Origin of the sequence: uncultured Marinococcus sp., assembly GCF_947493875.1 — a bacterium.
Taxonomy (GTDB): Bacteria; Bacillota; Bacilli; order Bacillales; family Marinococcaceae; genus Marinococcus.
This window is the reverse complement of sequence record NZ_CANLSU010000006.1, coordinates 169,107-277,533: the sequence shown is the minus strand read 5'-3', so window position 1 is coordinate 277,533 and position 108,427 is coordinate 169,107. Positions and strand designations below refer to the sequence as shown.

Annotated in this window: 112 protein-coding genes, 10 tRNA genes, 1 other RNA gene and 1 other annotated feature (1 of these 124 running past the window's edge); of the genes, 88 read left to right on the top strand and 35 right to left on the bottom strand. The window is 47.9% G+C overall.

Going from position 1 to position 108,427, the window contains the following annotated elements; all coding sequences use genetic code 11:
* Position 1: 1 nt before the first annotated feature.
* The 10 genes from Q0757_RS13465 to Q0757_RS13420 all read left to right on the top strand — a co-directional run bounded on the left by Q0757_RS13465 (position 2) and on the right by Q0757_RS13420 (position 919).
* Positions 2-77, top strand: a tRNA-Phe gene (locus Q0757_RS13465).
* Positions 78-87: 10 nt separating this feature from the next.
* Positions 88-163 (top strand) — tRNA-Thr (locus Q0757_RS13460).
* A gap of 5 nt (positions 164-168) precedes the next feature.
* Positions 169-253, top strand: a tRNA-Tyr gene (locus Q0757_RS13455).
* Between the two features lie 7 nt (positions 254-260).
* Positions 261-334: transfer RNA gene (locus Q0757_RS13450), tRNA-Trp, on the top strand.
* Positions 335-358: 24 nt separating this feature from the next.
* Positions 359-434 (top strand) — tRNA-His (locus Q0757_RS13445).
* A 10-nt stretch (positions 435-444) separates the two neighbouring features.
* Positions 445-519: transfer RNA gene (locus Q0757_RS13440), tRNA-Gln, on the top strand.
* Between the two features lie 3 nt (positions 520-522).
* Positions 523-597 (top strand) — tRNA-Gly (locus Q0757_RS13435).
* A 34-nt stretch (positions 598-631) separates the two neighbouring features.
* Positions 632-706: transfer RNA gene (locus Q0757_RS13430), tRNA-Cys, on the top strand.
* A 23-nt stretch (positions 707-729) separates the two neighbouring features.
* Positions 730-819: transfer RNA gene (locus tag Q0757_RS13425), tRNA-Leu, on the top strand.
* Positions 820-833: 14 nt separating this feature from the next.
* Positions 834-919: transfer RNA gene (locus Q0757_RS13420), tRNA-Leu, on the top strand.
* 122 nt (positions 920-1,041) lie between these two features.
* On the opposite strand, the gene Q0757_RS13415 is transcribed toward Q0757_RS13420, so the two are convergent.
* Positions 1,042-1,743 carry a hypothetical protein gene (locus tag Q0757_RS13415; RefSeq protein ID WP_298788173.1) on the bottom strand — a complete coding sequence of 234 codons (702 nt, stop codon included), beginning with the start codon at positions 1,741-1,743 and terminating at the stop codon, positions 1,042-1,044.
* Between the two features lie 85 nt (positions 1,744-1,828).
* Here Q0757_RS13415 and queG point away from each other — a divergent pair, with 85 nt between their 5' ends.
* Genes queG through Q0757_RS13390 form a run of 5 tightly spaced genes read left to right on the top strand, consistent with a single transcriptional unit; the run spans position 1,829 to position 4,920 of the window.
* Entirely contained in the window at positions 1,829-2,974 is a 1,146-nt protein-coding gene (gene queG / locus Q0757_RS13410; RefSeq protein WP_298788171.1) for a tRNA epoxyqueuosine(34) reductase QueG, read from the top strand.
* A 29-nt stretch (positions 2,975-3,003) separates the two neighbouring features.
* Positions 3,004-3,531 carry a methylated-DNA--[protein]-cysteine S-methyltransferase gene (locus tag Q0757_RS13405; protein WP_298788170.1) on the top strand — a complete coding sequence of 176 codons (528 nt, stop codon included), beginning with the start codon at positions 3,004-3,006 and terminating at the stop codon, positions 3,529-3,531.
* 20 nt (positions 3,532-3,551) lie between these two features.
* Positions 3,552-4,025, top strand: coding sequence for a tRNA (uridine(34)/cytosine(34)/5-carboxymethylaminomethyluridine(34)-2'-O)-methyltransferase TrmL (gene trmL / locus Q0757_RS13400; RefSeq protein WP_298788168.1), 474 nt, complete (start codon positions 3,552-3,554; stop codon positions 4,023-4,025).
* Between the two features lie 16 nt (positions 4,026-4,041).
* A complete protein-coding gene (locus tag Q0757_RS13395) occupies positions 4,042-4,347 on the top strand; it encodes an antibiotic biosynthesis monooxygenase (RefSeq protein WP_298788166.1) in 306 nt (101 codons plus the stop codon).
* Between the two features lie 15 nt (positions 4,348-4,362).
* Complete coding sequence (locus tag Q0757_RS13390; RefSeq protein WP_298788164.1) at positions 4,363-4,920, top strand: DUF5366 family protein; 558 nt, start codon at positions 4,363-4,365, stop codon at positions 4,918-4,920.
* Between the two features lie 13 nt (positions 4,921-4,933).
* Here the strand turns inward: Q0757_RS13390 and Q0757_RS13385 are convergent, their stop codons facing one another.
* On the bottom strand, positions 4,934-6,805 hold the full coding sequence (locus Q0757_RS13385; protein WP_298788162.1) for a transglycosylase domain-containing protein: 1,872 nt from the start codon (positions 6,803-6,805) through the stop codon (positions 4,934-4,936).
* A 179-nt stretch (positions 6,806-6,984) separates the two neighbouring features.
* Here Q0757_RS13385 and lepB point away from each other — a divergent pair, with 179 nt between their 5' ends.
* Positions 6,985-7,539, top strand: a complete 555-nt coding sequence (gene lepB, locus Q0757_RS13380; protein WP_298788160.1) for a signal peptidase I — start codon at positions 6,985-6,987, stop codon at positions 7,537-7,539.
* Between the two features lie 54 nt (positions 7,540-7,593).
* Here lepB and msrA read toward each other — a convergent pair whose 3' ends face one another.
* Positions 7,594-8,154, bottom strand: a complete 561-nt coding sequence (gene msrA, locus Q0757_RS13375; protein WP_298788158.1) for a peptide-methionine (S)-S-oxide reductase MsrA — start codon at positions 8,152-8,154, stop codon at positions 7,594-7,596.
* A gap of 118 nt (positions 8,155-8,272) precedes the next feature.
* Here msrA and Q0757_RS13370 point away from each other — a divergent pair, with 118 nt between their 5' ends.
* From Q0757_RS13370 to Q0757_RS13350, 5 genes are all read left to right on the top strand, one after another.
* Complete coding sequence (locus Q0757_RS13370) at positions 8,273-8,818, top strand: glycerol-3-phosphate responsive antiterminator (RefSeq protein ID WP_298788156.1); 546 nt, start codon at positions 8,273-8,275, stop codon at positions 8,816-8,818.
* Positions 8,819-8,844: 26 nt separating this feature from the next.
* Positions 8,845-10,341: a glycerol kinase GlpK gene (gene glpK, locus Q0757_RS13365; protein WP_298788154.1), complete on the top strand. Its 1,497-nt coding sequence runs from the start codon at positions 8,845-8,847 to the stop codon at positions 10,339-10,341.
* A 153-nt stretch (positions 10,342-10,494) separates the two neighbouring features.
* Positions 10,495-12,183, top strand: coding sequence for a glycerol-3-phosphate dehydrogenase/oxidase (locus tag Q0757_RS13360; RefSeq protein ID WP_298788152.1), 1,689 nt, complete (start codon positions 10,495-10,497; stop codon positions 12,181-12,183).
* A 164-nt stretch (positions 12,184-12,347) separates the two neighbouring features.
* Entirely contained in the window at positions 12,348-14,087 is a 1,740-nt protein-coding gene (locus Q0757_RS13355) for a phospho-sugar mutase (protein ID WP_298788149.1), read from the top strand.
* A gap of 72 nt (positions 14,088-14,159) precedes the next feature.
* Entirely contained in the window at positions 14,160-14,984 is an 825-nt protein-coding gene (locus Q0757_RS13350; protein ID WP_298788147.1) for an arylamine N-acetyltransferase, read from the top strand.
* A gap of 50 nt (positions 14,985-15,034) precedes the next feature.
* On the opposite strand, the gene Q0757_RS13345 is transcribed toward Q0757_RS13350, so the two are convergent.
* The 6 genes from Q0757_RS13345 to Q0757_RS13320 form a co-directional block, all read right to left on the bottom strand.
* Complete coding sequence (locus Q0757_RS13345) at positions 15,035-15,307, bottom strand: acylphosphatase (protein WP_298788145.1); 273 nt, start codon at positions 15,305-15,307, stop codon at positions 15,035-15,037.
* Positions 15,308-15,328: 21 nt separating this feature from the next.
* Complete coding sequence (locus Q0757_RS13340) at positions 15,329-15,556, bottom strand: hypothetical protein (protein ID WP_022793756.1); 228 nt, start codon at positions 15,554-15,556, stop codon at positions 15,329-15,331.
* A gap of 43 nt (positions 15,557-15,599) precedes the next feature.
* Positions 15,600-16,418 (bottom strand): pyridoxine/pyridoxal/pyridoxamine kinase, encoded by an 819-nt coding sequence (gene pdxK / locus Q0757_RS13335; RefSeq protein ID WP_298788143.1) that lies wholly within the window; start codon positions 16,416-16,418, stop codon positions 15,600-15,602.
* A 31-nt stretch (positions 16,419-16,449) separates the two neighbouring features.
* Positions 16,450-17,682: an aminopeptidase gene (locus tag Q0757_RS13330; protein ID WP_298788141.1), complete on the bottom strand. Its 1,233-nt coding sequence runs from the start codon at positions 17,680-17,682 to the stop codon at positions 16,450-16,452.
* A gap of 340 nt (positions 17,683-18,022) precedes the next feature.
* Complete coding sequence (locus tag Q0757_RS13325) at positions 18,023-18,592, bottom strand: LemA family protein (protein WP_298788140.1); 570 nt, start codon at positions 18,590-18,592, stop codon at positions 18,023-18,025.
* 81 nt (positions 18,593-18,673) lie between these two features.
* The gene (locus tag Q0757_RS13320; RefSeq protein ID WP_298788138.1) at positions 18,674-19,297 is read right to left on the bottom strand and encodes an NAD(P)-dependent oxidoreductase; all 624 of its coding nucleotides are present in this window, start codon (positions 19,295-19,297) and stop codon (positions 18,674-18,676) included.
* A 104-nt stretch (positions 19,298-19,401) separates the two neighbouring features.
* Here Q0757_RS13320 and Q0757_RS13315 point away from each other — a divergent pair, with 104 nt between their 5' ends.
* From Q0757_RS13315 to Q0757_RS13275, 9 genes are all read left to right on the top strand, one after another.
* The gene (locus tag Q0757_RS13315; RefSeq protein WP_298788136.1) at positions 19,402-21,201 is read left to right on the top strand and encodes an AMP-binding protein; all 1,800 of its coding nucleotides are present in this window, start codon (positions 19,402-19,404) and stop codon (positions 21,199-21,201) included.
* Between the two features lie 38 nt (positions 21,202-21,239).
* A complete protein-coding gene (locus tag Q0757_RS13310) occupies positions 21,240-22,379 on the top strand; it encodes a DUF445 domain-containing protein (protein ID WP_298788134.1) in 1,140 nt (379 codons plus the stop codon).
* Between the two features lie 93 nt (positions 22,380-22,472).
* Positions 22,473-22,838: a YlbF family regulator gene (locus Q0757_RS13305; RefSeq protein ID WP_022793764.1), complete on the top strand. Its 366-nt coding sequence runs from the start codon at positions 22,473-22,475 to the stop codon at positions 22,836-22,838.
* A 134-nt stretch (positions 22,839-22,972) separates the two neighbouring features.
* Positions 22,973-23,629, top strand: a complete 657-nt coding sequence (locus tag Q0757_RS13300; RefSeq protein ID WP_298788129.1) for a lytic transglycosylase domain-containing protein — start codon at positions 22,973-22,975, stop codon at positions 23,627-23,629.
* A 1-nt stretch (position 23,630) separates the two neighbouring features.
* Entirely contained in the window at positions 23,631-23,900 is a 270-nt protein-coding gene (locus tag Q0757_RS13295; RefSeq protein ID WP_298788127.1) for a hypothetical protein, read from the top strand.
* Positions 23,901-23,935: 35 nt separating this feature from the next.
* Positions 23,936-24,700 (top strand): membrane protein insertase YidC, encoded by a 765-nt coding sequence (gene yidC, locus Q0757_RS13290; RefSeq protein WP_298788126.1) that lies wholly within the window; start codon positions 23,936-23,938, stop codon positions 24,698-24,700.
* A 114-nt stretch (positions 24,701-24,814) separates the two neighbouring features.
* Positions 24,815-25,974, top strand: a protein-coding gene (locus tag Q0757_RS13285) for an IS3 family transposase (protein WP_298788125.1) whose coding sequence is annotated in 2 segments (ribosomal slippage) — positions 24,815-25,091 and positions 25,091-25,974 — 1,161 coding nt in all. Because the reading frame shifts where the segments join, the coding sequence is not laid out codon by codon here.
* Between the two features lie 182 nt (positions 25,975-26,156).
* Complete coding sequence (locus tag Q0757_RS13280; RefSeq protein WP_298788123.1) at positions 26,157-26,846, top strand: response regulator transcription factor; 690 nt, start codon at positions 26,157-26,159, stop codon at positions 26,844-26,846.
* On the top strand, positions 26,843-28,222 hold the full coding sequence (locus Q0757_RS13275; protein WP_298788121.1) for a cell wall metabolism sensor histidine kinase WalK: 1,380 nt from the start codon (positions 26,843-26,845) through the stop codon (positions 28,220-28,222). The genes Q0757_RS13280 and Q0757_RS13275 overlap by 4 nt, the downstream gene beginning before the upstream one ends.
* 30 nt (positions 28,223-28,252) lie before the next feature.
* Here the strand turns inward: Q0757_RS13275 and Q0757_RS13270 are convergent, their stop codons facing one another.
* Positions 28,253-29,176, bottom strand: coding sequence for a peptidylprolyl isomerase (locus tag Q0757_RS13270; RefSeq protein WP_298788119.1), 924 nt, complete (start codon positions 29,174-29,176; stop codon positions 28,253-28,255).
* Between the two features lie 121 nt (positions 29,177-29,297).
* Positions 29,298-29,483: a hypothetical protein gene (locus Q0757_RS13265; RefSeq protein ID WP_022793771.1), complete on the bottom strand. Its 186-nt coding sequence runs from the start codon at positions 29,481-29,483 to the stop codon at positions 29,298-29,300.
* A gap of 161 nt (positions 29,484-29,644) precedes the next feature.
* Here Q0757_RS13265 and Q0757_RS13260 point away from each other — a divergent pair, with 161 nt between their 5' ends.
* Complete coding sequence (locus Q0757_RS13260; protein ID WP_298788117.1) at positions 29,645-30,214, top strand: YpmS family protein; 570 nt, start codon at positions 29,645-29,647, stop codon at positions 30,212-30,214.
* A 42-nt stretch (positions 30,215-30,256) separates the two neighbouring features.
* Here Q0757_RS13260 and Q0757_RS13255 read toward each other — a convergent pair whose 3' ends face one another.
* The 3 genes from Q0757_RS13255 to Q0757_RS13245 form a co-directional block, all read right to left on the bottom strand.
* Positions 30,257-30,805, bottom strand: coding sequence for a DUF3267 domain-containing protein (locus tag Q0757_RS13255; RefSeq protein WP_298788115.1), 549 nt, complete (start codon positions 30,803-30,805; stop codon positions 30,257-30,259).
* Between the two features lie 184 nt (positions 30,806-30,989).
* Positions 30,990-31,553 (bottom strand): HTH-type transcriptional regulator Hpr, encoded by a 564-nt coding sequence (locus Q0757_RS13250; protein ID WP_298788113.1) that lies wholly within the window; start codon positions 31,551-31,553, stop codon positions 30,990-30,992.
* Between the two features lie 39 nt (positions 31,554-31,592).
* Positions 31,593-31,790, bottom strand: coding sequence for a hypothetical protein (locus tag Q0757_RS13245; RefSeq protein WP_298788111.1), 198 nt, complete (start codon positions 31,788-31,790; stop codon positions 31,593-31,595).
* On the opposite strand from Q0757_RS13245, the gene Q0757_RS13240 reads away from it, so the two are divergent.
* Complete coding sequence (locus tag Q0757_RS13240; RefSeq protein ID WP_298788109.1) at positions 31,789-32,079, top strand: hypothetical protein; 291 nt, start codon at positions 31,789-31,791, stop codon at positions 32,077-32,079. The genes Q0757_RS13245 and Q0757_RS13240 overlap by 2 nt on opposite strands.
* 49 nt (positions 32,080-32,128) lie before the next feature.
* On the opposite strand, the gene serC is transcribed toward Q0757_RS13240, so the two are convergent.
* A complete protein-coding gene (gene serC, locus Q0757_RS13235) occupies positions 32,129-33,214 on the bottom strand; it encodes a 3-phosphoserine/phosphohydroxythreonine transaminase (RefSeq protein WP_298788107.1) in 1,086 nt (361 codons plus the stop codon).
* A 35-nt stretch (positions 33,215-33,249) separates the two neighbouring features.
* Positions 33,250-33,678: an HIT family protein gene (locus Q0757_RS13230; RefSeq protein ID WP_298788105.1), complete on the bottom strand. Its 429-nt coding sequence runs from the start codon at positions 33,676-33,678 to the stop codon at positions 33,250-33,252.
* Between the two features lie 175 nt (positions 33,679-33,853).
* On the opposite strand from Q0757_RS13230, the gene Q0757_RS13225 reads away from it, so the two are divergent.
* On the top strand, positions 33,854-34,600 hold the full coding sequence (locus Q0757_RS13225) for an ABC transporter ATP-binding protein (RefSeq protein ID WP_298788103.1): 747 nt from the start codon (positions 33,854-33,856) through the stop codon (positions 34,598-34,600).
* Positions 34,597-35,808 carry an ABC transporter permease gene (locus Q0757_RS13220; protein ID WP_298788102.1) on the top strand — a complete coding sequence of 404 codons (1,212 nt, stop codon included), beginning with the start codon at positions 34,597-34,599 and terminating at the stop codon, positions 35,806-35,808. The genes Q0757_RS13225 and Q0757_RS13220 overlap by 4 nt, the downstream gene beginning before the upstream one ends.
* 46 nt (positions 35,809-35,854) lie before the next feature.
* On the opposite strand, the gene Q0757_RS13215 is transcribed toward Q0757_RS13220, so the two are convergent.
* Entirely contained in the window at positions 35,855-37,033 is a 1,179-nt protein-coding gene (locus Q0757_RS13215) for a M20 family metallopeptidase (protein WP_298788100.1), read from the bottom strand.
* A 211-nt stretch (positions 37,034-37,244) separates the two neighbouring features.
* On the opposite strand from Q0757_RS13215, the gene liaF reads away from it, so the two are divergent.
* The 4 genes from liaF to hemH all read left to right on the top strand — a co-directional run bounded on the left by liaF (position 37,245) and on the right by hemH (position 42,419).
* A complete protein-coding gene (gene liaF / locus Q0757_RS13210; RefSeq protein WP_298788098.1) occupies positions 37,245-38,036 on the top strand; it encodes a cell wall-active antibiotics response protein LiaF in 792 nt (263 codons plus the stop codon).
* A 68-nt stretch (positions 38,037-38,104) separates the two neighbouring features.
* Entirely contained in the window at positions 38,105-40,261 is a 2,157-nt protein-coding gene (locus tag Q0757_RS13205) for a transglycosylase domain-containing protein (RefSeq protein WP_298788096.1), read from the top strand.
* Between the two features lie 176 nt (positions 40,262-40,437).
* Positions 40,438-41,490 carry a uroporphyrinogen decarboxylase gene (hemE, locus tag Q0757_RS13200; RefSeq protein ID WP_298788094.1) on the top strand — a complete coding sequence of 351 codons (1,053 nt, stop codon included), beginning with the start codon at positions 40,438-40,440 and terminating at the stop codon, positions 41,488-41,490.
* On the top strand, positions 41,487-42,419 hold the full coding sequence (gene hemH / locus Q0757_RS13195; protein ID WP_298788090.1) for a ferrochelatase: 933 nt from the start codon (positions 41,487-41,489) through the stop codon (positions 42,417-42,419). The genes hemE and hemH overlap by 4 nt, the downstream gene beginning before the upstream one ends.
* 49 nt (positions 42,420-42,468) lie before the next feature.
* Here hemH and Q0757_RS13190 read toward each other — a convergent pair whose 3' ends face one another.
* Positions 42,469-43,422: an agmatinase family protein gene (locus Q0757_RS13190; RefSeq protein WP_298788088.1), complete on the bottom strand. Its 954-nt coding sequence runs from the start codon at positions 43,420-43,422 to the stop codon at positions 42,469-42,471.
* A 182-nt stretch (positions 43,423-43,604) separates the two neighbouring features.
* Between Q0757_RS13190 and Q0757_RS13185 the strand changes: the two genes are divergently transcribed.
* Genes Q0757_RS13185 through pheA form a run of 4 tightly spaced genes read left to right on the top strand, consistent with a single transcriptional unit; the run spans position 43,605 to position 46,874 of the window.
* A complete protein-coding gene (locus Q0757_RS13185) occupies positions 43,605-44,147 on the top strand; it encodes a Spo0B C-terminal domain-containing protein (RefSeq protein ID WP_298788086.1) in 543 nt (180 codons plus the stop codon).
* A gap of 22 nt (positions 44,148-44,169) precedes the next feature.
* A complete protein-coding gene (gene obgE, locus Q0757_RS13180; RefSeq protein WP_298788200.1) occupies positions 44,170-45,459 on the top strand; it encodes a GTPase ObgE in 1,290 nt (429 codons plus the stop codon).
* Between the two features lie 55 nt (positions 45,460-45,514).
* Complete coding sequence (locus Q0757_RS13175) at positions 45,515-45,955, top strand: ACT domain-containing protein (protein WP_298788198.1); 441 nt, start codon at positions 45,515-45,517, stop codon at positions 45,953-45,955.
* 28 nt (positions 45,956-45,983) lie between these two features.
* Positions 45,984-46,874, top strand: coding sequence for a prephenate dehydratase (gene pheA / locus Q0757_RS13170; protein WP_298788084.1), 891 nt, complete (start codon positions 45,984-45,986; stop codon positions 46,872-46,874).
* On the opposite strand, the gene Q0757_RS13165 is transcribed toward pheA, so the two are convergent.
* Positions 46,871-47,428 (bottom strand): transcription repressor NadR, encoded by a 558-nt coding sequence (locus Q0757_RS13165; protein WP_298788082.1) that lies wholly within the window; start codon positions 47,426-47,428, stop codon positions 46,871-46,873. The two genes, pheA and Q0757_RS13165, sit on opposite strands and share 4 nt — an antisense overlap.
* A gap of 122 nt (positions 47,429-47,550) precedes the next feature.
* Between Q0757_RS13165 and Q0757_RS13160 the strand changes: the two genes are divergently transcribed.
* The 16 genes from Q0757_RS13160 (at position 47,551) to aspS (ending at position 65,224) form a co-directional block, all read left to right on the top strand.
* Complete coding sequence (locus Q0757_RS13160) at positions 47,551-48,309, top strand: YebC/PmpR family DNA-binding transcriptional regulator (protein ID WP_298788079.1); 759 nt, start codon at positions 47,551-47,553, stop codon at positions 48,307-48,309.
* A gap of 141 nt (positions 48,310-48,450) precedes the next feature.
* Positions 48,451-49,059 carry a Holliday junction branch migration protein RuvA gene (ruvA, locus tag Q0757_RS13155; RefSeq protein WP_298788077.1) on the top strand — a complete coding sequence of 203 codons (609 nt, stop codon included), beginning with the start codon at positions 48,451-48,453 and terminating at the stop codon, positions 49,057-49,059.
* 24 nt (positions 49,060-49,083) lie between these two features.
* Positions 49,084-50,091 carry a Holliday junction branch migration DNA helicase RuvB gene (gene ruvB / locus Q0757_RS13150; protein WP_298788075.1) on the top strand — a complete coding sequence of 336 codons (1,008 nt, stop codon included), beginning with the start codon at positions 49,084-49,086 and terminating at the stop codon, positions 50,089-50,091.
* A gap of 116 nt (positions 50,092-50,207) precedes the next feature.
* Positions 50,208-51,251: a tRNA preQ1(34) S-adenosylmethionine ribosyltransferase-isomerase QueA gene (queA, locus tag Q0757_RS13145; RefSeq protein WP_298788073.1), complete on the top strand. Its 1,044-nt coding sequence runs from the start codon at positions 50,208-50,210 to the stop codon at positions 51,249-51,251.
* Entirely contained in the window at positions 51,248-52,387 is a 1,140-nt protein-coding gene (tgt, locus tag Q0757_RS13140) for a tRNA guanosine(34) transglycosylase Tgt (protein ID WP_298788071.1), read from the top strand. Before queA ends, tgt begins: the two co-directional genes overlap by 4 nt.
* Positions 52,388-52,420: 33 nt before the next feature.
* Positions 52,421-52,672 (top strand): preprotein translocase subunit YajC, encoded by a 252-nt coding sequence (yajC, locus tag Q0757_RS13135; RefSeq protein WP_298788070.1) that lies wholly within the window; start codon positions 52,421-52,423, stop codon positions 52,670-52,672.
* Positions 52,673-52,782: 110 nt separating this feature from the next.
* Complete coding sequence (locus Q0757_RS13130; protein ID WP_298788068.1) at positions 52,783-53,103, top strand: post-transcriptional regulator; 321 nt, start codon at positions 52,783-52,785, stop codon at positions 53,101-53,103.
* 155 nt (positions 53,104-53,258) lie between these two features.
* The gene (secD, locus tag Q0757_RS13125; protein ID WP_298788065.1) at positions 53,259-54,560 is read left to right on the top strand and encodes a protein translocase subunit SecD; all 1,302 of its coding nucleotides are present in this window, start codon (positions 53,259-53,261) and stop codon (positions 54,558-54,560) included.
* On the top strand, positions 54,550-55,500 hold the full coding sequence (gene secF / locus Q0757_RS13120) for a protein translocase subunit SecF (protein WP_298788063.1): 951 nt from the start codon (positions 54,550-54,552) through the stop codon (positions 55,498-55,500). Before secD ends, secF begins: the two co-directional genes overlap by 11 nt.
* A 99-nt stretch (positions 55,501-55,599) precedes the next feature.
* Entirely contained in the window at positions 55,600-55,920 is a 321-nt protein-coding gene (locus Q0757_RS13115; RefSeq protein ID WP_298788061.1) for a lipopolysaccharide assembly LapA domain-containing protein, read from the top strand.
* Positions 55,921-56,082: 162 nt separating this feature from the next.
* Positions 56,083-58,446 (top strand): single-stranded-DNA-specific exonuclease RecJ, encoded by a 2,364-nt coding sequence (gene recJ / locus Q0757_RS13110; protein WP_298788059.1) that lies wholly within the window; start codon positions 56,083-56,085, stop codon positions 58,444-58,446.
* Complete coding sequence (locus Q0757_RS13105; RefSeq protein ID WP_298788057.1) at positions 58,436-58,957, top strand: adenine phosphoribosyltransferase; 522 nt, start codon at positions 58,436-58,438, stop codon at positions 58,955-58,957. The genes recJ and Q0757_RS13105 overlap by 11 nt, the downstream gene beginning before the upstream one ends.
* Before the next feature lie 200 nt (positions 58,958-59,157).
* A complete protein-coding gene (locus tag Q0757_RS13100; RefSeq protein ID WP_298788055.1) occupies positions 59,158-61,338 on the top strand; it encodes a bifunctional (p)ppGpp synthetase/guanosine-3',5'-bis(diphosphate) 3'-pyrophosphohydrolase in 2,181 nt (726 codons plus the stop codon).
* A gap of 30 nt (positions 61,339-61,368) precedes the next feature.
* A complete protein-coding gene (gene dtd, locus Q0757_RS13095) occupies positions 61,369-61,827 on the top strand; it encodes a D-aminoacyl-tRNA deacylase (protein WP_298788053.1) in 459 nt (152 codons plus the stop codon).
* A gap of 43 nt (positions 61,828-61,870) precedes the next feature.
* Positions 61,871-62,096: a binding site (T-box leader), on the top strand.
* A 60-nt stretch (positions 62,097-62,156) separates the two neighbouring features.
* Complete coding sequence (gene hisS, locus Q0757_RS13090; protein WP_298788051.1) at positions 62,157-63,440, top strand: histidine--tRNA ligase; 1,284 nt, start codon at positions 62,157-62,159, stop codon at positions 63,438-63,440.
* Positions 63,437-65,224 (top strand): aspartate--tRNA ligase, encoded by a 1,788-nt coding sequence (gene aspS, locus Q0757_RS13085; RefSeq protein WP_298788049.1) that lies wholly within the window; start codon positions 63,437-63,439, stop codon positions 65,222-65,224. Before hisS ends, aspS begins: the two co-directional genes overlap by 4 nt.
* A gap of 4 nt (positions 65,225-65,228) precedes the next feature.
* Here aspS and Q0757_RS13080 read toward each other — a convergent pair whose 3' ends face one another.
* On the bottom strand, positions 65,229-65,525 hold the full coding sequence (locus tag Q0757_RS13080; RefSeq protein WP_298788047.1) for a hypothetical protein: 297 nt from the start codon (positions 65,523-65,525) through the stop codon (positions 65,229-65,231).
* A gap of 97 nt (positions 65,526-65,622) precedes the next feature.
* On the opposite strand from Q0757_RS13080, the gene ssrS reads away from it, so the two are divergent.
* Together ssrS and Q0757_RS13070 are read left to right on the top strand one after the other, a co-directional pair.
* Positions 65,623-65,805: non-coding RNA, 6S RNA (gene ssrS / locus Q0757_RS13075), on the top strand.
* A 123-nt stretch (positions 65,806-65,928) separates the two neighbouring features.
* On the top strand, positions 65,929-68,112 hold the full coding sequence (locus tag Q0757_RS13070) for an ATP-binding protein (protein ID WP_298788044.1): 2,184 nt from the start codon (positions 65,929-65,931) through the stop codon (positions 68,110-68,112).
* Between the two features lie 72 nt (positions 68,113-68,184).
* Here the strand turns inward: Q0757_RS13070 and Q0757_RS13065 are convergent, their stop codons facing one another.
* The gene (locus Q0757_RS13065; RefSeq protein ID WP_298788042.1) at positions 68,185-69,468 is read right to left on the bottom strand and encodes a replication-associated recombination protein A; all 1,284 of its coding nucleotides are present in this window, start codon (positions 69,466-69,468) and stop codon (positions 68,185-68,187) included.
* A gap of 220 nt (positions 69,469-69,688) precedes the next feature.
* On the opposite strand from Q0757_RS13065, the gene Q0757_RS13060 reads away from it, so the two are divergent.
* Positions 69,689-70,108 carry a cysteine metabolism transcriptional regulator CymR gene (locus Q0757_RS13060; protein ID WP_027847299.1) on the top strand — a complete coding sequence of 140 codons (420 nt, stop codon included), beginning with the start codon at positions 69,689-69,691 and terminating at the stop codon, positions 70,106-70,108.
* A 129-nt stretch (positions 70,109-70,237) separates the two neighbouring features.
* Here the strand turns inward: Q0757_RS13060 and Q0757_RS13055 are convergent, their stop codons facing one another.
* Positions 70,238-70,837, bottom strand: coding sequence for a hypothetical protein (locus Q0757_RS13055; protein WP_298788038.1), 600 nt, complete (start codon positions 70,835-70,837; stop codon positions 70,238-70,240).
* A gap of 161 nt (positions 70,838-70,998) precedes the next feature.
* Between Q0757_RS13055 and Q0757_RS13050 the strand changes: the two genes are divergently transcribed.
* The 12 genes from Q0757_RS13050 (at position 70,999) to Q0757_RS12995 (ending at position 83,863) form a co-directional block, all read left to right on the top strand.
* The gene (locus tag Q0757_RS13050; RefSeq protein ID WP_298788036.1) at positions 70,999-72,153 is read left to right on the top strand and encodes a cysteine desulfurase family protein; all 1,155 of its coding nucleotides are present in this window, start codon (positions 70,999-71,001) and stop codon (positions 72,151-72,153) included.
* A complete protein-coding gene (gene mnmA / locus Q0757_RS13045) occupies positions 72,150-73,247 on the top strand; it encodes a tRNA 2-thiouridine(34) synthase MnmA (RefSeq protein WP_298788034.1) in 1,098 nt (365 codons plus the stop codon). Before Q0757_RS13050 ends, mnmA begins: the two co-directional genes overlap by 4 nt.
* Before the next feature lie 100 nt (positions 73,248-73,347).
* A complete protein-coding gene (locus Q0757_RS13040; protein ID WP_298788030.1) occupies positions 73,348-74,010 on the top strand; it encodes a lipopolysaccharide assembly protein LapB in 663 nt (220 codons plus the stop codon).
* A gap of 9 nt (positions 74,011-74,019) precedes the next feature.
* Entirely contained in the window at positions 74,020-76,314 is a 2,295-nt protein-coding gene (locus Q0757_RS13035) for an ATP-dependent RecD-like DNA helicase (RefSeq protein WP_298788028.1), read from the top strand.
* Positions 76,315-76,619: 305 nt separating this feature from the next.
* Entirely contained in the window at positions 76,620-79,262 is a 2,643-nt protein-coding gene (gene alaS / locus Q0757_RS13030; RefSeq protein ID WP_298788026.1) for an alanine--tRNA ligase, read from the top strand.
* A gap of 138 nt (positions 79,263-79,400) precedes the next feature.
* A complete protein-coding gene (locus Q0757_RS13025; RefSeq protein WP_298788196.1) occupies positions 79,401-79,670 on the top strand; it encodes an IreB family regulatory phosphoprotein in 270 nt (89 codons plus the stop codon).
* The gene (gene ruvX / locus Q0757_RS13020; protein WP_298788024.1) at positions 79,667-80,092 is read left to right on the top strand and encodes a Holliday junction resolvase RuvX; all 426 of its coding nucleotides are present in this window, start codon (positions 79,667-79,669) and stop codon (positions 80,090-80,092) included. The genes Q0757_RS13025 and ruvX overlap by 4 nt, the downstream gene beginning before the upstream one ends.
* A gap of 17 nt (positions 80,093-80,109) precedes the next feature.
* Positions 80,110-80,400 (top strand): DUF1292 domain-containing protein, encoded by a 291-nt coding sequence (locus Q0757_RS13015; protein WP_091611995.1) that lies wholly within the window; start codon positions 80,110-80,112, stop codon positions 80,398-80,400.
* Positions 80,401-80,510: 110 nt separating this feature from the next.
* Positions 80,511-81,611 (top strand): endolytic transglycosylase MltG, encoded by a 1,101-nt coding sequence (gene mltG, locus Q0757_RS13010; RefSeq protein WP_298788020.1) that lies wholly within the window; start codon positions 80,511-80,513, stop codon positions 81,609-81,611.
* A complete protein-coding gene (locus Q0757_RS13005; RefSeq protein WP_298788018.1) occupies positions 81,596-82,303 on the top strand; it encodes an O-methyltransferase in 708 nt (235 codons plus the stop codon). The genes mltG and Q0757_RS13005 overlap by 16 nt, the downstream gene beginning before the upstream one ends.
* Positions 82,304-82,363: 60 nt before the next feature.
* On the top strand, positions 82,364-82,840 hold the full coding sequence (greA, locus tag Q0757_RS13000) for a transcription elongation factor GreA (protein WP_298788016.1): 477 nt from the start codon (positions 82,364-82,366) through the stop codon (positions 82,838-82,840).
* A 183-nt stretch (positions 82,841-83,023) separates the two neighbouring features.
* Positions 83,024-83,863 carry a YrrS family protein gene (locus Q0757_RS12995; protein WP_298788014.1) on the top strand — a complete coding sequence of 280 codons (840 nt, stop codon included), beginning with the start codon at positions 83,024-83,026 and terminating at the stop codon, positions 83,861-83,863.
* Positions 83,864-83,918: 55 nt separating this feature from the next.
* Here Q0757_RS12995 and Q0757_RS12990 read toward each other — a convergent pair whose 3' ends face one another.
* Positions 83,919-84,134: a DUF2536 family protein gene (locus Q0757_RS12990; RefSeq protein WP_298788012.1), complete on the bottom strand. Its 216-nt coding sequence runs from the start codon at positions 84,132-84,134 to the stop codon at positions 83,919-83,921.
* Positions 84,135-84,214: 80 nt separating this feature from the next.
* Between Q0757_RS12990 and mtnN the strand changes: the two genes are divergently transcribed.
* Positions 84,215-84,904 carry a 5'-methylthioadenosine/S-adenosylhomocysteine nucleosidase gene (gene mtnN, locus Q0757_RS12985; RefSeq protein ID WP_298788010.1) on the top strand — a complete coding sequence of 230 codons (690 nt, stop codon included), beginning with the start codon at positions 84,215-84,217 and terminating at the stop codon, positions 84,902-84,904.
* Between the two features lie 30 nt (positions 84,905-84,934).
* On the opposite strand, the gene Q0757_RS12980 is transcribed toward mtnN, so the two are convergent.
* Entirely contained in the window at positions 84,935-85,576 is a 642-nt protein-coding gene (locus tag Q0757_RS12980; RefSeq protein ID WP_298788008.1) for a CoA pyrophosphatase, read from the bottom strand.
* A gap of 64 nt (positions 85,577-85,640) precedes the next feature.
* On the opposite strand from Q0757_RS12980, the gene Q0757_RS12975 reads away from it, so the two are divergent.
* Positions 85,641-85,838: a hypothetical protein gene (locus Q0757_RS12975; RefSeq protein ID WP_298788006.1), complete on the top strand. Its 198-nt coding sequence runs from the start codon at positions 85,641-85,643 to the stop codon at positions 85,836-85,838.
* Between the two features lie 79 nt (positions 85,839-85,917).
* Here Q0757_RS12975 and Q0757_RS12970 read toward each other — a convergent pair whose 3' ends face one another.
* The 10 genes from Q0757_RS12970 to Q0757_RS12925 form a co-directional block, all read right to left on the bottom strand.
* A complete protein-coding gene (locus Q0757_RS12970; protein WP_298788194.1) occupies positions 85,918-87,900 on the bottom strand; it encodes a S9 family peptidase in 1,983 nt (660 codons plus the stop codon).
* A gap of 443 nt (positions 87,901-88,343) precedes the next feature.
* Positions 88,344-88,649 carry a HesB/YadR/YfhF family protein gene (locus tag Q0757_RS12965; RefSeq protein WP_298788004.1) on the bottom strand — a complete coding sequence of 102 codons (306 nt, stop codon included), beginning with the start codon at positions 88,647-88,649 and terminating at the stop codon, positions 88,344-88,346.
* Between the two features lie 123 nt (positions 88,650-88,772).
* Complete coding sequence (locus Q0757_RS12960) at positions 88,773-89,045, bottom strand: HU family DNA-binding protein (RefSeq protein ID WP_022793829.1); 273 nt, start codon at positions 89,043-89,045, stop codon at positions 88,773-88,775.
* A 267-nt stretch (positions 89,046-89,312) separates the two neighbouring features.
* Positions 89,313-89,696, bottom strand: a complete 384-nt coding sequence (gene mnhG / locus Q0757_RS12955; RefSeq protein WP_298788001.1) for a monovalent cation/H(+) antiporter subunit G — start codon at positions 89,694-89,696, stop codon at positions 89,313-89,315.
* The gene (locus tag Q0757_RS12950) at positions 89,680-89,967 is read right to left on the bottom strand and encodes a Na(+)/H(+) antiporter subunit F1 (RefSeq protein WP_298787999.1); all 288 of its coding nucleotides are present in this window, start codon (positions 89,965-89,967) and stop codon (positions 89,680-89,682) included. The genes mnhG and Q0757_RS12950 overlap by 17 nt, the downstream gene beginning before the upstream one ends.
* A complete protein-coding gene (locus tag Q0757_RS12945) occupies positions 89,967-90,443 on the bottom strand; it encodes a Na+/H+ antiporter subunit E (RefSeq protein ID WP_298787997.1) in 477 nt (158 codons plus the stop codon). Before Q0757_RS12945 ends, Q0757_RS12950 begins: the two co-directional genes overlap by 1 nt.
* Positions 90,443-91,930, bottom strand: coding sequence for a Na+/H+ antiporter subunit D (locus Q0757_RS12940; RefSeq protein ID WP_298787995.1), 1,488 nt, complete (start codon positions 91,928-91,930; stop codon positions 90,443-90,445). The genes Q0757_RS12945 and Q0757_RS12940 overlap by 1 nt, the downstream gene beginning before the upstream one ends.
* The gene (locus Q0757_RS12935) at positions 91,923-92,264 is read right to left on the bottom strand and encodes a Na(+)/H(+) antiporter subunit C (protein WP_022793834.1); all 342 of its coding nucleotides are present in this window, start codon (positions 92,262-92,264) and stop codon (positions 91,923-91,925) included. Before Q0757_RS12935 ends, Q0757_RS12940 begins: the two co-directional genes overlap by 8 nt.
* The gene (locus Q0757_RS12930; RefSeq protein ID WP_298787993.1) at positions 92,264-92,686 is read right to left on the bottom strand and encodes a Na(+)/H(+) antiporter subunit B; all 423 of its coding nucleotides are present in this window, start codon (positions 92,684-92,686) and stop codon (positions 92,264-92,266) included. The genes Q0757_RS12935 and Q0757_RS12930 overlap by 1 nt, the downstream gene beginning before the upstream one ends.
* On the bottom strand, positions 92,683-95,088 hold the full coding sequence (locus Q0757_RS12925; RefSeq protein WP_298787991.1) for a Na+/H+ antiporter subunit A: 2,406 nt from the start codon (positions 95,086-95,088) through the stop codon (positions 92,683-92,685). The genes Q0757_RS12930 and Q0757_RS12925 overlap by 4 nt, the downstream gene beginning before the upstream one ends.
* Before the next feature lie 364 nt (positions 95,089-95,452).
* Here Q0757_RS12925 and Q0757_RS12920 point away from each other — a divergent pair, with 364 nt between their 5' ends.
* The 12 genes from Q0757_RS12920 (at position 95,453) to holA (ending at position 106,176) form a co-directional block, all read left to right on the top strand.
* Entirely contained in the window at positions 95,453-95,971 is a 519-nt protein-coding gene (locus Q0757_RS12920; RefSeq protein ID WP_298788193.1) for a YqeG family HAD IIIA-type phosphatase, read from the top strand.
* Entirely contained in the window at positions 95,968-97,071 is a 1,104-nt protein-coding gene (gene yqeH / locus Q0757_RS12915; RefSeq protein ID WP_298787989.1) for a ribosome biogenesis GTPase YqeH, read from the top strand. The genes Q0757_RS12920 and yqeH overlap by 4 nt, the downstream gene beginning before the upstream one ends.
* A complete protein-coding gene (gene aroE / locus Q0757_RS12910) occupies positions 97,072-97,923 on the top strand; it encodes a shikimate dehydrogenase (RefSeq protein ID WP_298787987.1) in 852 nt (283 codons plus the stop codon).
* Complete coding sequence (yhbY, locus tag Q0757_RS12905) at positions 97,916-98,209, top strand: ribosome assembly RNA-binding protein YhbY (protein ID WP_298787985.1); 294 nt, start codon at positions 97,916-97,918, stop codon at positions 98,207-98,209. The genes aroE and yhbY overlap by 8 nt, the downstream gene beginning before the upstream one ends.
* A 16-nt stretch (positions 98,210-98,225) precedes the next feature.
* A complete protein-coding gene (locus Q0757_RS12900; RefSeq protein ID WP_298787983.1) occupies positions 98,226-98,801 on the top strand; it encodes a nicotinate-nucleotide adenylyltransferase in 576 nt (191 codons plus the stop codon).
* Positions 98,788-99,351 carry a bis(5'-nucleosyl)-tetraphosphatase (symmetrical) YqeK gene (gene yqeK, locus Q0757_RS12895; RefSeq protein WP_298787981.1) on the top strand — a complete coding sequence of 188 codons (564 nt, stop codon included), beginning with the start codon at positions 98,788-98,790 and terminating at the stop codon, positions 99,349-99,351. The genes Q0757_RS12900 and yqeK overlap by 14 nt, the downstream gene beginning before the upstream one ends.
* Positions 99,352-99,364: 13 nt before the next feature.
* Positions 99,365-99,721 carry a ribosome silencing factor gene (rsfS, locus tag Q0757_RS12890; RefSeq protein WP_298787979.1) on the top strand — a complete coding sequence of 119 codons (357 nt, stop codon included), beginning with the start codon at positions 99,365-99,367 and terminating at the stop codon, positions 99,719-99,721.
* A 65-nt stretch (positions 99,722-99,786) separates the two neighbouring features.
* Positions 99,787-100,536 carry a class I SAM-dependent methyltransferase gene (locus Q0757_RS12885; RefSeq protein WP_298787977.1) on the top strand — a complete coding sequence of 250 codons (750 nt, stop codon included), beginning with the start codon at positions 99,787-99,789 and terminating at the stop codon, positions 100,534-100,536.
* A 128-nt stretch (positions 100,537-100,664) separates the two neighbouring features.
* Positions 100,665-101,288, top strand: coding sequence for a helix-hairpin-helix domain-containing protein (locus Q0757_RS12880; RefSeq protein ID WP_298787976.1), 624 nt, complete (start codon positions 100,665-100,667; stop codon positions 101,286-101,288).
* A gap of 72 nt (positions 101,289-101,360) precedes the next feature.
* Entirely contained in the window at positions 101,361-102,650 is a 1,290-nt protein-coding gene (locus Q0757_RS12875) for a homocysteine synthase (RefSeq protein WP_298787974.1), read from the top strand.
* Positions 102,651-102,768: 118 nt separating this feature from the next.
* On the top strand, positions 102,769-105,066 hold the full coding sequence (locus Q0757_RS12870) for a DNA internalization-related competence protein ComEC/Rec2 (RefSeq protein ID WP_298787972.1): 2,298 nt from the start codon (positions 102,769-102,771) through the stop codon (positions 105,064-105,066).
* Positions 105,067-105,141: 75 nt separating this feature from the next.
* Entirely contained in the window at positions 105,142-106,176 is a 1,035-nt protein-coding gene (holA, locus tag Q0757_RS12865) for a DNA polymerase III subunit delta (protein ID WP_298787970.1), read from the top strand.
* A 31-nt stretch (positions 106,177-106,207) separates the two neighbouring features.
* Here the strand turns inward: holA and rpsT are convergent, their stop codons facing one another.
* Complete coding sequence (gene rpsT / locus Q0757_RS12860; RefSeq protein ID WP_091611924.1) at positions 106,208-106,474, bottom strand: 30S ribosomal protein S20; 267 nt, start codon at positions 106,472-106,474, stop codon at positions 106,208-106,210.
* Positions 106,475-106,707: 233 nt separating this feature from the next.
* On the opposite strand from rpsT, the gene lepA reads away from it, so the two are divergent.
* A protein-coding gene (gene lepA / locus Q0757_RS12855) for a translation elongation factor 4 (RefSeq protein ID WP_298787966.1) crosses the window boundary here: on the top strand, positions 106,708-108,427 show its 5' portion. Its footprint extends 104 nt past the window's final position; 1,720 of the gene's 1,824 nt are visible here — the first part of the coding sequence; the start codon lies at positions 106,708-106,710; its stop codon lies beyond the right edge, outside the window.

The window sequence follows — 108,427 nt, the reverse complement described above, 5'->3', positions numbered from 1 at the left end:
TGGCTCGATAGCTCAGTCGGTAGAGCAGTGGACTGAAAATCCTCGTGTCGGCGGTTCGATTCCGTCTCGAGCCACCATTTAAAAAACGCCGGTCTAGCTCAATTGGTAGAGCAACTGACTTGTAATCAGTAGGTTGGGGGTTCAAGTCCTCTGGCCGGCACCATATGTGGAGGGGTAGCGAAGTTGGCCAAACGCGGCGGACTGTAAATCCGCTCCTTCGGGTTCGGCGGTTCGAATCCGTCCCCCTCCACCACTTATACAGGGGTATAGTTTAATGGCAAAACAGCGGTCTCCAAAACCGCCAATGTGGGTTCGATTCCTACTACCCCTGCCATTTTTAATGTGTTATGTTCATATGGCGGTTGTGGCGAAGTGGTTAACGCACCGGATTGTGGTTCCGGCATGCGTGGGTTCAATTCCCACCAATCGCCCCATATTGGATAATGGGCTATAGCCAAGCGGTAAGGCATCGGGTTTTGGTCCCGTGATGCGCTGGTTCGAATCCAGCTAGCCCAGCCAATTGCGGAAGTAGTTCAGTGGTAGAACATCACCTTGCCAAGGTGGGGGTCGCGGGTTCGAATCCCGTCTTCCGCTCCATTATCAACATAAGCATTGAGCCATTCTCTGGAATGGCGGTATAGCCAAGTGGTAAGGCACGGGTCTGCAAAACCCTTATCCCCCGGTTCGAATCCGGGTACCGCCTCCATTATTAAAGAGAAGCAAACGCCTGCCGGGGTGGTGGAATTGGTAGACACACAGGACTTAAAATCCTGCGGTTGGTCATCAACCGTGCCGGTTCGAGTCCGGCCCTCGGTACCATTTTTTAGTTGAACGGCGAAGTGGCGGAACCGGTAGACGCGCTTGACTCAAAATCAAGTGTCCTCTGGACGTGTGGGTTCGAGTCCCACCTTCGCTACCATTTAACGAGCCAGGAAGACGTTTCTAATGGGAAACGTTATTTTTATGTTTAATTTTAAATGCTGAAGCTGTGCATAAAGAAAAAGTCTTTCCTTTTCAAAAAAGGAGAGACTTTTTTTATAGTCATAAGGAGAGCTCCCAGACAGGGGAAGCTGCGCGCAGAAGACGGCTTTCAAAGGTGCCACCGTGTATTTGTGTAAACATGTCTCCAACCGCCTCAGTAAGTTCAACAGCTGACTCTTTGGAAAGCTGTGGCCGCATAAAGGTTAATTGTATTGCTGTAGTAGTCGAACGGCTGGTTCGGCTGTACAGGCCTGGTCCGCTTAATGAGGCCAATGTTTTCTTGCGATCCTTGGCTATAATTTGTCCGTACATCGGGTGGAGATGATTTTCAGTAATCTGAAGCTGATCCTGCTCAACGCCGAAGCCGATTTTTACATAATCGAAAACAGAGTCTGCATCGATCAATATAACCGGAGTTTCATACTGCAGATTAAAAAAATGAATAAGGTCTTCACCGGAGTGCTCAGAAGGCGGGATTTTATCTGCCTGTAAGTTTTTGTACAGCTGCTCATGAAGAGGCGGAAGAGACCGGTCAATAAGCCCTGCGTGTTCTAATATTTGTTGCCACTGCCGAACACCTGTATAGTCATAGATAGACTGGTCAAGCAGATCCATCTGGATTTGTTTATGAAAGAAGTCCATCCGCCCCCGGAGCATTCCCGGGGAGTCATCAATAACGATGTCACGGTAGATGTTGACGCCGCATTGAAAAGAAGGAATAATTTTAAAAACAGCAGAAGAAATAGAAATGTCTTTGAGCATATATATCCCCCTTCGTGTCTAGCTCATAATGTATCATATCACTTTTACAGACTCCGGCGAAATGATTTATAAAGGAGGGCCGTCCATGCGAACGGCAGAAGAATTAAAAGAGGAGATTCAGGTGTTTGCGGAGTCTATCGGTATCGATAAAGTAGGCTTTGCCTCCGCCTCTCCTTTTGTGACTTTAAAAGCGAGGCTGAAAGAACAGCAGCGGCTGAACTACCAATCCGGCTTTGAAGAAGACGATATTGAAAAAAGAACCCATCCCGAGCTGCTGCTGACGGAAGCAACAACGATTATCTCTATCGCTCTCGCATATCCAACAAAGCTTCCGGATGCGCCAAAAAATCGTCCGGGAGCACGCAGAGGCCAGTTTTGCAGGGCCTCCTGGGGAAAGGATTACCATGATGTGCTCCGGGATAAATTAAACCAACTGGAGGCCTTTATACAAGAAACGGTGCCCGGGGCTGAGTGCAAATCCATGGTTGATACCGGTGAATTATCGGATCGGGCGGTCGCGGAGCGGGCCGGCATTGGATGGAGCGGAAAAAACTGCGCCATTATTACTCCCGAGTTCGGTTCGTATGTATACTTAGGCGAAATGATTACAACACTTTACCTGCCGGAGGATACGCCGCTGATGGATCAATGCGGCACGTGCAACCGCTGTGTGGATTTATGCCCAACGGATGCTTTGATTCAGGGAGGTCAGCTTGACGCGAAAAAATGTATCGCCTATTTGACGCAGACGAAGGAGGCTCTGCCGGAGCGCTACCGTCATAAGCTTGGTAATAGACTATACGGTTGTGATACCTGTCAGCAGGTGTGTCCGGAAAACAAGGGCGTGGATTTTCATAATCATCCAGAGTTTGAACCCGAGCCGGAGGTAGTCAAGCCACTGCTCGAACCGTTATTAACCATTTCCAACAGAGAGTTTAAGGAAAAATTCGGGTATATTGCTGGCTCCTGGAGAGGAAAAAAGCCAATTCAGCGTAATGCGCTGATTGCCCTCGGCCATATGAAAGAAAAATCCGCGATTCCAACGATCATACAGCTGCTGCGCGACGATCCGCGGCCGGTCATTCGCGGTGCCTGTGCCTGGGCTCTGGGAGAAATGCCCACGCAGGAAGGGGTAGAGGCTCTGCATACCGCTAACAGTAGAGAAGAAGAGGCAGAAGTGCTTGAAGAGGTTACAAAAGCATTGGATAAAACCTCCCCGGAACGAGTATAATAGAAGAAAATGTAATAAGGAGGATCTTCATGGAAGCTTTTGCCGCATCACAAGCAATTAACGGTATTGGTGAAGTGACTGTAGTATTGTATAAAGCTCGAGTCTGCATGCTGCACTTCGGTTCGGTGGAAGAAAACGAAGACCGGATAAACTTATGGCTGAAAAAACACATTGGAAGTTCATGCGAACTGCGGGCAGAATTGCATCCAATGCATAATGAAGTTTTCCGGGAGCTTGAAGAATATGCGGCGAACGAGCGCACTACGTTTACCGTGCCGCTCGATATGAGGGGAACGCCTTTTCAAAAGAGAGTGTGGCAGGCACTTCAGAGTATTCCTTATGGAACGACGAAATCATATGCAGAAATTGCTGAGGAGGCCAATTCGCCGAAGGCTTTCCGGGCAGTGGGAATGGCCAATAATAAAAATCCGGTTTCCATTATCGTTCCATGCCACCGGGTCATTGGTAAAAACGGGAAAATGGTAGGATTTGGCGGAGGAGTACATTTAAAAGAAGGATTGCTTGCATTAGAAAAAGCGCAGGCAGTTTCGCGGTAGAAAAAGAAGGAGAGAGCGACTTGGCTTTACATGTAGTATTATTTCAACCAGAAATACCGGCGAACACCGGAAATATTGCAAGAACGTGTGCGGGGACGGACACCCACCTGCACCTGATACGACCCCTTGGATTTTCCACGGAAGACCGGATGCTCAAGCGCGCCGGCTGTGATTACTGGCCGAATGTGCAGATTCACTATTATGATTCACTTGAAGAATGGATGGATACGTATCCGGAAGCGGAGTTCTTCTTTGTAGAAACAGTAGGCTCGTCGTCATATACCGTTCATGACTATTCAGATCCTGCTAAAGATTATTTTTTTGTGTTTGGACGCGAAACAACCGGTTTGCCGGAATATGTGACAGAGCAGTACCGGGAAAAGTGCATCCGGATACCCCAGAATGATAAAGTCCGTTCCTTGAATTTGTCTAATACAGCAGCTATTTTAGTATATGAAGCACTCCGCCAGCAGGCATTTCCACAATTACAATAATGAAAGAGGGATCAGGATGTACGTTGTTATCAATGAACTTGATGTACCAGAAGAAGCGAAAGAACAAATCCAGGAACGCTTCGGTGCCAGCGCTGAAAAAATGAATCAGGTGCCAGGCTGTCTGGAATTTTTGTTTTTAGATGAAGCGACCGAAGACGGAAAACAGCTTGTTTTTACAAAATGGGAAACCAAGGAAGATTTTGAAAACTGGCTCGAAAGTGACTCATTTAAGTCCGCTCACCGTGCAGGAGGACAGGAGAAAAGAGAGAGTGCTGCTACCGGGAACCAGATCCGCCAATTTCGCGTAGTCCATGCCAGTTAAACCTGGAGGCCCGTGGTGAAAAATGCATATTTAACCAGCCACTTTCCGATTCTTGCCATTTTATTTTTTTGTTTATCCTTTGGCATTTGGTCGCAGCAATATATCGCCGCATTTTTAGAATCAGCCGGCATTTATCAGGGAATGCTCGAATTTTTTTCAGACAATGGAATTAAATTAACCATGCTTTTTGTACTGATGCTTGTGTTTTTTATGATTATTGCTGCATTAAAATTAATTTCAGACACGATGATGGGGTTGTCCCTGCTGTTTTTTCTGAGTGAAGAAAAAGGGGATATCCGTTCCTATCTTCAGAGCTGCGCATGGATTTATTTAATGGCAGGGGGCGTGTCGCTGTTCCTTACTTCTTATCTCTATATACTCGGGGGACTTTTCATAGGAGCGACGCTTGTGTCCTTTGTCTATTTGATCATCCGCCTGGCTCCTTCCCTCCGTTTTGCCGGAGTGGCTGGTTTTTTATTTCTGCATCTATCCTTCTGGGGACTTTTTATTTTTGGTACGGGGTACGCCGGTTTACGGCTGTACAATAGTTTTCTACATAGTTTGCCAGTATAACAAAAGCGGACGGCTAAGGCTGTCCGCTTTTTTCGTATAACAGGGGGTACATCGTTTTCCAGAAAGTGAGAGCACTGTCTTCAGGATTTAAAGGACGGGGATCATCGTATCCGTGCCAGACTCCCATGGTGTATCTGCTGTCATAGCCGGCAAACCAGCTGTCTTTGGTACTGTTGGATGTACCGGTTTTACCGCTGACGTCTCCCACCTCTTTTAGAGTTGAAGCCGTTCCTGAAAGGACGGTGGTGCGAAGGGCTTCACGCATCTGGTCATTTGTTTCTTTAGACCATACGACTGTTTCCTTCGTTTCCCATTCAAACAGAATCTCTCCATCTGCATCAGTAACAGAAGTAATAGCACGTGGCGGTTCATACGTGCCGCCGCTGGAGAATACGGTATAAGCACTCGTTAACTCCACCGGGGAGACCCCGTATTCAATGCCGCCGAGGGCGGCGGCGTATTGCCTGTCTCCCGGGGTTAATTTTGACCACTCAAATTTTTCAAGGTACTGAAAGGAAGCGTCCAGTCCATTTTGATGCATGAGACGCAGAGCAGAAGTATTGTAGGAAAAGGCAAGAGCATGTTCAATCGTTACCCTGTCCTTTGTCGTACCGCTCTCATTTGCGGGACAATAGGAGGCTGCGCAGTACTTTTCTGTGGAGACCAGGTCGTTGATAGAGCGCTGTTTTTCTTCAAGGTACGGTCCGTAGACGAGCAGTGGCTTCCATACCGAACCGGGCTGCCGGTAGGCCTGAAAGGCCCGGTTGAATTCATATTCCTGGTAATCTGCCCCGCCGCTTATTGCCGTAATAGTACCGGCCCTGTGATCAGCAATGACAGCGGCTCCTTCAATGCTCCGCTGCTGCCAGTAGGAGCGGGATTTTTCTGTGAGCTGGGTCTGCAGATCAGAGTCCATGGCGGTATGGATGGTAATGCCGGACTGAAGAAGCTGCTCTGTACGTGTATCAAGCTCTTCGGAAAGAGCTTCTTTTTCGCTTTCCGCCGCCTGATTTATCTGTTCAGTCCAGCCTTCGTTTTGAGCAACAAGCTGCCTGAATTCATGCTTCACGTAATCGGTATAATCAGGGTAAGGGTTGGCTTTGCTTTTTTGTAAATCTACAGAGACCGTTTCTTGAGCAGTCTGTAATTTTTCCTCAGCAGTTATAGCTTCGGTTTCTTTCATTTTTTCCAGGATCCACTGCTGCCGTTCCCTGGTCCTGTCCGGATGATCAACGGGGTGGTAGTAGGACGGATTAGCCGGAATGGCAGCCAGGAAAGCTGCCTGTGCAAGGGAGAGATCACTGCTTGGTTTGCCGAAATAAGAACGGCTCGCCGTTTCAAATCCGTAAATGCCTTCGCCGAAATAAATAGTATTCATGTACATTTCCAGAATTTCATTTTTTGTATAGGTTTGTTCAAGCTGGTAGGCAAACAGAACCTCGGCAACCTTTCGTTCATACGTCTGCTGGTGGGAAAAATACATATTTCGTGTCGCCTGCTGCGTGATCGTACTTGCGCCTTCTTCAATGCTGCCACTGCTGGCATTGCTTATAAAAGCCCGGACAACGCCTAAAGGGTCGATGCCCTGATGCTCGTAATAATTTTGGTCCTCTGTTGCAATAAAAGCAGCTCTCGCATGTTCGGGAAAATGGGAGAGGGAGACGTACCGCCGGTTTTCCTCCGGCTGAAATTCAGCAATTTGACTGCCCTGCCGGTCGGTCACGTAGCTGTTCTGGGCAATTGGCACGCCGGAGACGTCAATCTGCTCCTCGAGGAAGGAAGAGAGAGCCTGCGTGCTGGTCATTTCCTTTGCAAACAGGCAGTAAACGATGGTTCCGCCGGTTATAAATAATAGTATCCATAGAAGTCCTAAAAGTTTTCTCATGTGTACAATTCCTTCGCTTAAGGATATTTATTATATCGACAAAGAGAGCTTTAAGGTTTAAAAAGAAAGTACCCGTATAAATATGATATAATGCCTCTAGCCTGCGCGGATTTTCGGTTTGCCCGCCTGCAGAAACCGTGCTAAAGTAAAAAGGCAGATAGAAACGGAGGAAGTCGGTAATGACGAATTGGTCAAAAGAAATATGGGATTGGATTAAAGTAATCGTCGTCGTCGTTTTAATCGTCGTCATTGTGCGCGGCTTCTTGTTTGCCAACTATGTTGTCAGCGGCCCTTCCATGCTTCCGACAGTGGAAGACGGACAGCGGATGATTATTAACAAGATCGGCTATGCTTTCTCCGAGCCCGAACACTCAGATATCATTGTTTTTCATGCAAATGAAAACAGTGACTATATTAAACGGGTTATCGGTCTTCCGGGGGATACGGTGGAGTATAGGGACGATACGTTATACATCAACGGAGAAGCTCAGGAGGAGCCGTACTTAGAAGAATATCAAAATCAGACGAACGGAGAGTTCACCCAGGATTTCACGCTCCAGGGAGTGACCGGAGAAACAACTGTGCCGGAAGACAGCTATTTTGTAATGGGCGACAACCGCCCCCGCAGTGAAGACAGCAGAGCCGACGCAGTCGGTTTTGTGGATGAGGAGCAGATTGTCGGGGAAGCGAGTATCAGGTACTGGCCGCTCGATGATTTCACCTTCAGTCCATGACAAGAGCTTCAGCAGGTGCTGCCTGCTGAAGCTCTTTTTAATGGCTTACAATTTTTATTGATTTTCGGGAGAACTATCCCAGTGGGCTTCAATAAATTCATCCCGGCCGGAGAGGGCCCGGTCTTTTTTATAGGCTTCACGTTCTTTTTTATAAAAGTTCTGATGGGATTCTTCCGCCGGATAAAAAGGCTCCGCCGGTCTGATCTCTGTCACTACGGGATCACGGAACCGGCCGCTTTCTTCTACCCGCTGCCTCGATGCTTCTGCCAGCCGTCGCTGCTCTTCATTATGGTGAAAAATAGCCGTCTGATATTGCGGGCCGCGGTCGTGAAACTGGCCGTCTGGATCGGTAGGATCAATTTGAGGCCAGTATAGGTCGAGCAGCTGCTGGTAGGAAAACAGCGCAGGATCAAACTCAATCTGTACTGCTTCTCTATGACCTGTGGTGCCGCCTTTTACCTGCTCGTATGAAGGATGAGCTATGCTTCCGCCGGTGTAGCCCGACGTAATGGATATAATGCCGGGGAGCTCGTCAAACGGCTGTACCATGCACCAAAAGCATCCACCGGCAAAGGTTGCCAATTCTTTATTTTTTCTCTCATTTTGCTGGGTCATTGCGAACACCGTCCATCACCTGTATAGTATTTTTTGTATTTGTGTAAAGTATAGCACAGCCAACAGCAGTCGTAATTCAAAAGGCCTGAACAAGAAAGAGAGATAAAGGGGGAAGGATATGCTTACCGGCCAAAAAATTCTGCCAGCAGCCCGCAATGAGAGGGAGTTTGAAAAAGCGCTCAAAACCTCCGGGCCGTACGTGGTTATTTTAAACGTGCATCTGGCGAAGCTTAAAAGCCTGATGCAGTTAAGCAAACGGGCAGATAAAAAAGTGCTTTTGCATGCAGATCTGGTCCAGGGGCTCGCCCATGATGATTCCGCGGCCCAGTATTTATGCCAGAATATCCGTCCGGACGGATTAATCAGCACCCGCCGGCAGATTCTGACAACAGCTAAAAAAAACAATCTTATCACAGTACAGCGCTTGTTTTTACTGGATTCACTCGCGCTTGAAACAAGCTATAAGCTGCTTGAAGACATAAAACCGGACATGGTGGAGCTTCTGCCGGGTATTGTGCCGTCTATGATTAAGGAAGTAGCAGAAAATAAAAATGTGCCTGTTATTGCAGGTGGTCTGATTCGCTCGCAGGAAGAGGTTTCTGCCGCCTGGAGTGCAGGGGCATCGGCTATATCGACGACGGAAAAATCATTATGGCCAAAATAGAGAAAAGATAAGTGGAGGATACAACGATGACTGAAAAGAAATACATTCTCTCAATAGACCAGGGAACGACCAGCTCAAGAGCTATATTGTTTGATCAGGAAGGCCGGATTGTAGGCAGCGAACAGCGTGAGCTGGAGCAGTATTTTCCCCGCGCCGGCTGGGTGGAACACAATGCCAATGAAATTTGGTCCGGGGTGCTCGGCTGCATTGCCGGAGTGCTGGAGAACAATGAAGTTTCCCCAAAGCAGATCAGCGGGCTCGGCATTACAAATCAACGTGAAACCACAGTGGTATGGGATAAGCATACGGGAAAACCGGTGTACCACGCCTTGGTATGGCAGTCCCGGCAGACCGCCTCTATCTGTGAAGAATTAAAGCAGCAGGGATATGAAGAGATGGTAAGAAGCAAAACAGGACTGCTGCTTGACCCTTACTTTTCGGGGACGAAAGTAAAATGGATTCTCGATAATATTGAGGGGACAAAGGAAAGAGCGGAACAGGGAGATCTGTTGTTTGGTACGATCGATACGTGGCTGATCTGGAGATTAACCGGCGGAAAAGCCCACGTAACGGATTATTCCAACGCTTCACGCACGATGATGTTTAACATTTACGATCTAACCTGGGACCAGAAGCTTCTGCAAATGCTGGATGTCCCCGAAGCGATGCTTCCTGACGTGAAGTCGTCGTCGGAAATATACGGATATACCGTGGATTACCACTTCTTCGGGGAAGAAATACCAATCGCTTCGGCTGCCGGTGATCAGCATGCAGCGTTGTTTGGACAGACATGCTTTGATGAGGGTATGGTAAAAAATACGTACGGAACCGGCTGCTTTATGCTGATGCAGACAGGAGAGACTCCGATACATTCTGACAACGGGCTGCTTACAACTATCGCGTGGGGGCTCGACGGAAAAGTGAAATATGCGCTTGAAGGAAGTATTTTTGTGGCAGGATCAGCTGTGCAGTGGCTAAAGGACGGCATGCGCCTGATTGACTCGTCCGCTGCTTCTGAAACCTATGCGCTGCGTGTGAACGACAGCGAGGGTGTTTATGTTGTGCCTGCCTTTACCGGGCTCGGGGCACCCTATTGGGACAGCGAAGTGCGGGGAGCGGTATTTGGCCTTACCCGAGGCACTGAAAAAGAACATTTTATCCGGGCGACCCTCGAAGCGCTTGCGTACCAGACAAAAGACGTCCTTGATGTAATGAGGGAGGACGCGGGTATGGAAGTAAAAACATTACGTGTCGACGGCGGCGTTGTGCCAAACAACTTCCTCATGCAGTTTCAGTGCGATATGGCTGAGGTCCGCGTGGAGCGCCCCTACGTACTGGAAACGACGGCACTTGGAGCTGCTTATCTTGCAGGCCTTGCCACAGGCTTTTGGAAAAACAAAGAGGAGCTTATGGAGAAGTGGGAGCTCGAAAAATCGTTTGATGTGCATATGGAGGATGAAAAACGGGAAGAACATTACTCAGGGTGGAAAAAAGCGGTTGATGCAGCACGTGCGTTTAAGTAAACATATCGGTTGCATTTGAATGAAAGAGCGATTACAATTAGGTTAAGTTAATAAATGGTCGGAGATGCAGAGAGACCGCAGATACCCTTCACGCCAGAAGAGGAGATCTGCGGTCTTTTTTACTCTCTGATATTTAAAAAGGGGATGAATCGAATGGCAGATCAGCATTTTTCAGCACTATCACGCAAAGAGCGTTTGAGAAATATGACAGAGACCCACCTCGACGTGCTCGTTATCGGAGGCGGCATTACCGGAGCGGGCATTACACTGGACGCCACAGCCCGTGGCCTCAACACGGCCTGCATTGAAATGCAGGACTTTGCAGCAGGTACTTCCAGCCGTTCCACTAAGCTTGTACACGGGGGACTTCGTTATCTCGAACAGTTTGAAATTAAACTTGTAGCCGAAGTAGGCAGAGAGCGGGCCATCGTGTATGAAAATGCGCCACACGTAACCGAGCCGGAGTGGATGCTTCTTCCAATCGTAAAAGGCGGAAACCTTGGAAAAACCACCACCTCGTTCGGTCTGCAGGTATATGACCGCCTGGCCCAGGTAAATAAGCACGAACGCCGTTATATGCTGAATAAAAAAAGTACGATTGAAAAGGAACCGCTGCTTCGCGAAGATAACCTTCTCGGGGGCGGAGTGTATGTTGAATATCGTACCGATGATGCAAGACTGACGCTCGAAGCAATGAAAAAATCCGTGGAACTCGGCGCAAACGCCGTTAACTACGCCAAAGCCACTGATCTTTTGTATGATAACGGCAAGCTGATTGGTGTAGAAGTAAAAGATCTGATCAACAATGAGACCCACCGCATCTATGCGGACCATGTGGTGAACGCTGCCGGTCCGTGGGTGGATACGCTGAGAAAAGTAGACGGCTCCAACACAGGTAAACATCTGCATCACACGAAAGGAATTCATCTCGTGTTTGATCTGAGCCGGTTCCCGCTCCGTCAGGCTACGTACTTTGATGCTCCGGATGGCCGCATGATCTTTGCCATCCCGCGCGGCAATAAGGCGTATGTGGGCACAACAGATACTGACTACGGGTCGAACCTTCAGGAGCCTCGTGTCTCCCGTGAAGACCGCGACTATATTTTAGAAGTGACGAATTATGAATTCCCAACCCTGAAGCTGAAAGCAGAAGATGTGGAATCCAGCTGGTCCGGCATCCGTCCGCTTATTCAGGAGGAAGGAAAATCAGCCTCTGAAATTTCCCGGAAGGATGAAATTTTCATTTCCGATTCAGGACTGATTTCCATTGCAGGCGGTAAACTGACCGGCTACCGCAAGATGGCAGAGCGGATTGTCGATGTAGTGGTTGATAAGATGAATATCCACGCACCGTGCCCAACACAGGATATCCGGCTTTCCGGCGGTGAAGTGGGAGGCTCCTCCGGCTATGAAACATTTGCCGTTAAAGAAGCATACCGCGGTGAAGCACTCGGGATGACCAGAGACGAGACAGAGGACCTGTTCCGCTTCTACGGAGCGAACGGACTGAAAATGCTCGAGCTGCTTGAAGAAAACCTCGAGGAAGCGAAAAACAGCGGTATGCCGCTAAAGCTTGCTGCACGGCTGTTGTACGCACTCGAATATGAAATGGCAGTTACGCCGCTTGACTTCCTAAATAGAAGAACCGCCTTCCTGTTCTTTGATATGCCGGAGCTGAAGCGCTGGAAAGAGCCGGTAACGGCGTTTATGAAAAAATCGTTGAACTGGTCCGAGGAAGAAACCAAAGCCTATACGAAAGAGCTTGAGTCCGAAATTGCCTATGCGACGAAGCCTTATGAAGACGTTGAGGACCAAAAAGCCAGGGAAAAACAAGCGAATTAATGAACTTGCATCAAAACGCCTGCTCTTTAACCGGAGCGGGCGTTTTTTTGGAAAGAAGAGAACGAATGCCGGAAAACCATGGTGGAAACGCGTGCTTTCTTATATACTGGTAACAGATAGATCTACCGAGAAATACAATAAACGCTTCAGGAGTGATCATACATATGAGTTGGACGGACCACTGGAATCGATGGAAAAACCATGCGTTCATAGAAGAAGCATGGAAAGAAAAGCTTCATGAACTGGATGAAACAGAGGCAGAGGATTACTTTTATCAGTATCTGGCTTTTGGGACCGGAGGGATGCGCGGAGAAATCGGCCCTGGAACAAATAGAATGAATACATACACGATCCGCCGCGCAGCTGAGGGCCTTGCCCGGTATATAGAAAATGCCGGCGCTGAGGCAAAAGCCCGGGGAGTGGCTGTCGCATTTGACCCGCGCCACTACTCGGAAAAATTTGCGCTTGAAACAGCACAGACGCTCGGGGCACACGGCATCCAGGTGTACTTGTTTGAAGATCTGCGCCCGACTCCCGAGCTGTCGTTTGCGGTGCGGAGAACCTATGCATTTGCCGGAGTAGTAATTACGGCAAGTCATAACCCGCCGGAATATAACGGGTTTAAAGTTTACGGTGAAGACGGGGGGCAATTCCCGCCTGGGCCCGCGGATGAGTTGATCACCTATGTGGAATCGGTCGAAAATGAGCTGGAAATTCGGGTGAAGGACAGCGGAGTCATGCAGGAGGAAGGGCTTCTCGTGATGCTTGGGGAAGAAACTGATGCAGCCTACGATAAAGCGCTGCAGTCAATTCTGCTGCAGCCGGAGATGATCAAAGAAAACGGAAGCGATTTGAATGTAGTGTTTACACCTTTGCACGGAACAGCGAAGGACCCGGTATTGCGTGGGCTCGCTGCAGCTGGCTTTCAAAACGTATCCACAGTGGAAGAGCAGTTAACACCTGATCCGGAATTTTCCACCGTGCAGAGCCCGAATCCTGAAGAGAAGGAAGCCTTTGCAAAAGCCATTCAGGTAGGTGAAAACAATGACGCGGACATACTGATTGGCACCGACCCTGATGCGGATCGAATTGGCCTGGCGGCAAAAGACAGCAGCGGCGAGTTTGCAGTGCTCACTGGAAATCAGACCGGGGCGCTGCTTCTTGATTATCTTCTCATGCAAAAAAAAGAGGCAGGAACCCTTCCTACAAATGGCATTGTCATGAAAACGATCGTTACTTCCGAACTCGGAAGAGCTATAGCAGAACATTACGGCCAGGCATGTGAGGATACGCTCACAGGTTTTAAATTCATTGGTGAAAAAATTAAAACCTATAATGAAACAGGGGAATATGCCTTTCAGTTTGGTTATGAGGAGTCCTACGGGTATTTGATCGGGGACTTTGTGCGCGATAAGGATGCAGTGCAGGCGGCACTTTTAATCGCGGAGATGGCCCTGTGGCACAAAGAGCAGGGACGCACTGTGTATGAAGGGCTGATGGATATTTACAGCCGTTATGGATATTTTATGGAAGGGCTGGATTCCTTAACGAAAAAAGGAAAAGAAGGCGCGGAGCAAATTGACCGTCTGATCGAAACATTCCGTACGACGCCTCCTAAAGGGGTAAGTGACGCTTCCATCCAAAAACTGGAGGATTACAAAACGGGCGAACGTACGTATTTGCTTGAAAATGGAAAAACAGAGCCTGTTGAGCTTCCATCCTCGAACGTACTGAAGTTTTTTACAGATGATGAATCCTGGTTCTGTCTTCGTCCTTCAGGTACAGAACCGAAAGTGAAGTTTTATTTCGGTGTTAAGGGAAAGACGTTCAAGCAGACAGAGGAAAAACTTCTTCAGTTAAAAATGGATGTTATGGCAATGGTGCATGAACGTCTCGGGGAATAATAAAGCCTGCGGCGCAAAAAGAAGGCCCCATTTGTTTTTGCCTTACAGCGCTTTAAAAGGAGGTCGTTTTGCATGCAGTCATGGGTAGAGGACTATTTACACATTTTGAAGCTGAAAATAGAACAGCCGGATGTTCGGTTTTTGACAAAATTGATTCGTTCCCATCTGCAGCAGTTTCCCTTTGAAAACGTAGGTAAAATAATTGAAGCTGGGGAGAGTATAGAAGCCCGGGCCCCGATGTCAGTCGGTTCATTTTTGTACCGGCGCCAGGTTTACCAGATGGGAGGCACATGCTATACGCTGAATATCCACTTTCAGCAGCTGCTCGAGGCACTGGGGTTCTCCACCCGGCTCATTTATTTGAATGAAGACCACGTGTCCGTCCGGGTAGAAACAAACCAGCCGGGTTCTCCTCCTTATTTTGTAGACGTAGGGACGACCGCCCCATTATTTGAACCGATCCCTCTTCGCATGGGAAAGGAGCGCTCAAAAAAATTTGATGGCGAACAGCTGTTGTTTCACTATCAAAAGGAGGCACGCCTGTACCGTTATATACGTATGAAAGACGGAAAGCAGGCGGATGAGTCCTGGGCGTTTGACCCTGACATAGAGGCAGGGCAAGCAGAACTGAGAAATAAGATCAGTAGATCCTACGGTCCGGATGCGCCGTATATGAACCAGCTGCGCCTGCAGCTTTGGGTGCCGGAAAAATATCTTTTGCTGTCTTTGAAAAATAATAAACTTATCGCCCGAAAAGCAAATGGCGCCACTATGACAAAGTATATACATGATCTACCAGCGCTTGAGCGCGTAGTCCAGGAGGAATTCCGCCTGCATTATCTACCGGTACGACAGGCAGCTTCACAGCTCGAAAAGCGTATGTCCTGGGCCTTTTAAGCAAAAAACTCTCCAGCTGAAATAATCAGCTGGAGAGTTTTTGTTTATAATTAGAAGCGAACGTCAAAGGACTCATTATGGTCGACAGAATCAAGATCAGATGTTTCGAGGCGCTCCACGGTAGAAAAAGGACTGCCTTCCTGCACGGCGATAAGAAAGCGGTCCATATCCTGGGGCGTTCCTTCGGCCTCAATTTCAACAGCGCCGTTTGATTTGTTGCGGACCCAGCCGTGAATGTTATGCTTCACTGCTTCGGATTGGGTGAACTGCCGAAAGCCGACGCCCTGGACATTTCCGTGGACTTCTACATGATAGCGTTTCATTTGCATGCTCCTTTCCATAGTTCACACTTTTTTAAAATGCTGCTGAAACCAGTGGTCCTGTTCTGGTGAAGGATGTTCACTGATCACATGCATTACGTCTTCTTCATCGGTAGCCATCCAGACTCCGCTGTCATCGAAAAAGCCTGGGTAAATATAGCCGTGACGGAAAAGAAGCTGGGGAGGATAAATTTCGATGACGTCCATTTCGACGTGTTTATAAACACTTTTCGTGCATTGAAATAGTTCCAATTTGGTCACCTGCTTATTTTCGGTCTGGGAGCCGAAAACATATTTAAGACTGGGGAGCTCGGTGGCGGTAGGCAGTGTGATTTACAGAACCAACATGCTCGTTCAGGCGGAAGGACTCCTGGATAGAAGCCTGAATGAACTGTTTTGCTGTATGAATTGCTTCCCGTACGCTCTTTCCGTTTGCAAGCTCCGCAGTAATAGCAGCAGAGAACGTACAACCGGCTCCGTGAGTATAATCCGTATTAATTTTTTCGGATTCGATATATTCAAAGCTGTTGCCGTCATAAAGCACGTCAATTGATTTTTCGGCTCCGGTATCTCCTCCGCCTTTAACAATAACAAAGGATGGGCCAAGCTGATAAATTTTTTCGGCAGCTGCTTTCATGTCTTCAAGCGACTGCGGCAGAGAGACCTGGGCGAGCTGGGAGGCTTCAAATAAATTAGGAGTCACAATAAATGCCTTTGGCACAAGCGTGTCTCTCAAATAAGCGTCCATTTCCGGGTTGACCGGCTCATCGGCGCCTTTGCAAACCATCACCGGGTCCACGACCAGCTGTTCTATCTGGTGCTCATCTATTTTTTTCGCTACCATTTCGATGACTTCTTTTGAACCAAGCATCCCTGTTTTTGCGGCTTGCACCCCAATTCCTTTTAACACCGTATCCAGCTGTGCTTCGAGCGTGGCCGTATCGATAGGGTAGACTCGGTGAAACCATTCGTTATCAGGATCCTGGGCTACAATGGTAGTCAGGGAAACCATTCCGTACGTGCCGAGCTCCTGAAATGTTTTTAAATCTGCCTGGATGCCGGCGCCTCCGCTTGTATCGGAGCCGGCTATCGTTAGCGTTTTAGGTATACTCATAATAATCTCCTTTCAAAAAATAATGGAAAAGCTATTCTGCCCATTCGCCATTCCGGAATACTGGCTCTTTTGTACCGTCGGGAAGAATGCCGTCTATATCCATATTTTCATTTCCAATCATAAAATCAACATGGATGATGCTTGTGTTTAAACCAGCCTGTTCCTTTTCCTCTTTGTTCATTTCCGGTCCATTCTCTACACAGAAAGCATATGCACTACCGAGCGCAATATGATTGGAGGCATTCTCATCAAAGAGCGTATTGAAAAACAAAATGCCGGACTGCGAGATAGGGGAACTGTGCGGTACGAGGGCTACTTCGCCAAGTCGGGCAGCACCTTCGTCTGAATTGATCAGGTGACGGAGAGTTTCTTCTCCTTCACCTGCCTCCATGTCCGTGACAGCCCCGTCCTTGAAGTGCAGCGTAAATTGATCAATAACACTGCCGCCGTAGTTTAACGGTTTGGTATTGGTTACGTATCCGTTAACGAAATCCTTATGCGGAGCAGTAAATACTTCTTCTGTCGGCATATTCGGGATGAATGAAACACCCGATGTATTGGTACTGCCGCCGCCGGCCCAAACGTGTCCGTCAGGCAGGCCGATTTCAAGGTCCGTGCCGGGGGCGGTGTACTGAAGTGATTTGTATTTTTTGGCATTCAGCCAATCGACCTTGGCCCGCAGAATGTGATTATGCTCATCCCACGCCTGTACCGGGTCATCTGTATCCGCCCGAACAGCGCTGAAGATCCGTTCCCAAAGAAGATCGATAGCCCGGTCTTCCGGTTCATCTGGGAAAACTTTTTTTGCCCATCCTGCAGAAGGGGTGGAAATCACAAGCCAGCTGACGCGGTCAGCCTGAATATAATCCCGGAATCCTTCCATAGCAGCACCGGCTGCATTGTTCGCATTGGCGATTTTATCGGGATCAACTCCTTTAAGGAGGTCGGGATCAGTGGATTTGACCGTGATAAAAGCTGCCCCTTCACGGGCTAGCTGCTCTCTGCTTTCAGCACGCCAGGAAGGAAATTCATGAAAAGCTTCCTCAGGCGCTTTCTCGTATTTAATTTTTGTCAGTTCATCGTCTGCCCATTCCGGGTAGACATGCTTTGCACCGGCATCATATGCTGCCTCGGCCAGTCTTCTGACAAAAGGAGCAGCATCAATCGGAGCTGCAATTACTAAAGTCTGGCCGGGTTGGATATTAACACCTTTATCCACGGCAAGTTTTGCATAGTTGTGAAGTTTTTGTTCGAACGTTTTCATGTCTGAAGCTTCCTTTCTCATACAGTACTGGATAAACGTAGACAGTGGTCTCAAATGTCTTTCATCATTATAACACGTAAGGATTCATCATTCTTTTGCCGTGTACTGCTTTTTTTAAACAGGACGAAGGTATAAAAAAGCCCTGCCGGAATAACCGGGCAGGGTACAAAAGGTATCGTACAGGTAAAGATGCATTCATCCAAGGAGAACCTGCCTGTTTAGGGTAGCACAGAACGAATAACGGCCTAATGTCGATGAGAGCTTGTTTTCACCTGTTTTCAGGGATGAGCGGAAAAGAAACAAGCTCAAATAAAAAAATATAATTATATGCATATTTGAATTATACAGACGTTTCCGCCTTTGTTTCAGTCTTGCTTCCGGGAGCAGAGCTTTGTCCCGGAAGAGGACTTCGGGTTTTAAAATGATGCAGCTCTGCTACAAACCTGACTGGAAACGATGATATCTTTGTATTGTATTTATCTATCGTATTGTTGTATACGCTTGAAGAATGAATGATCTTATTCTGGGCATCGTCAAACTGCTCACGCATCGATTTCAGCTCGGACTGCAGCTGCTTCTCATCAGGCATGGAAGCGTCAAACGCCTCGTGAAGAGTCTCTTCAATGCGGGAGTTAATGTGCAGCTGCTCCTGTCTGCTCGATTCCGGGGATAGCGCTTCGCTTCTGTATTGTACCAGCGTTTCAAGTTCATCCTGTTTATGGCGCCAAGCTTTTTGGGCAGATTCAACAAAATCAGGAATCAAGTTCATCCGGCGGTGCAGTTGAAATTCCACCTGGGTCCAGGATTCTTCCACCCAGTTTAAATATTTAATTAAGGCATTGTAGCCGATAATCCAGCTTATAATAGCAGTAATAATAACAATACCGAGAATGATACCGAAAATACTCATATCGCCGCCCTCCTTCTTTCGGGGTTTTTACTTAGATAATGGTAATTAGTATAGCATGTTTGTACCGTCAATTACACAGCCTTACTCACAAACACCTATCCTTTTTTGGCAAAATTGAGAGTGATTTTCCAATACGTGCATTAAAAAATCAGCGGTATTTCCAGTTGAAATCCGGGTGCCGTTTTCGGGAAGATAGTCAGTTTCATAGCGCCAGGAAGAGGTATTTTCTCCGTCCGGCAAAAATGTCGGGCAGACAATGGTCCAGCAATAGGATGTTTCCTTAATGTATTCATAGGCTGCCTTATGGTCCTCGGCGGCCATGGTGCTCCGGCGTTTGGATTCTGACGACTCAAACCGGTAAAGATGCGGTTCTGTCCGCGACTGAAGAATCCCGGCAGTGCCTACGGTAATTAAACGGGTGATGCTGAGATCGTTCATTTCTTTTAACAATAGCGGTGTGAAGCTGCTTAACACATTCTGTTTGTCAGTGCCAAGGGCACTGACGACGACGTCTGCCCCCTGCATTGTTTTTCTCATTTTCGCCTGATCCAGGGCATCGCCGTGTATCTGCTCTGCAGAAGCGGGCAGGCTGTCTGCTTTTTCCGGTGAGCGGACAAGCATTTTTAATTCGTGCCCGGCAGCATGAGCCATGGACGCAAGCTGGGAACCGGTGCGGCCGGTTCCGCCAAATAAAGCTATTTTCATTTGAAGCACTCCTTTTTGTTTCACATATCTAAAAGCTATGTAAAAATAGATATACACCCCTATTCCCATTCTATAAAAGGAAAAACGTCGGGAGGCTATGAGAAATGCAGTGGACTACGTGGGAACCCCCTATTGTTCAATGGAGAACTAATGCGCTTTATCAATGGACTAAAGCACTTGGGCTGAGTGATACAGAAGAGCTGAAAAAGCATGCCGCAATCGATGTTTCCTGGTTTTGGCAGCAGGCATCTAAACGACTCGAAACCCGGTGGTTTAAACGGTATAAAGACGTTGTAGAGCTTTCGCACGGAAGGCGGAAGGCTGATTGGTTTTATAAAGGAAAAATGAACGCTGCGGAGCAGCTGATAAATAAATCAAAAGAAGTGATGGGGCAGACGGCTTTCATTGACGAAGACGGGGCATGGACATATGAGAGGCTGGCTGCAGAAGTGCAGGAAGCCGCAGGGAAACTGAGAAAAGCAGGTATACAAAAGGGCGGGCGGACGGCTGTTCTGGCCGGAGTCGGTAAACAGCCGGCGGTGATTTACATGGCACTGATGTATATCGGATCTGTTGTTTGTCCGTATAATCCCCGATGGACAGCCGCAGCGGGCGAAGAAGTTCACGCACATTTTCAGCCGGAATGGATCATTGTGGGTGCGGGAGCTTATGCAGCTGAAGCGGAGGAAAGATATAACATGGAAGCTTCGCACATTATTCATTTAGGCAATGACTCGTCCTCAAGACATAAACAATGGGAAACTATGCCGGCTGGAAAGAAAAAGGAGACGCCTGCAAAAACAGAGGGCGCTGATGCTGCACTTATTGTCTTTAGCAACAGTCCGGCAGATCCTGGCCATGGGTATGTGCTGAGCCACACCAGTTTGTTTATGAAGTCAGGAACCGAAATAGGTTTAGTGTGGGACGTGCGGCCAGGCGACCGTTTATGGTGGCTCGCCAGGGAGTGGGGATTCGAGCAGCTGTTTGCTATGGTCGGTACGCTTGCAAATAATGGCCAATACTGTCTGTTTTCATGGGACGGGCAGAGCGCTGATGCCGGCAGCACGATTGAAGCATACGGAATTACACATATCGGAGTTGATTCCCCCTCGGTACAGACGGCCTCCTCTCAGACGCAAAGTAAGTGGAAGGAATACCACCTTCATTCGCTGCGATATGTACTGACGTGGGAAACAGATTGGATGCGGGGGGACCTGCAGTGGACAATAGACGTATTAACCCGGGGAAGAATACCACTTTTAAAGGCCTTCGGGGGCGCTCACGCTTCTGGAATGATTACTGCCGATCTGCCGGACCGCAGGGTGCATCCTGAAAAATATAACAGCCGTCTTCCAGGGATGGTAATGGACACATGGGATAGTGAAGGGTATGCAGTGCGTCATATTCCAGGCAGAGTAGTGATAAAAAAACCATGGCCGAATAGCCTGGAGACAATGATTGATGGAAAGACGCAGTATGACAGCTCGCCGTGGTCCTGGTGGAAAGACGTATGGGCCGGCGACGGATTTTTAATAGATGACAGAGAAGGGTATACGTATGCAGGGGAGCATTCTGACATTAATAAAGTGGAACAGCAGAATGTTTCTCTGCTGCCGCTTGAACAATGGCTCGAGGGCATGGCCTCAGTGGAAACGGCCATTTTGCGCTGGAACGGGGGGAGTGCAGAGGCGATTATAGCACCTGCTGAAGGATGGAGTGGAACTATAGGCTGGAAGCAGGATCTTTCGGAAAAATGGCTCGAAGCACAAAAGTTCCCTCTGAAAAGCGTACAAATAGTTTCAACACCTCCCGGGAATGTGAATAAAAGAATGTGGCGAAACGCGTTTAAACGCGGGAAATTCACGATAGAACGTGAAGAGTTTATTTTTACCGAAGAGAAGTAACGTTTAATTAATAGACGACTGCCAAAGGAGCAATCACCATGAACGCAGGTATTACAATTATCATTATGATCGCTATTGGGGCAGCCATTGGGGGAGTGACGAATTCACTTGCGATCCGAATGCTGTTCAGACCTTATAAGCCGGTGTACATAGGCTCTGTGCGGGTGCCGTTCACACCGGGACTGATTCCAAAAAGACGTAATGAGCTCGCCGGGCAGCTCGGACGGGTAGTGACAGACCATCTGTTGACCCCGGAAGGCCTGCAGACAAAAATTCGCAGTGATATGTTTTCACGTCAGCTGAATGATTGGGTAACATTAGAAATGAAGGAATATCTTTATTCCGAGAAAAGCTTATCCGACTATGTGGAGAAGTGGACAGGGCTGCGTGATGTTCGCGGCTTTCTCCGTGAAACGTTAAGAGAAACGCTCGATATAAAATGGGAAGAGGCAAAACACCGTCATGCTGACACTCCAATCAAAGAGCTGCTTCCTCCAGGCGCGGTCCGTCAATCGGAAATGATGACTAAAGAGCTTACACAGTTAATAATGGTGAAGGCCGGTGATTATTTTCGGTCAAGTGCTGGCAAGCAGCAGCTGGCGCTTTTACTCGAGCGTTTTTTAGAAGGAAAGGGGTCGATGATGAACTTTTTCGGTACAATGATCGGTAATGACCGGCTTGTTGACCGTATCCAACCTGAGGTGCTCCGTTTTTTTGAAGACCCCGGAACAGAAAAAATGATATCCGGACTGCTGCAGCAGGAGCGAAAAGCGCTGTTTGAAAAACCGGCTGCGACGGCTTTTTCCTATGTGGATTCCCGGGCAGCGGTGGATTATATTGTGGAAACCGTTGACACCCATGTGCCGGTCATGGAAAGGCTTGAACAGCCTTTAAAGGACTGGGCTCCCGCGTATGAAACGAAAATGCTGGAGGACTGGGTTCCAAAAGCGGTCAAGAAAGGACAGGACTCCATTGCGAAGAGGCTTCCAAATCTGTTTGAACAGCTGCATCTTCATGATGTAGTTAAAGAGCAGGTGGACACGTTTTCGACAGACAGGATGGAAGCTATGCTGCTTACGATTTCCGGAAGGGAGTTTAAGCTGATCACATATCTGGGGGCACTGATTGGCGGTTTTGTAGGCTGTATACAGGGAATAGTCGTGTTGTGGATAGTGTGAATAAAAAAATGCCATTGATTCTTCCGGAATGGATGAATTTTCTCGGCGGTTCATGTTATGCTCATACAGACAATCTTAAAGGAGGACTTATATATGTCCAATATTCATGACAAGGCTTACGAATTATCGAGTGCGCTTCGTGACAGCGAAGAATTCCAACAGCTTAAAGAGCTTCATAACGAAGTGGAGCAGGACGAAGTCGCAAAGCGTATGCTTGATAACTTCCGTAATGTACAGCTTGAACTGCAGCAAAAACAAATGCAGGGAGAGCAGCCTTCGGAAGAAGAAATTACACAGGCTCAAAAACAGTTTGAAATGGTGCAGCAGCACGAAGTTATCTCGAAGCTGATGCAGCAGGAGCAGCAGCTCAGCACAGTCATTTCTGACCTGAATAAAATTATTACTGAGCCGCTTGAAGAACTCTACGGTGTACCGGAAGAGAACAATGGCCAGCAGTAATAACAAAAACTTTCCTCATGGTGGGGAAAGTTTTTTTATTTGCCTTCCCGTTATAGATTCTGGCTGAAACGTGCTACAATGAACATGGCGGTATTCGTCTTTAGCCATGAGTTATGTTAACAGGAGGGGACGCTGTGCGCCCGCAGACCAAGCGTTATCGACACGTTTATTTAATTACAGCAGTGACAGCTCTACTCACAGCAGCTATTGTTTTTATTGCCACATCAGTGCAGGACAGCAGCATACCGACATACAATTCCCAGGAAGACTTTGGGGAGAATGAAGTTCCGAAAGAATATATTTCTGTTTACAAACAGGCGGGAGAAGATTATGATATTCCGTGGACCCTCTTAGCAGCGGTCCACCGGGTGGAAACTGTTTTTTCCACGATGGAAACCCTGGAAAGCCCGGTGGGAGCGATAGGACATATGCAGTTTATGCCATGCACATTTGTAGGATGGAATTATCCGGGCTGCGGTGGAAATGGCAGTACTGATATACCGGAGCAGGAATTAACCGATCCGGAGACAATTAATGAATACGGAGGCTACGGTGTTGATGCTGACGGCGACGGCAGGGCCGATCCATATGCTCTTGAAGATGCCGTTTACTCGACGGCGAACTTTCTTGCTTCTAACGGAGCGGCAGGCGGTGAGGTACGGCCGGCAATATATCAATATAACCAGGCGGACTGGTACGTAGACGATATTCTTAATTATTACAACACATATGATGAAGAAGTGGAATTGGTAAGTCTTGAAGAAAATCATTTAGCAGAGGAGGGGGGATAAGTTGTTTTTCATTGAAACGTTTACAGAAATAAACTGGGTGGAATGGCTGCTCCTTGTAAGCGTGCTCATTACTACGCTTTGGATCGTCAGCCAGCATCTTACGAGTACAAATGCTTACTCCCTCCATCATGAGGAAGCAAGTGTCTGCTATGACGATTACAGCCGGGTTCCGGAAATGGCTGCTCTTCGCTTTGTTACTGTACAAAAGAAGATACCGGACAGCTCAGACAGCAGGCATGATGATGAAGACTCTTCTTATTTTTCATCATAATTTGAAAGCATGAAAAATAAGAAGGAGTGAATGTATTGAATAGTAAGTGGAAGTTAATAGCAATGCTTGGTGTTTTAATGCTGGTTCTTGCCGGTTGTGGCGGCGAACAGGAAGCCATATCGGCAGACAGTGAAGGAATTTGGAATCGTTTTTTTGTATACCCGTTTTCGTGGCTTTTAATCACGATCGCCCAATTTTTTAACGGTGACTATGGTCTTTCTATCATTGTAGTGACAATTATCATTCGTATTGTGCTGCTTCCGTTGTTTTTAAAGCAGCAGAACAGTGCGATTGCCATGAAACGGCTGCAGCCGAGAATGAAAGAGCTGCAGGAAAAATACAGCTCTAAAAACCAGGCGGAAGCACAGAAGCTTCAGCAGGAAATGATGAAATTGTACCGGGACGAAGGTGTAAATCCAATGATGGGCTGTCTGCCTATACTGCTGCAGATGCCGATTTTAATGGCCTTTTACTTTGCCATTCAGCGTACAGAAGAGCTGGCTGCCCACAGTTTCTTATGGGTAGACCTTGGTGAACCGGATCCATTTTTCATATTCCCGATCCTTGCGGGGATAATGATGTTTTTACAAACGAGAATCACGGCGAAGGATATGCCTGAAAACATGAGACCAATTATGATGCTGATGCCAGTGATGATGATTGTAGCCGGAATCTTTCTCCCGTCAGCCCTTTCTCTTTACTGGGCGACAGGCGGTGTGTTTATGATTTTCCAAACTCTCGTGTTTACAAAGCGCAAAGAAAAAATGGAACAGAGCCAGCAGGAAAAATCAACAACGTAACTATAAAAGAAAGCCGCCTGCAGGTGAAGTGAAGTGACCTAAATAAATGAGACAGATAAAAGCACCTCTCACGTCGTATTCGTAGTAGGATCGACAAATGGAGGTGTTTTTCTTATGGGAGAAAGCAAACGACGATATCCAACAGAAGTGAAACGGGAAGTCCTTCGGCTCAAATGGGAGGAAGGATGGAGTAACCGGGCACTTATGGATGCCTTTGGCATCAAGAATGTGTCTCAAATTAAGCAATGGGCCAGGTGGGTCCAGAACGGCGAGGAGCATCGCCTCGGCCAGCCCATTGGCCGTCCGAATATCTACGGACCTGGCCCGCAGGACAGTGAAACCGAGCGGCTACGAAAGCTGGTGCAGTATTATGAGATGAAGGAGACATTGCGGGGAAAGTACCAGGAACTCGAAAGGAGGTGGACCCCGAAATCTTCCTCGCGTTCGTCGACCAGCACCGGCAAACGTATACGGTAACGTTCCTGTGCCACATGTTCGCGGTGCCCCGGGCGACCTATTATCGTTGGGCCGGGAAATCCTGGGAGCCCTCCGGGCTCGACCAGCAGATTATCAATCTCTGCCATTCCCTGCAGTTTCGGGTGGGCCACCGGACCATCCGGGGCCTATTGGGGAAAGATCATGGGATTCATGTTCACCGGTGTACCGTCCAGCGCATCATGCAGAAGTACGGCCTTCAGTGCCAAATCAAGCCTAAACGGGCCCGGAAACCCGCCGGCCTCTCCGATATGGTGGTGCCGAATCGGCTGGAGCAACAGTTTCAGGCCCGACAGCCGAATGAAAAATGGGTTACGGATATCACGTACCTGCCGTACGGGCCCGCCATGTGGTATTTATCCACCGTGATGGACCTGTACAACAATGAAGTGCTGGCGTATACCATCCGCGATCGGCAGGACACCTCCCTGGTGCTGGACACGTTGGAACAGGCCTGCGCGGGCCGGGAAACCAGCGGCACGATCCTGCACAGCGACCAGGGCTGCCAGTACACCTCGTATGCCTTTCAGGAGGCTGCTCACAAAAAAGGCATTATCACAAGCATGTCGCGCCGAGGCAACTGCTTTGATAATGCCGTCATTGAATCCTTCCATTCCTCGCTAAAGTCGGAAGGATTCCGCACCCCGCAAGGGGTGCCCCTAACATTTACTATTATACTAGAAAACGTGCAGACGTACATGTATTATTACAATTATCAGCGACCCTTAACGAAATTAGCCTTCCACACGCCGGTAGAATACCGAACGGCAGAAGGCTAACGGCTAGGTGTTTTATCTTGTCTCATCTTCCTAGGTCAGTGCACAGGTAAGCAGTGCGGCTTTTTTTATAGAAACATTGGTGCGTGAATATCGTCTAACACAGAGGAAAGTGGAAACTGAGTAATAATACTGCTACGATAATAACAGATCAACACGTATCTTCAGAGGAAGGAACGAGATAAATGACGACTGCATATACAATCTATTTAGTGGAAGATGAAGAAAATCTTTCCGGCGTATTGAAGCCCTACATGGAAAAGGAGGGGTGGGAAGTAACTGTCTTTGATAACGGTACAGACGCCCTGGAGGCTAAAGAAGAGCCGCCTCATCTGTGGGTGCTTGATATTATGCTGCCGGGGACTGATGGATACCAGATATTAAAAGAAATTCGTTCCTCAAAAAAAGGGGAAGTGCCGGTGATTTTTATTTCTGCGAGAGACCAGGATCTTGACCGTGTGCTCGGCCTTGAAATGGGAAGCGATGACTATCTGGCGAAGCCATTTCTTCCCCAGGAACTGATTATCCGTGCTAAAAAACTGTTGTCCCGGGTGTACGGCGAATCGCAGACCGAAACAAAAAAGACAGAAGTAAATAATTATTATATCGATCCGGAAGCACGTACTGTAACGGATGCTGAAAATAACGAGGCCCATATTGAGCTGACTACAAAGGAGATGGACTTAATTCTGCTTTTAACCGAAGAGGTAGGCAAAGCCCTGTCGAGGGAAGATATCATTGAACATGTGTGGGGAGAAAACTATTTTGGCTCCGAACGGGCTGTAGATGACGTTGTGCGCAGAGTCCGGAAGAAAATGCCCAGAATTCATCTGGAGACGCTGTATGGATACGGATATCGTGTTCTGCCGTCATGATGAAAGTGAATTTAACCCAGCGCATTTGGCTCTCCTTTATCGCCATTATTGTTCTGGTCGGTCTGACAGTCATTATCGTCTATCCTATTTCGATCCGGGGGACGTTAACGGAGGAAACGTACCGGATTATCGAAGAAGAGCAGGCTCAGCTCGTTAATCCGCTGAGTGATTATTTCACGCCCCCGGAGTCAGACGATCTGGATTTTATTGAAAGGCGGGAGGCAGAGAGGTCGGTGGGGCACGTTTTTGTTACTGAAAATGAAACAGTCAGTGGAGAGCCTCGTCCCCCGGCCGAAGTGGAAAAAGAAATGCTCGAAAATGCCGGCAATCAAAATGCGGAACGTGAACGATACGAGCTTACTTTTAATGATGCTACACTTTTCTATGTGATTACAAAAGTAGAATCGGACGGAGAAGAAGCGTTCCAGATTTCCTACATGTGGGATACGTATAGAGACACAATGGTAAACCGGTTGTGGACCCGCCTGGTGTACATACTGCTCATCACAAGCGTTGTAAGCCTGTTGCCGGCGATTTGGCTGAAACGCTACCTCAGGCAGCCTCTGCGGGTGCTTGGCAACCGCTTTGAACAAATTGCGGAGAGAAACTGGCGGGAGCCTTTTAATTGGAAAGGGGATCAGGACTTTCAAAAGCTGTCTGAGCAGTTTGAACGGATGCGGCAAAATCTAATCCGTTATGATAATTCGCAAAAAACATTTATCCAGCACGCCTCCCATGAGCTTAAAACACCGATTATGGTCGTCAAATCCTATGCGCAATCCGTCAAAGACGGCATTCTGCCTAAAAAGGATATGGAAAAAACAATGGATGTCATTATTGATGAAGCGAACCGCATGGATAAAAGGGTCAGGGATATGCTGTATTACACGAAGCTTGATTCACTCAAAACAGAGGCGATTGAATATGAAGAAATCATATTCGGTAAACTCGCGTACGCGATTGAAGAACGTTTTCGTCTGCAGCGCAGCGATATCCGTTTTTATATCGAAGGGGCGAGCGTACGCATGGTTGCAGACGCTGAACATATGCGGGTGCTTCTTGAAAATTTAGTTGAAAACGCGCTGCGCTATGCTGAAGACAGCATATGGATTAAAGCAGAAAAGGACCCGGACGGCCGTGTGAAAATCACAGTCGAAAATAACGGGGAAAATATTAATGAAGAAGAGCTCGAATACATTTTCACACCGTTTAGAAAAGGAAATAAGGGGCAATTCGGTCTCGGTCTTGCGATTGTAAGCCAAATTGCTGAATTGCATGGAGCGTCAAAAGAGGCAGTCAACACGGAGACTGGGGTCATGTTCACCATCATTCTTCCTGCAGAAAACGAAATAAAGACACAAAAAACCGAGGCCTAACCGCCCCGGTTTTTTTGCAGAACAGCTCCATTAACTGCTTGATTTCTCGCTGCTCGCTTCAGTATATGTTTTTACCCAATCCTTGTAATCCTTGTCTTCAACATTGATGTCTGCTTCCTGCATAATTTCGTTTAGGACCTGCTGCCCGTCTTTTTGCTCTTCAGTTTTAAGCGTTTGTTTAATATCGTCTTTTAACTCATCGTAGCTGTCTTTTTTGCCAGTGACCTTAATTACATGGAAGCCGTGCTCTGTTTCGACAGGCTCTTCAGAGATGGAATCCACCTCCATGTCAAATGCCGCTTTCTCAAACGCCTCCGTCATTTCGCCTTTCCCGAAATAACCAAGTTCTCCGCCGCTTTCACCGGAAGCAGTATCGATAGACTTTTCTTTTGCAAGCTCAGCAAAATCAGCGCCACCTTCAAGTTCCTTGATTATTTCGTTAGCTTCTTTTTCACTTTCAACGAGAATATGACTTGCTTCGACCTGCACAACTTCTTCTTTGTTTTCGTCGTAGTAATTTTTCATTTCTTCTTCGGTTACCTCAACGTCCTGGGAGCCCAGTTCCTCAACTACGATCTGCGGCTTCACATACTGCTCCTTGAAAGCTTTGATGCTTTCAACCTGAACACCCATATTTTGCTGGATGGTTTGAAGGAACTGATCATTATCGTCTATTCCATACTGTTCTTTCATGGATTTAAATTCTTTATTAACCTGCTTATCTGAAATTTCAAGCTCTTCGGCTTTATTGTTTAAAACTTTTTGCTGGACAAGGTTATTTAAGGCGTTTTCCCCGTAATTTTCCTTTAAATCATCCATGAGCTCCTGCTCAGAAATGCTTTCTCCGTTCACTTCCACAATTGTATTGCTTTCTTCGGCACTGCCTTGATTACTGCAGGATGCAAGCAGAAGGGCTCCACTGAGACTTACGGCAGTAAAAATGTACTTCTTCATTCTTTCAGCTCCCTATGTATGTTCATGATACTCTGATATTATAGCACATTAAAAAGTTAAAAAATGTCGATTAATGTAAAAAATCCTATTGTATTTTACAATAGGATCGAAATTCTCAGCTTCAGGCTGCCAAAAGAAGTTCAACATACGAAGAAATAAGCAGGATGGTCACAAGTATGTTGATAGTGTTGAAGACCTTCGGCTGTTTTTCATCCGGGACTTCCCGCTGGGTTACAAACTTATTGGTCATGGAGTTCATGATAAACAGGTAAGCAACAGCAAATACAATAAAGAAAAGAATAAACATAAAATTCCCCCATTCCTAACGATACTACCATAACAAATCATAAGGCAAAAAGATAGGCAGAACCCGGCGGAGCAAAGAAAAAGCTATTATATCTATAACGTTTCTGCCGAACATGATATAGTGAAAAAGCAGCTGTTACAAGAAAAAAGGAGTGGGTCTGCTTGACGCGGAACATATGGAAAATCTTATTCATCCTGCTATTAGTCATCAATGTTATTATTATTGGCGCAGTAGTCTTCTGGTGGGCATCTCTGGATCAGGAGAGCGGTTCAACCGAAAAAGAACCGCAAACTTCTGAGGAGGAAGAATTTCAGCCGTACTTTACCGGGGAAACAAATTCTGCCCAGGTAAATAATATTTTAGAAGCAGAAATGGAAAACGAAAGAGCCGACTTAGTGGTGGAAGACGGGCAGTTTAAAATTATTTCTGCGCTCGAGCTTCTCGGTCGTGAAATTGATATTGAACTGAGTTTTGTGCCGGAGGCTTTAGAAAACGGTAATGTCGAACTGCAAAAGGATGATTTCTCTATTGCAGGGCTGCCGCTGCCGGGAACAGAAGTACTGACAGTGGTACAGAATCAGTCGGAATTTCCGGAATTTGTCCAGATTAATCCGGAAGAGGAAACGATCAGAATACGTCTTGATCAGTGGAGCGAAGATGAAGAATATACTGTACGGGCAGAAAGGGTCAATCTTGAAGAAGATGAAATTGTCTTTGTCGTAGGAAGATAAAAAAAGAAGCCCGGCGCTATTCGTGCGCCGGGCTTCTTTTACTTAAGAAGGCTGCTTCAATACAATATCCATACCGTCAAGCTTGCGTTCCACCGTACAGTGCTTTGGAGCCCGCACCAGCTGGCGGACAAACGCAAAATCATGGATAGCCATCCCGCTGTTTAATGAAAAGATAATAAGGAAGTAATGCATATAGCCTGGCATAAGCACGGCCCCGGCAATACTTGCAGTTCCAAGTATCACAAAAGGGCTGAGCATGGCTGCGACATACATATTTCTTGATACTGGTTTGCTGAAGCTGTATTTAATCACAGGAAGCTGTTTCCTGCGGTTTCTGTCGAATTTCCAGGTTGTAGCGATACCAATCATCCAGAGTGGTACGGCGTGCAAAATAGAATGCAGAGGGTAAAGAATGAGCATCATTAAAAGAAGAACTCCTAATCCGATACCTTTGAGCTGCGTATCGGGCTGCAGCGAACTAAAGATTAAAAAAGTAAACATAAAAGTTAAAAAGGAAAATCCTACCGACATGATTGTCATTTTTGTTGTGTTGTTTTCTTTTCGTAGATTCACTGATTTCCAGCAATTCATGCGACGGCCTCCTCTCTCTCCAAACCCCAACGTTGAATAATGTAATACCAATAGAAGAAAAAATCAATAGGGTTATAAAAAAAATATATAGAACGAAATTTCTAACAATTCGTTCTACAGAAGAGAAAGGAAGCCAATATGATGATTCAGGAGGCCAGAGCAGAGCAGGTGATCTGTAAAAGGTTTATTTGGCAGATCTGTCCGCTGGAAGCAGAGTTCCGTCTTTATCCATAAAATCATTTTCAAAAGACTGGAGGGACTCTTCAAACAAATGCATGAATTCTTCTCCATAAATGTAGCGTACGATGGTCATAAGTTCAGAAAACTCGGGAAACTTTCCGTACAGCTCTTTAATGGGAAGGGCCCCTTCAGAAACCTGAAACGTTTCTTTTTCATAAGACTCTAGGATGGAAAGAAGCAGGCTTTCGCCGTCTTCTGTCAGCTCGATATACGTATTGCGCTTATCGTTCGTTTTCTTTGAAAATTTTAAAAGGTTGCGGTCTTCCAGCTTTTTCGAAAAATTAAATGCAGTTGAGACGTGCATAACCCCGAACTTCGCAATCCCGGAAACAGAAGCGCCCTCTAATTGGTGAGCAACCCAGAGAATTTGAAATTCGTTAATGTTTAAATTATAGGGCTTCACCCATTCCTGCCAATCTTTTTCCACCGATTTCCATAATGCTTTAGACAGCTGTGCAGCACGGAGGCTGAATAGTATTGACTGCTTGGCATCAAATGAAGAGTCCAATTAAAGAACCCCCTCTCTTATAAGCTGGGTCATCAGTGACTAGGAACGCTTGGTTTCTTTTTTAATCTGCTTATTTAATTGAGAAATAGAGTCAGAAATTTCTTTTACCTGTTCCTGAATAGAGGCCACCTCGGGTTCAACTTCCTGCTTGTACCGTTTGTAGGTTTTTTTCATTTCTTTAGTCAGCACATCGAAAGCCTGGAAACCTTCTGTAGCAGCATACTGCCAGTCCTCCATGGCTGATTTATTTGTTGAGGATTTCAAGCCGGGGCGATTCCATTCCGAATGCTTAATGGAATGGCGTACGGCAGGACCAGAAGCAGGGGCAGTAAAAAGTATAATTAAACTGCTCGCTAGTGATCCTGTGAATATACCGGCAAAAAGAGATTTCAAATCCATCCGCCTCATTCCTTCCTTGAAATACATTTTTAATATATTATTCTTTAATAGTAGTATAGGTGAATTTAGGGAAAAAATAAAGAATTTCAAACAATTTCGGGTGCCCGGAAGGGGGAGACTCCTGTAAATTTTTATTTTATAAAAATAATCAGCGGGTAATTCCGCTGATTAAAAACCTACTGATGATTTTTTTGAAACGTAAGCATAAAGTCCTGAAGAGCCTGGCAGCTCTCTTTGGAAACAGCATTATAAATGGAGGCCCGGCATCCGCCAACGGATCGGTGACCATTTAATCCGACAAAGCCGGCCTGTTTAGCTTCAGCTAAAAATTGTTTATTTAATTCTTCATTAGGAAGGTTAAAGGTGACGTTCATGGAGGAGCGGCTGTCTGTTTCAGCATGGCCCCGGTAAAAGCCATTGCTGCCGTCAATAGTGTCATATAGGAGAGCTGCTTTTTCCTTGTTGCGCTGCTGCATGCCAAGGACGCCTCCACGTTCTTCGACCCATCCGAGTACTTCATTCAGCAGGTACACAGCGAATGTCGGAGGGGTGTGGAAAAGCGAATTCTTTTCCGCATGGGTATCGTAGCGCAGCATAGTCGGGGTATGTCCGGGAGCCTGGCTGACCCAGTCCTTTTTGACAATGACGACGGTAACGCCGGACGGGCCCAGATTTTTTTGTGCCCCGGCGTAGATCGCTCCAAACGAGGAGACCGGTACCGGCCGGCTTAAAATGTCGCTCGACATATCGGCGACTACCGGGGAAAGCCAGTTATAATCAAGCTCCTGCCACTGCGTTCCGAAAATGGTGTTGTTTGTGGTGATGTGTACATATTTATCGCGGCTGTCGAGCTGAAGGGCGTCAACATCAGGAATATGGGTGAAGTTTTGCTCTTTTGCCGAAGCCCCGACCCGGGTCTGGCCGATCATCTGCGCTTCTTTTAGTGCTTTTTCCGACCAGGATCCTGTTAAAATATAGTTAGCCGTTTCCCCGGATTGGAGTACGTTCATCGGAAGCATCGAAAACTGCAGGCTGGCTCCGCCCTGCAGAAATAATACTTCGTAATCCTCCGGAATATCGAGCAGGCTCCGGAGCCTCTCCTGCGCCTGATTATGCACCTGTTCATAATCAGCGCTCCGGTGGCTGAGCTCCATAACGCTCATGCCAGTATTGTTGAAATTAAGCATTTCCTTCTGGGCTTTTTCCAAAACCTCGTCCGGCAGGGCAGCCGGACCTGCATTAAAATTATATGCGCGTGACATATGATCTCTCCTTTTAGCCATCCATATTTATTTTTCTATAAACGATCGGCAATCCCTTTAGCCATATCGGCTAAATCAGCGCTAGTATACTGTTCGTTGTTGTCGGTGAATGTAAAAGAAAATCCATCGTTTTCTGTATAACGGGGGATGAAATGAAGGTGATAATGGAAAACGGACTGCGAGGCCACGCTGTTATTGTTATTTAGAAGATTCATACCGGCTGGCTGAAAGGCTTCTTTTATAGCGTTCGCAATCTCGGGAGCTTTTTTAAATAGAGCCGCCGCTGTTTCGGGATGGAGTTCATAAATATTTTCCTGATGATCCTTTGGAATTAAAAGGGTGTGGCCTTTCGTTGTCTGTCCCAGGTCCATAAATGCCAAAAGTTCGTCATCCTCATAGACGACAGAAGCAGGAATTTCCCCGGATGCTATTTTGCAGAAAATGCAGTCATCATTGTTGGCCATAGTGTTGATCTCCTTTCTAAACGTAAGTATATCTACTACCCTATTATACGTAGTTACAGTTTAGAGTTAAATGGAAATGTAAGAAGAAATGAATTCCTTTCAAAAATATACAAAATGCAATGAAACTGTGTAGAATATAAAAAGATAGTATTTATTTAGCTGAAGGAGCGTTTGTATGACAGCACTACTTAATATTAATCATATTACCGGCGGATACAATATCCACAAGCCGGTGCTCCATGATCTGGAATTTGATGTGGCCCCCGGGGAAATTGTTGGCTTAATCGGGTTGAACGGCGCCGGGAAAAGTACGACAATTAAGCATGTTCTCGGACTGATGGAGCCGGCGGAAGGCGAAATTTATATTAATAATAAAACCATTCATGAGGATGCAGAGGCATATAGGAAGCAGCTGGCATACATTCCCGAATCACCTATATTGTACGAGGAAATGACGCTCTGGGAGCATCTGCGCCTGACAGCCATGGCCTACGGAGTACCCGAAGGAGTCTGGGAGAAGCGAAGTGAAAGCCTGATGGAAACCTATCAGATGAGCCGGAGAAAAAACTGGTTTCCCAATCATTTTTCCAAAGGGATGAGACAGAAGGTGATGATCATGTGCGCCTTTTTGGTAGAGCCAAAGCTGTATGTGGTCGATGAACCGTTTGTCGGGCTCGACCCGGTAGCCATTAAATCACTGCTCGACATGATGGTGGAAATGAAGGAGAACGGAGCAGGAATTTTAATGTCCACGCATATTCTGGCGACTGCAGAACGCTATTGTGACCGCTTTGTGCTGCTGCATGAAGGACGTGTCGCTTTGAAAGGAACCATGAAGGAAATCCAGGAGCAGGCGGGAATGCCTGGAGCGAATCTTGATGATTTGTATATCGAAGTGACTAAAGGAGAAATCACATCATGACCGGAAAGTGGTGGAACGAGCGGGCAGGAGCTTTCTGGGGGAAGGCCGGGCGTTACCTGCGGTTAATCGGTAACAGCGGTTTTATGTTTGCGCTGTATATTCTCCTGTTTGCCGGAGCAGTGTTTTATCCGACTTTTCTGGACTGGCTCCCGCATTCTCCGTGGGTGGTGATTGCTCTTTGGCTGATTTTTTCTGTATTAACGCTTCGCGGGCCTATCCGGCCGTTTGTTCAGTCCGGAGACCTTGTATTTCTGCTCCCGCTTGAAAAACGGATGGCCCCATTCTTTAAAAAATCGATTCATTACTCAGCGGCTCTGCAGGGAGTGGAAGTGCTTGCCGCGTATATTGTTCTCGGCCCGGTTATTCAGGAACGCACCGCCGCCGGTGGCCCCGGCTATATCGGAATGCTGCTGCTTTTGCTCGTAATAACCTTTCTAACCACATTTATTAAATGGGAAGAATGGAAATGGCACAATCACACTCATCGTTACATATCTACAGCGATCCGCTGGGTCTGGCCGGCTCTTTTAATGCTTGCTGCCTGGTGGGGAAGCATTTTTCTGGCCGGTGCTGGTCTCCTTGGATTGATTGGGCACTGGCAGCTGGTAAAGAGGCGTTCTGCTTCCATGCTCCTGCGGTGGGAAGTGCTTCTCGAAGCCGAGAACCATCAGCTGGCTAAATTTTACCGTTTTGTTCAGTCATTTGCGGAAGTGCCCCATATTGAAGTGAAAATTAAACGCCGGCGCTGGCTGGCCTCACTTGTGGACAAATTCACCCATAAGCAGGAAAATACGTATTTGTATTTGTACGGCAAAGCTTTTGTGCGTTCGGGAGAATATGCAGGTATGTTTATCCGCCTGCTTGTAGTCTGCGGTCTGGTCATGTACGCCTTTGCCCCGGAATGGATGCGTCTTGGGATTGGAGGCTTGTTTCTTTATATGACCGCTGTACAGCTGCAGGCACTGAAAAGCCACTATGCCACGATTGACTGGCCGGATCTGTATCCTGTGCCTGTCAAGTGGAAGGAACAGGCGTTTATTACGTTCACGAGGGCTCTTTTGATGGTGCAGGGGGCAGGAATAGTCCTGCTTCATGCCTGGATCGGGCAGTCGCTTTTAGTAACGGCAGCGCTTGCTTTATTTGTGGCTGCCCTTCTTATGTATTATCCCCGGTGGGTTATCCGCAGAAAGCAAAAAGAGATGATATAAATGAAGACAGGCCCCCCTTTCCTTTGATGGAAAGGGGGGCCTGTGATTATGATGAAGGGCCGGGATATTCCAAAACGGCTCTTCCAATGACCTGGGCTGCGGTGAGCATCGCCCGTTCATCAATATCAAATTTCGAATGATGGTGTGGATACGTCGTTTCCCAGTCCGGATGGCCTGCTCCTGTGAAGAAATAGGTTCCTTTCACATGCCGTAGATAATGCGCATAATCCTCTCCAGCCATCGACGGGCTCATATACTCTGTCTTTTGGACTGATTCTGTTTTTTCAGCACATTCAGCAATAAAACGGGCTTCATCACGATGGTTGTCTACCGGGGGATAGCCGCGCAGGTATTCATAGTCGGCTTCGGCTCCGGCTGCTTCGCAGGTGCCGCGGACAATTTTTCCAATTTCTTCTTCGAATATGTCCCGCACGTTTTCATCAAAGCAGCGGGTAGTGCCGGTAAGCTTCGCGCTGTCGGCAATTACGTTAAAGGCGTTGACGGCTTCAAACGAGCCGACGGACAGCACTCCGGAATGAAGCGGATCGAGGCGGCGGCTGACAATCTGCTGCAGGCTGGTGACCACCTGGGAGCCAATGACGATGGCATCCTTGGTAAGATGCGGCTGGGCCCCGTGCCCGCCCTTGCCGCGAATCGTAATATGAAAACGGTCTGAAGCCGCCATCATCGGCCCTTCGCAATACTGGACAGTTCCGTAGGGCACCGTCGCCCATAAGTGCGTGCCAAAGATGACGTCCACCCCTTCAAGGCAGCCGTCCTGAATCATCTCAATTGCGCCGCCGGGGGCATATTCTTCCGCGTGCTGGTGGATGAAAACAACAGTGCCGCTTAAGCTGTGCCTTTCTTCCTGCAGGGCTTTAGCGAGGACAAGCAGGTACGCAGTATGGCCGTCATGCCCGCAGGCATGCATCACGCCGTCCGTCTTTGAAGCGAAAGGAAGGCCGGTGTTCTCCTGGATGGGCAGGGCATCAAAATCCGCCCGGAGAGCGATAACGGGACCGGGCTTTTCACCACGGAGCACGGCAGTAACACCGCGTCCCCCTACACCTGTACGCACATCATGCCCCAGCTGACGATGATAATCGGCTATGTAGGCAGGCGTCTGTTCTTCCTCAAAGGAAAGCTCAGGGTACTGGTGCAGGTACCTGCGAATCTCCACCATTTCCGGGTAAAGCTCTTCTAATCTGCTGAATAAATTATCCACAGAGGTTCACATCCTTTATTGAAACGTAATGAAAGAGAATGAAAATAGGTATGTCTCCGCTTAGGAGTAGCGTATAATGAATACATAAGCTGTATAGTATTTTCTTATCATACATGATCCTTTCTGGAAAATAAAATAGGGGAATCTGGAACGGACAGACATGCTGCTGCGTATATTTATAAAATCAGTAAAAGAAGGGCGGAAAGAGAGCATGAGCCAAAGAATCGGTTTTTTGGGACTGGGTATTATCATTGCCGGCGTAAGTATCGTATCTTCCCAGCTTGGTTTTGACGCTAGTTTATTCATATGGCCTATCATTGCATTAAGCCTTGCGTGCTTTTTTGTATACCAGCGGAATTACTGGCTCAGCGCTATGTTTGTCGGTTTCGCCCTGTTGCATATATCCAACCGGGCGGATGTGCCTTTTATATTTACAGCAGTAATCACTGTGCTCTTCCTAACGGGAATTATTCTGTTTTATTTCTGGTGGAGCAGCTCCAGGAGAGAGATAGATATTGATAAAGATCTGAATGCGTCTGAGGAAAAAAGCTGGCATGAAAGAAGCACCTCTTACGCGCATGAAGTGCGCCGGGCCGGGCAGGAACGGGAGCTTCCGGCACAGCACCGCTTTTTGGCAGGTCAGTGCGTCTATATAAAGAAGCCTTTCAGACTCCGTGAGGCCGCTGTCCAATACGGAGCCGGCGAGGTGATTATAGATTTTTCGAAAGCCAAAACAGAAGAAGAGACGCTGCCAGTGCGGATCAGTGGCATGGTCGGAAGCATTAAGCTTTTTGTTCCGGAAAACTGGGATATTAACATTGACGCAAAGACGCTTATTGGAGAAACGAAGGTGCTCGGCTATAAAGAAGAGGGTCTGAGGGCAGCGATGAAGGTAGAGCATAAGGCGAAGGAGCAGACACAGGTGACATTAAATATCCAGGCAGAGCTTGTTATTGGCAGCATTCAGGTTAAGTATGCAAAAAATCCAGCTGTTTCCGTGTAACTTAACGAAATGTCTGCCGACTAAAGCAGAGTGAAATATTTGTGCATAAAGCGAGGGTGGCAGAGCTCATGAATAAACGGAAATGGGGAAAACGGCTGCTGATAGCTGCAGCAGCTTTTCTTCTGATTTTTGGCATATATTTATCCTCCGTTGTAATCGGCGCTGCTGCGATCAGTGAAAAGCAGCTGACGATGAATGAAACAACGACAATAGTTGATGACAGCGGGGAACAATTAGCGGAGCTGTATTCAGAGGACAGAGAAGTTATTGAAGAAGAACAAATACCGGATCACGTAAAAGAGGCATTTATTTCCATTGAAGATATCAGGTTTTATGACCACCGTGGCATTGACCCGAGAGCGATTGCGCGTGCGCTTTACCGTGATATTTTAGCTGGCGGCATCGTGGAGGGCGGAAGTACGATTACTCAGCAGCTGGCAAAAAATGCTTTTCTCTCGAGTGACCAGACCTTCCTGCGTAAAACAAAGGAAGTGCTGATTGCTATGGGACTTGAAAAGAAATTCTCCAAGGATGAAGTAATGGGATATTATTTAAACCAGATATACTTCGGTCACGGGGCTTATGGCATTCAGTCTGCATCCCAGCAGTATTTCGGCAAAGACGCTTCTGATTTGAATGTCGAAGAAGGTGCTATGTTGGCGGCGATGGTAAAAGGACCAAGTAATTATTCGCCGGTGGATGAGCCGGAGGAGGCCAAAGAACGAAGAGATACCGTCATCGCTATCATGGAGCGTGAAGGGTACATATCAGAAGAAGAAAAAGCAACAGCAGCTTCTGCATCTCTTCCTTCGGGGCTCCAGGAACAGCAGACCCATCCAGAATACTATACGTATGTGGATATGCTCATGAAAGAAGCTCAGGAAAAATACAGCATTGAACCGGAAGAAATTTATAAAGGCGGCTACACGATTCAGGTGCCGATGAATGAAGAAATGCAGCAGGCTTCCTACAGCCTGATGCAGGAAGAGGCGTATTATCCGGACGGCTCAGAGGACGCGGAGAGTGCCTTCTTTATGATGAATCATAACACTGGCGGCGTGGTCGCTGTTCAGGGCGGCCGTGATTACGAACGACAGGGCATGAACCGGGCGGAGGTAAAGCGGCAGCCGGGTTCAGCCTTTAAACCACTGGCAGTGTATGGACCGGCCCTTGAATCCGGAGATTATGAGCCTTATTCGACACTCAAGGATGAACAACTGGATTACGACGGCTACTCTCCAAAAAATAATAGCGGGGAGTATCAGGGCGAAGTGACGATGAGTGAAGCACTGGAGCAGTCCATCAATACATCAGCAGTATGGCTTTATGATAAGCTCGAACGCAGCTCGACGAATGATTTTTTAGAGAAAACAGGCATCGAGCCGCAGGGGGACGGACTGGCGACGGCTCTTGGCGGTCTCGAAAACGGGGTCACCCCGGCTCAGTTAACAGAAGCCTATACGACGTTTTCAAACAATGGCACAAAAACTGAGCCGTACTTTATTACAAACATTAAAGATCGTAACGGAAATATTATTGTGGAACATGAAACAAAAGAGCAGGAAGTGATGGATCCGCAGAATGCATGGTACATGACCCGTATGCTCGAAAATGTAGTGGAAAACGGGACAGCATCAGCCGGAAACACCTCCTACGATTTAGCTGGCAAAACAGGAACCACTTCATTTGAAGCGGTGGAAGGCGGGGCTAGAGACGCCTGGTTCGCCGGCTATACACCGCAGTGGACCGGCACGCTTTGGATGGGATACGATCAGACAACTGAAGACAATTATTTAACCGGCGGCAGTTCCCATGCGGTTGAACTGTTCAAATCCATTTTAAACGAGACTCCAGCTGGAAGCAGCGCGGTAGAATTTGAAAAGCCGGAAGGGGTACGTGATCTGGAAGAGCCTGTGGAGCTTCCGGAAATTGATTCGCTTGAAGGGGATCTTACATTTGCCGGTGACGGTTTCTTAAACGTGGAGCTTACGTGGGAAGCGTCTGAAGACGATCGCGTTAATTACACGATTTACGAAGTGACGGATGGAGAACGTGAAGAGATCGACCAGGTCCGCGGGCAGGGGAGCTACACGATCCAAAATGCAAACCCGTTTAATTTAAGAGAGTATATTGTCGTCCCTTCCTACGAACCGACAAACCAGGAAGGCGAAGAGTCGAACACGGCAGAGGTACAGGCCCGTTCTATCTTCGGATTAGGAGGGTGATTGAGACTTAGAGGCAGCCTTGGCGGGCTGCCTTATTTTGTGCTGAACGTTCATGAATTTTTTATGAATGTTGCCGAAATGCACTATACATGACAGGATCGGACAGGTTATGGTAAAAACAGAAAAGGTGATTGCGCGAGCTTGAGTGGTGAGCAGGCAGAGAGGAAGTGCCCAAAATGAAAGAAACCTTATATAATAATACTTTTTTAGAAGCAGCAGGAGGAAACTACACTGGACACGTGCCGGTATGGTATATGCGGCAGGCAGGGAGGTCTCAGCCTGAATACCGTAAATTAAAAGAGAAGTATTCGCTGGTGGAAATTACTCATGATCCCGAACTGTGTGCTTATGTAACCCGGCTGCCGGTGGAACAGTATCAAAACGATGCGGCTATTTTATATAAAGACATTATGACCCCGCTGCCGTCTATCGGCGTAGATGTAGAAATAAAACCGGGCATCGGTCCGGTCATTGACCGTCCGATTGAAACGCTGGATGATGTAAAACGGCTTGGAACGCTTGAGCCGGAAAAGGATATCGACTACGTGCTTGAAACAATTAAGCTACTGCGTCAGCAGCTGAATGTGCCGTTAATCAGCTTTAGCGGGGCACCGTTTACACTGGCGAGCTACATGATTGAAGGCGGACCGTCAAAAAACTACCACCGGACCAAAAGCTTTATGTATTCGCAGCCGGACGCCTGGTTTGCATTGATGGATACACTGGGTGACATGGTGATTCGGTACGCTGGTGCTCAGATAGAGGCGGGAGCCCAGTCTATTCAAATCTTTGACTCCTGGGTCGGTGCCTTAAACGCCTCCGATTACCGCCAGTATGTGAAGCCTGTGATGACCAGAATATTTGCAGCTTTAGAAGAAAAGAATGTACCGGTGTCCATGTTTGGAGTCGGTGCCGGCCATCTGCTTGAAGACTGGAACGATCTGCCGCTCTCCATTATTGGACTGGACTGGCGGACCTCCATACTTGAAGCCAGAAACCGGGGTGTCACCAAAACGCTTCAGGGCAACCTGGATCCGAGTTTACTGCTTGCCCCGTGGCCGGAAATAGAGAAAAGAGCTGCCGCTATTATTGATGAAGGCATTCAGCATCCCGGATTTATTTTTAATTTGGGGCACGGGGTATTCCCGGATGTGAAGCCTGATACGTTGAAACGTTTAACAGCTTTCGTTCATGAATATTCGAAAGAACAGTTGGAGGGAAGACGATGAAAAAGAAAACCGGCCTTTTGGTGATGGCTTATGGCACTCCGAGAAGCCTCGACGAAGTAGAAAGCTATTACACTCATATCCGGCGCGGAAACAAACCGTCCGAAGAAGCCCTGGAGGATCTTGTCTCCCGCTATAAAGCAATTGGCGGAGTGTCCCCGCTTGCAAAAATTACAGAGGACCAGGCCTACGGTCTGGGTGAAGTGATGAACGAACGCCACCCGGAACGGGAATTTCACGTGTATATCGGCTTAAAGCATATTGACCCGTTTATCGAGGATGCTGTGGCTGAAATGAAAAAGGATGGCATCGAGGAGGCGTACAGTATTGTCCTGGCGCCGCATTTTTCGACATTCAGCGTAAAGTCATATAATGGACGGGCCCAGGAGGAATCCTCCCGTATCAACGGCCCGGCGATTCACAGTGTAGAAAGCTGGTACGACCAGCCGAAGTTTCTGCACTACTGGGCTGAACGGGTGCGTACCATGCTTGATGGGCTTGATGAAACGAAAACATGCGTTATCTTTTCTGCTCACAGCCTTCCGGAAAAAATCATCGCCAAAGGAGATCCTTATCCGGAACAACTGAAAGAAACTGCTCAGTGGATCGCAGAGCGCGCCAATGTTCAGCACTACGATATTGGCTGGCAGAGTGAAGGAAATACTCCGGATCCATGGCTTGGGCCGGACGTGCAGGATTTAACGAAGGATCTGCACCATCAACATGGCTATGAGGCATTCGTCTATTGCCCGGTTGGGTTTGTAGCTGATCATCTCGAAGTATTGTTTGATAACGATGTTGAATGTAAAGATGCCTGCGACAGTGTAGGAGCGGCATACTACCGGCCGGAAATGCCAAACAGTCAGCGTGAGTTCCTGGAGGCGCTCGGCGACGCGATTGATGCTTTAGTGGAACAGAAGGTTTCTTCATAATGTAAAAGAGCGCCCTTTCAAAATGATGAAAGGGCGCCTCTTTGTATTTTTATGCTTTTCCTTCCTGCTTTAATCTCCCGGCAAGTACGTAGAGCACAGCCAGCGTGACAAAATGAGAGGAAAAATCGTTTTGGTCCTGCTGCGGGTAGACTTCAACAAAATCCATGCCGCAGACACCGTGTATACCGAATTCATGAATAAGGGTGAGCAGCTGCTCGGGGCGGAGGCCGTTTGCATCCGCCGGGCCGCCTGGATTGTAAGCATAATCTAAAATATCGCTGCAGATACTTAAATATACTTCATCGGTCCCCTCAGAAGCAGTTTCGTAGACTTCCTTGGCAAATGCTTTTAAATCCGGAGCATTACGGATTTTATCGATAGTAATCGTGACAGCCCCCGCTTCTTTGGCTGACCTGCCATTGACTGCTTTATTGCGCGGGCCGTGAATGCCAAGATGCACGAGGCTCTCATTGCGCACCTGCTCGTATTCATACAGGCGCGCAAATGGGGAACCGCGCCCGAACTCGTCGCCCATCGATTCATCGTTATTATCAAAGTGGGCATCGATATGAATGATGCCGATTTTTTTTCCGGTAGTTTCACCAAGCGCCCGTATGACAGGATATGTGATGCCATGGTCTCCTCCGAGACCGACAGGAAAAGTGCCGGACGCCCATAAAGAAGAAGCGAATGACTGGATGGAGTCCATGGTGGCCGGGACGTCAGCCGGCGTGGTGGAAACGTCGCCGGCATCGGCGAGGCTGTAATGGCTGAGTACATCGATGCCGTCAAGCTCAGGCAGATAGCCGCTGTAGCGCTCGGAGCACTGGCGGATCACCTTCGGCCCCAGCTCGCAGCCTGTATACGCTCCCCAGGTTACCGCTCCCTCCCATGGCACGCCGTAAATAGTGGCCTGGTAGTTTGCTGCTTTCGATAAGTCTTTTGCTACTGAAGAAGCGTGAAGGAAGGTCGGTGTATTTCCGTAAATAAGTGGCCGGTTCATATATCAGCACCCTCTCTGTGTATGATTTTCAATGTATAGGGAGTGAAGAAGTGTACATGCCCGGATACGTTTACCACGTGACATGTGATACAATAAAGTGTACCATATGTGAGTAGTTTTGCGTTCGAAGCAGTGGAACAAACTGTACGACAGCGCGGTGAAGTGGAAAGGCGGTAACCTCTATGAAGGCTGAAGAAAAATTGGACGTATTGAAGCATTCCCGTCATGATTGGATGAATGTCCTGCAGCTTCTGAAAACACACGCTGCGCTTGGTAAAGTGGAGGAGCTACAGAAAGTAATCGAAAAAACGGCCTTTAAAGCATCCCACGAAGCCAAGCTTTCAAACGTACAGGCCCCGGCTTTTGCTGTGGAGTTGATTACGTTTCACTGGCAGGAACACTGGTTTTCCATTGATTTTGAGGTGGAGGATACGTTCAATGCCCAACCGGACGATCAAAAATGGACTGGTTTTTTTCAGGGTCTGGCTGCATGCATTGATGAGCAGGCCGGACGAACAAGAGAAAACCACCTCGAAATTTCCATCAACCAGAACGAGGGAGGGCTTGCGTGTCTGGAGCTCGATTTTGAAGGTGAATTGAAGAGTCCTGAGAGGCTCGAACAATGGATAAGAAAAGAGTCCGTAATGATAGATATGATTGAGTATATAGAAGTAAGCACAGAGCACCTATATTGCGTCATTGTCGATCAAACAGGCGGTCAGTAAGAATACTAATGAGGTGAAAGAGTTGTTTGTAGATCACGTAAATTTATATGTAAAAGGCGGCGATGGCGGAGATGGCATGGTCGCCTTTCGTCGGGAAAAGTATGTCCCGGACGGCGGACCGGCCGGAGGTGACGGAGGCAGAGGCGCAGATGTAGTTTTTGAAGTGGATGAAGGGCTTAGAACATTGATGGACTTCCGCTATCAGCGCCATTTTAAGGCAAAGCGCGGAGACAATGGAAGATCCAAAAACCAGCACGGCAGAGGCGGCGAAGATTTAATTGTCCGTGTACCGCCGGGCACAATTATCCGTGACCGCAGCTCGGAGGTCATGATTGCCGATTTGATAGAGCATAAACAGCGGGTAGTGGTGGCAAAGGGCGGCCGTGGCGGTCGTGGTAACACGCGATTTGCTTCTCCTTCCAACCCAGCCCCGGAAATCAGCGAAAAAGGCGAGCCGGCGGAGGAAAAAGACATTCAGCTTGAGCTGAAGGTGCTGGCAGACGTTGGTCTTGTCGGTTTTCCAAGCGTCGGTAAATCCACGCTATTGTCTATAGTATCAGCAGCACGGCCTAAAATTGCCGATTATCCATTTACTACATTAAAGCCGAATCTCGGCGTCGTGGATGCAGGAGAAGGAAAAAGCTTTGTCATGGCAGATCTCCCGGGACTTATTGCCGGAGCCCATGAAGGAGTTGGGCTTGGAGCCCAATTTTTGCGGCATATTGAACGGACGCGGGTGCTTGTGCATATTGTCGATATGGCCGGCGAACTCGAAGGCCGTGATCCATTTGAGGATTTTCAGCAGATTAATGCGGAGCTGCGGGAGCATAACCTCCGGCTGCTTGAACGCCCAATGGTAGTAATGGCTAACAAGATGGACATGCCGGGCACAGAGGAACAGCTTGAAGAGTTTAAAAAGAAGCTTCCGGAAGGCATTGAAGTATTTCCTGTCTCTACCCTTAGAAAGCAGGGCATTCAGCCGCTTCTGCAACGAGTAGCGGATCTGGTGGAAACGACTCCTGCCTTTCATTTATATGATGAAGAGGACCAGGAAGAAAAAGTGGTGTACACGCTTGATGAAAAAGAAGCTCCGTTTTACATCGGCCGAGCCGACGACGGTGCTTATGTACTGTACGGCCCGGACATCGAAAAACACTATAGAATGGCAGATCTTTCCCACGAAGATTCAATGCAGCGCTTTTCAAAGAAAATGCGTAACATGGGCGTCGATGAAGCACTTCGCGAGCGCGGGGCTAAGCACGGAGATACAGTAAGGCTGCTGGACTTTGAGTTTGAATTTGTTGATGGGTAATCAGTCAGTATAAATCAGAGTATAAAAGAGTGTGGTGAAAGCAGTGGCAGACAGAATTGATCATTTCTATCTTGTGCGGGAAGATCTGTTGACAGATGCAATGCAGAAAACGTTGGAAGCAAAAGCACTGCTCGAAAGCGGCAAGGTGCAAAAGGTGGCCGAAGCGGTTCAGCATGTGGATCTGAGCCGCAGCGCATTTTACAAATACCGCGACGCTATTTTTCCGTTCCATACAATGATACAGGAGCAGATTATTACATTATCGATTCAGCTTGCCGATCGTTCCGGCTCTCTGTCGGAGCTGCTGCGTATTGTAGCGGAAGCGAATTCAAACGTGCTTACTATTAATCAGACAATCCCGCTGCAGGGGCGGGCAAATATCACGCTGACTGTGGATACGTCGGCGCTCAGTCTGGAAATCCGTGACTTTGTACGCAAAATTCAGGGAATGGAATTTGTTGAAAAGGCTGAAATAGTTGGGTCCGGATCACTGTAAAGAGTAGAAAGGTAAAGGAGTGGAGAGAGTGAAGCGAGTGGGATATCTTGGCCCAAGGGGAACTTTTACAGAAATGGCGGCCCGGGTGCTCTTTCATGAGCAGGTGCTCGAGCCCTTTGATACGATTGCAGAAGGGATGAAGCTGACGCAGCAGCAGGAGATAGATATTGCTGTCGTGCCGCTTGAAAATGCGATCGAAGGCTCGGTGAATGTGACCCTGGATTATTTGATTCATAAGCATGAACTGCCGATTATTGGAGAAGTGACTGTGCCCATTGAGCAGCACCTGCTGGCTCTTCCAGAGGAAAAGGAGCAATGGGAGCAGGCGGAATTTGTGCATTCACACCCGCATGCCATTGCCCAGTGCCATGAGTTTTTAAGCCGGTGGATGCCGGAAACAAAAGCGCAGTTTACAAATTCCACCAGTGCCGCTGCGAAAAAGGTGAGCGAGGGTACAGCTGAAGGCGTAGTAATTGCGACCAGATTGGCTGCGGAGCAGTACGGCCTTGAGATCGTGAAGGAAAATATTCATGACTATACAAATAACCATACCCGCTTTGTGGTGCTCGCTGGCAGTGAAGACCGGGCGGAAAGTCTTTCTGAAGAAAAGAAAGTAACGGAGAGAACGACGATGGTCATTACGCTCCCTTCTGACTATCCAGGTGCTTTGCATCAAGTTCTTGCGGCCTTTTCGTGGCGGAAATTAAATTTAACAAAAATTGAATCCCGGCCAATGAAGACCGGGATTGGAAATTACTTTTTTGTCATGGACGTAGAGCAGCCAGAGGACGATGTCTTGATTCCAGGCGTTATTGCGGAGCTTGAAGCGCTGGGCTTTGGAGTCCGGGTTCTCGGACATTATCCGTGCTTTGAGCTCTCTTCGGCAGAAGCGAAAGTAGACAGCAGGACGACAGGTTAATTATCTTCGCTGATCAGGTAGGAGTGGCTTTGTAAAGCCTCCAGCAAAACATCGAACTGAGCGTGCGAAGGAATTTCAATGGTATGAAGGTGCACACCGGCAGTCAGTTCCGAGAGCATGGAAGCATTTGTATTTTTCATGTTTTTGATAAAGCGGTCCGCGTCAATCCGGCTTTCGATCATTAAGGATGCGGTAATGTCACCGTAAACGGGATGCTCGACGGACACATCAACAATCTTCCCACCGTGGTCTACAATTAAGTACAGCTCCTTGAGAGTGCTGGCCGGATCGGAAGGGTGGGAGACGGCTACGCGTTTTTGTACCGTCTGGTCTGTGTTCTTATTCTGAATAATAATATAGCCCTGGGACGTGGCGAGAATTGGATGCCCCTGGGCTTTCAGTAACGACATGTCCTGGACGATGACCTGGCGGCTGACGCTCGCTCTTGAAGCAAGAGAGCTACCGGTCAGTGGCCGGACGGACATTTCAAGCCATTCGAGCAGCTGACTGCGCCGATCGGCACCGAGCATTTTTTTTGAAGAATCTTTAGGCATGGTAATACCTCGCTTTGTAGGTTGTTACTCTATATCATAGCGGTAAGATGTTTTTATTGTAAATTAAAAACAGCCGCCATTTTATTCTATACCAGGCTGTGAAGATAGGAAGGAGAATCGTAATGGCAGGACATTCGAAATGGAATAATATTAAGCGCCGTAAAGAAGCTCAGGACTCCAGGCGGGCAAAAATATTCACGAAATTATCGAAGGAAATTTTCGCCGCTGTCCGGGAGGCAGGAGATGACCCCGACCAGAATCTTCGTTTGCGTATGGCGATTACAAAAGCACGGGCAGCGAACATTCCAAATGAAAATATTACGCGGACCATCAAAAAAGCAAAAGGCCAGGGAGCGGAATTGCAGTACGAAGAAATGACGTACGAAGGGTACGGTCCTGGCGGAGCGGCTGTAATGGTAAAAACGTTAACTGACAATAAAAACCGGACTGTAGCGGATATTCGTGCCGCTTTTAATAAAAATGGAGGCAACCTCGGAGAGAATGGCTGCGTTTCTTTTCTTTTCAACAAAGAGGGCTTTCTGGCCGTAGACCGTGAAAACGTTGAAGCTGATGAAGACACGTTCATGCTGGAGGCCGTAGAAGCCGGGGCGGATGACGTGGAGTACGATGACCACGGATTTTATATTTACACTGAACCCGATGATTTCGAAGCTGTAAAAGGGGCTATGGAGCATACGTATCATTTTTCCACGGCAGAGGTCACCATGATTCCGGAAACGAAAGCCCATTTAGAAGATGAACATGCCCGGAAGATGCTCAAATTGATCGACGCGCTTGAAGATAACGATGATGTACAGAGCGTGTACCATAACTTTGAAGCAGAAGAAGAGCAGATGGAACGTCTGGAAGTCTCCTCGTAAACCTTTCACCCCACCGGTGGAAGGTTTTTAATGCGCAGGCCTTTGGCAGAGTGGGCGAATAGTCATTTTTCAACTGGGGCGATCTTTGCTATGATATAGGAAAGCATGTTCGCATTTTAATAAAGCAAGGAGAGGACGACAGTGATCGAATTCGTAAAAGGACGTGTGGATCATATAAAAGGCGACACGATCACGATTGAAAACAACGGGATCGGCTATTTAATCTATTGTTCCAACCCTTTTGTATTTAACGGCCAGCAGGCGGATGAAGAAACAGTAGTTTATACATATCAGTATGTTAAAGAAGATGTAAACCGTCTGTACGGCTTTCGTTCAAGAAAAGAGCGCGAGCTGTTTGAACAGCTGCTTCAGGTGTCGGGAATAGGGCCGAAGGGCGCTCAGGCTATTCTTGCATCCGGGGATCCGGGGCAGGTGGTGGGAGCTATTGAAAATGAAGACGAAACGTTTTTAACGAAATTTCCGGGAGTCGGTAAAAAAACAGCAAAGCAGATGATTATCGATCTGAAAGGGAAATTGACCGGCGTTTATGATGCGGTAACAGTAGCGGGGGCACCAGTATCCCTGCTTGACGAGCAGCAGCCGGGTGGAGATCTTGAGGAAGCGCTTGAAGCACTGACGGCCCTTGGATACGGAGAAAAAGAAATCAAAAAAGTGCGCCCTCATTTGGAAAAAGAACAGTTGAGTGCAGATGAATATGTAAGAAAAGCTCTGCAGTGGATGCTCACATAGCAGAAAACGGAGGAGGAAAAATTCTTGGAAGATAGAATTGTTTCCCAGGAAGCAGAATCAGGAGAAGACTTGGTGGAACAAAGCATTCGCCCGGACCGGCTTCGGGAATATATTGGCCAGCGAAAAGTAAAGGAAAACCTGGAGGTATTTATTGAAGCGGCGAAGCTCCGGGAAGAGCCGCTTGACCATACTTTGCTTTACGGGCCTCCCGGTCTTGGAAAAACGACGCTTGCCATGATTATTGCGCGTGAGATGGATGTAAACATTCGGACAACGAGCGGTCCGGCTATTGAAAGGCCCGGAGATCTTGCCGCAGTCATGACAGCACTCGAGCCCGGTGACGTACTTTTTATCGATGAAATACACCGGCTCCCCCGGGCAGTGGAGGAAGTGCTGTACCCGGCAATGGAGGATTTTTGCATCGATATTGTAATTGGCAAGGACAGCTCTGCGCGGTCTGTCCGCCTTGATCTCCCCCCTTTCACTCTGATTGGCGCCACTACGAGAGCAGGTCTTCTCTCTGCACCGCTCAGAGATCGATTCGGCGTACACGCACGCCTGGAATACTATGTGGAGGAGGACCTGGCTGAAATCGTCCGGCGTTCGGGAGATTTATTCCAGCTTAATATTGATAAAGGAGCAGCCTACGAACTCGCCAGAAGATCCCGGGGGACCCCGCGGGTGGTGAACCGGCTGCTGCGAAGGGTTCGTGATTTTGCCCAGGTGCAGGGGGACGGAAGCATCACGATGGAGCTGGCAAATCATGCCCTGGAACGACTGCAGGTGGATAAGCTCGGCCTTGACCACATTGATCATAAATACCTGCTCGGCTTAATTGAGACCTTCCGGGGCGGTCCGGCCGGCGTGGAGGCGATAGCAGCAAAAATTGGAGAAGAGGCCCACACGCTCGAAGATGTGTATGAACCGTATTTAATGCAGATCGGATTTCTGCAGCGGACGCCACGAGGAAGAAAAGCAGCTCCGCTTGCGTATGAGCATTTTGGTTATCCGTATCAGGAAGAAAATACATGAGCCATGCTTGAGTAGCCAGCACTTTGTGGTGCTGGATTTCTTTCGTGCATAAAACGGTAAATTCCTATATAATAGCTTTTGGTTTTACGTGATTGAACGAATAGGAAGGGTTAGCCATGAATATAAATGAATTTGATTTTGAACTGCCTGAGGAGCTTATCGCGCAGCATCCGCTGAAAGAACGGGATCAGTCCCGGCTGCTTGTGATGAATACGAAGGAAGAGACCATTGCGCATGAACGCTTTCATCAGATTGAAGACCACCTTGAGGCTGGTGACTGTTTAGTGCTAAACAACACAAAAGTTTGGCCGGCAAGGCTCATTGGTGAAAAGAAAGAAACGGGTGCAGGGATAGAAGTGCTGCTGCTGCAGCAGGAGGGCGACACGTGGGAAACGCTTGTGAAGCCGGCGAAACGAGTAAAACCGGGGACCGTAGTCACCTTCGGGGACGGACGTTTGACGGCAGAATGCACGAAGGTGCTTGATCACGGGGGCCGGGAGATGGTGTTCACCTATGACGGTATTTTTCTTGAAATTCTCGAGGAACTCGGCGAAATGCCCCTGCCTCCTTATATCAAAGAAAAACTTGAAGACCAGGACCGTTACCAGACTGTGTACGCCGAGCATTACGGCTCCGCTGCAGCTCCTACGGCAGGGCTTCACTTTACAACGGAGCTGCTTGAACGACTGAAGGCAAAAGGGGTTCAAACGGCGCATGTAACGCTGCATGTCGGCCTCGGGACGTTTCGCCCGGTGTCCGCCGAAACGGTAGAGGAGCATGACATGCATGCGGAATTTTATCATCTCCCGCAGGAAACAGCTGAAATTTTAAATGAAACGAAAACGGCAGGCAAACGTATAATTGCAGTGGGGACGACGTCAGCGCGTACGCTCGAAACCGTGGCAGGTAAACAGGAAAATAAATTTATGGAAGCAAAAGGCTGGACGGATATTTTCATTTATCCAGGCTACACGTTCCAGGGAATCGACGCGCTTTTGACCAATTTCCATCTGCCAAAATCGACACTGGTGATGCTTGTGAGCGCTCTGGCCGGGAAGCAATTTCTTTTCCGTGCATACGGGGAAGCTATACGAGAGAGGTACCGTTTTTTCAGTTTTGGAGATGCAATGCTTATACACTCGGGAGGAAATAACGAATGACCGCAGTAACATACGAACATATTAAGACGTGCCGGCAGTCAGGAGCGAGGCTCGGCAAAGTGCACACCCCGCACGGGTCGTTTGACACTCCAGCCTTTATGCCGGTGGGGACGCTTGCCACCGTAAAAACATTGAGCCCGGAGGAACTGGAGTCGATGGGCGCAGGAATGATTTTAAGCAACACGTATCATTTATGGATACGGCCCGGTGAAGATATCGTGGAAGAAGCAGGCGGCCTGCATAAATTCATGAACTGGAACAAGCCAATTCTAACCGATTCCGGAGGATTTCAGGTCTTCAGCCTGAGCAAGCTGCGGGATATTAAAGAAGAAGGCGTTCATTTTCGGAATCATATTTCCGGAGCCAAACTATTTCTCTCCCCGGAAAAAGCGATGCAGATTCAAAATTCTCTTGGTGCCGACGTGATGATGGCATTTGACGAGTGTCCGCCTTATCCGGCCGAGGAAGAATACATGAAAGCATCTGTTGAACGGACGACCAGATGGGCCGAGCGTTGTCTTGAGGCACATACACGCCCGGAGGATCAGGCATTGTTTGGAATCGTGCAGGGCGGGGATTACCGGCATTTGCGTGAAAAATCTGCAAAAGAGTTGATTTCAATGGACTTTCCGGGTTACGCTATAGGCGGATTATCTGTTGGAGAGCCGAAGGAAACGATGAACCGAGTGCTGGAATATACGGCTCCGCTTCTCCCTCAAAACAAACCACGCTACTTGATGGGAGTCGGGTCGGCAGATGCGTTAATTGATGGATCTATCCGAGGGATAGATATGTTTGATTGCGTTCTTCCAACCAGAATCGGTCGAAACGGAACGTGTATGACAAGCAAAGGCAGACTGGTCGTAAGAAACGCTTCAAATGCCAGGGACTTCCGTCCGATCGATGAGGCGTGCGGGTGCTATACCTGCCGTAATTATTCAAGGGCTTACATCCGGCATCTGATCAAAAGTGAAGAAACGTTCGGCGTCCGGCTTACTTCGTACCATAACTTGTATTTTCTACTGTCCTTAATGCAGCAAGTACGCGAGGCTATCCAGCAAGATCGTCTGCTCGATTTTCGGGAAACTTTTTTTGAACAATACGGCTTTAACCGTCCGGATGCTAAAAATTTCTAGATCGGGGAAGCTAAAGGGACAAGGGGTGAAACAGTGAGTACAATTATCGTATTGGTTTTGATGTTTCTCATATTCTATTTCCTTTTGATTCGTCCGCAGCAAAAGCAGCAGAAGCGGATCAAGGAAATGCATGCGAATCTGCAAAAGGGTGACCGTATCGTTACTATCGGCGGTATACACGGCACTATTGATGCTATTGATGAAAACAAACTTATCGTGGATGTAGACGGCAGCATGAAATTGACGTTTGACCGGAACGCGGTCCGCGAAACAGTAAATGAATAGCTTGTATAGAATTCCCGTTTACAAATAAACGGGAATTTTTTCATCCTGTGAGAAAAGTATGTTTGCCACATCTTCATGGTTAAGTATAATGAAAAGCAGGAGGTGTTCTGATGGAGGAAGTCTGGGAAGAATGGAAGGCGGTTGTTTATCCGGCACTTGAGAGCAAAGTGAAGGAATTTGAAACACTGGGCTACAAAAACATACATATAAACGAAATATGGGAAATGAGCATAAGCCAGATGAAAAAACGGCGGGATACTCCGGCATTACATACAATTGTGCAAACGATTCTGCATATGAAAATGCACGACTACATGCAGCAGAAAACGATCGAATCGTACAAAGAGATCGAGCAAAAGAAAAACTATGATGATGCTCTGGAAGAAATACTGGCCCAGGTGAGCGGCAATGTAGCAGAAAAGGTCGATTGACATTTAATTCTGCGCATACGTATAATTGCTCTTGTTTGAGAAACAAGGAACGTATACAGGAGAGAAGGACCAGACGGAGCGCTCCGTTCTGGTTTATTTATGGGAGCAGAAGCATCATATAACGGCGGATCGAAGCACGGAAGGATGAACCTGTAATGGTAAAGAAATCAAGGATTGTTTATTTCTTTTTAATTATTTTTGCGCTGGCGGCATTAATGATTCCGACGTCGGAAAAAATTGTGAACGGCATTGATCTTGGGCTGGATCTTCAGGGCGGATTTGAAGTGCTCTATGAGGTGGAGCCTCAGGAAGAAGGGCAGGAAATCACAGACGAAACGCTGCAGAACACGGTAGCTGCCCTGACGCAGCGGGTAAACATTTTAGGTGTATCTGAGCCGAATATTACCATTGAAGGGGATAACCGTATACGTGTTCAGCTCGCTGGAGTCGAAGACCAGCAGGCTGCACGGGAGCTGCTTTCCACAGAAGCCGACCTAAGCATTAGGGACGTGGACAATAACGAGCGGCTGTCCGGAAGCGATATCCAGGAAAACACCGCTTCGGTAAACTTCGACGACGCAAACAACCCTATCGTCACCGTTTCTCTAAAAGACGGTGATCAGTTTGGCGAAGTAACAGAAAACATCATTAACGAATACTCGTTTCCAGACAATCGGCTGGTGATCTGGCTTGATTATGAAGAGGGGGACTCCTACGAAGAAGAAGCAACGAAGGATGATCCGAAATTTATTTCTGCCCCCGCAGTAGATGAGCCGCTGTATACCCAGGATATTCAGATTGAAGGGGACTTTAGCGTAGAAGAAGCAGAAAACCTTGCGGACATTTTGAATTCAGGATCGCTTCCTGTGGAGCTCGAAGAAGTATACTCGAACTCGGTTGGTGCTTCATTGGGTGAACAGGCTATGGACAAAACCATTTTTGCGACGTTTATCGGCGTCGGGCTGATTTTCTTATTCATGCTCGTATTCTATCGCTTTACTGGCTTTATAGCGGTATTAACACTTAGTACATATATTTATTTTGTGCTGGCAGTATTCAACTTTATCCAGGGCGTGCTGACGCTTCCGGGAATAGCGGCGCTTGTCCTTGGGGTCGGTATGGCTGTGGATGCGAATATTATTACGTACGAACGGATTAAAGAGGAGATCAAATACGGAAGATCCATTTTATCGGCGTACCGTTCGGGAGCAAGACGATCTCTCGGCACGATTATTGACGCGAACGTAACAACACTAATCGCTGCCGGGGTGCTTTTCTACTTTGGCACAAGCTCGGTGCAGGGCTTTGCTTTGATGCTGATTGTGAGCATACTTGTAAGCTTCATTACGGCAGTGCTTGGGACAAGGCTGCTTCTCGGCCTATGGGTGAACAGCCGGATCTTTAATAAAAAACCGAAAGTGTTTGGCGTAAAGGAGCGTGACATCCATGAACCTTAATAACAGCAGGAAGATCTTAAAACGGGTGATTCCTTTCGTCAAATTCCGGAATGTCTTTTTCCTGATTACTCTCGCATATATTCTTGCCGGAGGCATCCTTTTGTCAACGATCGGTTTGAACCTGGGCATCGATTTTCAAAGCGGCTCAAGAGTAGAGGTTTCAGCGGACGAGCCGCTGACCGAGGAGCAGGTGCGCTCGGATTTTGAAGCAGTGGAAGCGGATTTGGAGCCAGATGATATTACGCTTGGTGGAGAAAATAATACAATTGCTTCCGCACGGTTTATCGGGGAGCTTTCCCAGGAGGAAATAGCTGCGGTGCAGACGTATTTTGAAGAAGAATACGGAAGTATTCCAAATACAAGTACTGTCTCCCCGCAGGTCGGCCAGGAGCTGGCGCAGAACGCATTTATATCTGTGCTGATTGCATCGGTCGGACTGATAATTTATATCACGATCCGCTTTCAGTTTTTATACGGAGTGGCTTCAATTATTGCCCTGCTCCATGATGCATTTTTCATTATTGGCTTTTTCAGCCTGCTGCAGGTGGAAGTGAACGTGCCGTTTATTGCGGCGGTTCTGACGATTGTAGGGTATTCCATTAACGATACGATTGTAACGTTTGACCGTATCAGAGAAAACATGCCTCAGACAGAAGAGATTGAATCGTTTGAAGACCTCGCAGAAGTAGTGGACGTCAGCCTGAACCAGACGCTCACGCGTTCCATCAATACTGTGCTGACAGTAGTGTTCGCGGCTGCAGCCCTGTTTATTTTCGGCGGCGAAGGCATACGGTCTTTTTCTCTGGCCCTGCTTGTCGGCCTGGTCGCTGGTACGTATTCCTCCATTTTCCTGGCTGCCCAGCTGTGGATGATCTGGAACTGGAAAAAAATTAAACGGGACCGTGAAAAGGCGCCGGCTGAAGAAGAGCCGGAATCCTGAAATGAAAGCCTCCCTTCTGAAAGGGAGGCTTTTTATGGTTATTTTTGCAATTATACGGGTATAATAAAGTAGAACACAGACTGTGAAAGGAGTGAAAGGATGAAAGCACAAACAGGTTTAATCATGGGACTCATTTTAGCACTTATTATCGCTGTTTTTGCCGTGATTAATGTAAATAGTGTAGAAGTGAATTTGTTGTTTGGCACTGGAGAATGGCCGCTTATTATCGTAATTTTGGTTTCTGTACTACTTGGAGCGATGGTGGCAGGATTTCTCAGCATGTTCCGTATCTATAAACTGAAAGCAGAAGTGCGCCGTCTCCGGAAAGCCTCGGACGAGCACAGCGCCTCTGTCGGTTCCAGAACAACCGGCACGACGCATGAAGATAGCGATAAAGGAAAATCCAGCCGTTCATCATAAATTCAGTAATTTTTGCTTCTTTTCCCGTTGGAGGGAAGAGAAGCTTTTTTGTGAGGCTGCATACAGATAAAATAGCTTTTATCCCGTAAGTATTTTCGATACAATAGTGAGTGCAGACAAGGATCATTTGAAACGCTAAAGCAAGAAAAGAGGAAAAGAGATATGCTGCAGTCACGAACAAGATGGCACCAGCCCGAAGTGGACGAACGTCTTGCAGAACAGCTTAAAAATGAATTGAATGTAAGTGTTATATCTGCGCGGCTGCTCGCTGCAAGAGGGTTTGAAACAGCAGAGAAAGTTCGGCAGATGATTCATAATGACTGGTCTATTGTACATAACCCGTATTTGCTTGATGGAATGGAAAAAGCTGTCCGGCGTATTCAGCAGGCAGTTGAAAATAAAGAACGAATACTCGTATTTGGAGATTACGATGCGGACGGAGTGTCGAGTACAACTATTATGATCCGGCTCTTAACCGAGCTTGGTGCTTCATTTGGCTGGTACATTCCGAACCGTTTTACGGAAGGGTACGGACCGAATGTGCCGGCTTTTCAATCGGCACATGATGAAGGAGCTTCACTCATTATAACCGTCGACACGGGCATTGCAGCAGTTAATGAAATTCAGACCGCCAATGATTTAGGCATGGATGTTATTATTACCGACCACCACGAGCCGCCTCCGGAGCTGCCGCCTGCATATGCGATCATTAATCCGAAGAAACCGGGTTGCACGTACCCGTTTAAGGAGCTCGCCGGTGTCGGAGTCGCCTATAAATTAGCACATGCTCTTCTTACCGAGGAGCCTGTTCACTGGCTCGATATTGTCACGCTTGGCACGATCAGTGACCTTGTACCTCTCGTGGAGGAAAATCGGCTGTTTGTGCAGCGGGGACTCGATCTTTTAACGAACAGTAAACTCCCAGGTGTCCAGGCGTTAAAACGAATATGCAGTATTGAAGGGGAGCAGCTGGAGGAAGACCATGTCGGCTTTGCAATGGGGCCGCGTTTGAATGCAGCGGGTCGCATGGAGGAAGCGGATCCCGCTGTGCATCTTCTGACTGCAGCTACGCTTGACGAAGCAGAATCGTGGGCGGAAATGATCGATGACCTGAACAATGAACGCAAAACGCTTGTTGAGAGCATGACCAAGGAAGCGGTGGAGGAAGTAGAAACTAATTTTCCCGTGGAGGACAATCCATTTATCATTGTTGCAGGAAAAGGATGGAACGCCGGTGTTATTGGCATCGTGGCCAGCCGTCTGGTGGAACGGTATTACCGACCGGTGATCGTTATGAGCATTGATGCAGCAAGCGGGGAAGCCAAGGGCTCGGCAAGAAGCATCGAAGGCTTCGATATGTTCCAGGAGCTTTCGAAAAACCGTGACGTGCTCCAAAAATTCGGGGGCCACCCAATGGCGGCTGGCATGTCGTTGGACCCTGCAGATATCGATACCCTGAGAACCCGCATGGTAGGCCAGGCGAAAGAAACGCTGAGCAGTGAACTGATGGTTCCGGCGACACATATTGACGTGCATGTTTCGGTAAATGACATTACAATTGAGGCGGTCGAAGACCTGCGGAATCTTGCGCCGTTTGGTGTCGGTAATCCAAAGCCGGTTTTCCGGATTGAAAAAACGGTTCTCGAATCCGTGAAAACGATAGGAGCATCGAAAAATCACTTGAAGATGGCACTCGCTGCCGGTGGAAAAAAACTTGATTGTGTCGGCTTTCATCTCGGATATTTATCGAAAAGCCTGACAGAAAATGAAGAGGTTTCCGTCGTTGGGGAACTGAGCATCAATGAATGGAACGGTTTCCGTAAGCCGCAGTTATTTTTAAGAGACGCGAAGGTGGAGCAGATTCAAGTATTTGACCGCAGAAAAGAAAAACAGGTGACGTTTACGGACAATACAGATACAGCGGTGCTGGCTTTTACAGAAGAGCAGCAAAAAGAGCTGGCGGCATCTGCCGGGCACGCAGCCATTCTTAACGGAACCGATATAAAAGGCCGCCTGCACCACGCGTCCAATGTAGTGATAGCAGATATGCCGGCTTCGCTTGATATGCTCAAGCAGGCGCTTGCGGAGTTCCCACAGGCGGCGAATGTTTATGTATACTTTCATGGAAGAGAAAAAGCATATTTTCATTCGATGCCTTCAAGAGAGCAGTTCAAATGGTATTACGCTTTCCTGAAAAAGCGTAGTTCGTTTGACCTGAACAGTCAGGGCAGGAAGCTGGCCGAGCATAAACAGTGGAAAACGGAAGATTTGTTTTTCATGAGCCAAGTGTTTTTTGAATTAGGTTTTGTTAAAATGGAAGATGCAGTTGTCACGGCAGAAGAAAAGCCAGCGAAAAAGGATTTAACTGACTCCTCCTCCTACCAGGAAAAAATGGAGGCTAGAAATGTCGAGCAGGAACTGATGTTTACTCCGTTTCCGCAATTAAAAAAACGGATCCTTTCCTGGCTGCCGGAGAAGGACGAAACTATATTAGATGTAAGGAAGAAGGTAAACCATGGACTTTAAAGATTACATAACAGTGATCGAGGATTTTCCTGAAAAGGGCATCCGATTTAAGGATATTACAACTCTTATGCAGAACGGTCCTGTGTACCGGCAGGCCATTGACAGCATGATCGAATTTGCCGGAAAGCACGATATTGATGTGATTGTCGGCCCGGAAGCGAGAGGATTTGTAGTTGGATGCCCGGTTGCTTATGCAATGGAAAAAGCATTTGTACCGATCCGAAAAGAAGGCAAGCTGCCGCGGGAAACCATTACGGAGGATTACGGCCTGGAATACGGGGAGGCAAGCCTGTCGATTCATACGGATGCCATTAAACCCGGCCAGCGGGTGCTTATCACTGATGATCTGCTTGCTACTGGCGGTACTGTAAGAGCTACTGTGCAGCTGGTGGAAAAGCTGGGTGGAGTTGTGGCAGGCCTCGCATTCTTCATCGAGCTTTCCTATCTGGATGCAAGAAACAACAAAGAACTGAATGACTATAATGTCTATTCTTTAGTCACGTTTGATTAATACGGATATTTGTCTTAAGCCCCCTGCCAACCAGTGGTTCGGGGGTTATTATTATACCTGGAGAAGCCAGCGGCGAAAAAAAGGCTTGAGGCTTGAAATTAGAGCCAATTAGCGTTATATTTCTTCATATTCAGATATTTATGTCCGGTAGATATACCGTGTATCTATTATAAGGTGGAAAGGCGAATAAGGGTGATTCCATGACGATTGATGAAGTAATGGAAAAAGCGGGCGTTTATTTATCCGAAGCGAATGTCGCTTTTTTGGATAAAGCTTATCATTATGCAGAAAAAGCCCATCAGGAGCAATACCGGAAGTCAGGCGAGCCTTACATCCTGCACCCTATTCAGGTAGCCGGTATTCTCATAGAACTGCAGTTGGATCCTGATACGATCGCGGCTGCTTTTATGCATGATGTGGTAGAAGACACAGAAGTGACCGTCGAAGACCTCGAACGGGAATTTAACAGCGAAGTGGCTATGCTTGTAGACGGTGTCACGAAGCTGAAAAAGATTAAATACAAATCAAAGGAACAGCAGCAGGCGGAAAACCACCGCAAGATGGTGGTCGCAATGGCCAAGGATATCCGGGTGATCCTGATAAAGCTTGCAGACCGCCTGCACAACATGCGGACCCTGAAGCATCTTCCACCGGAGAAACAGCGCCGCATTTCTAATGAAACACTGGAAATTTTTGCCCCGCTTGCTCATCGATTAGGTATTTCCACAATCAAATGGGAGCTTGAGGACACGGCGCTCCGTTACCTCGAGCCCCAGCAGTATTATCGTATCGTGAATTTGATGAAACAAAAGCGCGCCGAACGGGAAGAATATATCGACCAGGTGATTGATAACATTCAGGAAAACGTGAATGATTTGAAAATCAATGCCGAAATGTACGGGCGGCCGAAGCATATTTACAGCATTTACCGAAAAATGGTGAAGGATAAAAAGCAGTTTAATGAAATTTATGACCTGCTGGCCGTACGTATTATAGTTGACAGCATTAAGGACTGCTACGCTGTTCTTGGAATCATTCACACCTGCTGGAAGCCGATGCCGGGCCGGTTCAAGGACTATATCGCCATGCCGAAGGCGAATATGTACCAGTCTCTTCATACGACCGTCATCGGACCGAACGGAGAGCCTCTTGAGGTACAGATCCGCTCGAGGGAAATGCACCGTATCGCTGAATTTGGTGTGGCAGCCCACTGGGCCTATAAGGAAGGCAAGGACGCACAGAACAAACAGTCCCTTGAAGATAAGCTCACCTGGTTCCGGGAGATTCTGGAATGGCAGGACGATACGCCGGATGCCCAGGAGTTTATGGAATCGCTCAAGATCGACTTATTTTCCGATATGGTGTTTGTGTTTACGCCAAAGGGCGATGTTATCGAGCTCCCGCGGGGCTCAGTGCCGATTGATTTTGCCTATCGGATTCATACGGAGATCGGCAACCGCTCGATTGGGGCAAAGGTAAATGGTAAAATGGTGCCGCTTGACCATGAGCTGACCACCGGCGATATTGTAGAAATGCTTACATCCAAGCATTCCTACGGTCCAAGCCAGGATTGGCTGAAGCTGACGAAAAGCTCTCATGCCAAAAACAAAATTAAGCAGTTCTTCAAAAAGGAACGTCGTGAAGAAAATATTCAAAAAGGCCGTGAAATGGTGGAGCGTGAGCTGCGGGCGCAAAACTACGAGCCAAAAGAGATATTAAACGAAGAAAACCGTCAGGAAACAGCCGACAAATTCAGCTTTTCCAATGATGAAGATATGTTTGCAGCAGTGGGGTATAACGGCGTCAGTCCGAAGCAGATTGTCACAAGGCTGACCGACCGGGCCCGCCAAGAGCAGGAACAGGCCGCCGAGCAAAAGTCTGTGGCTGAAGCTGTCAAAGACGTACAGCCGACAACGCCGACGAGAAAAACCGGAGCCGGAGTGAGGGTCAAAGGCGTCGATAACCTGCTCGTACGGTTGTCCCGGTGCTGTAACCCAGTCCCTGGTGATGAAATCGTAGGCTTTATTACGAAGGGCCGGGGCGTATCCGTGCACCGGAGTGACTGTCCAAATATTAAAAACGAGGATTCGGAACCGCGTCTATTGTCTGTGGAATGGGAAGGCGCGGCTGAGAAATCGAAAAACTACAATGTGGATATTGAAGTGACCGGCTATGACCGGCGCGGGCTTTTAAACGCTGTGCTGCAGGCGGTTACTGAAACGAAAACCAACATGAGTGCTGTCAGCGGCAAGGCAGATAAGAACAAAATGGCTATTATTCATGTAACCGTAAATATCAGCAATACTGATCATCTGCGCCGGGTCGTGGATAGAATTAAGGGGCTCCCTGACATTTATTCCGTGCGGCGGGTGATGCATTAACGATTTGCAGAAGAGAAAGGGTCGTTCAGCGTGAAGGTGGTACTGCAGAGAAGCAAGGAGGCGGCGTGCCGCGTCGGGGATGAAGTAACAGGAGAAATATCTTCAGGACTGGTGCTTTTTGTAGGCATTCACGGAGAAGATACGGAAAAGGACCTGGCATGGATGGCAGAGAAGGTGAGCAATCTCCGCGTGTTTGAGGATGAAGCGGGGAAAATGAACCGGTCGGTGCTCGATGTGGGCGGCCGCGTGTTATCTATTCCTCAGTTCACGCTTTACGGCAATACGCAGAAAGGGCGCCGGCCGAACTTTATGGAGGCGGCACCGCCGGAGCAGGCCAAAGCGTATTACCTCCAGTTTAACGAACTTCTTGCAGAACAAAGCGTTCACGTGGAAACCGGAGTGTTTGGTGCGGATATGGATATATCTCTTACGAATGACGGACCGGTGACGCTCATACTGGATTCCCCGAAAAGCCAGGGAAATGGTTGACAATCCCCGGGAAGATTCGTAAGATTGTTTTACAGAAGAACAGCTAAAGCCGATGATAAAGAAAGTAGACAGCGCGGCAGACTGCCAGAGAAGAAGGACCCGAGGCTGGAAGTCCTTCTCTTTCTCCCCTGTTGAAAGACACTTTGTAGGTTTTATTTCGAATGCTGCCGGGCAGCTGGTAGGAATAAACGTCCGCCTTCGTTACAGGTATGAAGTGGAAACGAGTGTCGTTTCAATTAGGGTGGCAACGCGGATCAACCGTCCCTCATGGTTCATGAGGGACGGTTTTTTTATGTGGAATGACTGAATAGATAAAGGGAGGAACGAGCATGGCTTATCGAATTCCAAGAGGTACCCAGGATATACTTCCGGGCGAATCGGAAAAGTGGCAGTTTATTGAACAAAAAATAGACGATATCTGCAGCCGGTTCAACTACAGTGAAATAAGAACCCCTATTTTTGAACAAACCGAGCTGTTTGCACGTGGAGTGGGGGATTCCACTGATATTGTGCAAAAAGAAATGTATACGTTCGAAGACAAAGGCGGAAGGCAGCTCACGCTCCGTCCGGAAAATACGGCATCCATCGTGCGCTCCTATGTGGAAAACAAAATGTACGGCTGGGCCGGTCAGCCGGTGAAGCTGTATTACACCGGACCGATGTTTCGCTATGAGCGCCCCCAGTCCGGACGCATGAGGCAGTTTGTCCAATTCGGCGTGGAAGCGATTGGGAGCGCAGATCCTGCGATTGACGCAGAGGTTATCGGACTTGCCATGCAGTTTTATGAAGAAATGAATCTCAAGGGCCTTAAGCTGGTTGTGAACAGCCTCGGGGACAAGGAGAGCCGGATAGCTCACCGCGCGGCGCTTGTCTCTCATTTTGAGCCCCGTATCGGAGAGTTCTGCAGTGACTGTCAGGAGCGCCTGCACACCAACCCGCTTCGGATCCTCGACTGCAAAAAGGATAAAGACCACCCGCTGATGGCGGATGCGCCTTCTATTCTGGATCACTTAAATGAAGAGTCAAGCAGATATTTTAACCAGGTTAAAACAATGCTTGATGAAATGGGCATCCCTTACGAGGTGGATGCGAATCTTGTACGCGGGCTGGATTATTATACGCATACCGCCTTCGAAATTATGATTGAAGGAGAAGGCTTTGGCGCGATTACAACGCTTATGGGCGGCGGCCGCTACAATGGGCTGATTGAGGATATTGGCGGCCCGGACACGCCTGGCATCGGCTTTGCGCTTAGTATTGAGCGGCTTTTGATGGCACTCAATACTCAGAACGTTGAGCTTCCGGCAGAGAAAAACCTGGACTGCTATATTGTTGCCATGGGGGAGGAAGCCAAAAAACGCTCCGTTTCCCTGGTGCATGAGCTCCGGAGGGCAGGCGTTAAAGCCGATAAGGATTACATGGACCGTAAAACAAAAGCCCAGTTTAAAGCAGCAGACCGTACAAACAGTACCTTCACCGTCGTTATCGGTGACGATGAGCTGGAAGCAGAAGCAGTTAACATTAAAAATATGGAGACAGGCGAGCAGGAAGAAGTGCCACTGTCGGCATTTATTACTACTATGCAGGAACGTACAAGGAGGAAGGCACAATGATAGGACGGACGCATCATTGCGGAGAGATTCAGGAGGCGCTGATAGGCGAAAAAGTAAGATTGAAGGGATGGGCCCAGACCCGCCGGGATTTAGGCCAGGTGGTCTTTATTGATCTCAGGGACCGTTCAGGGATCGTACAGGTTGTAGCGACTCCGGAACAGTCCCAGGAAGCACTGAATGCAGCGGAAAGGGTTCGCAGCGAATACGTGCTTGACGTAGAAGGAATTGTCGTACAGCGCGATGAAGAAACGTACAATGAAAAAATTCCGACCGGAAAGGTGGAAGTCCGTGTCGATAAGCTTTCAATTATGAATGCCTCAAAACCGCTGCCGTTTCAAATTGAAGCAGATACTAATGTATCTGAGGACGTAAGGCTCCGATACCGCTACCTTGATCTCCGGCGCCCGGATATGCAGGAGACGTTCAAGCTCCGTCACCAGACAACGAAGTTTATCCGCCGTTTTCTCGATGACCGTGACTTTTTCGATATGGAAACGCCGATGCTCACCAAAAGCACGCCTGAAGGAGCGAGAGACTATCTGGTGCCAAGCCGGGTTCATCCCGGGGAGTTTTATGCTCTGCCGCAGTCCCCGCAGCTGTTTAAACAGCTTCTGATGGTTTCGGGATTTGAGCGTTATTACCAGATTGTTCGCTGCTTCCGGGATGAGGACCTGCGGGCCGACCGGCAGCCGGAATTCACCCAGGTGGACATTGAGACGGCCTTTCTGGACACAGAGGGCCTCTTCTCCATGATGGAAACAATGATGGCCGGGCTGTTGAAGGAAACGCGCGGGGTCGACATTGAAACACCGTTCCCCCGTATGACGTATTATGAAGCGATGAACCGCTACGGCTCCGACAAGCCCGAAACCAGATTTGGCATGGAGCTCGTGGAGCTGACCGAGGTTTTAAAGGACAGTGATTTTAAAGTATTCAAAAACGCTGCGGCCTCAGGAGGCATCATTAAAGGACTGAATGTCAAAGGCGTGGCTAACCAGATGTCGCGGAAGGAAATTGACGATCTGGCAGAATTTGTGGCTGCTTACGGAGCGAAAGGGCTTGCCTGGCTGAAGGTAGAGGAAAATGAACTCAAAGGTCCGGTCGCGAAGTTCTTAAACGATGAGGAAACAGCAGCGCTCCGCGAAGCGATGGGAGCAGAAGCAGAGGATCTGCTGTTCTTTGGAGCAGACAGCCATCAGGTGGTCTGGGATTCTCTTGGCGCCCTGCGCCTGAAATTCGGAAAAGAGCTCGACATGATTGACCGCAGCACGTTTAATTTCCTGTGGGTTACAGAATTTCCGCTGATGGAGTATAACAAGGACGATGACCGGTATGTAGCGATGCACCACCCATTTACACGGCCGGTGGAGGAAGACGCCCACCTGCTTGAAACAAATCCGGAAGATATCAGAGCAGAGGCGTACGACCTCGTGTTGAATGGCTATGAAATTGGCGGAGGATCGCAGCGTATTTATGAAAAAGATCTTCAGGAAAGAATGTTTACAGCACTTGGGTTTAATAAGGAAGAGGCGAAGGAACAGTTCGATTTTCTTATGGAGGCCTTTGATTACGGGGCACCGCCACACGGCGGCATCGCGTTTGGTCTTGACCGGATCGTGATGATCCTCGCAGGCAGAAATAACCTGAGAGATACGATCGCCTTCCCGAAAACGGCGAGTGCCACCGATCCATTAACGCAGGCGCCTGGGAAAGTAAGCAGCAGACAGCTTGATGAACTGCATCTTAAGCTCGATGTGTTTGAAAAAGAGGATGAAGACGAATAAAAAGCTATAAATGGTCAAGCTGATGAAACTGATCGACAAACCGACCGGGGTCTGAGTTGATCTGAAAGGTACGGATGCCCTGGATCGTATGAATATAAAGAAACCCTATTTTTCCAGGTTCATAGCGGTAGGAAACGTCGAGCACTTCCTTGAGAGGATACGAGATCTTTTGATCATGGCCGTAGGCGATGTGATCTTCTTTTAAACAAAGAGGGACTTCCACAGGAACCCGTTTTTTCTGGAAATCCTCAATTACCTGTTCCGTATACGTTGCATTAAGCCTGGCTAGTGTTTCTGTCATCATCTGCTCCTTTTAAGGCTCTGTGCACCTTGGAATGTTGTAGTAACGTTCTTGACCGAATTATACGAAAGTGCTAATATATAATCAAACAATGTGAAGAGTCCTGAGGTGTTCGTGAAGCACTGATCGTTTTGAGCCAACACTTTCACATTGGGAGCCTGTCGTCTTGTTCTGGAGTACAAGCCTCAATGCTTGAGGAAGTATGAACGAACAAGCAAGGCACCCACCTGCCATGAGCAGGTTCAAAAACAAGTTCGTTTGACGGCACATTGGGACTCTTCCTGTTTTATCCAAATTGTTATGAATCCTCCGGCGCGTGAACAGTGCACCGGAGGTTTTTTACATAAATCCGGGGAAACGGGTGAATCGTCACGGCAGTAAGAGAAACGCAGGTGAACATACATTGAGAAAACTCCGCTCTAAGCTTCTGGTAATCACCTTAATCATAACAGCGCTTCCGCTGCTGATTTTTGGTGTGGTTTTGTTCGAATCGCAGCGTTCAGAAATGGAATCCCAGCTTGAGGGTTCTTTATTTTCGCTTTCCAATAATCTGTCATTGACGATGGAGAGCGTTTTATCGGAACGAATGAATGACCTGGACATGATGACAATGAATCCTGTGCTGCAGGATGAGAACGCAGCGCCTTCCGACATACGAAACGAACTCGAGCAAATGGTGGAAGCAGAAAATTTATATATGGGAATTGTTTACATAGATACAAATGGAGATATTGTTACGTCCACCCGGGATGAAGTGATAGGCAAAAACGTCTCCGACCGTGTATGGTACCAGAAGGCACGGGAGGGGAATCCAACGCTTGAAGAAGCGTTTATAGATCCCATTTTAAAGCAGCCGATCATTCCTCTGGCAGCACCGGTTGAAAATGATGCAGGCAGAGTGACAGCGGTGATTTCTCCCTCCATTAATGAAAATGCGCTATGGGAGGTGCTCTGGCAGCGCCTGAATAAAATGGGCGAGCATGAACGTTTTTCCGGCCAGGCCTTTGTGGTTAATAATGAAGGAGAATACATTGCCTATCCCAACTCGGGCTACGTGCTCGAGGAAAGCTTTCTTGAAGAGCAGGGGATGGAAGAGAATTCTATTGAGGAACTGATCGCCGGGCAGGAGGAGCAGCTGATCGAGCACGGAAACGATGTTTCCGTAATCACCCCGGTGGAGAACGTAGGGAGTCTGGCAAATGAATGGTACGTAGGCTATACAGTGCCAAAAAGCGGATTTTATGCGAATCTCCGGCAGCTCGTCTACAGCTACCTGTTTGTTTTCAGCGTTGTTTTAATTATTACGGTGTTTGCCGTTTTTAAGCTGTCCAAATACATTGTGCATCCTGTCGAGCGCCTTGCAGAAGCGACAAGCCGTTTTGCTATAGGCAAAAAGGTATTTCCGCTGCAGACGAATGCCTACGAAGAAGTGGATGTGCTGACTAATACATTTAACCATATGTCAGAGCAGCTTGAAGAGCGGGAGCGGGGACACCGCCAGTCCACGATGATTCTGGAAACGACAGATAATGGAGTAATAGCTGTCTCCAGAGATCTTATGAATATCACCACGTTTAATGCCACGTGTGAAAAGCTGTTTGGACTCGACCGGAAAGACGCACTTGGTCACTCCGTGCAGCAGGTAATGGAAAAATCTGAAGATTTCCGGAATTTCGTCCGGGAAATAGAAGAACACCGCCTGAACGACATGCAGCTTGAGATGAAGGAAATCGAAGTGCCAATCAACGAAAAAAACCGGACCTTTCTGGTGAATATGACAATTCTTCCGCCCGTGGATGCTCAGAAGTCCTCTGAGGGCATTGTACTTATATTTAACGATATTACAGAAAAGAAGGACATGGAAAATGAGCTTGTCCGGAGCGAAAAGCTGAAAATGGTCGGGCAGCTGTCTGCAGGATTTGCGCATGAAATCAGGAATCCGCTCACGACCATAAAAGGATTTGTGCAGCTGTTCCGCCAGTCGGCGAAGAAGGAAAAGGACATTCAGCATTACGATTTAGTGCTTAACGAAATTGACCGGATGAACAGCATTGTGGAGGATTTGCTGGGTCTTGCCAGACCTACCGGCTCCGGGGATGAACAAGGTATTCAGGTGAACAGTCTGCTTGAGGAACTGCTTGAATTGTACAGTCAGCAGGCTGTGAAAAACAAAACGTTCATTTACACGAATTTTGGTGATCTTCCGGAAATAATCGGGGATCGCAAGAAATTATCCCAGGTGTTTGTGAACCTGATCAAAAATGGCCTGGAGGCAATGCCGGAGGGAGGCGTGCTGCGGGTGGAAACATCCATGCACTGGACCGGGGAACCGTATTTTGAAGTGAAAATAAAGGATACGGGAAGCGGTATGAGTGAAGAGCAGCTGCAGAAGATCGGAAACCCTTTTTATACCACCAAATCAAATGGAACCGGTCTCGGGCTGATGACGGTGTTTCAGATTGTGGAGGATTTTAAGGGAACGCTGGAGGTGGATTCCACTCCTGGCAGCGGAACCGAATTCAATGTGCGTCTGCCGGCGCAGCTGGCCGGGGAAACGATAAGCAGTGACAGTCAAAACGCAAATTAAAGGCGCCTTCACTTAAGGCGTCTTTTTTGCGTAAACAATGTCTCGACAGACACTGGCAGCATCGCCGGCGGCTTACGTTTTCTTCTTGGCTGGTTTGATCTGGCGGTACACGTCCGCCAGGGCTTTTTCAAATTTGCTGTTGCTTTTTGGTTCGTAGTACTGCTCGTTTTTGAGCTTGTCCGGCAGGTACTGCTGGGAAACCCACCCCCGTTCGTCGTTGTGCGGGTACTCATACTCGTTACCCCGGCCGAGGGCTCCGGCCCCTTTATAATGTGAATCCCGGAGGTGGGACGGGATGGACGGTGTGCCTGCTTTGAGCATCGCCTCCCGGGCCGCGTCAAGCGCTTTATAAGCGCTGTTTGATTTAGGGGACAGGCAGAGCTCAATGACAGCATCTGCGAGCGGGATTCTTCCCTCCGGAAAGCCAAGTCGTTCGGCGGCTTCAACAGCAGCCAGGGCTCTTGGGCCGGCCTGGGGATTTGCCAGTCCGATATCCTCATAAGCGGTGACGATAAGCCGGCGGCCGATGCTGATTAAGTCCCCTGCTTCAATTAAACGGGCCAGGTAATGCAGCGCGGCGTCAGGATCACTGCCCCGAATAGATTTTTGGAAGGCGGAGAGCACATCGTAATGGTGATCACCGTCTTTATCATGAGTGAAACGCTTCTGTTGAATGCATTCCTCAGCGACACTCTTAGTAATGCGGATGATGCCGTCGTCATCCGGCGTCGTACTTAGTACGGCAAGCTCAAGCGCATTAAGCGCAGCACGCACATCGCCTCCGCCCGCTTCGGCCAGATGTGTATGTGCCTCCCCGGTTATTTCCGTCCGGTACGTGCCCATCCCATTCTGCGGGTCATGGAGGCTGCGTTCGATCAGCTGTTTCATTTCCGGTATGGAAAGCGGCAGCACCTCAAATATATGTGTGCGGCTGCGTATCGCGGGGTTAATAGCATGATAGGGATTGGCAGTAGTAGCGCCAATCATAATGATCAGCCCGCTCTCAAGGTAGGGAAGCAGAAAATCCTGTTTCGTTTTATCGAGCCGGTGCACTTCATCCATAATGACAATAAGCTGATCGGACATTTTGGCTTCCTGAACGGCGAGTTCCATGTCTTTTTTATTGTTCATAACGGCGTTCATTTTTTTAAAGGCAATGTCTGTACTTCCTGCGATGGCAGAAGCAATCGATGTTTTTCCAGTGCCGGGGGGACCATACAAAATCATGGAGGAAAGCTTTTTTGTTTCCACCATACGCGCAATCATTTTGCCTTCCCCGAGAATATGCTCCTGGCCGGCGACTTCTTCGATAGAGCCAGGACGCATCCGGTAGGCAAGAGGCTGTTTGGATGACATGGAGTTTCTCCTTTCATATACGTTTCACGTTGAAATTGTATCATGTTTTCTCATTTATGAGGATGAACAGCGTACTGCAGGTATGATATACTAGCATTAATTCCAACTGTTTTTATCAGCATTAGAAAAGGGCAGCCAGGTGACAAAGCAACTAATCAATCAGCGGGATCAATGAAGACGTAACAGGTAATGACAGGCCTGACAGGAAGGGATGACGGCATTGAAAATTTCAACTAAAGGCAGATACGGATTGACGATTATGATGGCGCTCGCGAGAAAGCATGGAAGCGGCCCCACGTCCTTAAAATCAATTGCACGGGACCATAACCTTTCCGAGCATTATTTGGAGCAGCTGATTGCTCCGCTTCGAAACGCAAGCCTCGTGAAAAGCGTAAGGGGGGCCTACGGCGGCTATATGCTTTCCAAAGAACCGGCTGACATTACAGCGGGAGATATTATCCGTGTCCTTGAAGGCCCGATCAGCCCGGTCGAAGTCCTCGATGACGAAGAGCCGGCTAAACGGGACTTGTGGCTGAAAATCCGGGATGCCGTGAAGGATGTACTCGATAGTACTACCCTTGATTATCTGGCGGAGTATCAGGGTGACGAAGAACAGGAAAATTATATGTTTTACATCTAAGCTCTGAAGCTCGGGCGCATATATGCGAAATCTCCATGCTGCATAAGGGCATGGAGATTTTTATAATGGTATTTTTCACAAAATGTTATCACATGGTCTTCATTGCAAAATAAAATGCTTGCGCCGGGGTTAAAGATCATATTTAAGTGCAAGCTCGGCTGCCCGGAGCCTCGTGTCGACTGTTTGATGCTCTTCAAGCAGCTCTCTGACCGTTTCAATCGCTTTGCCCTTCAGCACGCCGCCACTGATAAACGCTACATCAAAGATGATTTCATTCAGCACGTCCAGGTGATGGGTTAAGTCAGTAATAGTTTTTGGCGAGCGCAGGGAGGCCTGCAGCTCTTTACTGAAATCATTACGGTTGAGCGGTTCTTTATTAAAAAACCAGCTGACGGTCTTCTGATGGGGATAGCCGAGCCCCTTTTTCTGATTATCAACGTTTGGTACATAAATATACTGTGAGGTAACCGTGCAGAAATAAACGTCACGGTTGTTGTCGTCCGGAACAATCACAAGGTCGTCCAGTTTCATCTGGGAAATAAAATTGTACACGTTGGTGGCACCTTCATCCATATCAAAGCGGGCCAGTTCTTTTTTGACCTTTTCGTAGCTGAGCCCGTTCAAGGATTTGCCGATAGGATATCCAATAGCGATAAAGTCATATTCCAGAAAATTATGCAGCTGGTTGGTGCCGTTAGGTAAAGGCCGGAGCATCCAAACATTTTTCACTCACACATCCCGCACTTTCATAAAATAATAGGAAACAAAATATATATTACACGGGAAATGAAAGCACAGGCAAGGAAATAGACAAAAAATCTCCTATTTGTTAATGTAAAAAATAATGTTATCACGATTATATGAAATAACTCCATTAGGAGGAGAAGAATATGCCTGCGATATATGCAGATCACGCAGCCACAACGCCGCTTCATCCAGAAGTGGCTGAAACGATGATCGAGTCTATGAAAGAGCCGGCCGGAAACCCTTCGAGTGTACATGAGTATGGGCGGATGGCCAGGAAAAGACTTGACGGGGCCCGGCGCAAAGTGGCCTCATCCATAAATGCAAGTCCGAAAGAAATCGTATGGACGAGTGGAGGTACAGAAAGCAACAATCTGGCCCTCCGCGGCTTTATGCACGCGAATCAGGAAAAAGGAAAGCATCTAGTGACAAGTGCCATCGAGCACCATGCTGTTTTGCACACAGCCCAGGCGCTTGAGAGAGAAGGCTTTCAGGTCACGTACGTCCGCCCTGATGAACAGGGTGTGGTGCCGGTGCAAAAAATTATGGAAGCAGTAACTGCGGAGACGATACTTGTTTCATTAATGCATGTAAACAATGAAACAGGAGTGGTGCAGCCTGTCCATGAAGCAGCCGGAAGGCTTGCGGAAAAAGGAATTGCTTTTCATACCGATATGGTGCAGTCCTATGGACTGCTGCCGGTCAACGTAAAAGAAACACCGGTGACAATGGCTACTATGACGGCCCATAAAATCAACGGTCCAGCAGGAGCTGGGTGTTTATTCGTGCGTCAGGGTGCAAAAATTCGCCCGGAATTAACAGGCGGAGAACAGGAAAGAAGACGCCGGGCAGGCACGGAAAACGTGGCCGCTGTCGAGGGCTTTGCCAGTGCCGTTGAGCTGCAGATGAACAGTATGGAGAAACGCCGGCAGGAGCTTGAATCGCTCAGGGAGGCTTTTTTAGCCGAACTTGACCGTAGCGGGAGCCTGTATCAGATCAACGGCCGGGAAGCAGAAAAAAGTCCGCATATTCTAAACGTATATTTCCCCGGTATTCAGCTTGAAGCATTTCTTGTGCAGATGGATATGGAAGGCGTGTCCGTCTCAAGCGGATCGGCATGCACCGCCGGAACTGTAGAGCCATCTCACGTGCTTGAAGCAATGTACGGAAAAGACGAACGTATCTATGAATCCGTCCGATTCAGCTTTGGGTACGGAAACACTGTAGAAGAAATGAAAACCGCTGCCCAGGCGGCAGCGAAAATAAGCCGGAAAATGAAGGAAAAGGAGGCTCTGAAATGACCAATGCAGATACACGGATTGTTGTGGGGATGTCCGGGGGAGTGGACTCTTCCGTTACGGCCGCTCTATTAAAAGAGCAGGGCTATGAAGTGATCGGTATTTTCATGAAAAACTGGGACGACACAGATGAGTCCGGAATGTGTACGGCTACTGAAGACTACGAGGACGTCATTGCGGTATGCAACCAACTGGATATTCCCTACTACGCCGTAAATTTCGAAAAGGAATACTGGGACCGCGTCTTTACGTACTTTCTGGAGGAATACAAAGCCGGCCGCACGCCGAATCCTGACGTGATGTGCAATAAAGAAATAAAATTTCGTGCGTTTATTGACCACGCGTTTAATCTCGGGGCAGACTACGTCGCGACCGGGCACTATGCACGCGTCAACCATACCGAAAACGGGACGTACCTCCTGCGCGGAGTGGATAACAACAAGGACCAGACGTATTTTTTAAACCAGTTAAGCGAAGAACAGCTGAGCCGTGTGCTGTTTCCACTCGGAGAGTATGATAAATCCGAGGTCCGGAAAATGGCGGAGGAACGGGACCTTGAAACCGCTGGAAAAAAAGACAGCACAGGAATATGCTTTATAGGAGAGAGGAACTTCAAGGATTTCCTGCAGGAGTATCTTCCCGCACAGCCGGGCATCATGGAGAGTCCTGAAGGAGAAGAGAAGGGCCGCCACGACGGGCTGATGTACTACACGCTCGGCCAGCGCCAGGGGCTTGGCATCGGAGGGTCCGGCGAACCGTGGTTTGTTGTGGACAAAGACATGGAACGAAATGTTCTGATTGTCGGGCAGGGCGGCAACCACAGTCGATTGTATTCGGAGCAGCTGACTGCCTCTGAGCCTAACTGGATTCATGAACCGGAGTCCTTTCCGTTTTCATGCACCGCGAAATTCCGGTACCGTCAGAAGGACCAGGGCGTTACCGTGCATCAGAAAACAAATGGAGAACTGCTCGTAGAGTTTGATGAACCGCAGCGGGCAGTGACTCCGGGACAGGCTGTTGTCTTTTACGACGGCGATGTGTGCCTTGGAGGCGCAACAATAGAAGAGGCGATGATGAAGGAAAGCGTTGCAACGTAACGTTTTCCTTTTTCTTGGTTTATTCAGTGTGCCGGGGAGGCTTTTCAATCACCCCGGATCGTGAAATAATACAGTAAGAAGACTTGAAAAGGATGATAGTATGGATAAAAATCAGCAGGCAATGGAGCACTTACAAAACGGGGAGTTTGAAGAAGCAGCAAGGCTTTTGAACGAGCAGATGGAATCGGAGCCAAATGATCCTGTCGCGTACATAAACTTTGGTAATCTGCTTGCCGAAGCGGGGGAAGACGACAAAGCCATCCGTTTTTTCACCAAGGCACTGCAAATAGATGAAACGGCTGCAACAGCCTATTACGGGGCTGGTAATGTACTATATAACCGGGAGGAGTACGCCGAGGCCATTACGATGTATAAAGGAGCCCAGCAGCAGGGGCTTGAAGACTCGAGTCTGTTTTTTATGCTCGGACTGAGCTACCTGCAGTCCGACCGTCTTCCGTATGCTATTGCTAATTTCAAGCGCTCCGTGGAGCTCGATGAATCAGACGCCGAAGCCAGATATTACTATGCACTGTCGCTCGCCCAGCAGGAGGAGGTTGATCAGGCTGAACCAGAATTTAAAAAAGTGGTGGAGCAGGACCCGGACCATGCCGATGCCCATTACAATCTGGGAGTGGCTGCTCTGTTTAATGAACGGGCGGAAGAAGCACTCAGGTTCTTCGAGAAAGCACTTGAAGCAGAGCCTGAACATGCACTGGCAGAAAACGGCAGACAGCAGGTTCAGCAGCTGCTCAGCGAAAAGTGAGGTTGTGCTATGGAGAACGGACACGATGAACAGGAACTGCTCGAACCCTACGTCCTCGGCACGGTGCAGCACGTTATATTCCGGAATGAAGAAAACGGCTACACCGTAGCGAAAGTGAAAATTAAAGAATCGATACCCTCCTTTGATGAAAGCACAACGACCATTGTTGGCATTCTTCCGACGGTGGAGGCAAATGAACGGTACCGCTTTAACGGCGAGATTAAACAGCATCCGCGGTTTGGAACCCAGTATCAGGTCATTTCTTATCAAAAGGAAATACCGACCGAACGATCAGCGTTAATTGACTACTTATCGAGCGACCGGTTCCCGTATATCGGGCCAAAAACAGCAGAAAAACTGGTCGATCGCTTTGGGGCAAAAGTGATTGATGAAGTGCTTGAGCGTCCGGAAGCGCTTGAAAAAATTCCAGGCCTAAATGAAGAAAAGCGCAAACAAATCCGCACGGCTATGCTCGAAAATCAAGGCATGGAGCATGCCATGACCCTTCTTGTACGCTACGGCTTCGGTACCGATCTTGGCGTAAAAATATACAATCAATACCGCGAGCGGACGCTCGATATTATTCGGCATGATCCCTATCAGCTCGTCTGGGACGTGGACGGGGTCGGGTTTACAAAAGCGGACCGGCTCGGGGAAAATACCGGCATCCAAAAAAATGACCCAAGCCGTCTGAAGGCGGGAGTGCTGTTTGAACTGTATGAACGGACGATGCAGGACGGGCATGTGTATATTCCGAAGCAGCAGCTGCTTGACAGCGCGGAGCAGCTGCTCGCAGACCCCGCCGTTACTATTGATCAGCAGGAGCTGAAGCTTGTTCTGCAGGAGCTTGTAAACGAAGAACGGGTGCAGATTGACGATGATCGTGTGTATATTGCCTCTTTGTATTTTGCGGAAAAAGGGTTTGCAGGCAGGGTGCATAAGCTGCAGGAGGAAGCAGAAGAAAAAGAACATTCCCAGGCAGATCTGCTGCAGGCTCTCGGAGAAGTGGAAGAAAAATTCGATATTGAGTATGCCGAGCAGCAGAAAGAAGCGATCCATACGGCTATGGAAGAGCCGGTAATGCTTCTTACCGGCGGGCCGGGAACCGGTAAGACTACGATCATCCGGGCCATCGTGGAAGTATACGCGTCGCTGTATGATGTTTCGCTGGATCCTTCCGAATATTCAGGCAAGAAGCCCTTCCCTGTATTGCTTGCTGCGCCGACCGGCCGGGCGGCGAAACGGATGAAGGAGTCCACCGGCCTGCGGGCAGTGACGATTCATAAGCTGCTCGGGTTTAGCGGGGAAGGAGAGAACGAGCTGTTTGAGAAGGATGAGTACGAACCTCTCGAAGGGGAACTGCTGATTGTCGACGAAGTGTCCATGGTGGACATGTGGCTTGCCAATCAGCTGATACGGGCGGTCCCGAAGGGAATGAAGGTCGTGTTTGTGGGCGATGAGGACCAGCTCCCTTCGGTAGGACCGGGCCAGGTGCTTGGAGATCTGCTTGAAGCCGGTACTATACCGACCGTGAGCTTATCGGTGGTGTACAGGCAGACCAATCAGTCGTCGATTGTAGAGCTGGCCCACGCGATGAAGGAAGGGGGGCTACCGGACGATTTTGAACAGCCGTTTGAAGACCGACGGTTTTTTCCGTGCACGAAAGGCCAGGTGGCCGATGTGGTGGAGAAAACGTGTGCCGGCGCCATTCGCAAGGGCTACGATCCGATGGATATTCAGGTGCTTGCCCCGATGTACCGCGGGGAGGCAGGGATCCACGCCTTAAATGAACGGCTGCAGGAAATGTTTAATCCCCGGACGCCTAAAAAGCGGAGTGTAACCTTCGGCGACGCTGTTTACCAGAAGGATGATATCGTTCTACAACTCGTAAATAACGGTGAAGAAGGGATATATAACGGAGATAAAGGCGTGCTCGAAACTGTCTTTGAAGCAAAAGAAACTGTTGATAAAGAAATGCAGATTGTTTTTTCCTTTGATGAAAAGGAAGTCAACTACACACGCCAGGACCTTAAACAAATAACTCTTGCCTACTGTACTTCTATTCATAAGGCGCAGGGAAGCGAATTTCCCATCGTGGTCGTCCCGATGCTGATGTCCTACCGGCGGATGCTGCGCCGTAATTTGTTGTATACAGCGATAACACGGGCAAAGGACTATTTAATTCTCTGCGGGGAAAAGGAAGCATTTATGTATGCGGTAAAGCAGGAGTCAAAAAATGAACGTTATTCGTATCTTCGGGAACGCCTGAAGAACCGGGAAGAGGATCCGGATGAGCAGGCTTGACAGAAAATACGGTTTCCGATATAACTGAAACAGAATAATAAAAACAGTGATGGAATGAGTACGGCGGATATATTCTCACAGAGACCGGCAGCAGCGGCTGAAACTGCCGGAGAATAACCCGCCCGAACGCTGCTCCGGAGTGCAGGCAAACCCTGTCGGATGATCCACGTTACGGATGCTGAGTTGGCCGTTTTTATATGCGGCAACCAGGGTGGTAACGCGAGCACACTCGTCCCTGTTTTCAGGGGCGGGTTTTTTAATGTAATTTAAACAAAAATGAAAAACTCACGGGAGGCTGATCAATAATGCCAGCATTAACATCTACTGAAGTCCGGCGGCGCTTTTTGGACTTTTTTGAGGAAAAAGGACATACCATTGAGCCGAGCGCCTCGCTCGTTCCGCATGAGGATCCGACGCTTTTATGGATCAACAGCGGGGTCGCTACGATGAAAAAATATTTCGATGGACGGGTGATTCCTGAAAATCCGCGGCTTGCGAATGCGCAGAAATCCATCCGGACAAACGATATTGAAAACGTTGGAAGAACGACGCGCCACCACACCTTTTTTGAAATGCTCGGCAATTTCTCGATTGGCGATTATTTTAAAAAAGAAGCCATCGAATGGGCGTGGGAATTTTTAACTTCGGAGCGCTGGATAGGCTTTGATGAAAATCGGCTGTCGGTTACCGTTCATCCGGAGGATGACGAAGCGTACCAGTACTGGAGAGAGATTATCGGCCTTCCGGAAGAACGGGTCATCCGTCTCGAAGAAAACTTCTGGGATATCGGCCAGGGGCCAAGCGGGCCGAACACGGAAATCTTTTATGACCGCGGAGACAGTTGGGGAAATGACCCCCGGGATCCGGAGCTGTACCCTGGAGGAGAGAACGAGCGTTATTTAGAGGTGTGGAATCTCGTATTTTCGCAGTTTAATCATAACGCCGATGATACGTACACTCCGCTGCCAAAGAAAAACATTGATACCGGCATGGGGCTTGAACGGCTCGTGACCCTCGTTCAGGACGTACCAACAAATTTTGATACCGATCTTTTCCGGCCGATCATCCGAAAGGTAGAAGAGGTATCCGGAAGAACGTATGGAGAAAATGAAGAGCAGGATATTGCTTTTCGCCTGATTGCCGATCATGTCCGGACAGTCAGCTTCTCCATCGGGGACGGGGCCCTTCCGTCCAATGAAGGGCGCGGTTACATTCTGCGCCGTCTGCTCCGCCGTGCGGTGCGTTACGCCGGCTGGCTCGGGCAGGAGGAGCCGTTCATGCACAGGCTTGTAGGCATTGTGGGCGAAATCATGGAAGATTATTATCCGGAGGTTCGTGAAAAGCAATCCTTTATTGAACGTGTAGTGAAAACTGAAGAAGAACGTTTTCATGAGACGCTGACCGATGGGCTGAAAATGCTGCGACAGGTAACAGAAAGAGCCCGAAACAAAGGAGAAACAGTCATTTCCGGTAAAGATGTTTTCCGCCTGTACGATACGTATGGATTCCCGCCTGACTTAACGGCAGAATACGTAGTAGACGAAGGGTTCGCGGTGGACAATGAAGAATTCGAAGTGGAAATGGAAGCCCAGCGGAGCCGGGCACGTGCGGCTAGAAAAGACAGCGGTTCGATGCAGACTCAGGAGTCGCTTTTGACAGATATTGATACAGAGAGTATCTTCGTCGGCTACGAGCATTTTGACGTGGAGACAAGCGTTCAGACGCTGATTCACAATAAAGAACTCGTAGATACAGTCGGAGCCGGAGAGCAGGTGCAGCTCATTCTGGAAAAAACCCCGTTTTATGCAGAAAGCGGCGGCCAGGTGGCAGACCGCGGCACGATCGTAAATGAAGCCGCAGGGATGGAAGCGATAGTGGAAGATGTGCAGAAAGCTCCGAACGGCCAAAATCTTCATACGGTACGAATTGAAAAAGGATCGCTCCGTAAAGGGATGCATGTACGGGCATCCATCGAAGAAAATACGAGAAGAAGCATTATTAAAAACCACACGGCGACCCATTTGCTGCACCAGGCCCTTAAGGATGTGCTCGGGGAGCACGTTAACCAGGCAGGATCGATTGTGACAGATAACCGCCTCCGTTTTGACTTTTCCCATTTTGGGCAGGTCACTGCAGAGGAAATAAAGCGGATCGAATATCTTGTAAACGAAAAAGTGTGGGACAATGTGTCGGTTCTGATTGAAGAAAAAGGAATCAATGAAGCGAAGCAGATGGGCGCCACTGCGTTGTTTGGGGAAAAATACGGGGAAAGAGTTCGCGTAGTGCAGATCGGCGACTACAGTATTGAACTGTGCGGCGGCTGCCATGTCGGCAGCACCTCCGAAGTCGGAGTGTTCAAGATTACAGGAGAATCCGGAATTGGTGCCGGGACCCGCCGAATAGAAGCTGTTACCGGCCAGTACGCGTATGAATACTTTGAAAGCAGAATGCAGCTGCTTGAAGAAACAGGCAGCATCGTCCGCTCCCGTGCCATTGACGATATCCCGCAGCGTGCAGAAGCTCTGCAGGAGCAGATTAGAAGTCTCCAAAAAGAAAATGAATCGCTGTCGCAGAAGCTGAGTAATCTCGAAGCCGGGGATCTTGCAGACGCGGCAGAGGAAATAAACGGCATTCCGGTTATTGCCAAAGAGCTTCCAGGAGCAGATAAAGATACGCTGCGGCAGACCGTAGATGAACTCAAGCAAAAGCTTGGAAGCGGTATTGTCGTGCTTGGAACATCGGAGGGGGAAAAAGTACAGCTTATTGCCGGAGTAACTAAAGATCTGACTGAACGGTACAAAGCAGGGGATATTGTGAAAAAAGCAGCGGAAGTTTGCGGAGGCGGCGGAGGCGGCCGCCCGGATATGGCTCAGGCAGGAGGAAAACAGCCTGAAAAGCTTACAGAAGCATTGGAAGAAGCGAAGAACTTTATCTTAACCCTTTCCTAAGTGCCCCTATCTAATGTACAATATAATCGTCTATACAGTAATCGTATTAGTTACCACAGTATAGGAAGGGAGCTTCTCCTCCCTTCTGCTTTTTATGAAATGACATTTCGTGAAAAGTCATCTGAGGAGGTGGAGGAATTGGATACGAACGACCGGACCGTACGTTTTAACCGAAAGGAAGATTCTTCCGATCCAAAGGCCGAAGAAGTGCTGCTCAGTGTGTATGAAGCGCTTGAAGAAAAAGGGTATAATCCAATTAATCAAATTGTGGGATATTTGCTTTCAGGCGATCCAGCATATATTCCCCGTCATAAAGAAGCAAGAACGATCATCCGCCAGCTCGAGCGGGATGAATTAATTGAAGAATTAATGCGACACTATCTGAAGGACCACCAGTCATCTTTGTGAAAAGGGCGCTTGGCATTGATGTCGGAAAGAAAAGAATCGGGATCGCCATCTCCGATGCGCTGGGCTGGACGGCCCAGGGTATAGAAACGATTCATTTAAAAACGACTGAGCCGGACGAAGCCTTTCCCCGTATTCTTGAACTGGTTAAAGAAAATGAAATCGAGCAGCTTGTGGTCGGCCTTCCCAAAAATATGGATGGCACGATTGGGGGCAGGGGAAAAGAGTGTCAGGCATTCGCAGAAAACCTTGAAGAATTTTCCTCGCTGCCGGTGGCCATGTATGATGAGCGATTGACAACGAAGGCGGCAGAACGCACACTATTACAAGCAGATGTCAGCAGAAAAAAGCGAAAAAAAGTTGTGGATAAAATGGCAGCTGTGATGATTCTGCAGAGTTATTTGGATCATCAATCAAACTTATAGTAAAGAGGTGAAATAAAATGGCCGAAGAAGAAGAAAAAGAAAGAATTGTCATACCCGATGAGGACGGCAATGAACATTTATTTGACATCCTGTTTACATTTGACGCAGATGAGAGCGAGCAGTCCTACATTGTAGTGGTTCCGTCAAGCGAAGCCGACAATGACGAAGTGGAGGTTTTTGCTTTCCGCTACGAGGAAGAAGGCGAAGGGGACGAGTCCGATATAAACCTTTTCCCAATCGAGTCTGACGAAGAATGGGAAATGGTCGAAGAAATGGTGAACACTTACAGTGCTAACGAAATGGAGTAGAACTTGTTCTAACCGTAAAGGAAGCACACCGGATCTTCTTCCGGTGTTTTTCTTTATCATTATGCCTGCCGTGCAGCTGAGCCCGCAGGTTAAGAGGAGAACATCCATTCATGAAAACGCTCATATATTCACACTCCGGGCGCCGCAGCTCTACTAAGAAAAAACGGAAGGCGGCATTTTATTTCCTGGGGACTATATTTCTGATGAGTGTCGCGGCAGCTCTCATATATGTGCTGTATATGCTTTTTCCGGCAGCAGAAAATAACAGGGAAAAACAGACTGTCGTTATTGAACAGGGCGCTTCCACGGAAGCAGCAGCTGAGAAGCTGGAAAAGCAGCAGCTGATCAAAAATGCCAGTGTTTTTCAATATTTCAGTTACTTACGGCCGGACAGCCTGAAAGCCGGTACATACCGATTATCTGCTTCGATGAGTGCCGGGGAAATTGCCCGTACGCTTGAAGCCGGGCAGCAGGCACAGGAACCGGTTGCCTCCATCACTATTCCGGAGGGAAGGTCTTTGGAGCAGATAGCACGACTCAGTGCGAAGAACGCTGATTTTTCAGAAGAAAAGTTTTTGGAAACAGCCACAGATGAAGCGTTCATTCGTTCTTTAAGTGAATCCTATTCATTTATCCGGGAAGCCAAAAACGAAAATGGCGTGCGCTATACACTAGAGGGTTATTTAGCCCCACAGACGTATGAATACTACGGTGAGTCCCCGGATCCTGAGGCAGTATTAAAGGATATGATTGAACGAACAAATGAAACTATGGTAGAATTTTCAAATCAAATCACCAACAGTCCCTGGACCGCCCGTGAAATATGGACCATCGCTTCCATTGTAGAACGGGAGGCGGCACGGGCAGAGGACCGTGCGCCAATTGCCGGAGTAATCGAAAACCGGCTTGAAAAAAATATGCGTCTTGAGATGGATCCTACGGTGGCATATGCTCTGGGCGAACACAGGCTTCGTACTTCCTTCAATGATCTGAAGGTAACTTCGCCGTACAACACATACCGAAACAGGGGCCTGCCGCCAGGGCCGATTGCAAGTCCGGGAGTACAGTCAATTGAGGCAGCTTTGAACCCTGAAAATACAGAGGCATTATATTTTTATGCCCGCCCGAACGGGGAAGTTATTTATAACGAAACGTATGAGCAGCATATGCGTACCCAGAGAAAGTATGAAAGTGAATGGGAGAATCAATAGCCAGGAAAGCAGGCGAAAAAATGCCGGACATAAACAATCATTTTAATGAATACCGGAAAGAGCTGGGTATCGGTCCGCCGCCGTGGTTTGATGAAATGATCAAAGAAGCAGAACGTGACCGTATACCGGTTATGGACGAAGAGGCACTGCAATTCATGATCGAAATTCTTCAATTAAAAAAGCCGGTATCGGTTCTGGAGATTGGCACGGCAATCGGTTATTCTGCTTTACGGATGGCATCCGCCCTGCCCGGGACCTCCATAGTGTCGGTGGAAAAAGACGAAGAACGCTACAGGCGTGCAGCATACTACCGGGCTAAAAGCCCGTGGGAGGAGCAGACTACATTTGTCCTTGGAGATGCTTTAAACCTGCAGGAGGAATTTGCAGACAAAACGGCATTTGACGCAGTATTTATAGACGCTTCCAAAGGACAGTATCAGCAGTATTTTCAATTGTGTGAGCAGCTGCTGGCCCCGGAAGGGATCATTATTAGTGATAACGTATTGTTCCGGGGTTTGGTCGCTGACCCTGAAGCGGATATTCCTGGACGATTACAGCCGATGGTGAAAAAAATACGGGCGTACAACCGCTGGCTGATGGAAAGAAAAGACTTTCGCACCAACATTTTTCCGGTTGGTGACGGGGTGGCGGTCAGCGCCCGTCTTCCGGAAGCGCCCGGTAGTATAACGTAAAATACTATAAAAGTGAGCCAAAATATGATACATTTTTATATTGAATAGAGGAGTGAAAATATGCCAGAAGAAAAGCAGCATTTTATGACAGAAGAAGGCAGAAAGAAGCTGGAAGAGGAATTGGAATATTTAAAAACTGAGCGACGGCAGGAAGTCGTAGAGCGTATAAAAATTGCCAGAAGCTTTGGCGATTTGTCCGAGAATTCGGAGTACGATGCTGCCAAAGATGAGCAGGCCTTTGTCGAAGGACGAGTAAGCCAGATTGAACAGATGCTGAAAAATGCTGCCATCATTGAAGAAGACACAAGTAATAACTCCGTGGTGTCGCTCGGAAAGTCAGTACGGTTTAAAGAACTGCCAAACGGTGATGAAGAAAGCTATACGATCGTCGGAAGCGCAGAGTCTGATCCGCTTGAAGGAAAAATATCCAACGATTCGCCGATGGCCCAGAGCCTGCTTGGACGCCAGATTGGTGAACAGGTAACGGTTTCAACACCAGGCGGGGACATTGAAGTCGAGATTATTGAAATAGCCTAGAAGTCTGCCAGCACCAATAAAACTTAAGCGCGGCGCCCTGCTTTGAGGATGTAAATCATAGGTCTATGTTCCCTCGTTATCCGGAAGTATTTCCTTTATGATAAAACATGTTACGTTCTCTCTGCAGGGCGTGTTTTTGTACTACAAAAGCATTACATACGATAAGGGCAGGTGGATCCTAAGATGTCGAACAACAACTATAACGACGAATCCGGCTCACGCTTTCAAAAGAAAAGAAAGAAGCGGATGAATAATGTCTTAAATGCTGCTATTGGTATTGTAGCAGTGCTCATTCTGTTCTTTGGTATTCTGTTATTGTTTTTTAATAATAATAACGACCAGGCTGAAGATAACGGAGAAGAGATGGCAGACTCAACCAATACCGAAGAAGAGCAGAATGAAAGCGGACCGGAGGATAACCCGGACACTTCTTCTACAGAAGAAACTCCGGAAAACAATGCAGATGAAGAAGGTACAGAAGAAGAGACTTCAGAAGAAGCAGAAAATACCTCTGAAGAAGCAGAAAATACCTCTGAATCTGATTCTTCCTCAGAATCCGACTCCTCCGCAGAAGAAGAGCCGGCAGCTTCTTCAAATGATGAAGCCGAAAGTGACTCCTCTGAGGAAAGCACTACCAGCGAAGATACCTCAGAAGAAGAGAACAGCAGTGCTTCCGAATCAGAAGGCAGTGACAGCGCTGATACGGAAGCAACTCAGGAAGACGGTGAATACGAACCAGTAGGCACTGAACAGGAAAACTTCACGGCTGATTTTACTGAAGGTGGTCAGAACTGGGAAGAAATGGAGGATGCTGTGGAGGCTGCCACTGGGCTGAGATCGACAGAAGGCAACAGCACGGTGCTGTGGAGACTCGAAAACGGAGGATCGCAGGATACTGCAAGAGCAGTTATCAGTGAAGACGCCAGCAGTGAAAATCCATACGAAGTACGCATGGAGTGGGTGGACGGCGAAGGCTGGAAACCAACAAGTGTTGAACGTCTCAGCAGTAATCAGTACAACTAGAAAAAACCGGCTTTCCTAAGGGAGGCCGGTTTTTCTTTATATTGTTCAGGCTAAACTAAGGGGTGGGTACAGCCCGGAAATGCACGACGGCGGTGTAAATTGAACGACCGTTTTCTGAACGGGTATGAACGTGGTGCTGAACATGATGAACCCCGAGCATCAAAGCTTCATTCTGATCGATCTTTTTTTGAATATCTGCCTCCAGCTGCTCGAGGGACAATGATTCAAAAAATTCGACCTTGTCCCGGATTGTTTGCAGGTTTAAGGACATATGTATTCTCCTTTGCGTTATAATGTACAAGGTAGTTTTACCAGTAAATATAATTGTAAATGATAAAGGTGGGTCCGCCAATGCGTTTAGGCATTATTGGAGCAATGGAAGAAGAAGTGGAGTATTTAAAAAGCTTAATGAAAAACGTTGAAGAAAAAGAAACCGGAGGCTGCTTTTTTTCTTTTGGCCGCTTAAACGGCCATGAAGTAATTCTTTTGCAGTCGGGTATTGGAAAAGTAAATGCAGCCATCGCCACCTCGCTTTTAATCGGGCTGTATAAGCCTGAAGCTGTAATTAATACAGGGTCAGCCGGAGGATTTAACCCGGACCTGTCTGTGGGTGATGTGGTGATATCCACAGAGGTCCGCTACAACGATGTGGATGCAACAGTATTTGGCTATGAATTCGGACAGGTGCCAAACATGCCGGCAGCTTATCCTGCAAGCCGGGAATGGATCGAGAAAGCAGAAGCCGCCGCTTCGCAGGTGGAGCTGAATACGCGGACGGGGCTGATTTTGTCCGGTGACTCGTTTATGAGTAAGACTGAGCAGGTAGACAGCTTAAAAGCTCACTTCGACGAGCCTCAATGTGCGGAAATGGAAGCAGGGGCAATTGCCCAGGTATGCTACCGGTTTTCCTGCCCCTTTGTAGTTATCCGTTCACTCAGTGATATTGCGGGCAAAGAAGCAAAGCAGTCCTACGATGAATTTTTAAAGCATGCTTCGAAGCAGTCGGCTGACATGGTGATTGCCCTTTTGGCGCAGGCATAGGTCGCCTTTTATTTTATTCAGAGGCGAAGGCTAACGAAGAAGAGAAACAGCATGCCGGATAATTTGTGCTGTCAGCCCCCAGATGACGACATTCTGGTAGTGATAGATAAACTGGGGCAGCGTTGTAGTGTTTGTACGGTACGTTTCTTCATTTGGTATTAATGAAGTGGGAAAAGTTTCTGAAAAACGCATGCCCATGTAAACATTATGCTTTTCGGGCTCGTGCTTTAAAAAGAAATCAAGCGGCACGGTGAACAGTTCGTCCACTTCTGAGGTATTAGGGGAAAAATCACCCGCGTAATCAACTTCCCCAATGTAGGGATAGACTATTCGCTGAAATGGCTGGACAACAACGTCCAAAGCTCCCCATACATCCATCGCGTGCGAGGGGATTCCGGTTTCTTCTTCAAATTCGCGAAGTCCTGCAGCAAGAGGAGTAGGATCGGAATCATCGATTTTTCCACCCGGGAAACATATTTCTCCCGGCTGCGACTGCAGCGACCATGCTCTGCGCTCAAACATTATATGATATTCATCGTGTAGTTGAAGCAGGGGTACTACTACCGCTGCTTTTCGCATATGCTCTTCGCCCATTATATCGGCAGAACGGGTGCGAATTCTGTTTTTCCAATAGCGGGCATTTTGCATAGTATCCTCCTTCTGGAGTATCATAGTTTTTCCTTCTCCTGAATGTGGTATACATACTTACAGGTACTATATTACAGGAGGGATAAAGATGTCAGAATCAGAACGTCTTAAAAATAAAGTAAAAAAAGAAAAAAAACAGGAGCCGGAGAAAAAGCCGGGGAATGAAGGACCGCCTGCGAGCAAGGAAGATCCAATTCCATTGGCAGATATGAAATACGAAGAAGAAGAAAACAGGAAAAAACATCATACGAAGAAACGCTCCGGCAGTGAAGACAAGGACGATTAATGCTGACGTGTAAATGAAATCCCGCTTCTCTACTGAAGCGGGATCATTTTATGCTGCACGGCACCGAAAAAGTTGAATATTATTTTTCGATATAGTGGTGGAACCAGTCGACCATGTGATTCAGCCGTTCGATTCGAAGAGCGGGAGGGCCGGAGCGGCTTAGTTCATGATTGGCTCCCGGGAAACGGAGAAACGAGACCGTTTTGTTTAAATATTTCATGTTAATAAACATCTGTTCCGCCTGTTCAATCGGGCAGCGGTAATCGTTTTCGCTGTGCATGATCAGTAAAGGCGTATGAATATCTTTGACGTAGCGGAGAGGGGAATGGTGCCAGAGCTTTTCCGGATCCTGATGGAGCGGCACACCGATCTCCCAGTCTGTAAAGAAAAAGCCGATATCACTCACCCCGTAAAAGCTGAGCCAGTTGGAAATGGAGCGCTGGGTGACGGCCGCTTTAAAGCGGTCAGTATGGCTGATCATCCAATTTGTCATAAAGCCGCCATAGCTTCCTCCGGTTACTCCCAGCCGATTGCGGTCAACAAACTCATAGCTTTCAACCGCATGGTCCAGAATCGCAAGCAGATCCTCGAAATCCTTTCCGCCATAATCCCGTCGGCAGGCATCGGCAAAGGCCTGGCCATAGCCGTGGCTTCCCCGGGGATTGCTGAACAGGACACCGTATCCCTCGGCAGCAAGCAGCTGAAACTCGTGAAAGAACGTGTGACCATACATAGCGTGGGGGCCGCCGTGAATTTCCAGAATCAGTGGGAAGCTCTGTCCTTCTTCATAATCAACAGGATACATTATCCATCCCTGAACGTCCCAATGATCGCCTGTACGGACAGAAAAGGTTTCGGGCAGGGAAAGATCAATCTCTTTTAAAAAGCTGGCGTTTACGTCTGTGAGCCGGACACGGCGTTTGTCCTCAAGTCGCCGGCTGTAAAAATCACCTGGGTTGGAAGGATCACTGATGCCGAGCACAAACTGTTCATTTTTGGGATGAAAGGAGAACGAGAAAACGTGGTTGTCCTCATCATGAACAGCGGTGATTTCATTATGCATATCCATCTGATACAAGCCGACTTTTCCGTTTTCGCTCGCTAAAAAGTAAATATGCTCCTGATCGCTCGACCATACGGGCTTATCAGAGGTATGACCGGTTCTGATATCGCCAATCATGTAGTCGCCTATTTGGACGTCCCACTTTAACGTCATTCCTTTTCGTTCTTTTGTTAATGGATTGATTAGCCAGATTTGATTAATCGTGGCGCTTTTATATTCCAATTCGTGACCAGTGCACGCTATCCAGGAGCCGTCGGGTGACCAGCTGGCATTAGTGAAGGTACCGGCAGAATCCGTGAGTTTGGAAATTTCTTTTGTTTCAATGTTTAGGGTATACAAATCCTGCACCGGGGAAATGTCTTCATCGCTGTTTCTGTTTGCTGAAAATACAATAAATTGACTGTCGGGAGACCAGTCAGGAGTGTGGTGATCGTAGCTGCCGTTAGTGAGCAGGGAACTCTCCTCGAGGTCGAATCGAAACAAACCAATGTGTGCGCGTCTGCCGTGATGAAAGCCCCGGCTGTCTGATTTATAACGGAGACGGTCAATTTTCACAGCAGAAGGAGAATTATTCGGAGAGTCTCCCTCCGTAGTAAAGATGTCTTCTTCAGGAGCCTGTTCCGTTTCAAACAGCAGCTTCTGGCTGTCCGGCGACCATACTGGATTGGAGGCGCCATGTTTAACGAAGGTAATCTGCTTTGGCTCTCCTCCTGAGGTGCTCATTATCCAAATTTGGTTAAGGCCCGAGCGGTCAGACACAAAAGCGAGGCTGGAGCCGTCCGGTGACCACCGCGGCGAAACATTTGTATAAGACCCAAACGTCCATTGAACAGGAACATCGTCTGTTAAATACTGCGTGTATATATTTGAATAGTAGCTGTTCGTATTACTTTGAATAGATTTTTGTACAAAAGCATACCGTTCGCCGTCTGAAGAAAGACGGGCATCATCCACGACGTGAATACGTTCTAAATCTGCTGCAGTTAAAGGTCTTTTCATAGACAAGGTAACGTCCTCCTCGTAGTATACCCGTGATCCCGTTCATTTTGGAAAGGTTTCACGTATGTAGGGTGCTTTTTTAGTATAGTAAAACGATTCGCAAAAAACAATTAAACTGCAGGAATGGAAGCCGAAGGAAAAAAGAATGGAAGAACATCTGACATACATAATGAAACCCATGCAGTAACTATGTACACTAATAAATAACAGGAGGCACATGCTTCGTTCCAACATTTAAATTGTTGCCTTTCGCAGGAACAATCGAAATGGATCAGCCAGTGTGGTTTTTCATTTTGGAGCAAGCCATTTCCTGTAGCCGTGAATAACAGGCTCTCCTTTAGGCATCACTCTCTCTCCCTTTGAAGCTGCAGGCACAAATGCCTGCAGCCTTTTTTTGTTCAGGGAATTTGAGGGGAAGACGGAGAAAAAACGCAGAGTAATTCCTACTCTGCGTCACTGCGTTCCTTGTATTCAAATATAATCGTATCGTGCTTCCGGCTGAAGCTGACGTGCAGATTGTGCGAGCGCAAATACCAGCTGTCTGCGTCTTCCACGAAAAAGGTGAGTCCTTCCTCCTCTGTCGTTACTGCCGGTCTCTCCGGTTTATCGAGAGCAATACCCATAGAAAATCCGGGATAGAGCTGCGGAGAGCCGCCGTAACGGACATAGAATCTTACGGAATCGCCGCTTTCCACATTTAGTTCTTCTTTCATCCATTTAATCGCTGGACGGGTAATTGTTATATCCATACGCAAGCTCCTTCAAAGAATGATATAGAATTGTTCCCTTATTCGCCCTGGAAGAAACACCAAAGAACCTCAAGAAAAAACAGCCCTCCTGATTTCAGAAGGGCTGTTTTTAAAATATTTATGTTAGTTTACAGCGTCTTTCAGCTGTTTACCTGGGCGAAACGCAGGGTTTTTCGTGGAAGGGATCTTAATTTCCGCGCCTGTTTGTGGGTTACGCCCTTTACGTGCAGCACGCTCGCGTACTTCAAAGCTTCCAAATCCAACTAACTGGATTTTGTCGCCTTTTTTCAAAGTTTCTGTGATGCTGTCAAAGACAGCGTCTACAGCTTTGGAAGCGTCTTTTTTCGAAAGCTCAGCCTGGTCTGAAACTGCGTTGATTAAATCCGTCTTGTTCATGAAAATACTCCCTTTCATTCCATAAATTTAGAGTCTTTCATACCAAATTAACTCATGAAAAGCCCGGTATGTCAACCCTTCCATTTATTTTTGTAGGTTTCTAAGAAGAAAAGCCAGGAATAAAGCAAGAATATTTTAAAAATACTTACATTATTCTGGTTTTTTTCTTAAACCCCATCATAACAAGGGTTTGATAAGAATTCCAGTATTTATGAGAAAAAGATTGAATATCAAAAAACCAGACCATATAAATGGTCCGGTTTTTCCTTAATGATGGTTATCGGTTTTCTCTTCATTGAAGGACCGGTTCTCTTTCCTGGATCGGCTGAGAGCGTCCTGGGAGCTCCCCTCCGCGAGTGGGACGCCGGCGTTATAAGCTGCCCTTGCGATCAAGTGTCCGCCCACAGGTGCTGTCACAAATACAAACACAAGGGTCAGCACGAAGCGGAGACTGAAGGTCTGCGTGTGTACCATGAAAAACAGAAAGGCGGCAAGCACAACACACAGTACTCCCAGAGTAGCCGCCTTCGTGGCAGCATGAGAACGTGTGAAAATATCCGGAAGACGAAGCAGACCGACAGCGCTTATGATGCTGAAAGCTGCTCCAAAAAGGGCAAGCAGTGCTACAATCCAATCAACGATCTCGGTCATGCTCAATCACAACACCCTTTTCGATATATTTAGCGAAGGCTACCGTGCCAATGAAGGCCAGTATCGCAAGCAGCAGCATAACTTCAATGAACGCGCTCGTATTTAAAATAATACAGAAGAGAGCTATTAAACTAATAAGCTGGATGCCAATAACGTCGAGGGCAATAACACGGTCCGGCATCGACGGACCTTGAAATACACGGTACAGCGTGAGCAGGATGGATATCGAAACAAGCGTTGCTGCTGTGATATAAATTATATTTAATATCATTATCTGCTGACCTCCCTAATCGCTTTTTCAAATGAATTGCGGATTTCCTTTTCAGCCGCTTCCACACTCTGCAGGTCCATCGCATGGATAAACAGCGAGCGGTTGTCCGGGGCTACTTCTACTACCAGGGTCCCCGGTGTAAGAGTGATTAAAAGCGACAGCAGCGTGACTTCCCATTCTTTTTCAAGAGTGGTTTCCATTTCAAAGATGCCTGGACTGATGTTTAATTTAGGACTAAGTATCTGCCGGGCAACAGAGAAGCTGGACAGTATTAATTCTTTAAAGAAGATAAGCATCAGCACCAGGGCTGCATAGACCCGGTGAAAATAAAGCCTCTCCCGGAAAAATCCTCTCATAAAATACAGGACTAGCAGGCCGAGGAAAAATCCGCTGATAAAGGATGCAAACGACCAGGCATCATTGATAATCATCCAAAGCAGAGCCATGGCAAGATTGATCATAACCTGAAAAGCCATTATGAATTCCCCCCTAACACAGCTTCAATATAGGCGTGGGGATTGATCAGCGTTTCTGCTGCACTTTCCACCAATGGATACATGATTTCGGCACCGAAGCCCATGAATGCAGAGAGCGCTACAAGAAATACGATGGGAGGCATCTGCGCTTTAATGCTGCCATGCTGTTCTGCATGGGTAAGCGTCGGTTCTCCCAAAAACCCCTGCAGGAAAATTCGTATGACGGAATACAATACAAGCAGACTTGCAACCATCATGACTGCTACGACAATATAATGACCGGCTTCGGCACCGCCGACCACAAGCATCAGCTTGCCGGGAAAGCCGCCGAGGGGCGGAATACCGGCAAGAGCGAGGGCGGAAATGAAAAACATCCAGGTGAGAAGCGGGTGGTGCTTAATAATTCCGCCCATACCTGAGAGCTTACTGGTGCCGGCTACAGTAATCAGCGCCCCAATAATCAGAAACAAGGCTGCTTTAATGACAATATCATGAAGCAAGTAGTATATGGCACCTATAAACGCATCGCTGTTCAGTGAAGCGACACCAAATAGGATAAATCCGACAGCTACAATAACATTGTATACTAAAATCAATTTCACATCTCTGTAAGCAATCGCGCCGATAACACCAACAATCATTGTCACCGCTGAAAGGACGAGAAGGATGGTGTGTGTAATGGCTGTATCTTCATTGAAGATAACAGAGTAGGTTCTAAAAATGCTGTAGATGCCGACCTTGGTCAAAAGAGCAGCAAATATCGCCCCGATGGCTGTCGGAGGCACCGAGTATGATCCAGGCAGCCAGAAATAAAGAGGAAATAATGCTCCTTTTAACCCAAACACGATCAAAAACAAAATGGCAATAACCGTAATGATCGGTTCAGAGCCGGCTTCACTGACACGTTCACTGAGCTGGGCCATGTTCAGCGTGCCCGTTACGGCGTACAGATATGCAACACCAATAACGAAAAAGGCGGAAGAAACAACGTTTACAATAACGTAGTTAAACGATTCCTTCAGCTGTGTTTTTGTACCGCCGTGGCCGATCAGAGCGTAAGAGGCTAAAAGAAGAACCTCGAAGCAGACGAACAGGTTGAAAATATCACCAGTCAGAAAGGCTCCGGACACACCGGCGATTAAAAACTGGAAAAAGGAGTAGTAGTAATATTTTTCCCGCTCCACTCCGATGGTGCTGAAGGAAAAATAAATAATAGGCATAGCGACAAAGGAAGTAGTTGTTGTTAAAAGCACTGCTAATGAATCTCCCACAAACACAATGCCAAATGGAGCTTCCCAGCCGCCGAGTTCAAGAGTCATGATTCCATTGGACAATATGTACGTAAGCAAAAAGATATTGACGCCAATCAGAATCAGGCTCGTAATAAATGCCCAGATGCGCTGCGCGGTGACATGCTTTGGGAAAAACAATGCCACGATCCCTGCGATGAGAGGGATAAGGACCGGAAGGATCAGCCAATTACTCATCAGTATCAGTTCCTCTCAGTTGGTCAGTCTCAGCCGCTCCGGTCACTTTGTACGTACGGTATCCTAAAACAAGAATAAAAGACGTTACTCCAAAGCTGATAACGATAGCTGTCAGTATCAGCGCCTGGGGAAGCGGGTCTACATAAGTGTCAGCTTCAAGGCCGAGCAGCGGAGGGGCCCCTGTCTTCAGCCCCGCCATGGTCAAAAGCAGCAGATGGGCGCCGTGGCTTAAAACTGAGCTGCCAATAATAATGCGGATTAAATTTTTCGTCAGTATTAAATACAAACCGACAGTAAATAAGAAGCCGGCAAGGATAGACATAATTATTTCCACTATTTATCCTCTCCGATCGTTTGAATAATAGTCATAGCCGTGCCGATAACAACCAGATAAACTCCTAAGTCGAAGGCAAGGGTTGTCGTCAGCCCCAGCTCACCCAGTACGGGAAAATGAAAATAACCGAAGGTCTGTGAAAGAAACGGTGCTGAGAAAAAGAACGAGCCTACGCCTGTACCAACAGCGAATACCAGGCCAATAGCTGTCATGATTTTGTAATCAATCGGCAGGGCCCGGTGGACGGTTTCCATATCAAAGGCGAGAAGGAGAAGAACTAAAGCAGCACTTGTCATCAATCCCCCGATAAAGCCGCCACCGGGCTCCTGATGGCCGTTGAAAAAGATATAGATTGCAAACAGAAAGATGAGAAATGAAATGAATTTTGTTACTGTCTGCAGGATAATGTCGTTGTACTTCATTTATTCTCACCTCCTGCGAGCCGTAATTTAATTAAGGAGTACACTCCGAGGGAAGCAATACCTAATACGAGAATTTCAAGCAGGGTATCAAAGCCCCGGAAGTCTACTAAGATAACGTTTACGACGTTATTGCCGCCTGCTTCCTTATAGCTGTTTTCCAAAAAGTAATCAGAAATAGCCGGAAACAGCCTGGTGCCGCTGGCAGAAAGTCCGATGAGAGTGACGGTGAGTCCGACTGCAACGGAGATGACAAAATTGGCCGCATGAAATTTCGTTTCCTTCAAAGCATCGAAAATCTGCGGAAAATGGTAGAAACAAAGCAAAAAGAGTGTCACCGAGACGGTCTCAATCGTCAATTGTGTCAGGGCAAGGTCCGGGGCACGGAACAATACGAAGAACAATGCTACCGTATAGCCGAGCACGCCCAGAGAAATGACCGCCTTCAACCGGGAGCGGGTGAACATAAGAATGAGGGAAGACCCCACCAGCACAAGAGAGAGTACTGCTTCATACGGGCTCACCGGAACCATATTTTCAACATCGATGGTAAATGCCCCAGTGCCGAAAAGAGAGAAAAGGAGCAGTACCACAGTGAAAGAGAAAATATATATAAAGTAATCTCTCACGAGCCCGGTCATGTGCCAGGACATTAAGGCGTGAGAAGAACGGTCGAGTCCTTCAAGAGAGCGGTTATACGCCTGGTTAAACAGACGGTTTTCCGGAAAGACAGCGTGCATTTTATTCCATTTCTGCAGCGCCAGGAAAATGCCCGTACCAAGCAGAACGACACCGATAGTCATAAACAGTTCAGGAGTAAAGCCGTGCCAGAAATAAATATCCACCCCAAACGACCCTGTCTGGGCAAGCTCAGGCATAATCGATGCCATGGCCGGTTCAATAATCGTAGGCACGAGCGTATTCGGGAAAAAGCCGATGAACACGACAAGCGCTACGAGAATGAGGGGAGACAAAAGCATGCCAAACGGAGCTTCGTGTGGCTTGGCTGGAAGCTTTTCCTTTTGAATTTTTCCGGTAAAGGTCCGGAAAACGATCATCATACAGTAAACAAAGGTGAAAACACTGGCTGTCCAGGCGACAATCGGAAGCAGAATACCAATGGATTCTGCGCCGTACTGCGGAAAGTGCGTAATTTCCACCATCGACATGAAAAACATTTCTTTACTTAAAAATCCATTGAACGGCGGCAGGCCGGCCATGGAAAAGCCGCCAATTACGGCGATTGTAAAGGAAATCGGCATCAGCGTCATGAGTCCTCCAAGCCGCCGTATATCCCGTGTGCCTGTTTCGTGATCAATAATACCCACCATCATAAACAGGCTTCCTTTGTAGGTGGCATGGTTAATTAAATGAAAAACAGCAGCTGCCACCGCAAGCGTATAGGCGTTGTTATCGACACTGTCATAGTGGAGCGCTGCAGCCCCGGCGCCGAGCATCGACAAAATCATACCGAGCTGACTGACCGTAGAGTACGCGAGGATGCCTTTTAAATCGGTCTGACGTATGGCAGAAAGCGATCCCCATATGAGAGTAAGAAGCCCAAAGCCGGTGACAAGCCAGAACCAATAGGCACTGACCGCAAACAATGGCGTCATGCGGGCCACCAAATAAATGCCCGCCTTTACCATTGTCGCAGAGTGCAGATAGGCACTGACCGGCGTCGGGGCTTCCATCGCATCCGGCAGCCAGATGTGAAATGGAAACTGGGCAGACTTTGTAAACGCCCCGAGCAGAATTAAAAGCATGGCCGGAAGAAACAGCGGACTGTCGGCAAGCTGGTCGGAAGCATCAAGAATGCCGCGTATGCTGTAGGTGCCGGTTACAGAAGCGATCAGTACAAAACCAACTAAAAGGGCAAAGCCGCCCATAACGGTAATAAGCAGTGATTTCAACGCACCGTAGCGTGATTTTTCTTTTGTATACCAATAAGAAATCAGCAGAAACGATGAAATACTGGTAATTTCCCAAAAGGTATACAAAACGATTAAATTATCTGACAACGTAAGGCCGAGCATAGCACCCATAAAAAGAAGCAGATATGTATAGAAATTATTCAACTGTTCCTTATGCTTATCCAGATAATAGATGGAATACAAAACAACGAGAGCTCCGATTCCTGTAATCAGGAGCGCAAATAAAAGACCGAGACCGTCCACATAGGCAATGTAATTGACACCTAAGGAGGGAATCCATTCGAATGTTTTCATGACGGAGCCCGTGCCGGAAACATCCGGAAGGTAGCTCAAAAAATAGCTGAAAAGAATAATAGGAATGATGAGTACGAACCATCCTGTATGTATACGCGGAATAAATTTATACAGAAGAGGCACCAGCACAGCAGCCAGAAACGGCGCAATGATGGCAAGATGTAAAATAGTAAACATGAAGAACCTCCTTGTTAGTTTCGGTCGCCACTGAATTCTTTTCACATTATAGCGTATATCTAAACGCCTTGCATTAGAAGCGAATCCCGGAAACAGCAATCATTTCAAACATATATATAGGAAGAGACAGGGGCGTATTTCACAATTTTTTTCAATATCGTATTACCATGTCTAAAGAAAATTGAAAAAAAAGCTTCTGACGGTTATACTTGCTGTTTGTACGGCATATGACGGAAACGGCGTTAAGTTATTGCGATATTTGGATAAGGATTTGTTAAAATAGAAGAAATAGGTGCGTCTAATATTACAGTCAGCTGCAGGCCGGAAGTTAAAGCAGGCCTGCTCGAAGGGGGACGGGATTTTGATTAAGCGATTTATGCCAAATGAATACCTGCCGAGTGTTTTAGATCTCGATCTGGAACATCTGCGTGAGAATAATATAAAAGGTATTATCACTGATTTGGATAATACTCTGGTAGAATGGGACCGGCCGGATATAACAAGCGAGCTTGATGATTGGTTTTTCTTTTTACAGGAGCAGGGTTTTCAGGTAACTATTGTTTCCAACAATTCCGAGCACCGTGTCCGCTCATTTTCAGAGCCAAACGGTATTCATTTCATCCATTCGGCTAAAAAGCCCATGGGCCGGGCGTTTCGAAAAGCGACCAGGCGGATGGGACTTAAAAAGCGTGAAGTGGTGGTAGTAGGAGACCAGGTCCTGACGGACGTGTTCGGGGGAAACCGGGCTGGATTTTATACAGTGCTGGTCGTTCCGGTAGCTCAAAACGACGGCTTCCTGACAAAAATCAACCGGAAGGTAGAACGACTGGTAATGAAGCGGTTAAAAGACAGAGGATTAATTCAATGGGAGGATACACAATGACCGAAGAGCTGCACTGCGCCGGATGCGGGGCGCCTATTCAAAATGAGGATAAAAATAAAGCCGGGTATGTCCCGACATCAGCGCTAGTAGACAGAGCGACAGTGATCTGCCAGCGTTGTTTTCGTTTGAAGCATTATAACGAAGTCCAGGATGTGGACATGGAGGATCAGGATTTCCGTGATAAACTGCATGAGCTTGGCAGAAAAAAGGCGCTTATTGTAAAAATCGTTGATGTGTTTGATTTTGAAGGCAGCTGGATTCCCGGCTTTCAAAGATACGTCGGAGATAACCCAGTGCTGCTGATGGTGAACAAAACGGATCTGCTGCCGCACTCTTTAAATGAAAATAAGCTTCTCCACTGGATTCGCCGCCAGGCAAAGCAGCAGGGGTTAAAGCCGAAGGACGTTGTTTTGCTGAGTGCCAAAAATAAACAGGGTATCCAGGAAGCCGCTTCAAGTATTGAAGAGCTGAGAAACGGCCGGGACGTGTATGTCACCGGATGTACAAATGTTGGTAAATCGACATTTATTAACGCACTGATTGCTGAATTCGGCGAAAATGAAGAGCAGGATATCACCACTTCTCATTTTCCGGGAACGACGCTTGATATGATTGAAGTCCCTTTAGACGAGCAGACGAGTCTGTATGATACTCCCGGCCTTATCAATGATAAGCAGTTCGGGCGCAAACGGAGCCTCAAGGAGCGAAAAGAATTCATTCCGGAAAAGGAATTAAAGCCGAAAGTGTACCAGCTTGAAAGCGGACAGACAATATTTGTCGGCGGTTACGTACGAATGGATTTTGTCGAAGGTGACCCTAATTCATTTGTGGTGTTTATGTCCAACCGGCTTCCGGTGCACCGCACCAAGCAGGATAACGCTGACCGCCTCCATCCGGACAGAGTCGGGGATGTATTAACGCCGCCGTACCGCGTGGAGGACGCGCCGGAATTAACGAAGCACCGGATTGAAATTAAAGAGGAAAAGACAGACATTGTGGTGCAGGGGCTCGGGTGGATTACGGTAACAAACCCCCGTGCTTCCGTAGATATTTACGTGCCGGTCGGCACAGGAGTATCAAAACGGGAGGCGGTGATTTAATTGCCAAAAACGCTGCTCGGCTTAATCGGCCATCCGCTCGGGCATTCGCTGTCCCCGCAAATGCATAATGAGCAGTTTGGGAGGCTCGGTATCGACGGGTACTACCATTTGTTTGATATACAAGAAGAAGAGCTGGAGAAAGGCGTACAGGCCCTTCGGCAGCTCGGCGCTGCCGGCTTTAACATTACCATCCCCCACAAAGTGAATGTGATGAACTATATCGACAGGCTTGATCCCTCGGCCGAAAAAATCGGCGCGGTGAACACTGTCGTAAGAGAAAAGGATGCCCTTGTCGGCTATAATACGGACGGGGAAGGCTATCTTGAATCTTTACTGGCCATACGTTCATTGGATCAAATAAAAAATGCCAGGATCCTCGTGATTGGAGCGGGCGGGGCAGCGCGGGCAGTATGCTATGCCTTAAGCCTGCGGGATCCTGAAAGTATTACTATCGTGAACCGCACGCAGGAAAAGGCAGAACAGCTGAAAAGCCATCTGAAAAATGCAGCCGCTGTCAGGGTAGCAGCGAAAGAAGAAGCAGAAAGCAGAAATCATGAATTCGATATACTGATTAACACGACTTCGATTGGGATGAGCCCTGAGATCAATAAGTCCCCCTGGTCTCTCGAAAATGTAAAAGCTTCTGCATTGTGCAGCGACCTCATCTATAACCCGTGGGAAACCAGATGGTTAAAGGATGCCCGGGAGGCCGGACTCGATACATTGAATGGAAGTGGAATGTTTGTTAATCAGGGAGCGCTTGCGTTTAAGTACTGGACAGGAAAAGAACCGGACCGTCAAGCAATGCAGGCGCTTGTTGAAGATCATCTAAAAGGAGAAAATAATGCTTAATAATAAACAAAAGCGTACATTGCGCAGAGAAGCACATTCGTTAAAGCCGCTTTTTCAAATTGGAAAAGAAGGCATGAATGAACAAATTATTACACACGTGGACGAAGCGATTGAAAAAAGAGAAATTTTGAAAGTAAACCTTCTGCAGAACTGCATGGAGGATAAGCATGAAGTGGCATCTGAGCTTGCCGAAGGTACAGGAGCCGAAGTCGTGCAGGTGATTGGAAACACGATCGTACTGTACCGTAGATCGAAAGACAATCCTGGGATTGAACTTCCAAAGTAAACAAGGAGAGCCTATTATGAGTGAACGTATCGGCCTGTTCGGAGGCACATTTGACCCGCCGCATTTAGCTCATCTGATTATGGCGGAAGAGGCAAAAAATGCATTAAATCTGGATGAAGTCTGGTTTATCCCAGTTCACACACCACCGCATAAGCAAAGAGAGAATATGATTGCCGGGGAAGAGCGTCTGATGCTTGTAGAAGCAGCAATTGAAGATAACGCCGGGTTTCGCACCTCCTCCGTGGAGATTGAACGCGGCGGGCCCTCGTATACAATCGATACAGTACGTTACTTTAAAGAGCAGGCACCGGGAACGGAGTTTTTCTTTTTGATCGGTGGCGATATGGCAGATCAGATGGATAAGTGGAAGGACATCGAGAAGCTGCGCAGGCTGGTCGAATTTGTATTTGTGAACCGCCCCGGCTACAACGGTCATAAGCCTTCGTGGCTGACTCAGGTGGAAGCTCCTACGATGCACGTTTCTTCTTCGATGATACGCCGCCGGCTCAGGGACGGCGAAACTGTCCGCTATATTGTGCCGGGTAATGTATTAAAAGAGATTGAGAGGAAAAAACTGTATGGACAAAAATGAAGCCCTTCAAATCGTTAAAGAACAATTGACAGAAAGCAGATACAAGCACACGCTCGGTGTCCGGGAGGCCGCTTTATATTTGGCAGAACGGTTTGATATCGATTATAATAAAGTAGAGATAGCAGCTATTTTGCATGACTATGCTAAATACCGTCCTGTCGATGAGATGCGTGAGCTGCTCCGCGGGAAAGAAGAAGCCGGCAGGTTTATCGCCTATGGGGACGAACTGCTTCATGCCCCGGCTGGAGCTTACTTCATTCAGACAGAAGCCGGGATTGCAGACGCGGATATTGTTTCTTCTATTTATTGGCATACAACCGGAAAACCAGACATGACCGCTTATGAAAAGGTGCTGTTTTTAGCGGATTATATAGAACCAAACCGGACATTTCCTGGTGTGGAAGAAGTCCGGGAGGCGGCAGAATCAGATATAGATGCTGCCATCGTGATGGCTCTTGGAAACACGATTCAATTTTTAATTTCAAAAAATGTTCCTGTATTTCCAGATACGCTTGCCGCATACAACGATCTGGTGATGGAACGCAAATAATGGAGGTCTGTAGATGAACGAAAAAGAACTGCTTGAATTAGCGGTACAAACTGCTGACAGCAAGAATGCACATGGTATCGTTGCACTGGACATGAGAGGTGTTTCGCCGGTCGCAGATTATTTTGTTATCGGACACGGCACATCAGAAAAGCAGGTCCAGGCAATTGCCACAGAATTGAAAAAGGCTGCACACAAGCAGGGCCTCGACGTCCAGAGGCTTGAAGGATATAACGAAGCAAAGTGGGTGCTGATCGATCTCGGGGACGTCGTCGTGCACATTTTTCATGAAGACGAAAGAGATTATTACAACCTTGAAAAATTATGGGGCGATGCTGTCTACGTGGAACTCGGAACGGTACTTTCCCAGTAACAATAAACGCCTGAAAGGCCTGAAAAATCAGGCCTTTTTCTAATTTAAACGAAGGGAAGTGCAGGATGACTCACTCAATGTATAACGGCTTTGCCGAAGTGTATGACCGGCTGATGGCAGAGGCTCCGTACGATGCCTGGAAAGAGGCTGTATTAAAAGAAGCTCCGGCGAGGAGCGCAAGGATGCTTGAGCTTGGATGTGGTACAGGCGAGATCGTGAAACGTCTTTACAGCGAAGGCTTCCGGGCCGACGGCATGGATCTTTCAGCAGACATGCTTGCAGTGGCAGCGCAGAAATGGAATGCTTCAGGAGAAAGACCTGTATTGTTTCAGCAGGATATGAGGTTTCTGGATACGCCAAATATGTATCAGCTTATTTTTTGTTTTTGTGATTCCCTGAACTATTTAACGGCGCCGGAGGATGTTAAATCCACCTTTACCGGTGTTTATAACCATCTCGAAGCAGGCGGGATTTTTATGTTTGACGTCCATTCCATTCACTACATAGAGGATATTTTGTCTGAGGTCTCTTTTGCGGACAACGATGAAGAGGTGTCTTTTATATGGGATGTGTATCCCTCGGAACAAACCTGGGAAGTCGAGCATGAGCTGACTATCTTTTCAAAAAATGCAGACGGCACCTACAGTCGGTATGATGAAGATCATGTTCAGCGGACGTTTGCTGTTAATGAATACAAAGAGTGGCTCGAGGAAGCTGGCTTTTCGAATGTTCGTATTACAGCCGACTTTACAGCTGATTTTCCAGAGGAAGAAAGCGAGCGCATATTCTTTTTGGCGAAAAAAACAGACAAATAGTGTAAAATATTGTAATATATAGAAGCAACTACTCTCCTCTGTATTATGGGAGCCCTGCTCCCTTCCCCCTTCCCGATTTTCCCTTTACCCATTGAACAAATAAAAAGAATCTGGAGTTGATGCTTTCTTTGACGAGCCGTTGGAAATTAATTGCAGTCAGCGCCGGCGGAGCCGTGTGCCTTGGAATTATGTTTCTATTATTCTGGAGTGGAATACCCAGGGAACAGGCGGAAACGCAGGAAGCTGTTCCGTGGGAAAATCAATTGGATGAAAACGAGCAGGAAAAGACATCAGGAAGTGATTCTGATAAAGAAACCGAAGATCCCGACATAGAAGTCCGTGTCGATGTAAAAGGCGAAGTGCATGCCCCGGGTGTTTATACCCTTCAGGCAGATGAGAGAGTGGAAGAAGCGATTCAGAAGGCAGGCGGAATCACTGACAGGGCGGATATGCTTCAGGTGAATCTTGCAGAAAGAATAGAGGATGAGATGGTCATTCACATACCCGGAGAAGGGGAAGAAGCAATTACCGGCCCGGTTGAAGAAAGCAGTGGTGAAGGGGCTCTGGTCAATGTGAATGAGGCGGAGCAGGTGGATTTGGAAACCGTACCAGGGATCGGCCCGGCAAAAGCCGCAGCTATTTTAAGCTATCGGGAAGAAAACGGTTCCTTTGAAACGATAGAAGAATTGTCCAATGTGAGCGGAATTGGGGAAAAGACAGTGGAACAGCTGCGGGATTACATTTCTCTCTAATATTTACTTTTCGAAATAGTCTGATAAAGTTAAGGGAGAAAAACTATTGCTTCAAGAGAAAGGAGCTTTCCCGTGGAAGAACATAAAGACTGGAAACTTGAAACACTTTCCGTACATGCCGGCCAGGTCCCTGATCCGGCCACTAACGCAAGAGCGGTGCCTATTTATCAGACAACGTCCTATGAATTTAACGATACCGACCATGCCGCAGATTTATTCGGCCTTCAGGAGTTTGGAAACATTTACACCCGAATCATGAATCCAACCTCCGATGTGTTCGAAAAACGAATGGCTGCTCTGGATGGAGGCATTGGTGCGCTCGCTACTGCAAGCGGCAGCTCCGCCATTCATATTGCCGTTTTGAACATTTGCAGCGCCGGGGATGAAATTGTCGCTTCGAGCGGTTTGTACGGCGGAACGTATAACATGTTTATGCATACGCTTCCGAAAATGGGCATTCAGGTCCACCTTGTGGATGGTACTGACCCGCAAGCGTATGAGGAAAAGATAAATGAAAATACAAAATTAATATTCAGCGAAATTATTGGAAATCCCAATGGCAATGTACTCGATATCGAAAAAATTGCCGGGGTGGCTCACGATAACGGCCTGCCTTTAATAGTGGATGCGACGACAGTAACACCTATTTTATGCCGGCCCATTGACTACGGGGCGGATATTGTCGTTCATTCGGCCACGAAATTTATAGGAGGGCACGGCACCACTATTGGCGGCGTGATTGTGGACAGTGGAAAGTTCAACTGGAATAACGGCAAATTCCCTGGTCTTACAGAGCCGGACCCAAGCTATCACGGCGTTGTCTTTACCGAAGCGGCTGGAGAAATGGCTTATATTTTAAAAGCACGCGTGCAGCTGCTGCGTGATTTAGGGCCGGCAATCTCTCCAATGAACTCGTTTTTGCTTCTGCAGGGTCTTGAAACACTTCATCTGCGAATGGAGCGCCACTGTGAAAACGCCGAAAAGACAGCGTCATTTCTGGAGCAGCATGAGCTGGTGGACTGGGTGAACTACCCGGGGCTTTCTTCGCATGATACGTATGCTACAGCAAAAAAATACCTCCCGAAAGGAAAAGGGGCCATTTTGACCTTTGGTATCAAGGGTGGGCTTGCCGAAGGGAAAAAATTTATCGAGGCCTGTAATCTGCATTCGCACGTAGCGAATGTCGGAGACGCAAAGTCATTAGTTATTCATCCGGCAAGTACCACGCATCAGCAGCTTTCTGAGGAGGATCAGCACGCAGCAGGGGTATCGGCAGACCTTATCCGGGTTTCTGTCGGCATCGAACATATAGACGACATTCTCCGGGATTTAGAAGAAGCTCTCCAGGAAAGCCAGAAATAAACCACGAACGACAAAGCCTGCCTCGCGGGGCAGGCCCTTTCTTTTTTTCCTTTTTTCTATTCTAGTATGTAACAAATAGGGGGTGAAAACGATCCCCGTCCTTTGGATACTTATATCTATGACAGCCCCGGTCGGAATGCTGCTCCGCGGAGACTTCTGGGTGTGGGGGATTATTTGGTTTTGCTTCGGCGCTGGATGGATAATGCTTCGGCGCTTTGGGATATTTGCTGCCGGTACAGCGCTGATGCTCGTTTTTGCCGGAAGCTCCTGGTACTGGGTGGAACACAACGATTCTTTTTTTGACGGCACCGAGACTGAAATTACCGGCACCATAGCTTCGCCTTTAATGTATGACGGCGGCAGAGCCCGTTTTGATCTGCGGACGGATCAAGGAGAGACTGTGCCGGTTACGTGGTGGTTTGACACTGAAGAAGAACTGCAGCAGAGCAAAAATCTCCTCCCGGGAGAGCAGTGCCGATGGAGCGGGGAAATGAAGGGACCATCGGCTGCTGGCAATCCCGGCGGGTTCAGCTATCAGACTTATCTGTACTGGGAAAAAATGCATTGGCTGTTTACGGTGGAAAACAGTCAGAACGTGGAATGCTTTGCACGATCGGGGGGAGCTGTGGACAACCTCGAGCGGTTCCGTGCCCTTCAGATGCAGCGGATTGAAGGGTTCTTTCCCGAACAGGCCGGTGGGCTGGCGGTTTCTCTGCTGTTTGGAGACCGCACGTCAATGGCCGGGGAGGTGGAGGAAGCATACCGCTCGCTCGGTCTTGTGCATGTGCTCGTCGTTTCCGGCATGCATGTTGCCATTGTCAGCGGAGCTGTATTTTTTTTGCTGAAACGAATCGGCGTGACGAAAGAACGCTCCTATACGGTGGTCCTCTGCCTTCTCCCTGTATATGCTGTTCTGACCGGAGGGGCTCCCTCGGTGCTTCGTGCGGCCCTTGCTGCGGGATTGTTCATTGGATGGCAGAAATGGGGGCCTCGCGGACGGCGCATGGATCCGGTAATTATTCTTTTGACGGTGATGGGGACTATGCTTGTCCTTAATCCGGGCTATCTTTTTCATATCGGTTTTCAGCTTTCCTTTTTATTAAGCGGGCATCTGCTTCTTTGCAGAAAAAGAATGGCAGCCACCGGGAAATGGATGAATATGATCTGGGTCGCCGGTTCATCGATGCTTGTCTCTCTCCCTGTAATTCTATGGAATTTTTATCAATTTTCTCTTTGGAATGTACTTATTAATTTTCTATTCACTCCGATTCTTTTATTCCTCGTCCTCCCCTTTTTATTTTTGAATTATCTTCTCTCCTTTTTTATTGCTTCTCCTCCCGAAATCTTTTCTTTAGTGTTTTCAGGAATCGATTGGATGCACGAGCTTTTTATCTATCTGGCGGGTATGTCCTGGTCGACGGTGCTTCTCGGAAAACCGGGGCTTGTTTTTACCGTTGTATACGCGGCGGGATGCACAGTGTTTATTACGGCGTGGAATAAAAATATGCGAAAGGCAGCTGTGTGTCTGTCAGCAGCAGTCATGCTTGCGGCAGCAGTCTGGCAGTGGACAGCTCCTTACATGGACGGCCGGGGAAGAGTAACATACCTTGACGTCGGGCAGGGGGACAGCACAGTAATCGAACTGCCTTACCGGCAGGGGGTGATTGTTGTTGACGGAGGCGGGCGGGTAAGCTTTAACGACGAAGAGTGGCAGGAGCAGGAGTCTCCCTTTGATCCCGGTAAGGCAGTCGTCGCGGAATACTTAAAATACCGGGGAATACGAAAATTGAACACAGTAGTGGCGACGCACGGTGACGCCGATCATGTGAATGGTCTGAAATACGTGGTGGAGCATGTACCGACAGATGAACTCTGGTACGGCAGAAGTGCCCATTACGAGGACGGGGAACAGGAGCTTTTGGCAGCGTTTGACGAGAACACAGATATCAGGCTCGTCGGAGGCGGGGAAAGCTACCATATCGGGGGGACCCCTTTTTATGTGCTGCATCCCAAGGGGGAGTGGGAGGATAAAAACGATCGTTCTGTTGTCCTGTATTTTGAGCTGGGGGGAAAACGGTGGCTGCTGACCGGGGACGTTTCCACTGAACAGGAGAAACGGATAATGCAGACTTATCCCGGACTCCAGGTTGATGTTTTAAAAACAGGCCATCATGGCAGCAGCACGTCCACAGACGAAGATTTCGTGGCAGCGGTGCAGCCGGAGCATGCGGTTATATCAGCGGGCTACTGCAACCGCTTTGGCCATCCTCATCCAGAGCCTCTCGAAATACTGGAAGAAGCGGGAGTGAACGTATGGCGTACGGATCTTCAGGGAGCCATTCAGTTTATTACCTCTTCCCGGGAGAAGCCCGGTATACGTACGGCAAGAGAGGAAATGCTTCCAGCGTGCAATTAAGTCAGTGTTTCTCGTAGGAATGAGAAAGAAAATACGATAAAATAGAAGGAGAATACGTTCGGAAAGTGTGAGCAGATGGATTATATAACGATGGAAAAGCAGATACAGCAGGAGGACGTGCAGCCATTCTATCTTTTGCAGGGTGAAGAAGGCTATATGATTCAGGATATTCAGCAGAAAATTATCGGAAAAGCATTGGCGGAAGAGGAAAGAGAATTCAACCTGTCTACATTCGATATGCGCGAAACGCCGGTGGAAATTGCTGTGGAGGAAGCGGAAACCCTTCCTTTTTTCGGGGAGCGGCGGGTGATAGTGCTTAAAAACTGCTATTTTTTAACGGGGGCAAGGGAAAAAGAGAAGGTGGAGCATAAAATCGAAGCGCTTGAAACATATGCCAGGCAGCCGAACCCGACTACCGTGTTAATACTATCCGCGCCGTATGAAAAGCTTGACGCCCGGAAAAAGGTAGTTAAAGAAATTAAAAAGCAGGCTGTTGTGCTCGAAGCCGCCGCCGCTGGCGAAGAGACGATGAAAAAATGGATGCAGCAGTTTAATCAGACCCATCAGCTCACAATGAGCCGTGAAGTCATGGACCGTTTTATTGCACTTGCCGGCAAAGACCTTCTGATGCTTGCCGAAGAGGCAAAAAAACTGCAGCTGTATACGGGCAGCGGAGAAGTAACGATGGAAACAGTGGATAAACTGGTGCCGCGCTCGCTGGAGGACAACGTGTTCGAACTGGTGGATGCCGTAGTTAAAGGGCAGGCAAAAATGATGCTCCGCATATATTACGACCTGCTTAAGCAGGGAGAAGAGCCAATCAAAATTCTGGCGCTGCTTGCCCGTCAGATCCGTATTATTTATCATGTAAAAAACCTCAAGCAGCAGGGCTATTCGCGAAAACGCATGGCCGGTTCGATCAAAGTCCATCCGTATGCAGTGCAGCTGGCTGAAAAGCCAGCGGCGGCATTTTCGCATTCGTATCTGCAGGAAGCCCTGAAGCTGCTCAGCACCACAGATTATCAGATGAAGGCCGGGAAAATGGACAAGCAGCTTGCCCTCGAGCTCTGTTTTATGAAGCTTGTCTCGGGACAGAAAATTGGACAATAAAAAAACGACTCGGGCCCGAGTCGTTTTATCCTTATTGTGCTACTGCGCTTAGGCGCTTGTGCATTCTGGATTTAGCGCGGTTGGCCGCGTTTTTGTGAATCATGTTTTTGCTGGCTGCTTTGTCTACTTTCTTCATCGCGAGCGCGTAGGAATTCTTCGCAGCATCAACGTTGTTTGCATCGATGTTTTTGTCGAATTCTTTAATAGCCGAACGCATGGAAGAACGGAAAGCCTGCTGCTTCACGCGTTGATTTTCGTTAATAATCACGCGCTTTTTTGCGGATTTGATATTTGCCATGGTGGTCACCTCCTTTAGTTACCGGTCATTTCTTTTATCAGCACAAAAGGATTCTATCAAAAATCACGGCCGAGCGCAAGATTCAGCAGGAAAGAGTTAAATGGAGGAAATTTTCAGAATTAAAGCGAAGCGAACGCGAACATTGAAGGAAGAGCAGGGCATTGCTATAATAGACGTTAGTCTCTGCGAACGGAACGCACGGCAAAGTAGTAATAACAGGAGTGATCGAATCAATGAAAGAGCAGGAAAAACTTGAGCGCCAGAAGCGCATTCGTAACTTTTCGATCATCGCCCATATTGATCACGGGAAATCGACGCTTGCTGACCGGATTTTAGAATCGACCAGTGCGTTGACCCAGCGTGAAATGAAAGACCAGATGCTGGACGCGATGGATTTAGAAAGAGAACGCGGTATTACGATTAAACTTAATTCTGTACAGCTGAAATACACACATACAGACGGAGTGGAGTACATTTTTCACCTGATTGACACTCCGGGGCACGTCGACTTTTCCTATGAAGTGTCGCGGAGCCTGGCAGCCTGTGAGGGAGCTCTGCTGATTGTAGACGCCGCTCAGGGCATTGAAGCCCAAACGCTCGCCAATGTGTATCTTGCCCTCGATAACGATCTGGAAATTCTGCCTATCATCAATAAAGTGGATCTGCCGAGCGCAGAGCCTGAGCGGGTGAAACAGGAAGTCGAAGACGTTATCGGCCTGGACGCTTCGGAGGCAGTGCTTGCTTCCGCGAAGGATGGGATAGGCACAGACGAAATTTTAAGACAGATCGTTGAAAAGGTGCCGCCTCCGCAGGGCGACCCTTCGGCTCCTCTGCAGGGGATGATTTTCGACTCTGTATATGATACGTACCGGGGAGTTATCGCCTATATCCGGATTAAAGAAGGAACGGTCAAGCCGGGAGAAAAAATCCGGATGATGCAGACCGGAAAGGAATTCGAAGTATCGGACGTGGGCGTATTTAACCCGAAGCCAGTCTCCTGCGATGAACTGACAGTGGGAGACGTTGGATTTTTGATTGCCGGCATTAAAAACGTCGGCGATTCGAGAGTCGGTGATACGATTACAAACGCTCACAATCCGGCTTCAGAGCCGCTGCCGGGCTACAAACGCATGAATCCGATGGTTTTCTGCGGCCTGTTCCCGACAGATGCAAGTAAGTATAACGCCCTCCGGGATGCACTTGAACGGCTGGAGCTTAACGACAGCTCGCTGCAGTTTGAAGCAGAGACCTCCCAGGCACTCGGCTTCGGCTTCCGCTGCGGGTTTCTTGGCCTGCTTCATATGGAAATTATTCAGGAGCGCATCGAGCGTGAGTATAATATCGAGCTGATCACCACTGCACCGAGCGTTATTTATCACGTGCAAATGGTGGACGGGGAAATGAAAGAGATCGATAACCCTTCCAATATGCCGGACGCCCAGCAGGTGGAATGGGTGGAAGAGCCGTTCGTAAAAGCGACCGTCATGGTGCCAAATGATTACGTGGGTGCCGTCATGGAGCTCTGCCAGGCTAAGCGCGGGGAATTTAAAGACATGAAGTATATGGATGATACGCGTGTGAATATCGTCTACGACCTTCCGTTAACCGAAATTGTCTACGACTTTTTCGACCAGCTGAAGTCGCAGACGAAAGGGTATGCCTCATTTGATTATGAGTTTATCGGCTTTAAAGAAAGCAATCTCGTGAAGATGGATATTTTGTTAAACGGAGAAAGCGTGGATGCGCTGTCCGTTATTGTCCACCGGGACGTAGCCTATGAACGCGGGAAAGCTATTGTTGAAAAATTAAAGGATTTAATTCCGCGCCAGCAGTTTGAAGTGCCGGTGCAGGCAACCATTGGAAAAAGCGTTATTGCCCGCTCGACGATCAAAGCCATGAGAAAAAACGTTTTGTCCAAATGCTATGGCGGCGACATTACGCGGAAGCGTAAGC

Bases quoted from the DNA above. Each gene is read 5' to 3' on its own strand.
- Q0757_RS12925 (WP_298787991.1), bottom strand. From the start codon at position 95,088: ATGTTTACTATTTTACATCTTGCCATCATTGCGCCGTTTCTGGCTGCT.
- Q0757_RS12965 (WP_298788004.1), bottom strand. From the start codon at position 88,649: ATGGATATAACAATTACCCGTCCAGCGATTAAATGGATGAAAGAAGAA.
- pdxK (WP_298788143.1), bottom strand. From the start codon at position 16,418: ATGAGTATACCTAAAACGCTAACGATAGCCGGCTCCGATACAAGCGGA.
- alaS (WP_298788026.1), top strand. From the start codon at position 76,620: ATGCCAGCATTAACATCTACTGAAGTCCGGCGGCGCTTTTTGGACTTT.
- Q0757_RS12945 (WP_298787997.1), bottom strand. From the start codon at position 90,443: ATGGCTTTTCAGGTTATGATCAATCTTGCCATGGCTCTGCTTTGGATG.
- Q0757_RS13220 (WP_298788102.1), top strand. From the start codon at position 34,597: ATGACCGGAAAGTGGTGGAACGAGCGGGCAGGAGCTTTCTGGGGGAAG.
- rsfS (WP_298787979.1), top strand. From the start codon at position 99,365: ATGAACGAAAAAGAACTGCTTGAATTAGCGGTACAAACTGCTGACAGC.
- Q0757_RS12900 (WP_298787983.1), top strand. From the start codon at position 98,226: ATGAGTGAACGTATCGGCCTGTTCGGAGGCACATTTGACCCGCCGCAT.
- Q0757_RS13160 (WP_298788079.1), top strand. From the start codon at position 47,551: ATGGCAGGACATTCGAAATGGAATAATATTAAGCGCCGTAAAGAAGCT.
- queA (WP_298788073.1), top strand. From the start codon at position 50,208: ATGAATATAAATGAATTTGATTTTGAACTGCCTGAGGAGCTTATCGCG.
- Q0757_RS13310 (WP_298788134.1), top strand. From the start codon at position 21,240: ATGAACGCAGGTATTACAATTATCATTATGATCGCTATTGGGGCAGCC.
- Q0757_RS13350 (WP_298788147.1), top strand. From the start codon at position 14,160: ATGCAGTCATGGGTAGAGGACTATTTACACATTTTGAAGCTGAAAATA.
- Q0757_RS13415 (WP_298788173.1), bottom strand. From the start codon at position 1,743: ATGCTCAAAGACATTTCTATTTCTTCTGCTGTTTTTAAAATTATTCCT.
- Q0757_RS13355 (WP_298788149.1), top strand. From the start codon at position 12,348: ATGAGTTGGACGGACCACTGGAATCGATGGAAAAACCATGCGTTCATA.
- Q0757_RS13360 (WP_298788152.1), top strand. From the start codon at position 10,495: ATGGCAGATCAGCATTTTTCAGCACTATCACGCAAAGAGCGTTTGAGA.
- Q0757_RS12995 (WP_298788014.1), top strand. From the start codon at position 83,024: ATGTCGAACAACAACTATAACGACGAATCCGGCTCACGCTTTCAAAAG.
- lepB (WP_298788160.1), top strand. From the start codon at position 6,985: ATGACGAATTGGTCAAAAGAAATATGGGATTGGATTAAAGTAATCGTC.
- rpsT (WP_091611924.1), bottom strand. From the start codon at position 106,474: ATGGCAAATATCAAATCCGCAAAAAAGCGCGTGATTATTAACGAAAAT.
- Q0757_RS13370 (WP_298788156.1), top strand. From the start codon at position 8,273: ATGCTTACCGGCCAAAAAATTCTGCCAGCAGCCCGCAATGAGAGGGAG.
- hemH (WP_298788090.1), top strand. From the start codon at position 41,487: ATGAAAAAGAAAACCGGCCTTTTGGTGATGGCTTATGGCACTCCGAGA.
- Q0757_RS13005 (WP_298788018.1), top strand. From the start codon at position 81,596: ATGGGAGAATCAATAGCCAGGAAAGCAGGCGAAAAAATGCCGGACATA.
- Q0757_RS13315 (WP_298788136.1), top strand. From the start codon at position 19,402: ATGCAGTGGACTACGTGGGAACCCCCTATTGTTCAATGGAGAACTAAT.
- Q0757_RS12990 (WP_298788012.1), bottom strand. From the start codon at position 84,134: ATGTCCTTAAACCTGCAAACAATCCGGGACAAGGTCGAATTTTTTGAA.
- Q0757_RS13320 (WP_298788138.1), bottom strand. From the start codon at position 19,297: ATGAAAATAGCTTTATTTGGCGGAACCGGCCGCACCGGTTCCCAGCTT.
- Q0757_RS13395 (WP_298788166.1), top strand. From the start codon at position 4,042: ATGTACGTTGTTATCAATGAACTTGATGTACCAGAAGAAGCGAAAGAA.
- Q0757_RS13080 (WP_298788047.1), bottom strand. From the start codon at position 65,525: ATGACAGAAACACTAGCCAGGCTTAATGCAACGTATACGGAACAGGTA.
- Q0757_RS13040 (WP_298788030.1), top strand. From the start codon at position 73,348: ATGGATAAAAATCAGCAGGCAATGGAGCACTTACAAAACGGGGAGTTT.
- Q0757_RS12885 (WP_298787977.1), top strand. From the start codon at position 99,787: ATGACTCACTCAATGTATAACGGCTTTGCCGAAGTGTATGACCGGCTG.
- Q0757_RS13190 (WP_298788088.1), bottom strand. From the start codon at position 43,422: ATGAACCGGCCACTTATTTACGGAAATACACCGACCTTCCTTCACGCT.
- Q0757_RS13245 (WP_298788111.1), bottom strand. From the start codon at position 31,790: ATGGAGGACTGGCAGTATGCTGCTACAGAAGGTTTCCAGGCTTTCGAT.
- yhbY (WP_298787985.1), top strand. From the start codon at position 97,916: ATGCTTAATAATAAACAAAAGCGTACATTGCGCAGAGAAGCACATTCG.
- secD (WP_298788065.1), top strand. From the start codon at position 53,259: ATGGTAAAGAAATCAAGGATTGTTTATTTCTTTTTAATTATTTTTGCG.
- Q0757_RS13105 (WP_298788057.1), top strand. From the start codon at position 58,436: ATGGACTTTAAAGATTACATAACAGTGATCGAGGATTTTCCTGAAAAG.
- Q0757_RS13275 (WP_298788121.1), top strand. From the start codon at position 26,843: ATGATGAAAGTGAATTTAACCCAGCGCATTTGGCTCTCCTTTATCGCC.
- Q0757_RS13405 (WP_298788170.1), top strand. From the start codon at position 3,004: ATGGAAGCTTTTGCCGCATCACAAGCAATTAACGGTATTGGTGAAGTG.
- hemE (WP_298788094.1), top strand. From the start codon at position 40,438: ATGAAAGAAACCTTATATAATAATACTTTTTTAGAAGCAGCAGGAGGA.
- Q0757_RS13255 (WP_298788115.1), bottom strand. From the start codon at position 30,805: ATGAATTGCTGGAAATCAGTGAATCTACGAAAAGAAAACAACACAACA.
- Q0757_RS13100 (WP_298788055.1), top strand. From the start codon at position 59,158: ATGACGATTGATGAAGTAATGGAAAAAGCGGGCGTTTATTTATCCGAA.
- Q0757_RS13115 (WP_298788061.1), top strand. From the start codon at position 55,600: ATGAAAGCACAAACAGGTTTAATCATGGGACTCATTTTAGCACTTATT.
- Q0757_RS13185 (WP_298788086.1), top strand. From the start codon at position 43,605: ATGAAGGCTGAAGAAAAATTGGACGTATTGAAGCATTCCCGTCATGAT.
- Q0757_RS13165 (WP_298788082.1), bottom strand. From the start codon at position 47,428: ATGCCTAAAGATTCTTCAAAAAAAATGCTCGGTGCCGATCGGCGCAGT.
- Q0757_RS12930 (WP_298787993.1), bottom strand. From the start codon at position 92,686: ATGAAGTACAACGACATTATCCTGCAGACAGTAACAAAATTCATTTCA.
- secF (WP_298788063.1), top strand. From the start codon at position 54,550: ATGAACCTTAATAACAGCAGGAAGATCTTAAAACGGGTGATTCCTTTC.
- Q0757_RS12950 (WP_298787999.1), bottom strand. From the start codon at position 89,967: ATGATATTAAATATAATTTATATCACAGCAGCAACGCTTGTTTCGATA.
- Q0757_RS12980 (WP_298788008.1), bottom strand. From the start codon at position 85,576: ATGATACTCCAGAAGGAGGATACTATGCAAAATGCCCGCTATTGGAAA.
- Q0757_RS13270 (WP_298788119.1), bottom strand. From the start codon at position 29,176: ATGAAGAAGTACATTTTTACTGCCGTAAGTCTCAGTGGAGCCCTTCTG.
- Q0757_RS13230 (WP_298788105.1), bottom strand. From the start codon at position 33,678: ATGGCCAACAATGATGACTGCATTTTCTGCAAAATAGCATCCGGGGAA.
- Q0757_RS12970 (WP_298788194.1), bottom strand. From the start codon at position 87,900: ATGAAAAGACCTTTAACTGCAGCAGATTTAGAACGTATTCACGTCGTG.
- Q0757_RS12870 (WP_298787972.1), top strand. From the start codon at position 102,769: ATGACAGCCCCGGTCGGAATGCTGCTCCGCGGAGACTTCTGGGTGTGG.
- Q0757_RS13265 (WP_022793771.1), bottom strand. From the start codon at position 29,483: ATGTTTATTCTTTTCTTTATTGTATTTGCTGTTGCTTACCTGTTTATC.
- Q0757_RS13065 (WP_298788042.1), bottom strand. From the start codon at position 69,468: ATGTCATCCAAACAGCCTCTTGCCTACCGGATGCGTCCTGGCTCTATC.
- Q0757_RS13205 (WP_298788096.1), top strand. From the start codon at position 38,105: ATGAATAAACGGAAATGGGGAAAACGGCTGCTGATAGCTGCAGCAGCT.
- greA (WP_298788016.1), top strand. From the start codon at position 82,364: ATGCCAGAAGAAAAGCAGCATTTTATGACAGAAGAAGGCAGAAAGAAG.
- holA (WP_298787970.1), top strand. From the start codon at position 105,142: ATGGATTATATAACGATGGAAAAGCAGATACAGCAGGAGGACGTGCAG.
- mnmA (WP_298788034.1), top strand. From the start codon at position 72,150: ATGACCAATGCAGATACACGGATTGTTGTGGGGATGTCCGGGGGAGTG.
- Q0757_RS13305 (WP_022793764.1), top strand. From the start codon at position 22,473: ATGTCCAATATTCATGACAAGGCTTACGAATTATCGAGTGCGCTTCGT.
- queG (WP_298788171.1), top strand. From the start codon at position 1,829: ATGCGAACGGCAGAAGAATTAAAAGAGGAGATTCAGGTGTTTGCGGAG.
- aspS (WP_298788049.1), top strand. From the start codon at position 63,437: ATGATAGGACGGACGCATCATTGCGGAGAGATTCAGGAGGCGCTGATA.
- mtnN (WP_298788010.1), top strand. From the start codon at position 84,215: ATGCGTTTAGGCATTATTGGAGCAATGGAAGAAGAAGTGGAGTATTTA.
- recJ (WP_298788059.1), top strand. From the start codon at position 56,083: ATGCTGCAGTCACGAACAAGATGGCACCAGCCCGAAGTGGACGAACGT.
- tgt (WP_298788071.1), top strand. From the start codon at position 51,248: ATGACCGCAGTAACATACGAACATATTAAGACGTGCCGGCAGTCAGGA.
- glpK (WP_298788154.1), top strand. From the start codon at position 8,845: ATGACTGAAAAGAAATACATTCTCTCAATAGACCAGGGAACGACCAGC.
- Q0757_RS13240 (WP_298788109.1), top strand. From the start codon at position 31,789: ATGGCTGATTTATTTGTTGAGGATTTCAAGCCGGGGCGATTCCATTCC.
- Q0757_RS13330 (WP_298788141.1), bottom strand. From the start codon at position 17,682: ATGAAAACGTTCGAACAAAAACTTCACAACTATGCAAAACTTGCCGTG.
- Q0757_RS13130 (WP_298788068.1), top strand. From the start codon at position 52,783: ATGGAGGAAGTCTGGGAAGAATGGAAGGCGGTTGTTTATCCGGCACTT.
- Q0757_RS13280 (WP_298788123.1), top strand. From the start codon at position 26,157: ATGACGACTGCATATACAATCTATTTAGTGGAAGATGAAGAAAATCTT.
- Q0757_RS12960 (WP_022793829.1), bottom strand. From the start codon at position 89,045: ATGAACAAGACGGATTTAATCAACGCAGTTTCAGACCAGGCTGAGCTT.
- Q0757_RS13015 (WP_091611995.1), top strand. From the start codon at position 80,110: ATGGCCGAAGAAGAAGAAAAAGAAAGAATTGTCATACCCGATGAGGAC.
- Q0757_RS12940 (WP_298787995.1), bottom strand. From the start codon at position 91,930: ATGAGTAATTGGCTGATCCTTCCGGTCCTTATCCCTCTCATCGCAGGG.
- Q0757_RS13035 (WP_298788028.1), top strand. From the start codon at position 74,020: ATGGAGAACGGACACGATGAACAGGAACTGCTCGAACCCTACGTCCTC.
- mltG (WP_298788020.1), top strand. From the start codon at position 80,511: ATGAAAACGCTCATATATTCACACTCCGGGCGCCGCAGCTCTACTAAG.
- Q0757_RS12975 (WP_298788006.1), top strand. From the start codon at position 85,641: ATGTCAGAATCAGAACGTCTTAAAAATAAAGTAAAAAAAGAAAAAAAA.
- Q0757_RS13225 (WP_298788103.1), top strand. From the start codon at position 33,854: ATGACAGCACTACTTAATATTAATCATATTACCGGCGGATACAATATC.
- Q0757_RS13325 (WP_298788140.1), bottom strand. From the start codon at position 18,592: ATGAGTATTTTCGGTATCATTCTCGGTATTGTTATTATTACTGCTATT.
- hisS (WP_298788051.1), top strand. From the start codon at position 62,157: ATGGCTTATCGAATTCCAAGAGGTACCCAGGATATACTTCCGGGCGAA.
- liaF (WP_298788098.1), top strand. From the start codon at position 37,245: ATGAGCCAAAGAATCGGTTTTTTGGGACTGGGTATTATCATTGCCGGC.
- serC (WP_298788107.1), bottom strand. From the start codon at position 33,214: ATGTCACGCGCATATAATTTTAATGCAGGTCCGGCTGCCCTGCCGGAC.
- yqeK (WP_298787981.1), top strand. From the start codon at position 98,788: ATGGACAAAAATGAAGCCCTTCAAATCGTTAAAGAACAATTGACAGAA.
- mnhG (WP_298788001.1), bottom strand. From the start codon at position 89,696: ATGACCGAGATCGTTGATTGGATTGTAGCACTGCTTGCCCTTTTTGGA.
- Q0757_RS13385 (WP_298788162.1), bottom strand. From the start codon at position 6,805: ATGAGAAAACTTTTAGGACTTCTATGGATACTATTATTTATAACCGGC.
- Q0757_RS13050 (WP_298788036.1), top strand. From the start codon at position 70,999: ATGCCTGCGATATATGCAGATCACGCAGCCACAACGCCGCTTCATCCA.
- yqeH (WP_298787989.1), top strand. From the start codon at position 95,968: ATGACCGAAGAGCTGCACTGCGCCGGATGCGGGGCGCCTATTCAAAAT.
- Q0757_RS13345 (WP_298788145.1), bottom strand. From the start codon at position 15,307: ATGAAACGCTATCATGTAGAAGTCCACGGAAATGTCCAGGGCGTCGGC.
- msrA (WP_298788158.1), bottom strand. From the start codon at position 8,154: ATGACCCAGCAAAATGAGAGAAAAAATAAAGAATTGGCAACCTTTGCC.